The following is a 114,500-nucleotide window of genomic DNA, read 5'->3' as shown; positions in this document are numbered from 1 at the left end:
CGGTGAGCCCGATGCTCTGCCGGACCCGCTCGGCGTCGCGTACGACGTCGAAGCCGCCGATCCGGGCGGTGCCGCCGTCCGGGGTCAGGAGCGTGGAGAGGATGCGTACGGCGGTGGTCTTGCCGGCGCCGTTGGGGCCGAGCACCCCGAGCACCGTCCCTCGGGGCACGGCGAGGTCCACGCCTTGGAGCGCCCTCGTCTTCCCGAAGTTCTTCACGAGGCCCTCGGCCTCGATCACCAGGTCAGCTGTCATGCCGTAGAGCGTGCGCGGGGCACCTGACACCGCCCCGACACGGCACCGACACGCGACCGACAAGGCGGCCGGCCGGGCCGAGCCGCGTACGGCTCGCTAGTGGTTGAGGTAGGCGAGGACCGCACGAACACGCCGGTTGGCGTCCTCGGCCGGCGGCAGGTCGAGTTTGGCGAAGATGTTGGTGATGTGCTTCTCCACCGACACCGGCGCCAGGACGAGCGCGGCGCAGATGGCCGCGTTGGACAGGCCCTGGGCCATGAGGCCGAGCACCTCTCGTTCCCGCGCGGTGAGCCCGTCGACTCCGTGGTTGCGGCTGTTGCGGGTGAACAGTTGGCGGACCACCTCCGGGTCCAGGGCGGTGCCACCGTGGGCGACCCGCTCCACCGCGTCAAGGAAGTCGTCGAGAGCGGTTACGCGGTCCTTGAGAAGGTAACCGACACCGCCCCGGCCGTCGGCGAGCAGTTCCACGGCGTAGGCCCGTTCGACGTACTGGGAGACGATGAGCACCTTGGTGTCCGGATCCGTGGCACGCAGCGTCAGAGCGGCGCGGAGCCCTTCGTCGCGGAAGCCGGGTGGCAGTCGAACGTCGACGATCGACAGGTCGGGTCGGTGCTCGGTGACGGCCGCCAGCAGGGCGGGTGCGGTGTCGACGGCGGCGACGACGGTGTGGCCGGTGTCGGTCAGCAGTCGAACCATGCCGTCCCGGAGCAGCAGCAGGTCCTCGGCGATCACGATGCGCATCAGTGGGGTAGCTCCGCGGACAGGACGGTGGGACCGCCGGGTGGACTGGTGATGGTGAGCCGGCCGTCGAGTGCCTCGACGCGGCGGCGTAGACCGTCGAGCCCGGAGCCGGACGGGTCGGCACCGCCCTGTCCGTCGTCGGTGAGCGTGACGGTGACCGTGCCGGCGGTTCGGGCGAGGGTGACGACGCAGGTCCGGGCGTCGGCGTGTTTGCCCGCGTTGGCGAGACCCTCGGCGATGACGAAGTAGGCCGCCGACTCGACCGCCGGCGGGTAACGGTCGTCCGGGTCGCCCCGAATCTCGACGCTGAGCGGGCTGTCGCCGGCCAGGGCGGCGACAGCGGCGTGCAGCCCCCGGTCGGTGAGGATCGGCGGATGGATGCCGCGTACCAGCCGGCGCAGCTCGGTGAGGGCGTCGTCGAGCTGCCGGCGGGCGAGGTCCACGTCGGATGCGGCGGCCGCACCGGCCCGCAGCTTGCGGGCAGCCAGTGCCAGCGTCATGCCGGCGGCCACGATCCGGGCCTGGGCGCCGTCGTGCAGGTCCCGCTCGATCCGACGCAGCTCCGCCGCCTGGGCATCGACGACCCGACGGCGGGTCTGCGCGAGTCGGGCAGCTTCCTCGACCAGGTGCCGGTGCGCGCCGGGCGCCAGGAGAACCCGGGCCGTACGGGCCTGGAGCAGCCCGGCGGTCCGCAGGAACCACGCGGTGACCGGCAACAGCAGCACGCCGAGGACGGTCAGGCCGAACCGGCCCGGCACCGTCGTCATGAGCGGACGCATCGGGAACGGTGCGTGCGGGTTCGGCACCGCCCACGCCCACGCCGGCGCCACAACGGCGGCGAGATCGACGACGGTGACCACGATGGCGGCGATCCCGCCTGCCAGGCCCAGCGGAAACAGCGCGACCAGCCAGGCCAGGTCCCGCCAGGTGGCCGGTTGCACGGCGACCGCGCTGACCCGCTGCCGCATGGTTGCGCCCTCGATCGGCAGGTACGGCGCGGCGATCGCGGTGCCGAGCACCCAACCGGCTCGGTGCCGCTCCAGGTCGGCGAGGCGCCGGGTCACCCAGGCGGCGCCGAGGAACGCCGGGCCGCCGAGCTGCGTGATCGCCAGCAGACCGACGCCGAGGGTGGACGCCACGGCCCAGGCGAGGCCGACGACACCAGCGACGAGGCTGCTGAACAGGTACGCCAGCGCCGACATCGTTGTGCGGATCATCGCGGCGATCGTACCGGCGGCGCGCCGGCACCGGACCGCGGCCGCCGGCCGGACCCGGCCCCCGACGATCCGGAGGACGGGTCCGAGCGGCGATCCAGCCGTGCGCACGGTCAGCGTCCGTCGCTCAGGGCCGGAAGGCTGCGCCGCCGCAGCAGGACCCGGGCCGGTACGGCACCCGCGACCAGCCCCAGTGCCGCGACACCGCCGAGCATCCCCGCGTACGTGCCGGCGTCGACGAACACCCGCAACGTGCCGTCCTGCGCGGTACTGAACGCGCCGACCACGATCGCGGTGACCAGGATGCCCAGCACCAGCCCGACGGTGACCGTGATCGTCGCCTCACGCCCGACGAGCCGGTGGAGCTGCCCGGTCGTCGCCCCGGCCAGCCGCAGGCCGGCGAACTCGCGGCGACGCGCGGCGGTGGCGATGGCGAAGGTGTTGACGACCGCGATCGCCGTGAAGCCGAGGGAGATCACCACCATGAGCTCCCAGGCGCCCTGCTGGTTCTGCGCGTCACCGGCGGGTGCCGCACCGAGCGTGGGGGTCAGCCGCAGGCCGGGCCACGAGGCGGCGATCCGGTCCGGTACGTCGCCGCGGTAACGCAGCCCGACCGTGCTGACCAGTCCGCGCGGGTCGTGCGCCGCCACCAGGTCCGCGGGTAGCGTCAGGTCGCCGAAGCCACGCGCTCGGGCGTACACCCCGGCGAGGCGCAGTTGGACCTGGTGGCCGTCGGCGAGCCAGATCCGCACGTCGTCGCCCACCCGCCAGCCGTACTGACCGGTCACGTATTCGCTGGCGGCGAACGTGCCCGTGCCCGGCAGCGTCCCGGCGCGAAGATCGAGGTCGAGCACCGCCTCGGTGCCGGCGACCAGCAGACCCTGCGTCGCGTAGTCCTCGGGCTTGCCGCCCTGCTCGACGATGGCCCGCGTCGGCAACGTCGCCGCCGCACCGGTCACCCCGTCGAGAGCGGTGAGCCTCTCGACGACTCCGAGCGGAAGCCCGCCCGGAGCGGTCACCTGAGCCGTCGCGGCCGCGGTCCGCTCCGCCTGTTCCTGCGCCGTCAACTCGTCCAGCAGGGCGCTGTTGAGCAGCATGGTGGCGTTGATCGCGAACATGAGCACGAGCGGGACGGCGACCGCCGCGACCCGTCGCGGCTCGGCCCGGGTGACCAGGCCGGCCAGCCAACCGGTCGCGCCGCCGGCGCCGACGAGGCGGGACACCGGCGCCGTCAGCACCCGGACCAGCACCGGGCCGAGGGCCGCGACCGTGCACAGCAACAGGGCGGACGACACGAAGCTCATGCCCATCCCGAGCGGCCCGTCGAGCGGAACGAAGATGAGCAGGGCGATCGCGCCGGCGGTGGTCACCACCGCGACGGCGGTCCGCAGGACGAGGCCGCCGGTCGGTGCGTTCGCGGTCTCGGCGAGTGCCTGCGTCGGGGCGATCCGCACCGCTCGGCGGCCGGCGATCCGGGCACCGACGAAGGTCACCAGCATCCCGGCCACCGCGGCGGCGAGGAGCACGATCACGTTGGTCTGTACGACGAACTGGGCCGGCACCGCGCCCAGCTCCCGGAACCGGGCGGCCACCACGTGGGCGAACACCACACCCAGCGGCGCGCCCGGCAGCGCGGCGACCCCGGCGAGCAGGAGGCTTTCCACGCCGAGGAGGCGGCGCAGCTGACCGGGGGTCGCGCCGGCGGTGCGCAGGAGGGCCAGCTCGCGCAGGCGCTGGCGTACGCCGAGGGTGACCGTGCCCGTGAGGACGAAGACGGCCGAGAACGCCGTGATGCCGATGACGAAGCCGAAGATCGAGATGGGACCGATGTAGTCCGGCAGGGCGCCGGGCAGGTCGGCCCGGACCCGGTCGGCGCCGGTGAGCACGGGCGCCTCTCCGGCGACCCCTTCGACGGCGTCGCGGAGCGCGACCGGATCGGTGCCGGGTCTGGCCAGGACGGCCACCGCGGTCGGGCCGGGCAGCCCCGACACCGACGCCACCTCGCTGTCGGCGAAGAACAGCGCGCCCTGTGCGGGCAGCCCGTCCCGCCCGGCCGGTGCGGCGACACCGGACACGAGCATGGTGCGGACCCCGGTCTTGGTGGTGACGACGAGACGTCCGCCCACCGTGGTGCCCGACCGGTTGGCGAGGTCGGCGTCGATGACGACCTGGCCCGGGCCGGGTGCCTCACCGGTGCGCAGCGAGTACGGGGTCAGCGGCGCGGAGGCCCACCCGTGTCCGATCACGGGAGCATCGTCGGCACCGCGCAGTGGACGTCCGTCCGGCGTACCTGTCTGGACCGGAAAGGCGACGTCCGCGACGGCGGCCGCGACGCCCGGAAGGTTGCCCAGCCGACCCGCGAGGTCCGCTGGCAGCGAGGCGGCGCCGGTGAGCCGCTCGGACTTGACCTTGCGCTTGACCTTGACCTTGTCCTTCTTCTGCTTGGTGGTGACCATCTCGAGGGTGACGTCGCGGTCGCCCGAGACGACGATCGGCGCGGCCGCGAACCGGTTGGCCGGCGGCTTCGCGGTGAGCACGGAGGCGAGCAGCAGACCGCCGCCAGCGAGCAGGGCAACGGCCAGCAGCGCGGCGAAGAACGTGCCGGCGTACGCGCCGCGGTGCTGGCGCAGGGTGCCGAGAGCGAGCCGGATCATCGGACGGTCACCGCCATCATCTGCGCCGCGACCTTCTCGGCGGTTGGGTCGGCGAGTTCCGTGACGATCCGCCCGTCTGCGAGGAACACCGCGCGGTCGGCCCACGCCGCCGCGGCCGGGTCGTGCGTCACCATGATGATCGTCGTGCCGATGCCGTCCACCGCTTCGCGCAGCAGCCCGAGCACCTCGCGGCCGGTCGACAGGTCCAGCGCCCCGGTCGGTTCGTCGGCGAAGATGACCTCCGGACGGCTGGCCAGGGCGCGGGCGAGCGCGACCCGCTGCCGCTGGCCGCCGGACAGTTGGCCGGGCCGGTCGTTCTCCCGTCCGGTGAGCCCGACGCGGCGCATCACCTCCCGCGCCCAGTCCCGGTCCGGTCGTACCCCGGCCAGCCGCTGCGGCAGCAGGACGTTGTTCCAGACCGACAACGCGTCCATCAGGTTGTACGACTGGAAGACGAACCCGACCCGCCGCCGCCGTGCCTGGGTGAGCTGCGGCTCACGCAGCCCGCCGATGTCCTGACCGGCGAGGAGCACCCGTCCGCTGTCCGGCCGATCCAGGCCCGCCGCGCAGTGCAGAAGCGTCGATTTGCCCGAGCCCGACGGACCCATCACCGCGCAGAACGAACCGGCCTCGAAGGCGACCGACACGCCATCCAACGCCCGGACACCGCCCCCGCCGGCATAGGTCTTCGTCACGTCGAGCACCTCGACGACCGGCCCGCGAGCGGGGGTCACATCGCTGTTTCGCATAGCGGAAAGCCTGGTCGAGGTCGCGTTTCCGGAACATACGGCGACCCATGATCTCGGTGGTGGGGAAACCCCTACCGTCGGCTGCTCAGTCCGGCAGACCGGTGCACGCGACCCCGTCGATGGTGCACGCCGTGGGGGCGGAGCCGACCGTCGAGCCGTTGACCCGGAACGTCACCTGCACCGAAGCGCTGCCGGCCACCTGTCCGGCGCTGCCGTCCGGTACGAACGTCCACACCGCTCCGTTCTGGCTGGCCCGAGCGCCCTCGACCGACGTGACCCGCAGCGAATCCCTGGGCAGGGTGACGACCAACGTCCACCGCGTCACCGGCACCGGTCCGCGATTGCTGATCGTCACGGCGGCGCCGTAGCTGAGCAGGGCGTTCTCCGCGATGGCAAAGTCGCCGCGCAGGGCGGCCGGCGTGGGTGCGGCCGCCGAGGCGGTCGGTGCGGGGGCGCTGGTCGACGGTTCGGTGGTGGACGGGGCTGGCGGGGGAGTGGACCTCGTCGGGCTGGTGGCCGCCGGTCTCGCCTGCGCCCGGGGCGTACCGACCTGCGGCGTGCCCACCTGCTCGGCGGACGGCGGCGGGGCGAGGGTCACCGGTGCCAGCCGCTCCGGCGTGCGCAGCACCCCGATGATGGAGACCGCAGTCGCGACCAGCACCCCGAGCGCCGCGATCAGGGCCACCCAGGTGGCCCGCGAGCCGTCGCCGCGACCGGGGAGCGCCCGCCGTACGGCCGCGGCGATGGCCACGATCCGGTCCAGCAGAATGATCGCCGCGGTACGCCGTGGCTGGGGCGGAGTTGCCGGCACTACCTGTCTCCCCTTCAGTTCGTCCCGGACGGGCGCCCGCGACCCTTCCGGTCGCCGTGGCGTTCGCTCGGCCTACAGCGCGCGAAGCCCGACGAGTATCGCCTCAAGCAGGTCCTCGGACGGCAGCTCCGACAGCGACGGCGGTTGGTGCGTCTCGATCAGCCCGGCCGCCAGCAGGTCGCTGAGCAGTACCCGGACGGTGCCCAGGGGCAGATCCAGCTCGGCGCCGACCTCAGCCACCGACAGTGGATGGTGACACAGCTCGACGATCCGCGCCTGTTCGGGGAAGAGCGGTGCGTCAGGCGTGGCCGCCCGCCGGGCGACGACCAGTGAGATCAGATCGAACTGCCCGCGCTCGGGTGCGGTGCGCCCGCCGGTCATCGTGTAGGGGCGGGCCACCGGGCCGGCGTCGTCGTCGTACCACGCCTCGTCAGCCGTGCCGGTGGTGTACACCAGTGTCCCCGCTCGTCGCCGAGGAGGCCGGTACCAGGCGGACCGGCAGGTGCCTTTCGGCCTGCCCCACGAAGAGCGCCACCTCGTACGCCATGTCGCCGACCTCGGCGTCGTCACCGGCGATCCGAACGGTGAGGATGGTCCCGTTCCGGATGGTGGCGATGAACAGGAACGACCGCGACATCTGCACCACGATCTGACGCAGCCCGCCCGCCTCGCACGTCCGGGTGACGGCCTGCCCCAACGCCAGCAGGCCGGCGACCACACCGGAGATCTGTTCGGCCAGCTTCGCCTCGACATGCCGGGAACCGCCGAGCGGCAGCCCGTCCGGAGAGAGCACCACGGCGAACTGCGCGCCGGGTACCCGGTCGACCAGGCGGTCCAGGGCGCCGGTCAGGCTGTCGCTGGTGGCCACTGCATGCGTCATCGATGTCTCCTTGTTGCTCTTGCTACCGGCAGTTCGACGGTCTCGGGGCCGGCGCCGCCGGTTTCGCGGCCGGTCGGCCCGGGTTGGCGGATCCGCATCGGCAGCTCGCCGTGGCCGCTCGGGTCGGCCGCGTCGGCTCCGCCCCGGGCCGGCGGGTACGCGGGGCCGGGGGGCGACGTGGCCGTTCCGTCGCCGGTGCCGGCCCGGCCACCACCGGCACCGGTCACCGTGACCAACCCGGCCGGGAGCAGCACGATCGCCGCCGTCCCGCCGCGCTGGCTGGGACGCAGCGAGATCCGGGCGCCACAGCGGGCGGCGAGCAGGGCGGCGGTGTACAGCCCCGCCGGCCCGACGGGCGGGCCGTTCGGTGGCGGGTTGCCGAGCAGGTGGTTCGCCTCGGCCAGCGCGGTCGCGTCGAGGCCACGCCCGTCGTCGACGACCACGACCGCGCAGCCCTGTGGCCGGTGCTCACCGGCGATCCGGACGGTGGTGTCTGTCGACGAGAAGGCGAGGGCGTTCTCGATCAGCTCGGCCAGCAGGTGGATGACGTCCGTGACGGCGGGACCCGCGAGCGACCATGGCCAGTGCGGCGCGATCAGGACCCGGTGGTACTCCGGCACCTCGGCGACCGCGCCGCGCGCGATGTCGAGCAGTGGCACCGGGCGCCGCCATCGGCGGGCCGGGGTCGCACCGGCGAGGGCGATCAGCTTCTCCACGTTGCGCCGGACCCGCGTGGTGAGGTGGTCGAGCTGGAACAGCTCGTCGGCCCCCTCGGCGGCCCGCTCCCGCCGCTGCATGCCGTCCAGCAGGTTGAGCTGGTCGCGCAGCAGGACCTGGTTGCGTCGGGTCACCCGCAGGAACAGGTCCTGGGTGCGCTCCGCGGCCGAGGCATCCCGGGCCGGGACCGTGGAGTGGACCTCCGCCGCGACGTCGGGGCGGGTCAGCGCGGTGCCGCCCGGCTCCGCCAGTCCACCCGGTGGCTGCCGCCGATCGCGGTCGGTGCCCGACCGGGCCAGCCCTTCGGTCAACCGTCGGACCGTGCCGGCCCAGCTCAACAGGACCGCGATCACCGCGATGAGTCCGAGCCCCACCACCGCGCCGGTACGCGCCACGACCACGGCCGCACCCGGCGTGGCCCGCTCGACACTGCTCCGCGCGGTGGTCGTCACCAACTCGTGCAGCGCGCCGAGGGCGTCGTCCGCAGCGGCCCGCCAATCCGCCATGGTGATCCCGCTCAGGGCGTTGGCGCTGCCTGCCCGCAGCAGCATGTCCTCCAGGGCGAGCAGGCCGGCGAATCGAGGGCCCGCCGTGAACCCCTGGTGCTCGCCCCGACCGTCGACGGGAAGCCCGGCGGTCGCCTCGGCGCGTGCGTACCGCTGGTTGCTGATCAGTTCGGCCAGACGACGCCGCTGGTCGGCGTCGACCGGGTCACCGGTCAGGGCGGCGCTGACCAGGGTGTCCTCCCGGGCGAGCAGTTCGCGGGCGCGGGCCAGGGCGATCACCGCACGGGTGTCGGCGGCCAGCTCGCTCTCGTACGCGCCCCACTCGGGGCCGTAGACGTCGAATGCGACATCGACGAGCTGGTCGTACCCGTCGACCGCCTCGGCCGGGTCGAGTTGCTCGGCGTCCACCTGGGACCGGATGGTGCCCAGTCCGTTCAGCCGCCGGACCAGCTCGTCGGCCCGGTCGCGGACCGCGCCGGCGGTGAGCAGCCGGAGGTCGGTGCCCTCGGTGAACGCGCGGACCTCGGCCGCGGCCCGGTCGGTCCCCTCGCGTGCCCCGTCCAGCCCGGTCGCCGGCAGCCCGGCTCCGGCCCTCGTCTCGGCGGTGAGCCGGCGTTCGGCCTGCAGGCTCAGGATCAGCCGGTCGATCGGCTGGCCCAGAGTGTCCGCCAGGGCCCGCACCCGGAGCAGGTCGGCGGCGTCCTGGCTGGTCAGGTAGGCCGCGTACGACCAGAGCGTGAGCAGCACGACCGCCAGCGCGACGAGCCTCATCCGGATCGGCGGGTCCTCGGGCCGCGTCACGTTCCGCTCCGCTCGGCCCACCGGCATCCGGCGCACGGCGGCCTCATCGGGCCGACCGTTGCGGCCACGGCTGCCCGGCCGCGTTGCTGGCACGGTCGGCGACGACGGTGCGCAGCAGAGCCAGCAGCTCCGCGCGGTTGGCGCAGTTCAGTCGGTTGCGCATCCGGGCCACGTGGTGCTCCACGGTCTTGGCCGAGATGAAGAGTCGGTCGCCGATCTCCCGATAGGTCAGCCCGGCCAGCACCAACTCGGCCACCTCGTACTCGCGGTCGCTGAGCCCCTGCTGGGTGGGGCCGGCGATGGCGTCGGCGACCTGGGCGGTGCTCTCGCCGGCCGCGGGTCGCTGCCCGCCGTTGCCGCCGGCCGGCCGGCCCTGCAGAACCCGGGCACATTCCAGCAGGGTGGTCATCGCCCGCCGGTCCGAGGTCCGGATCGCTGCCTGCCCGGCGAGGCGGGCGCCGTCCCAGCACAGTCCGGTGTCGTGCAGCCCTCGGGCGGCGGCCTCCACCCGGACCGGGTCGACCACGCCCCGGAGCACCTCCACCCAGCTCTCGGCGGCCGCGGCGACCACGGCGGCGTACCGGCTGTGGCCCGCGGCGGCGAGGAGGGCGGTGACGTGTTCGTCGGCGACCGCCGGCTCGTCGGTCAGGATCGCGGCGTGCAGCCCACTCCAGTGCAGCGGGATGCTCCACAGTGCCGGCCCGCCGAGTCGGCCCAGCAGCGACCGGCCCTCCCGCAGGTACGGGTCCAGTCGGGCCAGGTCACCCAGCCGGGCGCCGGCGATGGCGAGCTCGCCCAGCGGCAGCAGCGTGAACAGGTCGACGGGGTGCCGGACCACCGCCTCCAGCGCCTGCCCCCAGCCACGCGTGAGCGCCCCGAGGTCGCTGTTGCGCCGGCCGATGCCCATCCGGAGCGCGGCGGCGAAGAGCAGGTCGCGTGACTCCAACGGGCGCCCGTCGACCGTCACCGCGGCGAGGCGTTCGGCTGCGGCGTGCGTCTGGCCCCGGACCATCAGGATCCAGGCCTGCAACAGCCGGTGACGGCGGGCCATCAGCGGGCCGCCGACACCTGCCACCAGGGCCCGGTGCAGCACCCGCTCGGCGATCTCCAGCTCGCCGCAGTGCACCGCGGTCAGGGCGGCCAGCGCGGCCGGGCTGTCCGGCAGGAGTGCCGCTTGCCCGGCCGGCTCCAGCAGCGCGGCGGCCTGCACGAGCGCGGAGAGCGCGGCTGTCGGCGGGCCGGTGACGCTCTCCCGTACCCCGTCGGCCATCAGCCGGGCGGCGCTGGCGTGCAGCGTGGGCGGTTCGCCGGCCGGGCCGTCCGCCGCCGGTTCGGCGACGGCGGTCAGGTCACCGGAGGCGAGCCCGCCGACGGTGGCGAATGCCACCGACGACGCGGTGCCCGACCACCGGTACAGCTCCACGCTGCGACCGACGTGACCGCGGTGCGCCAGGGCGGTCGCGGACACCATGGCGGCCTCCGTGCGGTCGGCCGGAGCGGTCGCGCTCAGCAGCCGGTCGGCCAGCCGCAGGGCGTCGTCGAGGTTGCCGGCCAGCGCGGCGGCGAGCGCCTGCCGCGCGTTCGCCGGCCGCCCGGCCGCCGTGGCGCCGGCGAACAGTTCGGCGGCGAAGGCTGGCTCGTCGGCCAGCGCCTCCTCCGCGGCGGCTGCCAGCGTCGAGGCCGGGCAGTCGCCGAGCACGCCGGCCGCGAGCAGGGAGCGGACCAGCGGCAGCACCGCGCCGCCCCGCGCGAGCTGCAATTCGGTGAGCCGCCGCCAGACCGCGGCGCGATCGTTGGCCGGGCTGAGCGCGGTGACGGCTCGCCGGACGATCGGCGCGAGCCGGCCGTCGGCGCCGAGCAGCCCGGCTCCCCTGGTCATGGCGATCAGTTCGTCGACCGCCTCCGGCTCCTGACCGAGGAGCGCGCCGAGCATGCTCACCGGCAGCGGCACGCCCGCCGCGACGGCGAGCATCAGTCGGCGAACGTCGGAGGGCAGCACCTCCAGGTCCGGTCCGAACTCAAGGACGACGGACCGGGGTGGCTCGACCGTGGTGCCCGCCGGGCACTCCGGCCCGCGCAGTCCGCGGGCCAGCCGCTCGACGTCACGGGGCACGCCGCCGGTCTGCGTGTGTACGAAGTCGACCAGGTCGCTCCGCCTGCTCAGCTCCGGCGCGGCGGCGAGGTAGGCGGCGGTCTGCTCCCCGGTGAACGGGGTGAGCAGCACCGCCTGCCCGTCCCGGCGCAGGGCGTCGGCCAACTCCATGAGGGCCGCCGACCGGGGCCACGGGCGGTGGGCGACCACGAGGCGGTGGCGACGGGTGGACACCAGGCGCAGCAGCGCCCCGAGCCGGGCGTCGTCGAGCAGGTGCGCGTCGTCGACCAGCAGCAGCGTGTCGGGGTCGACCTGTTCGCCCGGCTCCGGAGCGCCCGTGCGCACGGCGATCCCGGCCCGCCGGTGGAGCCGCGCCAGCTCCGCGAGCAGTGCGGTCTTGCCGTGGCCGCCCGGCCCGGCCAGACCAACGGTGAGCGGGCCGGTCGGGTCCTCCGAGACCATGTCCAGCAGGGCCTTCGGACCCTTGCCCAGGACCAGCCTGGATTCGGCGACGTCATTCATGATCATTGTGGTCATCCTTCGCGTCCCCGGCTGAGGGCCAGCGCCAGGCGGGACGCCTTCGGCAGTTCCAGTGGGAGAACCCGCACCGGGGGTCGAGGTGGCGGATCGCCCGGAACGGTGTTGTCGTGGTGGGGGCGGCGCGGCGCCGGGATGGCGGCCCGGCCGGCGCCGCTGACCGGCGCCGGTTCGCGTACCGGGTCCGGCCGGCGGGGGCGCGGCGACACCACCTGGCAGGCCGCCCTCGCGGCCCCGGTGGCGGCGGTCAGTTGCGAGTCCGGTTCCACCTCGACGGGGACCGGGAGAGCCGCGGTGATCAGCTCGGTGACGAGCGGGATGCGGGCGGAGCCGCCGGCGAGCAGGACGCCGTCGAGGTGGGCCAGCTTCAGGCCGGCGCCGCACACGGTCCGGAGCAGGAGGTCGACGGTGGCCTGCACCGTCGGGCGGATCATGTCCTCGAACTGCGCCCGGGTCACCGGTATCCGCGCCGGCCCGGTCGGCAGGGTCAGCACCACGTCGGCCGCCAGATCGACGGTCAGCTCACGCTTGACCCGGTCACACTCCGACCGGAGCCCCCGCAGGGCGGCGTTGGTCTCCCGGCGTGCGGTGGTGGCCAACTCCCGGGCCAGCACGGTTCGTACGTGCCCGGCCAGCACCTCGTCGAAGTCGGCGCCGCCGATCTGGTCGAGGCCCTGGGGCGTGCCGAAGCTCTCGTACGTGCCCCGCGGCGTGCGCCGCACCAGTGCCGCCTCGAAGCTGTTTCCACCCAGTGCGTAGACGGCGGCCGTGGTGCCCGCGAACCCGTGCGCCGCGTGGCTCTCGGCCACCGTGACCGTGTGGGGCAGCAGCGTCACGTTGCGCAGGCCGAGGTCGAACAGCGCCCGGTGCAGCAACTCCCGCCGGTACGGGCGCCAGCCCGCCGGGTGGCTGAGCACGATCGCCTCGGCCGGGCCGCCTTCCATGGCGTACACCTGCTCGACCACCCACGTTGCCAGCTCGGCGGCCAGCGTCTGCGGTGCGCACGGCTCGCCGCCGAGCAGCAGGGGCACGTCGTCGCCGATCCGCCGGACGAAGTCCCGTGTGGTGCGGCTGCCGTCGTCGGTCGCGGGCTCGCCGATGTGCAGCGAACCGTCCGTCGACAGGTACAACACCGACGGTACGAGAGCCGAGTCGGCGTTCAGCGGCACCGCCTCGGGGCGCGTCCAGGTCGTGCCGTGTCGCCGCGCGACGGCAGCGGCCGTGTTGGTGTTTCCGATGTCTATCCCCAGGACGTAAGGCATCCGTCTCGTAACTCCCCGTGAGTTGGCTGACCAGCGGTGATGGCGTCGGTGCCGCCCGACGACCCACCCCCGGCGAGCCCCCGCGAGCTCCTACGTTCGTACCAGAGATCGGCTCCCGATCGGGACCCTAATCTGGCCGGGACGGTTTCCCCCAGTCCCCCTAACGTAGGAGGCGCCGGAGGCCCCAACGCGGCGGGACCAGATGCGGGCCGAGCCCCGATGTCCACGGTCGCTCCCCGCAATAACGTCGCTGTCGACGAAAGACGGTCGCCGATGCCAATCCGAGGAGAACCGGCACATGGACTCGCACCAGACCCTTCACGACTTCGTGCTCGACCTGCTGACGAACCCGGACGCGCGGTCGGCGTTCGACCTCGACCCGGAGGGTGCACTGAACGCCGCGGGGCTGACCGACATCACCGCCGCCGACGTGCAGGACGTGGTTCCGCTCGTGGTCGACTACGCCCCGGGGCAGGGTCTCGCGCCGCTGGCTCCGGTCGGGCAGCTCGGGTTCGACCCGCTGGTGACCGACGCCACTGACGCGGTCGGCCAACTGCAGAGCGTGGCGCAGCAGATCAGCATCACCAGCTCTCCCACCGGCCTGGACGTCAAGGCCGGCGTGCTGGGCGCCATCGCCGTCGACCCGGCGACTCTCGCCGCCGGGGTCACCGTGCTGCCCGGGATCGGCCTGGGCGTCGGTCCGAACGGCCTCGACACCGACCTCACCGGTGTGAACGACGTGGCGCACACCCTCGACGCCGACGTGGTGGCGCCGGTGGACGGCATCGCCGACCCGCTGCTCGGTGACGTCACCGGCACGGTCGGCAACCCGACCGGCGTGCTCGGCACCACCGACCCGAGCCTGCTCGGTGGCGACCTGACCGGTGGTCTCCTCTCCGGCACCACCGGTCAGCTCGACGGTGTCGTCGGCTCGCTCGGTGTCGGCGACACCCTGGGCGGGCTGGGCCTGGGTGACGGTGGCGGCGTCGGCGGCGTGGTCCCGCCGGTCGACGTGCCGTCCGTGGTGGGCGGCGTGACGCACCAGGTGGACGGGCTTCTCCCCGGTGTCACCGGCACGGTCGGTGACGTGACCGGTGGAGTCACCGGCGGCGTGCTCGGCGACTCGCACGACGGGGGGCACGCCTCGTCGGACAACGGACTGCTGGGCATCACCGGCGGTCTGCTCTGACCGGGATTCCCGGTGGAAACGGAAGGCCGGATCGCCTCGGGCGATCCGGCCCTCTCCGGTTCCACATCCGGCCCCTCTTGATAATTGAGCCGAAATCCGCACACTTGGTGCGGTGATGGCGGGGATCTGGTTGGACGTGCTGGACGAGATCGCCCGCACGTGCCACACACACGGACGTGGCGACCTGCTCCAGACGGTGCGGCAGCGGCGTACCCAACTGCTGGACCCGAAGCTCCGCGTCCTGGTCATCGGCGAACCGAACCAGGGCAAGAGCCAGCTGATCAACGCGATCATCAACGCGCCGGCCTGCCCGGTAGGCGACGGGCGTACCACCGTCCTCCCGACCGTGGTGCAGCATGCCGACGTCACCTCCGCCGCCGTGGTCCAGGCGCCCCCACCGGCCCCGGGCCGTCCTGCCGGCACCGCGCCCGCGGCGATCGTCGAGCGAACCCCGGTGGCACTCAACCAGGTCGCGGCGGGGGTGGCCGGCACGATCGGTCGTCGGCCCGGTGGCGGCCCGGTGTACGTCGAGATCGGACTGCCCCGCGCCCTGCTCGGTGGCGGACTGGTGCTGGTGGACACCCCGGGCACCGACGAGATCGCCGTGCTCGGCAGCGTCGCCCCGGTCGCCGCTCCCAGCCGCGCGGACACCGTGTTGCTGGTCTCCGACTCCACTCGGGAACTCTCGGTCACCGAACTGAACATGCTGCTGCACGTCATGCGTTCGCATCCGAACGTGGTCGTGGTGCAGAGCAAGACCGATCTCGTGGCGGACTGGCGCGCGGTCGCCGAGCGCAACCGGCAACACCTGGCGGACGCCGGCGTCCCGGTGCCGCTGATCCCGGTCTCGGCGGCGCTGCGGCTGCGCGCTGCCGCGGCCGACGACCGCGGTCTCAATGCCGAGTCCGGCTTTCCCGCGCTGATCGCCCGCTTGCAGCGGGACCTGGCCGGCAAGTCCGACCAACTGGCCCGGGCCTCGGTGCAGGGGGTGGCCCGGACGGTGGTGGAGCAGTTGGCCGCGCCGCTGCGCGCCGAGCTGGCGACCCAGGAGGCCGAGGTGCAGTCCGGGCCGATCTCCCGGCTGCACGCGGCCCAGCGTGAGGTGGACGAGCTGCGCCGCTGCACCACCCGGTGGCAGAACACCCTCACCGACGAGATGGCCGACCTGCTCTCCGACATCGAGTACGACCTGCGCGACCGGACCCGGCAGATCCTGCGCACGGTGGACGAGGCGTTTGACACAGCCGATCCGTTGGTCGCCTGGGACACCTTCCAGGACTGGCTGGAGCGAAGCCTGGTGGAGGCGGCGGAGGCGAACCACGAGTGGCTGATCCAGCGCTGCGACTGGATCGCCCGCCGGGTGGCCGCCAACTTCACCCGGTACGGCTACGACGTGCTGCCGCCGTGGTCGATGACGATGCCGGAGGATTTCGGCGACCGCCTGCCAGAGCTGGAACGTCCGAGGATCGACCGGTTCACCACTGGTCAGAAGCTGTTCACCGGCATGAAGGGCTCGTACGGCGGCATGCTGATGTTCGGTCTGGCGACCACGCTGGCCGGAATGCCGATGATCAATCCGGTCTCGGTCGGCATCGGCGCGCTCTTCGGCGGCAAGAGCATCCGCGACGAGGGCAAGCAGTTGCTCCGCCGCCGGCAGGCGACCGCCAAGACGGCGATTCAGCGGCATGTCGACGACTTCTTCGTCCAGATGATCAGAGACTGCCGGGACGCCGCCCGGCAGGTGCAGCGGATGCTGCGGGACCACTTCACCGGGCTGACCGAGGAGTTGCAGGAGGCCATCGTCCAGTCCTTCCGCAGCGCGAAGCAGGAGGCTGACACCGATGCCGCCCTGCGCGAGCAGCGGCAGCGCGAGATCCGGCTGAGGATGACCCGGTTGGCCGCGCTCTACGAGCAGGCTCAGCAGCTGAGCGGTGCCCGCCCCGCCCCGGTGCTGTTGGAACCCCGGGCATGACCGTCGGGTTGCGGTTGGATGAGGCGGCGTGGGGCTTGCTGCACCAGGCCATCGACCTCTACCAGGACAATCCCCGGGCGCTGGGGGAGTTGCGGCACCAGGTGGCCCGGTTGGAGCAACCGCTGCGGATCGCGGTCGCCGGTCCCTGGCGTTCCGGCAAATCGACGGTGCTGAACGCGCTGATGGGTGAGGAGGTCGCGCCGGTCGAGGGCGCCGACGGCGTCTTCACCTGGTACGAGGACGGTGCCCAGCCGCGCGCTACCGCCTACCCGGCCGGTCAACCTCCGCAGGAGCTGACGGTGCTCAAGTCGGCGACCGGGATGCGGGTGGATCTCGGCTGGCGGGCGGGGGAGGTCCGCGACATTGTGGTGCAGTGGCCGACCCGGGCGCTGCGGCAGGTCACCCTGATCGACACCCCGGCGGTCACCGACACCGGTGAGCAGGGCCACGTGCCGGTGATGGAACGCGTGCTGCGGGACGCGGACGCGGTGTTGTACCTGACCCGCGATGGTCGCGACAGCGATCTGCGGGTGCTGGAGTCCAGCCGGGAGAGTGCCGTCGGGCAGGCCGCCCCGGTAAATGTGATCATGGTGTTGTCCCGGGCGGACGAGACCGGTGGCGGCCGGATCGACGGGTTGCTCACCGCCCGCCAGCTCGCCCGACGGCACCACCGCGAACCGCGGGTGAGCGCGCTCTGCGTGAACGTGGTGGCGTGCAGCGGGGCGCTCGGCCTCGCGGGCCGGACGCTCGGCGAGTCGGCTTTCGCCGCGCTCGCCATGCTGGCCCGGGTGCCCCGACCGGAGCTGGAGGCGCACCTGCTCTCCGCCGACCGTTTCGTCCGGGGCGAGCTGCCGGTACGGCTGGACCCCGAGGTCCGCGCCGAACTGCTGGATCGGTTCGGGCTCTTCGGGATCCGGTTGGCGACCACCCTGGTCCGCGCCGGGTTCGACAGCCGGGTGAAACTCTCCGCCGAACTCATTCGGCGCAGCGGGCTCACCGAGCTGCGGGAGTCGGTGACCCGCTGCTTCATCGACCGCCGAGACACGCTCAAGGCCCGGTCGGCGCTGGCCGCCGTGGAGGCCCTGCTGCGGGCCGAACCCGCCCGGGGCACCGACGAGCTGGTCGGCGCGATCGAGCAGATCCTCGCTGGTGCGCACGAGTTTCGGGAGCTACGCCTCCTGGTGGCGCTGCGCAACTCCCGGCTGGGCTTCGACGCCGACCTGGTCGCCGAGGCGCAGCGACTGATCGGGGGCGACGGGGTCGGGCTGGCCGCCCGACTCGGTGTCGAGCACGAGGCGACCGTGCAGCGGCTCTGGGAGGTCGCCGCCGATGCTCAGTGGCGATGGCGGGACCGGGCGGAGGATCCCCTGCTCCCGCTGGCCCAGCGACGCGGCGCGCAGGTCGTCGTCCGCAGCTGCGAGGGGATGCTCGCCGAGTTGGCCGCGGGCGGCCGGTGAGGAGCTTCTCCACCCGGACGCTCACCCTCATGGCCCTCGACGCCGCGCCCGCCGACGCTCAGGCCGGCGGCAGCTGCGGCAGCTGACCACATCACCGCCGGCTGGCGCAGGCGACACACGTACGCGCCGAGGGGCGGGCGACCAGCCGCTCGGCGGGAATCGGTCGGGAGCAGCGTTCGCACACGCCGTACGTGCCGGCGTCGACCCGTTGCAACGCGACGTCCAACTCGGCGAGGCGCCGGCGCGCCGCCTCCAGGACCGCGGTGAGCTGTGCCCGTTCGAACGCGATCGTGCTGCCCTCGGGGTCGTGCTCGTCATCGGCGTTGGACGACCGGGATGCCTCGAAGAGGCTCCGCAGATCGCCGTCCATGGCTGCGGCCTGAGCCTCGGTCTCGGCGCGCAGTCGTAGCAGTGCCGCACGGACCGAGTCGTTGTCCCTGTTCATGACCGTTCAACGGTACTGCGCAGGCCCGCAGACCGCCGGCGGCCCGCGCGCTGGATCTACATGAAGTTGCGGGTGTGCAGGGCGGAGAGCGCGGCCGCCTCGTCGGGTCGGAAACCCAGCCGTACCAGCCGGCGCTGGCGGCCCTGATCCATCGCACGCTGCAGGTCCTGCACCCGGTCGAAGCCGGCGGACACGTCATCGGGGTGCCAGCCGCCGGCCGCGAGCACCACGAGCGCGTCGAAGACGTCCGCGTTGAGGCCCGCGGTGTCGACGAGCGCGTCGTGCCGGCGGTGGATGGCCGCCCGCAGTCGGTCATGCAACCGCGGGTCCACGGATGCCTGGTGCTCCAGGTGCGCCATGCCGAACACCACGTGCCGGCGCTCGTCCTGCATCGCCAGCCAGCAGATCCGCCGGGTCACCGGGTCCGGGGCGTTCTGCTCCAGGAACGAGAGCAGGTCGACGAAGCTGCCCTCGCCGAGCACCGAGAGCAGGAACGAGGCCAGCGCGAAGTCGGATTCGGCGACGAGCGTGAAGAGCGACTGCCGGCCGCCGGCCGACGACGTGCCCAGCTCCGCTCCGCGCAGCAGCGCCCGCCGGCTGAACACCTCCATGTGCCGAGCCTCATCGGCCATCTGTACGGCGAGAAGCTGCACCACCTCGCGGAAGTGCGGGTGGATGCGCCCGACGAAGCGCGCCGGCACGACGAGTGCGGCCTGCTCGTTCTCGACGAGGTAGGTCATCACCTGCACGACCGCGGCCTCGACGTCGGCCGGCAGCGTGAACGCGTCGTCCCACGACACCGCGGTCTCCGGGTCCCACTGCCGCGCGGCCGCCTGCGCGTACAGCTTGGGCGCGACGTCGGCCCAGACCAGATCGCGCTCGTCCAGGTCGAACCGGGCCTCGGGGCCGCCGGCCTCCAGCAGCGCACCGCGGGCGCCGAGCCCCCAGCGGGGCGGCGGACGACTGCTGAGCGCCGACGGCAGGGCGGGCCCGGCCCGCTCCGCGCCGAACCAGCGGTCGTCATCCGCCGTGCCCCGGACGACCACCGCCGCCAGCTCGCTCCGGTCGGCCGGATCCGGCCATTCGAGCCGGTGGCCCCGGCTCCGGCACCAGGCGGGCAGGTGCACGGGCAGGGCCGGGTCGCGGCCGGAGACCGCCAGCCGGCCGCCGGGCGGTAGCCCGGCGAGGGCGCGTTGCACCAGCAGGTGTGCGCCGCGGCCGAAGCCCAGGCCGCCGAGGTGGATCTCGACGTCGGCGGCCGGCACGCTGCTCACGGCCGATAGTCCGCGGCCGTCACCCGCCCGTCGGCGGCGTAGAACCCGCTCGCGTCGACCGCCCGGGCGAGGGCGTCGTACCTCGTGGTCCGGCCGTCTTCCCAGGCCGTCAGCCCTTCGAGGTCGAGCAATGGCCGTACCTGCGGGTCGGCGTACGACATGCCACGCAGCAGCGTGCCGAAGAGCTGGACCCCGGCGGACGCCGGGTCGAGCACCGTCATGTTGCAGTGGTCGTATCGCGCGGTCTGCGCGACGATCCGGGTGCCATCGGCCGGCAGCGTGCCTTCCTGAACGAACGCCAGGTGGTTGGCGTCGATCATGCAGGCGGCGTCCACCTCCTTGGACATGAGGGCCCGAGCGGCGTCGCGCTCGCCGCCGATGTGGTCGCCGTGCAGACCGACGCCGACGTCGAACCGGCGTACCTCGACCTCGACTCCGGCGGCCGCGAGGTGCCCGAGCGGGATCAGCGTCGCCTGTGGACTGTCCACGGCACCGACGGCCACCAGCATCCCGGCGAGGTCCTCGACCTGCCGCACCGGTGAGTCGGCGCGCACCACCACGACCGAGGTGAGGTCCCGGTCGGTGTCGCGCATGGTGAGTGCTCGCACGGCGCTGCCGCTGGCCGCCGCCAGGCGTTCCGCCCGTAGCCAGGCGAGGGGGGAGTTCCACGCGGCGTCGATCCGCCCGGCGACGAGGTCCTCGACCTGCCGCTCGTAGTGGGAGTAGAGGACGAAGTCGAAGTCCAGCCCGCCCTCTCGGAGCCAGGCACGGAAGCCCTCCCAGATGGTCACCACCTTGGGGTCGTAGGCGACCGCCCCCATCAGGACCGCTGGCGCCGGCATCAGCGGTTGGCCTCGTCGAGCAGCGGCAGCCCGGTAGCGACGCGACCGACGAAGTCGTGCAGGGCGTCGGTCGTAGGTGCCATCACCCGGGCCGCACGAGAGTCGCGGAATCGGCGTTCGAGGCCCAACTCCTTGCGGAACGCGCTGCCGCCGCAGAGCTGCATCGCCCCGTCAGTCACGTCGGCGGCCGTCTCGCCAGCGAGTGCCTTGACCTGCAACACCCGCAGCATCGCGTCCTCCCGGCCGGTCTCCAGAGCGGTGAGGGTGTCGCCGAGGAAGGCGCGCAGGGCGTCGGTGCGGATCTTCAGTTGGGCGAAGCCGCGCCGGGTGACGGGCGCGTCGCGCAGGGCCGCGCCGGTGTGTGTGAGCGTGGTCCTGGTGAGGTGCCGGCCAGCCTCGGCGACCGCGCTGTCGGCGAGGCCGAGGCAGAACGCGGCGTTCAGCACCAGGAACCAGGGGAGGACCGCGCCAAGCGCGGTGTCCAGGCCGGCACCGTCGGCTGCCAGCATCGCGCCGGTGGGGACCCGGAGCCCGTCGGCCGTCATCGGTCGGGAGCCGTTGCCGCGCAGGCCGAGCCCGTCGAAGTCGCCGGTGATGCTGAGGCCGGCGCTGTCGGCCGGGACGAGCCACAGGGTCATCGGACCCGCCCCCGGGGACAGCGGGAGGCTCGACCAGACATAGCTGTTCACCTCGCCGGCCGAGGTGACCCAGCTCTTCCTGGCGTCGAGCCGGACGGTGCCGTCGTCGGCGGCCGACGCGGTGCCGGTCGGCGACCAGAAGTGGCTGCGCGAACCGAACTCGGAGAAGGCCAACGTGGTCAGATGATCGCCGGCCGCGATGGCCGTGCGGACCTCGCGCGGGCCGTGTGCCTCGATGACGGCGGTCGCCGCGTAGTGCATGAGAACAACCATCGCCGTGGAGCCGCACTCGGCGGCCAGCCGCTCGATGACCTCGGCGACCGCGCGTATCCCCTGGCCGCCGCCACCGACCTCGGTCGAGGAGGCCAGGCCGAGCAGGCCAGCCGAGGCGAGGGCGTCGACGCCCCGCCGGGGAAAGGAACCGTCCCGGTCGACAGTCGCCGCCTGGGGGCGGATCACGTCGTCGATCAGCGGGCCGAGTGCGTCCGGGGTGTCGGTGTTGGTGCGGGCATTGTCGACACTGGCCGTCATGTGGATGCCCTTCAGTCAGACCTGTAGGACGCCATCGAGACTAACTGGTACGCGGACCGCCACGGAAGAACGTCGGATGACCGTCACGTGCTGGAATGCGCCGCACCGGAGGGTGTATCCGGCACCCGGCGGCCGGTTCAGCGTCCGGCGCGGGCGTCCTCGCGGTGTGGGCGGCCGTGCCCGTCGTCGCGGTCGATCCGCAGTTCCCGTTCCAACTCGGCGATCACCGCCCGCAGGTCGTCCAGCCGTTGGGTGAGCGCGATACGGTCCAGCTCGTCCGGTACGCCGTCACCGTCCTCGTCGTACCCGGGAGCCAGCCGCTCGGTCATCTCCAACCGGCGTGCCTCCTCCATCGAGTTGACGATGACCGCGATGAGGATGTTGAGCAGCAGGTTGACGGTGATGATCACGTAGCTGACGTAGTAGAGCAGGGTCCACGGCGAGATGGCCATGCCCTGCTCGATGAGGTCCGGCAGCGTCTCCAGCGACAGCAGCACGAACAACGTCAGCAGGGACCGGCCGATGTCACCGTACTCTTCCGGGTACCTGCTGCCGAAGATCAGCCAGCCGGCCATGCCGTACACGTAGAGCGTCACCACGGCCAGGGCGAGGAAACCGCCGACGCCCGGCAGGCTGCGCCACAGGGCGGCGACGATGGTGCGAAGACCCGGCGAGAACCGCACCAACCGGATCATCCGTGCGACCCGCACCACGCGCAGCAGCGCCGGGTCGCCGTGCAGGCCCGGTATGAAGATCGCCGCGATCACCACGAAGTCGAAGACGTTCCAGCCGTGCCGGAAGAAGTCCTGCGGACGACGGCCGTACGCAGCCAGCCGGATGCCGATCTCGACGACGAAGACAGCGCGGAAGAACAACTCCAGCCAGTGCAGCGCCGCACCTGGTGCGATCAGGCCGTCGTACGTCTCCAGGCCGAGGACGACCCCGTTGGCGAGGATGACGACGACGATGCCGATCTCGAAGGGGCGCGAGTCGGCGAGTCGCCGGCAGCCGTCGACCAGCCTGGACCGGCCGTCTGTCGGTGCGGCCGGCTCACCTCGCTGGGCGGGCGCGGGTGCTCCACTCACCAGCCGGCCGGCTCGGTGGTGTGTTCCGAGGCCGCTGGGCGGCCCGACCTGTGGCCGTCATGATGGCGGTGCGAGGGGCATTCGGGCATGTCCCCCAGCCTAAGCCAAGATCAATAACCGTGGGCAGCCGTGCGTGCCGCGCGATGGCGCCGACATCCATTGGGGACGGCCAGGCCGGGCGACCGCGTGGCCCGTCAGGTGTGGGGCGTGCGCTGCGGCGTCACCGGGGCCGCGAAGAATTCGACGAGCGGCTCGACCATTCTCGGGTACGCCCGGTTGATGGCGTCGTGCCCGCTCCGGGGAATCGTCAGCGTCCTGGCTCGAGGCAGCGCGCGGGCCAACGCCTCGTTGAGGGCGACGTAGTAGGGCGGGCCGTCGGCGCCGCACGTCAGCAGCACTTCGCAGGTGACCCCGTCCCACTGGGTGGCCGGGCCGTCGTGCGCCAGGATCAGGGCCGTCTCGTCCAGAGTCATCGGCAGCAGTTCGCCCATCGTGCGCCCGATCGGGGTGCGCATGAACGCCCGAGTGATCGCGACCCGTACGCCGAGCGGGAGCTTCGCCGCCGCCATCTGCGGGTTGATGCCGGCGGCCGTGATGGCGAGGCCCCGAGCGGTGTCGCCACGCCGCAGCGCCGCGCGGGCGGGCTCCAGCCACGCGGACGGTGAGCCGCCGTCGATGGAGATCGCGGCGTCGTAGAGGGCGAGTCGGTCGATCGGCAGCCGGAGTGCGGCCCGGAGCGCGATGAAGCCGCCGGAGCTGTGGCCGATGACATTGCCGGACCCGGTGTGCTCCAGCACCACGGCGAGGTCGTCGATGTCCTGGTCGAACGTGTAGGGCATCGACCTGGGCGGGGCGTCGGCCCGTCCCCGCCGGTTGTAGAGGTGCACGGTGAACCGGTCGGCGAGGGCCGTGGCCAGCCGGCCGTACACGTCGATGGTGACCCCGCCGCCGTGCACCACGACGATCCCGGGTCCGCTGCCCGTGGAGTGCAGCACGATGCTGGCGCCGTCCCGTGCCGTGATCCGTTCCATGATCGGTCCGCCCTTCCGCCATGTCTAAACTGCGAACGACGTTTGCAGTTTACAGTAGATCGGTGAGCGACGCACCGAGGAAGTCCGGCGGCGGTGACACCGACCGGCAACCGATCTGGACCAGGCCCGAACGCGGCAGCCGCGGTCCCGTTCCGGCGCACAGCCGCGACGAGATCGTCGCGGCCGCCATCGCACTGGCCGACGCCGAAGGACTCGCCGCGGTGTCGATGCGCGCCGTCGCGACCGCGCTGGGCACCGGCGCCGGATCGCTCTACCGGTACCTGTCCTCCCGTGACGACCTCCTGGACCTGATGACCGACCGGGCCGTGGGGGAGCTGCGGCCGTACCCGCAGGCGGAGGGCGACTGGCTGCACTCGATGCTGCTGTTGGCCCGCCGGCAGTTGGCGCTGCACCGGCGCCACCCGTGGTTGTTCGACGTGAGTCACCGACCGTCCGGCATCGGCCCCGACAGCCTCGCCTGGTTCGACAACTGCCTGCGGGTCCTGGAACCCGTCCGCTGCGCCGCCACCGCCAAGTTCGAGGCGATCGCCATGATGACCGGCGTGGTGAGCCTCTTCGCCCGCAGCGAGGCCACCTCCGGGTCGTTCAGCTTCGCTGGTGGCGACCTCACCGCGTACCCGCACATGGTCGCGGCGTTCAGCCAGCCCTCGGCGCCGGCGCCCCGGACGGACCTCTTCGAGCGGACCGTGCGCAGCCTGCTGACCGGGTTGCTCCTCGCCGACCCCACGGAGACGGCCCCCTGACAACCGCGGAAGGGCGCGCCGCCAGCCGATGCTGTTGAGGCGTTCGGCTGCCCGACGCGGCGCCGGTTGTCTAGGTTTCGGTGGTGAGCCCGGGGGAGTGGTTGGGTCGACCGGGCCGGGTGCGGCGGCCGACGATGACGGCGGGCTGATGGAGAACCGTCGTGCGTGAGCCTGGTGAAAGGTACGTGATCGTGTCAGATTCTGATCTTGCGGGCCTGCGGGAACGGGCCGCGAACGGTGACCGGGACGCGGTCGACCAGCTCGTCGAGCTCGCCGGTGAGCGGGGCGACCTGGCGGAGCTGCGCCAGCTCGCAGAGAGCGGCAACACCGACGCGGCGGCTCAGCTCGTCGAGCTCGCCACTGAGCGCGGCGACATGGACGAGCTGCGGCGCCTGGCCGACCGGGGCGACCAGGACGCGACCGATCAGCTCGTCGAACTGGCGACCGAGCGGGTCGATGTCGCCGAGCTTCGACGGCTCGCCGACGGCGGCAACCGGGACGCGGCCGACGTCCTGGCCGACCTCACCGACCAGGACGACGAGACGGAGTAGCCGACCGGCACGTGTCGCCGTGCAGACCAACCGAGCTCGCCGGATCCCGGCCCCAGCCGACCACCGGCCACGTGGCGCTCCCGGCCACAGCCGAGTGAGCACTTTTCAGGCAGCGTCGCGGCCGGTAGCATGCGAATCGCTTCCCTTGCAGCCATCGGGCGAGCCGATATGGCGAGCTGACCTGGGGAATGTGGATTTCATCCGTCCCAGGTCACGGAGGCCCTCTTCATGTCGTCCCTGCCACAAGCTGTGCCGTTCACCATCGACGTCTCCGACGACCTGCTGGCGGACCTGGCCGAGCGGTTGGCGCGCACCCGCTTTCCCCGCCCGACTGCGAGCGGGTGGTGTGCCGGCACGGATCCGGACTACCTTCGCGAGCTAGTGACCTACTGGCGCAGCGGCTTCGACTGGCGCGCCCGGGAACGCGAACTCAACGCAGTGCCGCACTACACCGCGACCCTGGACGGCCGGCGCGTGCACTTCGTGCACCTGCGCGCGGCAACCTCCAGCGGCACCCGCTCCCCGCTGCCGCTGGTGCTGACCCATGGCTGGCCCAGCAGCTTCGTGGAGATGTTGCCGCTAGCGGCGCGGCTGGCCGATCCCGCTGCCTACGGCGGCGAGCAGGACGACGCCTTCGACGTCGTCGTTCCGTCCCTGCCCGGCTTCGTGTTCTCGGACCTGCCGATCCACGGCCTGGTGACCCCTCCGGTAGTTGCTGACCTGTGGGCACGGCTGATGACGGATGTCCTGAGCTACTCCACGTTCGGCGCGTACGGCGGCGACATCGGCTCTCATGTCACCGGCTTTCTCGGCGCCCGGCACCGGCAGCGGGTGGTCGGGATCCACACCCACCATCCGGACCTGCACCCCATTCTCGACGACGCCCACCCATTGTCCGCAGCCGAGCAGGCCTACCTGAAAGCGCGATCGAACGAGCACGATGGCAGCGATGACGGCTACGCCGCCATCCAGAGCACCCGACCGGACACCCTCGCTGCGGCCCTGCTGGACTCTCCCGCCGGCCTAGCCGCCTGGATCGTGGAAAAGTATCGGGCCTGGAGCGACTGCGACGGAGACCTCGAATCTCGGTTCAGCAAAGACCTTCTACTCACCATCGCCACTCTTTACTGGGCGACCGGGACGATCGGCTCATCCTTCAGGCCCTACTACGACGACTCCCGGACTCCGCCCCTGGGGGCTGTTGACGTGCCAGCAGGAGTCCGGCTCACCCCGGAGGACCGGGACTACCCCCGCGAGTACGCCGAGCGCGTTTATCGTGACCTGCGCCAATGGCGTGGCCCGACCCGCGGAGGCCACTTCCTGCCCTTGGAGGAACCCGACGTGCTCGCCAACGACCTGCGAGACTTCTTCCGACCGCTGCGCCGCGGGGCGTAAACGCCCGTCCGGCACGTGTCGGCCGTGGGGGCTCCCGGAGCGCAGGCGGGCGACAGGTACGCACCCGTCGCCCGCCGGTGCTCGCCGACGTGGCCGACGGCCGCCGGTCAGGCGTGCGCGGCCCGGACGGCGTCGTGCAGCGGGGTGCTCGGGCGGCCGATCAGCCGGCTGAGGTCGTCGCTGTCGGTCGTCAGTTCACCGATGGCGATCGAGTGGTCGAGCGCGGCGACGAACCCGGCGGTGCCCGCGTCGAGCCCGACGTTCTCCAGGGTCGCGGCGAGCTCGGTGGCGGACAGGTCCCGGTGGACGACCGTGGTGCCGGTGACCTGGGTAACGGCGGCGGCCAGCTCGTCGAAGGTGAAGGCCGTCCCGCCCAGCTCGTAGACGGCGTTGCCGTCCTCCTGGCGGGTCAGCGCCGCGACGGCCGCCGCCGCGTAGTCGGCCCGAGTCGCGGCGGAGACCCTGCTGCCACCGGTGGCGCCGAGGATCACGCCGGTCTGCAGGTACTGCGGCAGCTGGTCGGTGTAGTTCTCGGTGTACCAGCTGTTGCGCAGGATCGTGTACGGCAGACCCGAGGCGGCGGTGACCTCCTCGGTGGCCTTGTGCTCGGGCGCCAGGGGGTTCGTGGTGGTGTCGGCGCGCAGGATGCTGGTGTAGATCAGGCGCTCGACCCCGGCGAGCTTGGCCGCGTCGATGACCGCGGTGTGCTGGGCAACGCGCTGACCGGGAGTGTCACCGGAGATGAGCAGCAGGCGGCGTACTCCGGCCACGGCGCCGGGCAACGTCGACGGGTCGTCGTAGTTGGCCTGGCGGATCTCGACGCCGCGCGCGGCGAAGTCGGCGGCCTTCTCCGGGGTGCGGACGACGGCGGCGATCTCGGTGGCGGGTACGCCGGCGTCGAGCAGGTGCTCGATCACCAGGCGGCCCAGGCGGCCGGTGGCGCCGGTGACGGCATAGGTGGGCATGGGAAACCTCCGGTGCGGCGATGACGAAACTGTAGGCACTTACTAATCTACAGTACATGCGAACTCGTAATCGTGAGGTAGGCTGTTGAGGTGAACGACGTGCCGGCCCAGGACCCGGCGGGGCCTACCCAGGAACTCGTCAGCGATGTCTTCGCGCGCGGGTGCACCTCCCGCGCCGCGTTCGAGGACGTCACCTCGAAATGGGCTTCGCTGGCCCTGCTGGCGCTCGGCGAGGGTCGGTACCGGTTCAACGCGCTGCGTCGGCGCATCGACGGGGTCAGCGAGCGGATGCTCTCCCAGACCCTGCAGACCCTTGAGCGCGACGGCATGCTGACCCGCGAGGTCCTCTCGGCGATTCCGCCGCGCGTCGAATACTCGCTGACCCCCCTCGGCGCCCGGGTCGCCGAGCAGTTGCGCGGCCTCGCCGACCTGCTGGAAGGCTCTGTGCCCGAGTTGCAGACCGCCCGCGACGCCCACGAGCGCGACCGGGACTAGCCCGCGCGGTGCTGGCGTCGGTCAGGCGTGGAGGGTCTCGCGGGGCGGCACCCCGTAGCTGGCGTGGTACCGGGCGGTGAATCTGCTGTGGCTGGCGAACCCCCACCGACTGGCGATCGCCGACACGGTATCCCGACGAGGGTCGGCCCGCACCAGGTCGTGGTGGGCCCGATCGAGCCGGATCCGACGCAGGTGCGCCATCGGGGTGGTGCCGAGATGACGGCGGAAGGCCAGTTGCACCGCCCGCAGGGAGACGGCGGCGGCGTTGGCGATGTCGGCCGCGGTGATGTCCCGGTCGGCGTGCTCGTCCATGAAGGTGATCGCCCGGCGCAACGTGGCGGTGCCGGCGTCGCGCCGGTCCTCGGTGGTCGGATCGGTGACCGCCGTGTTGGGGAAGACCGTGAGTGCCGCCGCGGCGAGCATCCGCGCCGCGTTGCCGATCACCAGCGGCTCCGCGTTGGTGGTCGCGTTGGTCAGCACGACGTCGCTGATGTAGCGGGTGGTGTTCCGCCACTGCCGGGCGTGGGCGGCACTGGCAGGCCCGAGGTCGGTGAACCGGACCTGACCGGGTCGCCGGGCCGGCGCGGCGGTGGCGACCTGCGCCAGCACCGCCAGGTCCAGCACGCAGAGTTCCACCTCGCCGGGTTGCCAGTGCACGTTGAACGGCAGACCGGGTCTGGTGGTGAGGAAGACGTCGCCGGGGCCGAACCGATGGACCGCTCCGTCGGTGGCGCGCTCGACCCGTGCGGTGCGGGTGCGGCAGATGACCAGAGCGTCGATACCGTGCACGTCGATGTCGAGGTGCGCCGTTTGAGCGATCGTCGCGAGAGCGAACAACCCGGTGTCTATGCGTTGGTGGACGAGCCGGTAGCCGTTGTCCCCGCCGCGGATGCGCAGGTCCGTGTCGTACGTCCGGGCCAGGAAGTGGCGAATGGCCGCCGGATCTCGGCTCTCGAATCCTCGGGTCTGCACTGGTGACGTCATCCGCTGTCTCCGTCCGGGGAAGGTGTCGCCGGATGCTGGACCGGGGCCGGCGGCGGGACGTACCGGGCCGCGAGGCCGGAGCGAACTGTGAACAATTCCCACTTACACAACAGGCTTTGATGGAAGTTCCACCATAGGACAAGTGGAGGCCCGCCCGCCGTTCCACCTCGGTGTGTCGGTTGGTCGACTTCGCATTCCGACTACCGCATTCTTATCGCTGCGCCTGCTGGCCTAGCCATGCAGGTTGCGCCCACCGGAATCTTGTCCACAATTCCCCGGACGCCGGAGCGCGGCCGGGCCTTGCCGGACGACCGGCCATCGAACGGGGTGACCATTGGACAGTACCGACCCTGACCGCGTCGTCCGGCTGGCCGTGGCCGAGGCGCTGACGCGGGTGGCGGACCAGGACAGCCTGGGACTGGGCGAGGGTGACGCGCTGGAGGGCCTCGGGACCGCCTTGCGCGAGGTGCTGCGCCGCGCGCTCGACGACCGCGTACCACTGGCCACCCTCGAATTCGTCGACCTCTGCCGCGACCTGCGCCTGAACCGTGACTCCCTCGACCTGCTGGGGCACCATGTGATGACGGCGTTGCTGGCCCACCAGGTGGGGCCGGACGCGCTGATCCGCGTCGGTGTACTCCTCGGGACCGTCCGGCGCTACCTGCCGCCCGTTCGGCCGCTCGCGCCACGCAACGGCGGCCCAGCCGCCCAGCGACGCGACGTGCGCTCGGACAACAGTGTCGTGGGCCGGTACCGCCGGGCGAAACTGCCCGAGCACCTGCCCAACCCGCCTAGTTGGACCTGCACCGGCTGCGGTCGCGAATGGCCCTGCGCCACGAAACAGAGCCAGCTCCTCGCCGAGTTCGGTGGGGCGCGCGCCGCCCTCGCCATGTACCTCGGCTCCTGCCTCGTCGCCGCCGTCCAGGACCTGCCGACGCTGCCGTTACCCCGGGTCCGGAACCGATTCCTGGGTTGGCTGCCCCGCGCCCGGATCTGACGACGGCCCCGCCGGTCATGGGCGGCGATCGGGCGGGCACTAGGCAAGCAGGGCATCGATGCGATGGAATGTCATCCACGCGCCGCATCCTGGGGAGGACACCGATGTCGCCCACTCCGTTGACCGCCGGCACCCGCGCCCGGGTCGCCGCCGTCCTGGCCGGCCTGTTGCTCGCGGCGCTGCCCACCGCTCCGGTGGCCGCCGCTCCGGTGGCCGCTGACTCGTTTGCCGCCTCTCCGGTGGCCGCTGACCCGGCCGCCCAGCACCGCCCGGCCCCGCCGCATGTCGTCGGCGACCAGACCGTTCCCGCGTACTCCTATGCCGACGCGATCCGGGAGAGCGTCTGGGTGGAGACCCGGGCCGACACCGACGGTGACGGCGTGCGGGACCGGGTGGCGGTGGACCTGGTCCGGCCCCGGGAGGCCGCCGCTGCGGGGGTCCGGGTGCCGGTCATCATGGACGCCTCGCCCTACTACCTCTGCTGCGGCCGAGGCAACGAGAGCGAGCGCAAGACGTACGACGCGGCAGGCGTGATCGCCAAGGCGCCGCTGTTCTACGACAACTACTTCGTCCCGCGCGGCTACGCGTTCGCTGCGGTGGACCTCGCCGGCACCGCCCGCTCCACCGGCTGCGAGGACGTCGGCGGCCCGGCCGAGGTGGGCAGCGCCAAGGCGGTGGTGGACTGGCTCAACGGGCGGGCCCGCGCCTTCACCGCCGACGGCCGACCGGTCAGCGCGGCATGGAGCACCGGGCGGGTCGGCATGATCGGCAAGTCGTGGGACGGCTCGGTCGCCAACGGGGTCGCCGCCACCGGCGTGCCGGGGCTGGCGACGATCGTGCCGATCTCGGCGATCTCCAGCTGGTACGACTACATGCGCTACCAGGGGGTGCTGCGTGCCACGGACTATCCCGGCTACCTGCACTCGTACGTCAACGGCCGCACCGACGAGGCCTGCGCGGAGGTGCTGGCCCGGCTGCGCGCCGACAGCGCCGAGGAGACCGGCGACTACAACGGGTTCTGGACGCAGCGCGACTACCGACCCGCGGCCGACCGGGTGCGGGCCAGCGTGTTCGTGGCGCACGGCGTCAACGACCTGAATGTGACCACCAACCAGTTCGCCCGCTGGTGGCAGGAGCTGGCCGAGCAGGGAGTGCCCCGCAAGCTCTGGCTCTACCAGGCCGGCCACGAGGACCCGTTCGACGTCCGGCGTGCCGAGTGGGTGTCCGACCTGCACCGCTGGTTCGACTACTGGTTGCAGGGGCTGCGCAACGGGGTGATGGACGAGCCGCGGGTCGACCTGGAGACCGCGCCGGGAACCTGGACGACGCAACGGGACTGGCCGGCACCCGGCACCCGGGAGGTACGGGTGGCCCTCGGTGCCGGTGACGGCGTGACCGGCACCCTGGGCGGGCGCGGCGCGCGGCCGGGCCGCGAGCAGGCGTACGTCGACGAGTCGCTGAGCGAGGCGGAGCTGGTCGCCGAGCCGAGCACGGCGACCGCCGGCCGGTTGGTCTTCCTCTCCGGCGCGCTCACCGCGCCGGTGCGGATCTCCGGCAGCGCCTCGGTGCGGCTACGGATCCGGGTGGACCGGCCGACCACCGAGCTGACCGCCCGGCTGGTCGACTACGGCAGCGCGGAGCGGATCCGGTACGGCAGCTCGGAGGGGGTGCGGACGTTGAGCACCGAGTCGTGCTGGGGAGCTTCCACGGACGCCGACGACGCCTGCTACCGGGACACCGAGGAGATCACCGAGGTCTCCGACCACGCCGTGCTCACCCGGGGCTGGCTCGATGCGGCGCACCACCGCTCGTTGCGGTTCAGCACCCCGCTGCGGCCGGACCGCTGGTACACAGTGACCGTGCCGCTGAACGCGTACGACGCGGTGCTGCCCGCCGGCCATGTGCTCGGCCTGGTGCTCGGCCAGAGCGACCCGCAGTTCACCGAGACCGACGACCAGGACGCCACCGTCCGGGTCGACCTGGGTCGCAGCGAGCTGATCCTGCCGCTCGCCGGCCGGGCCGGGCTGCCGTCGGTCGACGTCGCGCCACCGGTGGTCACCGGACCGGCCGACTCGTCGGCCGCCCGGAGCACGCGGGATACCCGGCAGGTGCCCTGACCTGGCGATCCTGGTCCGGCACCCCGCGCCGTCGCGGGGTGCCGGCCGCAGCCTCGGGCGGGCGGCGCCGGGCCTGTCGGGAGGTCCGGGCCGGGTGTTCATCGTGCGCCCGCGCACCGTACAGAGCGCGTTCACGACCTTCTTCAAGGCTCCTTGATCGAAAGAGCATTCGCTTGATCGAGGAGAGGCTCTCACGTGAGGGACAAGCAACCCGAAGAGACCGAGCGCGGGCAGCTGTCGCGCCGCAAGCTGGTCAAGTACGCGGGCGTCGGCGCGACGCTGGCCGCTGCCAGCCCGCTGATCGGCGGAGGCGCGGCCTGGGCCGACGAGGAGCGGCGGCCCGGCGACGACACGGGCGACCGGGGCAACTCCAAGAACCGGGCGTGGCGTGCCGGTGACCACCATGTCCACTCCGAGTACAGCGGCGAGTTCGACACCACGAAGTCCCCGATCGTGTTCCACAAGGGTGCGGACGCGGTCTACCCGATCGTCACCAACGCCATCATGGCGAAGAACTTCGGCCTGAGCTGGGCGATGTGCACCGACCACGGTGGACCGACCCACTCCAAGGTGAACATCGAGCAGGCGTACCCCGACCTGCTGCGCTCGCGCAAGCTGGTCCCCGAGGTGCTCCAGTTCTGGGGCATGGAGTTCGACGCGCCGGCGCTGGACCACCACACGCTGATGATCCCCCGCCACGACGACGAGGCGAAGCAGCTGTTCGAGCTGGAGAGCCGGTTCGCCAAGTACGACGCGTTCCCCACCGACCCGGCCCGGGACACCGAGGCCAGGATGGTGGAGTTCCTCAAGGTCGCCCGGGGGATGCCGCACAAGCCGCTGGTGATCGCCCACCACGCGTCGCGCTCGGCGCCCGGCCTCGGCGTCTACGGCCAGGACACCCCACGGGAGTTCCGTAACGGCAACAACGCCGCCCCGGACGTGTACATCGGCTTCGAGGGTGCGCCCGGCCACCAGGCGGGTCCGCTCAACGGCGGCAAGCGGGGCGGGTACGGCAACCACCCCACCTACGGTGGCTTCGACCAGATGACCGCGCGGGTCGGTGGGCTGTGGGACTCGCTGCTCGGCGAGGGCCGCCGCTGGTGGATCACGGCGACCTCGGACTCGCACGTGCACTGGACGCGCGGCGGCTCGGACTTCTGGCCGGGCGAGTACAGCAAGACCTACGTGCACGCCCGCCAGGACTACGGCGACATCATGGACGGCCTGCGCAACGGCCGGATCTGGGTCACCACCGGTGACCTGATCAGCAGCCTCGACGTCACCGCCAGCTCCCAGGGCCGGACCGCCGAGGTGGGCGAGACCATCACGGTCAGCCGTCGCAACCGCACCGATGTCGAGATCGAGATCAAGTTCCGTCCGCTGAACGGCGCGAACGCCAACGGTGACCGCCCCGAGGTCCGCCGGGTCGACCTGATCGTCGGTCAGATCACCGGTCCGAGCGCCAACCCGGACGCCGACACCAACCCCACCACCAAGGTGGTGGCCCGGTTCGGCCCGCGGGACTGGCGCCGGCAGGGTGCGGACTACGTCATCCGGCACACGCTGCGCAACGTGGAGGCCGACACCTACGCGCGGGTCCGCGGCACCAGCACGGACGAGGCGGAGCCGCTGGCCGACGGGCTGGAGAGCCCGTGGGACGACCTGTGGTTCTACTCGAACCCGGTGTTCGTGCACGTGCGCTGACCCCGGCGCGACGGCGGTGGCACGGGTCCGCCGGTACGGCTCGACGCACGACGGTCGAACGGTGCCGGCGGGCCCGGCCCGTGCTCACTTGACCTCGAGTGCGCTCGAATGCCTAGGTTGGCTGGACGGGCCAGCCGCCCCCGTCCGCGCGGCTCCAACCATTTCGGGGGAGTCCATGCGCTACCGCGTCCTCGGCGGCACCGGCATCCAGGTCAGCGTCCACTGTCTCGGCACGATGATGTTCGGCGCGGTCGGCAACCCCGACCACGACGACTGCGTCCGCATCGTGCACGCCGCACTGGACCGGGGGATCAACGTCGTCGACACCGCCGACATGTACTCCGCCGGGGAGTCGGAGGTGATTGTCGGGAAGGCGCTGCGCGGCCGGCGCGACGACGTGGTGCTGGCCACCAAGGTCCACTTTCCGATGGGGGAGGGGCCCAACCGCGGGGGGAACTCCCGGCGCTGGATCGTCCGAGCGGTGGAGGAGAGCCTGCGCCGGCTCGGCACCGACTGGATCGACCTCTACCAGGTGCACCGGCCGGACCACACCACCGACGTGGAGGAGACGCTGGGCGCGCTCACCGACCTGGTACGGGCCGGAAAGATCCGGGCCTTCGGCTGCTCGACGTTCCCGGCGGACGAGATCGTGCAGGCGTACCACGTCGCCGAGCGGCGGGCGCTGGGTCGGTTCCGCACCGAGCAGCCGCCGTACTCGATCCTGGCCCGGGGGATCGAGACGTCGGTGCTGCCGGTCTGCCAGCGTCTCGGCATGGGGGTGTTGGTCTGGAGCCCACTCGCCTCCGGATTCCTCTCCGGCCGGTACCGGGCCGGCCGACCGGTCGATCTCAGCGCCGGTCGACCTGCCCTCACCCCGGCCCGTTTCGACCCCGCGCTGCCGGGCAACGCGGCCAAGTACGCCGCGGTCGACCGTCTCGTCGCGCTCGCCGAGGAGGTCGGCTGCACCCTGCCGGAGCTGGCCGTGGCGTTCACTGTCGCGCATCCGGGTGTCACGTCGGCCATCATCGGCCCGCGCACCATGGAGCAGCTTGACGGGCTGTTGGCGGGTGCGGAACTCACCCTCGACGACGCGGTGCTGGACCGGATCGACGAGATCGTCGCGCCCGGAACGAACCTCTACCAGCCCGACGGCGCCTGGGCGCCGCAGGTGCTCACCGATCCGGCGCTGCGGCGTCGTCCGCTGCCGGAGCGGGCCGCCGCCTGACCCGACCGCCTGACCAGACCGCCTGACCAGACCGCCTGCCCGGCTCAGCCGCGACGGCGGGTGCGGGTGGCCGGCGTCCGCCGCGGGGGCGCGGACGCCGGTGGTGCGCTTGGCGAAAGCGTGGGCGGGGTCGGGTCGGGCTGCACCTGCGCGACCACCTCGCAGAGGTCGCGTAGTGGGTCGACGGCCTGGGCCGAGCAGGCGACCCGCTGGAGCAGGGCCCGCAGCGTCGCCGACTCGGCCGGCGAGAGCGCCCCCAGCAGGTGTGACTCGACCTGGCGCAGCGCCCGCCGCCGCTGCTCCCACGCCGCGCGGCCGGCGTCGGTGACGTCGACCAGTCGGCTGCGCCGGTCGGCCGGGTCCGCCCGGCGGGCGACGAACCCGGGTCGTTCGAGGTCGTCGATGACGTAGGTGAGCACAGTGCGGTCCATGCCGAGCTCCTCGGCGATCGCACCCTGGTTCCGGGTCGGCCCGTTGATGGCGGCGGTGAGCACCTGGTAGCCGCGTGGGCCACCGGGGAAGTCGGTGAGCGCGTGCTCGGCCGCCCGGACGTAACCACGGAAGACGATCCCCAGCATCCAGCCCAGGTCTTCGTCGAGTGGATCGGGTCGGTCCCGCGCGTCGGTGGCACCCGTCATGCGCCGACAATAGCGCAGCGTCGCAGACCTTGTTGGCAGTAGATGTTCTGTATGACATAAGGTTGAGGTCATGATGCATCGCGCGACACGGGAGGCTCGCAGATGAGCGACTACGGCCACGACCTGGTCTTCGGATCGTTCACCACGCCCGGCGCCGACGATCCGGGACACACCGTCGGTCTCGCGGTCCTGGCCGAGCAGGTCGGCCTGGACCTGGTCACCTTCCAGGACCACCCGTACCAGCCGAAGTTCCTCGACACGTGGACGCTGCTGAGCTACGTCGCCGCGCGAACCACCCGGGTGCACCTGTCGGCGAACGTCACGAACCTGCCGCTGCGACCTCCGGCGGTGCTCGCCCGCAGCGTCGCCAGCCTGGACCTGCTCAGCGGCGGCCGGGTCGAGCTCGGCCTCGGCGCGGGAGCGTTCTGGGAGGCCATCGAGGCGATGGGCGGCCGTCGGTTGACCCCCGGCCAGGGCGTACGGGCGCTGGAGGAGGCCATCGAGGTCATCCGCCAGCTCTGGGACGCCGAGGCGCGCGGCGGGGTGCGTGTCGATGGCGAGTTCCACCGGGTGGTCGGTGCCAAGCGCGGCCCGGCGCCCGCGCACGCGGTGCCGATCTGGCTGGGCGCGTACAAGCCTCGGATGCTTGAGCTCACCGGTCGCCGGGCCGATGGTTGGCTGCCCTCGCTGGGTTACCTCCAGCCCGGTGACCTGGAAAAGGGCAACGCGATCATCGACGACGCCGCCCGGCAGGCGGGCCGCTCGCCCGAGGACATCCGCCGGCTGCTCAACGTCTCCGGACAGTTCGCCTCGGTCGGACGCGGCCCGCTGCACGGGCCGGCTGAGCAGTGGGTGCAGGAACTGGCCGAGCTCGCGCTGGACGAGGGCATCAGCACCTTCATCCTCGGCAGCGACGACCCCGACGACCTGCGCCGGTTCGCCGGCGAGGTGGCCCCCGCCGTTCGCGAGCTGGTGGCCGCCGAGCGTGACCGCGGCACGGTGCCGGAGCGCACGCCGGACCCTGAGCCTGAGCCTGAGCCGGCGAGGGTTGTCGCCGCGCCGGTGCGGGCGGCCCGCCCGAGCGGCGCCTTCGCGGTGGTGCCGACCCCTGACGACGGCCGGCGGCGCAGCGACCGGCAGGTCTGGGACGAGTCGACCCGGCCGAGCGGACCCGCACCCGACCCGACGCGTACCTACACCCCGCAGGAGCAGGCCAACGGCCAGCACCTGGTGCAGGTGCACGACGGCCTGCGCGGCGAGCTGGCCCAGATCCACGACCTGATCGAGCAGGTGGCCGCCGGTGAGATCGATGCCGGCACGGCCCGGTCGCACATCAACACAATGACCATGCGGCAGAACCGGTGGACGCTCGGCGTCTACTGCGAGTCCTACTGCCGCATCGTCACCACCCACCACACCATCGAGGACCAGGCCCTCTTCCCGCGGCTGCGGCTGCGCGATCCCCGCCTCGCCCCGGTCGTCGACCGGCTGGAGCAGGAACACCACGTCATCCACGACGTGCTGGAGGGCGTCGACCAGGCCCTGGTCGCGTACGTCGGCGCGCCGGACGGGTTGGCCGAGCTGCGTGCCGCGGTGGACCTGCTGAGCGACACCCTGCTGTCCCACCTCAGCTACGAGGAGCGCGAGCTGGTCGAGCCGCTGGCCCGGCTGGGGGTGAGCTGACCGAAGCCATCCGGCGAAGTTCGGGGTTGCCCGACGGAACCTGAGAGACTACTTTCGAAACATGTCTCTCAAGAATCCGTACGGGGATTTCGAGATCACCGAGCCGCAGGCGCTGCGGGCGCTGGCGCACCCGGTCCGGTTGGCCATCCTCGACCGTCTCCAGCGACACGGCCCGGCCACCGCCACCGGGCTCTCGCCGCACGTCGGCGCCACGCCGTCGGTGGTGAGCTGGCACCTGCGGCACCTCGCGACGTTCGGCCTGGTCACCGACTGGGACGGCGCCACCAGCAAGCGGGAACGCTGGTGGCAGGCCGCCGCCCGGGGCTTCCGCTTCACGCTCCCTGACGACGCCGAGGGACAGGCCGCCGGCCGCCAGCTGCGGGGAGAGATGTTCGCCCGGTACGCCGACGCTCCGCAGCAGTGGCTGCTCCAGGACGAGCCCCGGCTGGACGCCGAGTGGCGCGGGCTGGCCGGGGTGGCCGACACCCGGTTCGTGGCCACCGCCGACGAGATGCGGCAGCTGGAGGACGCGATCGAGGAGCTGCTTGCCCCGTACGTACGGCGCAAGGACGACCAGGCGCCACCGGCCGGCGCGCAGGTCGTCCGGATGCTGCGCTACGTAATGCCCGAGCCCGGCGACGACTCGGCCGCGTCGTGACCACCGTCGGCACCGCGCCCCCACCCGCCCTGCACCGCGACCGGCGGTTCCGCACCTTCTGGATCGGCGAGACGATCTCCCAGTTCGGTGATCGGATCAGCGAACTGGCTCTGCCGCTGATCGCCGTCTCGTTGCTCGCCGCGACGCCCGCGCAGGTCAGCGTCCTCACCGCGCTGATCTGGCTGCCCAACCTGCTGGGCCTGTTCCTGGGCGCGTGGGTGGACCAGCGCACCCACAAGCGCCGGCTCCTGATCATCGCCGACCTGATCCGCGCGGCGGTGCTGCTCAGCCTGCCGGTGGCCTACCTCTTCGACGCGGTCACCCTCACCCAGCTCTACCTGGTGGCGCTGCTCACCGGTGCCGGGGCGGTGCTGTTCGCCATGGCGCGCCAGGCGTTCTTCGTCGCGTTGGTGCCGCGGTCGGCCTACGTCGACGCGACCAGCAAGCTGAGCATGAGCCGCGCCGTGTCGTTCGTGGCCGGCCCGGCCGTCGGCGGTGGACTGGTCCAGGCGCTGACCGCGCCGGTCGCCGTCATCGTCGACGCGGTGTCGTTCCTCGGCTCCGCGCTGATGCTCGGCCGCATCCCGGTGACCGAGGCGCCTCCGCCGCCGCGGCGGTCGTCCACCCTCGGCCTCGTCCGCGAAGGTCTCGTCCTGGTGCTGCGCCACCCGGTGCTGCGCGCCGCGCTCGGCTGCACCAGCACCGTCAACTTCTTCACCTTCATCGCCAGCGCGTTGTTGGTGCTCTACGCGAGTCGCGAGCTCGACCTGTCCGCCGGTGCCATCGGCATCGCGTTCGGCGCCGGCGCGATCGGTGGGTTGGCGGGCGCGGCGCTGGCGCCCCGGGTCTCCCGCGCCATCGGGTTGGGGCGTACCGCGATGATTGGCGTCGTCCTCTTTCCCGCGCCGCTGGCGCTGACCGCGCTGGTGGCCGGGCCGACCTGGGCGAAGGTCGGCATGCTGGCCGCCATCGAACTGGTCTCCAGCGTCGGGGTGATGCTGATGGACGTCAACCTGAACGCCCTCATCACCGCGGTCACGCCCGACGATGCGCGGGGCCGTCGGGCCGGTGCGTACAGCGCCGTCAACTACGGCATCCGGCCCCTCGGCGCGCTGGTCGGCGGGGCGTTGGGCACCACCATCGGGCTGCGGCCGACACTGGTCGTCGCCGGCCTGGGCGGCGTGCTCGCCGTGCTCTGGCTGTTCGCGTCGCCAGTACGCCACATCACCACCATCGACGAGCCAGCGACCGCGCCGCGGCAGGACGAGCCGGCGACCTGACCGCGCCGCTGCGGGACGAGTTGGCGACCTGACCGGGCTGCGGGCAGCAGGCAGGCGGCCAGCACACCGCCGGCCGGGGGAGAACCCGGCCGGCGGAGCAGCTCAGCCGGCCGCGTCCAGCAGCAGCCGGGCCAGCTCGGCGGGTTGGGAGATCATCGGCCAGTGGCCGGTGTCCATCGTGACCAGTCGCCAGTGCTCGCTGGTCAGCAGCTTCGCCACGGTGTCGTTGGGTTCGGGCCCGTCGAGCAGGCACTTGACGTACGTGGCCGGCAGCTCGCCGAGCGGGCGGGTCAGCACGGCCGGCTCGGTCAACGTGGCACCGGGGTGCGGGGTGGAGCCCTCGACCAGCCGGGTGACCTGCTCGTCGGTGAGACCCTGGCCGTCGAGGTCGGACGCGCCGAGCGGCGGCCAGTAGCCGCCGTTGTCGGCGATCAACGCCTCCAGCGCCGCCGGGCCCTGCCACCAGCCGGACGCGAACGAGTCACCGTCGACCGGCACCTCCGAGTCGACGAAGACCACCCGGGTCAGCCGGTCGCCGATCCGCTCGGCGGCCTGACCCACCGGGATGCCCGAGTAGCTGTGCCCGACCAGCACCACGTCGCGCAGGTCGCGCCGCTCGATCTCACCGACGATGTCCTGCACGTGGGTCTGCTGCCCGGCCGGCACGCCCTGCTTCTCGGCGAGGCCGGAGAGGGTCAGCGGATGGGTGCCGTGACCGGCCGCGCGCAGCGGCGGCAGCACCTCGTCCCACGCCCACGACCCCAGCCACGCCCCCGCCACCAGTACGAACTCTGCCATGGCCGGAACCCTAACGCCGACCTGCGACAACCCGGCGGATCAGGGCCAGGTTCGGGCCTGGGCGGCGAAGATCGCCGGTGGGCTCGCCACTGGCAGCACGCAGAGCAGGTGCCCACCGGGCGCCCGCAGAATCCGGCACTCCAGCCACTGCGACACCTCGGTCGCGCCCAGGTCGATCAGCCGTGCGGTCTCGGCCGGCACATCGTCGGTCTCGATGTCGAGGTGAAAGCGCGGGGCGTCGTCGACTGCCTGGACCGCGGTGACCAGCCCGGGCAGCGCCTCGTGCAGGCCAATGAACTGTGGCTCTGCGGGATCGGACCGGGTGCTGACGCCCAGCGCCGCCGACCAGAACTGCGCCGCCCGCGCGGCCTCCGCCTCGGGGGCGTCGATCAGCAGCGCGTACACACGGCTTCGATGCATGCGAGGCAGGATATCGCCGGCAACGCAAGAATCGGCGTCCGCCTCTGCCGCCGAGCGACGCGGCCAGCTGCGCGTTGTCACTGTCCGGGTATCTCTCCGGCCGTGACGTCTGCGCTGGCGTCGAGGCCGGCGGCGATCTGAGCCGGCAATGGGTAGGGATGTTCGACCGGCAGGTGGTCTGGCGCCGCATGTGCGTCGTTGGCGCGCAGAAGTTCCCGTACGCGGTGGACGGTGGGGGTGATGTCGGTGACCGAGACCATCCAGTCGTCGACGTACCGGGCGACAGCCTCGCCGGATAACCCGACCTGCAGCGACCGGTATGGCAGAGCCTTCAGGTGCAGTGTCCGTTCCGGATCCCAATGCACCCGCACCGGGCTGGCCTTCAGCTGACGCGACCACGTCGCCTTGTCGCCGTGCACGTCCCGGTCGTAGTGACTCAGGCAGGCTCGCGCCAGCGCCCACTCGAAGCCCTCCCGCGTGATGTCGATGGACAGCACCCGCTCCTGGCCCGGCTTGGTGGCCCAGCCGCAGCGGTACATCATCCACAGGAAGGACGGCTTGATCCACGTCATCCGGTCCCGCTTGAAGGGGGCCACGAAGCGGCCGGCCGCCACCGCCGGCAGCGCGACCTGTGGGGGATACGCCTGGTAGACGGTGACGGTGTCGGCGGAGTAGCGAGCGCGAATCTGACGGGCGGGAACGGACATGCCCCGATCCTCACCGATCGGCCCTCGGCTGCTCCACCGAGATTCCGTACCCATGCCGGCGCTGGACCTGCGGCGGCGTCCGCACCGACCGGTCTCCGCTCAGAGGTGGTCCAGTGCTGGCGGGCCGGCATCGACCGGCATCTGGAAGATCCGGACCGGGTAGTCGACGGCCGACCGCCCACCGTTGAGCCCGGCGGTCAGGTGCAACTGAGCGGCCGGCAGCCAGAGCCGGGAGTCGGCGTCGATCCACATCGCGTCCACCCAGACCAGCCGCGGATCGGCGATGAGCGTGCGCACACTGCGGTCCGGTGCCAGGGCGAGGACGCGCCGTCGCTCGACGTCGCTGACGTAGATGGTGCCGGTGGCATCGATCGCCGCGCCGCCGGTGCTGGGCGTGTCGCACCACCGTTCGACCCGCCGGCCCAACTCGTCGGGGGCCACCGACGGGTCGTCCAGCCACCGGGTGCCGATCCGGGACATCCCGCCGGAGGCCGGTTGGTAGTAGAGCCAACGACCGTCCGGTGAGACCTCCAGTTGGTCGGCGTGCAGCTGGACCTCGCCGGCGTCCGGGTCGCGCAACGGCCGGCCGTCGGCGACCAGAGGCCCGCCGACGGTGCTCGGATGCCCGTCCAGTACCCGCCGGACCTGCCCGGAGTCGAGGTCGAGCACGATCAGGCCGGGCGCTCCGGCGTCGGTGAGATAGCCGACGCCGTCGTGGAACCGGACGTCGTCGACGTGGCTGGTGGGGTGCACCGCCGCGTCGAGGTGGTAGACGCGATGCACCCGGTCGCCGTCCGGGTCGATCACGATGAGCCGAGCCCCGCCGGGCACCTGCCGCGCGCCGAGTTGTGGCGCCCCAGCGTCGATGATCCACAGGCGGCCGTCCGGCCCGGCACGTAACCCGTTGACGTTGACGAACGCGCCGTCCGGTCCCTGGCCCGCCCGATTCCACGCGGTATTCGGGTACGGGTCGCGGCGGCCGTCCGGCAGCGCCTCGGCCACCTGCACGCCCGGCCGGTCCGCCGACGGGTAGCTCAGGAAGATCCGATCCCGCAGGGTCGTGACGCCCGTGCACACCCGGTCCTCGGTGAGCACCGGGGTCAGCCGGGGATCCTCCTCGGTGGGCAGCGTGGACATCGGTCCGCTCCTCACCCACCCGACGGCGTCCTGGCCTCCACCCGGTGACCGACGGCCTCGACCACCCGCCGCGCGGTATCCCCGGGCCGCGTCGGGCGAAACCATCAGCCCCAGCGGGTGCCGTTCAGCCGCTCAACCAGCCGGTGGGCCGGGCTGGTCGACCAGAGCGGCGAGCCGCTTCGGGGCGAGCAGACAGTAGCTCTCGGTGAGCAACTCGGCGACCTCGTCCCAGCCGGTGTCGTCGTCCACGACCATGCCCAGCACGGTCGGGCCCCACTCCGGCTTGTAGAAGGGGGGCCCGCTGGCGACGAGCCCGGCGATCTCGTCGGGCGGCGACCGGAAGATCAGCAGGCAGGTCGGCCGGTCGATGTCGGCGGCACGCGCGTGGGCGACCTGGTGGTCGGGGTCGACGGTGAGCACGTGGGCGAAGGTCCGCTTGCGGATCCGCCAGCGGGTGCCCACCCAGGCTGGCTCCTCGTAGCTCTCCGGCAGCCCGAGGCAGATCGGCCGCAGCCGGTCGAGGACCTCGGGCGGGACGTCTCCGGGTTCGGTCACGGTCAGCGACCCTAGTGGGCCGGTACGACAGATCACCGGGTTCGTGGTGGTTGCCCGGCCCGTCGGTGCCGGTGGTGTCCATCCGGCCGATCCGCCAGGATGGGCACGGGTGCCGCCGGGCAGCGCCCCGGACCGACCCACCCCCGTGCCCGATGAGGAGTGCCGTGCCGTCCACCCTGCTCTCCCGCCGCGACCTGGACTTCCTGCTGCACGACTGGCTGCAGGTGTCCAAGCTTGTCGAGCGCCCCCGGTACGCCGAGCACTCCCGGGACACCTTCGACGATGCCCTGGATCTCGCCGAGCGGGTGGCCACCGAGCAGTTCGCCCCGCACAACCGCGCCGCCGACCTCGCCGAGCCCACCTTCGACGGGCAGCGAGTGCGGCTGATCCCGCAGGTCCGGGCGGCGCTGGAGAGCTTCGCCGAGACCGGTCTGCTCACGGCCGGGCTGGACGCCTCGGTCGGCGGCCTGCAGCTGCCGCACGCTGTCGCGGCCGCCTGCTTCACCTGGTTCCAGGCCGCCAACGTCTCCACCTCGGCGTACCCGTTCCTCACCCTGGGCAACGCCAACCTGCTGCTGGCGCACGGCAGCGCGGAGCAGGTCGACACGTACGTGCGGCCCATGCTGGAGGGCCGGTTCTTCGGCACCATGTGCCTGTCCGAGCCGCACGCCGGCAGCTCGCTGGCCGACATCACCACTCGCGCCGAACCACAGCCGGACGGTACGTACCGGCTCTTCGGCACCAAGATGTGGATCTCCGGCGGCGATCACGAACTGGCCGAGAACATCGTCCACCTGGTGCTGGCGCGGATCCCCGGCGGGCCGCCCGGGGTGAAGGGGATCTCGCTGTTCATCGTGCCAAAGGTGCTGGTCGGGCCGGACGGGTCGCTCGGCGACCGCAACGACGTGGTGCTGGTCGGGCTCAACCACAAGATGGGCTTCCGGGGCACCACCAACACCCTGCTCAGCTTCGGCGACGGCGGGCACACCCCGGCCGGCCGTCCCGGCGCGGTCGGTCACCTGGTCGGCCCGCCGCACCAGGGACTGGCCCAGATGTTCCACATGATGAACGAGGCCCGGATCGGGGTGGGGGCCGGCGCCACCGCGCTGGGCTACACCGGCTACCTCAAGAGCCTGGCGTACGCCCGGGAGCGGTCGCAGGGCCGGCCGGTCGGCGGTAAGGACCCGGCCGCGCCGCAGGTGCCGATCATCGACCACCCCGACGTACGGCGGATGCTGCTGGCGCAGAAGAGCTACGTGGAGGGAGCGCTGGCCCTGGTGCTCTACTGCGCGCGGCTGCTCGACGAGGAGAAGACCGCCCCCGCCGAGGCCGATCGCGGGCGGGCGCACCTGCTGCTGGACGTGCTCACCCCGATCACCAAGAGCTGGCCCTCGCAGTGGTGCCTGACCGCGAACGATCTGGCGATCCAGGTGCTCGGCGGGGCCGGTTACACCCGCGATCACGACGTGGAGCAGCACTACCGGGACAACCGGCTCAACCCGATCCACGAGGGCACCCACGGCATTCAGGCGCTGGACCTGCTGGGGCGCAAGGTGACCATGCACGACGGCGCCGGCCTGGTCCTGCTGACCGGGACGATCCGCGACACCGTCGACCGGGCCCGACAGGTCGGCGGCGAGGCCGCCGAGCTGGCCGACCGGCTGGCGGGCGCGGTGGGCCGGGTCGTCGCGGTCACCCGCCGACTCTGGGCCGACGGTGACCCGGTGCTCGCGCTGGCCAACGCCAGCGTCTACCTGGAGGCGGTCGGGCACGTCGTGATCGCGTGGATGTGGCTGGAGCAGGTGCTGGCCCTGCCACCGGAGGGGTCCGGCGACGCGTTCCACGCCGGAAAGCGGCAGGCCGCCCGCTACTTCTTCACGGTCGAGCTGCCGCGTACCGGCCCGCAGCTGGACCTTCTGGACAGCCGGGACCGGACCACGCTGGAGATGCGCGCGGACTGGTTCTGAGCGGGCCCGGCCTCACCGCCGCCGGCCCTGGTGACTCATCGCCTGCCGTCCCTTCATGACGCCCAGCACGATCACCACGACCAGCGCGATCAGGCCGATGATGATGAGCCAGCGGACCGCCTCGAGGATCAGCCCGAGCAGGATCAGCACGCCGGCGACCACGCCGACGACCCAGAGCATGGCACGCATCTCGACCTCCCGTGACCGGCCGCGCCCATGCGGCGACCCCCGCGCCACGTTCCCCATCCGGCCGACACCATGCCCGCCCAGCACGAGGAGCCGAGCCCAGCGTGCGGTGCGGGCGGGCCGGTTCAGCGTGCGGTGTGCGCGGGGCCGGTTTCAGCCCGCGGTGCGGGCGACGTACACGGTGTTGGCGGACTGACCACCGGTCAGCGGGTTGGCGAACGGCACGACGTGCGCCCGCGCGGTCGCGAACACCTCGGTGAGCGCTGCGGTGAACTCGGCGTCCGGCGGGTCGTCCGACCAGAGCGCGAAGACGCCCTCGGGGCGTAGCAGGGCGGACAGCCGGCGCAGCCCGGCCGGCTCGTAGAAGGCGGCGTGGCTGGGGTGCAGGACGTTGCGCGGGGAATGGTCGACGTCGAGCAGGACAGCGTCGAACCGCCGCCCGGGCGCCTCGGCGTCGAATCCGGCGTCGCCGGCCACCGCCGCGAAGAAGTCGGCCCGCACGAACCGGGTACGCGGGTCCTCGGCGAGCCCCGCCGCGAACGGCAGCAGCCCGCGCTGGTGCCAGTCGATCACGTCCTCGATCGCCTCGACCACCAGCAGTGAACGCACCCTCGGGTCATCCAGCGCCGCGCAGGCGGTGTAGCCCAGCCCGAGGCCGCCGACCACCACGTCGAGCGTGTCACCGGCCAGTTCGGCCAGGCCCAGCCGGGCCAGCTCGATCTCCGCGACGGGGAAGAGGCTGGACATGAGGAACTCGTCGTCGAGCTTGACCTCGTACACCTCGACCTGGAGCGCCGGGTCCCGGCGCCGGCGCAGGCTGATCGCGCCGATCGGGGTCTCCCGCCAGGCCAGCTCCTCGAAACGCGCGCCCACGGGTGCCCTCTCGCCGCCAGATTCGTCCCCGGATGGTACCGGTCGGCACGGTCACCGCCACGCAGGGTCCACGGGACATCGACGCAACGCATATCCTGTGGCCGGCCGATCCACCGGGAGGGACCCCATGCCGTCGCGGCAGGACCAGCTGCACTCCTACCAGTTCAGCGTTCAGCGGGCGGTCGCCGCCCTGGTGATGCGGGAGACCGACCCGGCCCAGTCGCCGTTCCGGCGGTTGGCCGGCGCCGGCCTGGCCAGCGTCCTGGTCGCGGCGATCGGGCTGGGCGGCTTCGCGCTCTACGGCCTGTTCGCCGGGGGCGGCAGCGGCTGGCGCGACGCGGGCGCCGTGATCGTGGAGAAGGAGTCCGGCGCCCGGTTCGTCTACCGCGAGCAGAAGCTGCACCCGGTGCTCAACTACGCCTCGGCGCTGCTGATCGTCGGCGCGGACCGATCGAAGACCGTGCTGGTCTCCCGGCGCTCGATCGACGGCGTGCCGCGCGGGCTGCCGCTGGGCATCGCCGACGCGCCGGACTCGCTGCCCGCCCCGGGTCGGTTGGCCACCGGAGCGTGGACGGTCTGCTCGACGATCCCGGCCGGCGCGGGCGACGACGCGCCCCGCTCCGCGCTGCTGATCGGCACCGAGCCCGCCGGCGGCCGGCCGCTGGGCGACGACGCGCTGCTGCTGCGCGGCCCCGACGGCGGTCTGCACCTCGTCTGGCATCAGCGGCGCTACCTGATCCGCGATCCCAGCCGGGTGCTGGCGGCGCTGGCCACCACCCGGGCCCGGGCGGTGCCGGTGGCGCCCGCCCTGCTCAACTCGCTACCCGCCGGCCTCGACCTGGCCCCGCTCGCCCTGCCCGGCCTGGGCGGGCCCGCCACTCGGGTGCCGGGTGCCACGATCGGCCAGGTCTACCTGGTGAGCAACTCCGGCGGCGGCCGGCAGTACGCCGTGGCGCTCGACGCGGGGCTTGCCGGAATCACCGAGTTGCAGGCCGGGCTGTTGCTGGCCAGCACCAGCCAGGACGAGCCGGAGCCGATGACGCTGGGCCGGTTCGCCGCACTGCCCACGGTGCCCGATCTCGCCCCGAGCGGTCCGACCGCCCCGCCGCCAGCCCCGCCCCGGCTGGCGGCCGGGGACGACGCGGCGCTCTGCACCCGGGTCAGCGGCGACGACGGCGCCAGCGAGGTGCGGTGGGGCGTACCGCTGCCGGACCTGGCCGCCGTGCCGCGCACCGTGCCGGCCGGCGGCACCGTGCTGGCCGATCACGTGGTGGTGGAGCCGGGCCGGGGCGCGGTGATCGAGGCCGCCGCGGCGCCCGGCGCGTCCGGCGGCGCGGTCTCCGTGGTCACCGACCTGGGCCGGCGGTACGTGCTGGCCGACCGGGACGTGCTCCCGATGCTCGGCTACCGCGACGTGCGCCCACTGCGGCTGCCGGCCGGCCTGGTCAGCCTGGTGCCGGCCGGTGCGACCCTCGACCCGGCCGCCGCGCGGGCCGTCGCCGCCCCCGTCTGACGGTCGGGCGACGTGGTGGGAGCCGGGTCGGGCGTCAGGCGGCCGGGCGGCGCAGGATGGTGACCGCGAAGGCCGCGTCGTCGCGCCACGGGCGCAGGTCCCAGGTGGCGAAGCGGTGCTCCAGGCGCAGCCCGGCGGCGACCGCGTCGGCGTCGAAGGCGGTCAGCGGGTAACCGCGCTCGGTGCCGAAGCCCACCGCCAGCACGCCGTCCGGGCGCAGGTGCGCGGCGAGCCGGCGCAGCACCTCCGGCTCGGTGCCGGGCGCTACGAAAGCGAGTACGTTGCCGGCCAGCACCGCCGCGTCGAACGGCTCGGCCTCGCCGGCCGCCGGCAGGTCCAACTCGGCCAGGTCGGCGACCAGCCACAGCGGGCCGGGGTGGTCGGTGCGGGCGGCGACCACCAGCGCCGGGTCGGCGTCCACCCCGACCACGGTGTGCCCGCGCTGGGCCAGCGCGGCGCCGACCCGGCCGGTGCCGCAGCCGGCGTCGAGGATCCGCGAGCCGGGCGGGACCAGCGTGTCCACCAGCCGGGCCTCACCGGCCAGGTCCGCTCCCTCAGCCGCGAGCTTCCGGAACCGGTCGATGTACCACTGCGAGTGCTCGGGGCCGGTGTCGGTCGCCCAGCGGGTCGGGTTGGCCATGTGGCCACCGTAACCGGGCCTGCGGGGACGCGGCGGGCGACCCGGGGAGCAGGGGTCAGGGCACCCGGGCCACGGTGATGAACTCGTTGTAGGTGAAGACCCGCCCCAGCGCCCGGGGGAACGGGAAGGAGAACTGCCGGGTGACGGTCAGGCCCAGCTCCCGGCAGATCTGCGCCGCCTCGTCGAAGCCGACGAACCGGACGTGCGAGGCGTCGCTGGCGTACCCGCGCTCCTGTGGGGTGATGAACACGGTGGTCCCGCCGGAGCGCACGTATGGCAGGTAGGAGGAGACGACCTCCCGCGCCTGCTCGGCGGGCAGGTGCTCCAGGAGGTGCGCGGCGAGCAGCGAGTCGAACGCGCCCGGACGGGCGTGCGGGCCGCCGAAGAACTCCTCGACCGTGTACGCCTCGAAGCCGGCCGCCCGGGTGTGCTCCACCGAGGCGGGGTTGTGGTCCACCCCGACGCCGTTGCCGTCCAGGTTGGCGAGGTTACGGCCGAGGCCGGAGCCGACGTCGAGGGTGTGCCCCAGCCGTAGCCGGCGCAGGTTCCACCGGTAGGGCGCCTGCACGTCGAGGAGCCGCTTCCAGCGGGCACCCCCGAGTCGTTGCAGCCGTTCGGTGTAGTCCTCGCCGGCCGTATCGGTCGGCCGGCTTGGCTCGCTCTGCCTCATCGCGGCCCCCTCGGCTTCGCGCTTACGGACTTGCCGATGGTACGGATGCCGGGCGCGAGAAACCAGAGCCATCGGCCGGCATGTTTAGCGGCCGATGACGCCGGTTGGCTCAGCCCTTCTCCGCGCCGCTGGTCAGCCCCTCGGTGAGCAGCCGCTCGCTGGCGAAGAAGAGGATCACGATGGGCAGGGTGAGGACGACCGACCCGGCCATCAACACCGTCTTGGGCACCTCCACCCCGTCGGAGAGCAGGGACAGCCCCAGCGACACCGTCCACCGGTCGGGCTTGTCGACCAGGAACAGCAGGGCGAAGAGGAACTCGTTCCAGGCGATCATGAAGTCGTAGAGCGCGACCGCCATGATCGACGGCATGGCGAGGGGCAGGCTGACCCGGCGGATGATGCCGAGCCGACCGGCGCCGTCGATGGCGGCGGACTCCTCCAGACTGACCGGGATGGTCTCGAAGTAGTTCTTCAGCATGTAGACCGAGACCGGCAGCGTCTGCGAGATGTAGACCAGCACCAGGCCGAACAGTGAGCCGCGCAGCCCGGCCCGGGTGAAGACCACGAACAGCGGGATCGCGATGACGATCGACGGGAACAGGTAGACGGCCAGGAACAGGAAGTCCACCTGCCGCCGGCCGAAGAACCGCAGACGGGCCACCGCGTACGCCCCGGGGATCGCCACGACCAGGGTGAGCAGGGTCGCCGCCACGGCGACCAGACCGCTGTTGCGGATGAAGGTGAGGAACCCCTGGCCGCCGTCGTCGGTGGCCTTGAGCACCTCGGCGTACGTGGCCACGGTCAGCTCGCCGAAGCCGACGATCAGCGAGCCGGGGTCGAGCAGCAGCCGCTCGATGGGGCGCACCGAGAGCACCAGCATGTAGTAGAAGGGGAAGACGGTGACCACCAGGAACACGGCGATCACCAGGCGGCGCAGCCAGCGCAGGCTCACTGTCTCGACCACGTCGCGGTCCATCAGCCCACCCTCCGTCCGAAGAAGCGCAGATAGATCAGCACGAACACGATGAGCACCACAGCCAGCACGACCGCCTGCGCGGCGGCGGCGCCGATGTCGGTCCGGGCGGTGAGGAACTCGTACACCCGCACGCTGACCACCTCGGTGCCCGCCGCGCCGCCGGTGAGCAGGTAGACGTCGTCGAACTTGTTGAACGTCATGATGAAGCGCAGCACGCCGAGCAGGGCGATCACCGGCAGCAGTTGCGGCAGCAGGATGTGCCGGAAGCGTTGGGTGGGGGTGGCGCCGTCGACCCGGGCGGCCTCCTCCAACTCGCCGGGCACCGCCTGTAGCCGGGCCAGCAGGAACAGGAATGCGAACGGGAAGTACCGCCACGCCTCGAACACGACGACCGTGGCCAGCGCGGTCGACTCCTGGGACAGGAACGGCACCGGGGCGTCCCAGCCGAGCCACCGTTGGCCCCAGGCGTTGACGATGCCGAGCTGCGGATCGAGCATCACCTGCCAGACGAACGTCACCGCGACCACCGGTGCCACGTACGGCAGCAGCATGGATGCCCGGACCAGGGTGCGGCCACGGAACGGCCGGCGGACCACCAGTGCGGCGACCAGGCCGAGCAGGATCGACCCGACGGTGCCGCCGAGGCTGTAGAGCAGGGTGATCCACAGCGTGTCGGCGAAGCCGGGGGTGTGCAGCACCCGGTCGACGTTGTCCATGGTGAACTCGCCGAACAGCCCGGTCTTGCGCAGCGTGGCGAGCCGGACCCGCTGGAAGGCGAGCACCACGGTCCAGACGATCGGGATGCCGATGACCGCGATGGTGACGAGCAGGGTCGGGGCGACCAGCGCGAGCCCGGCGCGGGACTCGCGGCGGCGCAGGGTCAGTGGTCGGCGGCGGCGGACCGGCACCGGCCGCTCCCGGGTGGGGGAGCGGCCGGTGCCGGGCGCGGTGGTGGTCAATTCACGCCTGCTTTGATCGCCTCGACGTCCTTCTTGGCCCGACCGGCGGCGGCCGCCGCGTCGGACTTGCCGGAGATGACGTCGTTCAACGCCTTGGGCACCGGCAACTCGCCGAGCATGGCGCCGACCAGCTTTCCCTGCCCCTGGGTGAGACCCCAGCGCTGGAAGGTGTCCGGGCTGCGGCGCAGCGTGGCGAGCACCTCCTCGCCGTACACGTCGGCAAGGGGCTTCTTCACGTCCACGCCGGCCTGGCTGGTGTTCCAGCCGGTGAGGTACGCCTCGGGCTCGGCCTGGGTGCCCTTGCGCACCGGGAAGCGGCCCTCGGGGGACATGCCGAACCAGCGCGGGTAGCCGTCGCTGAGCATGTACTCCACGAAGGACTTCGCCGGGTCGGTCGCCGCGCCGTCCAGCACCGCCCACGAGCTGATCTCGCCGTACTGGGCCGGTTCGGTGCCGTTCGGGCCCTTGATCGCGGTGACGAACCCGCTGTTCTTCGCGAGGAACGCCGGGTCGGCCTGGCACTGCGGGCAGGTCGGCTTGGCGTCGTTGCGCAGCCCGGCCAGCTCGTCGAGGATGAATGGCGACCAGACCACCATGGCGGCCTTGCCGGCGAAGTAGGTGGCGCGGGTGGTGTCCACGTCCTGGGCGCCCTTCACCGAGCTGTTCCGGATCAGGTCGCCGTAGAAGCGGAACGCTTCGACGCACTGTGGTGAGTCCAGGGCGACCGCGCCGGAGTTGTCGGTGAGTTGACAGCCGTTGGCCAGCGCCAGGTGCTCGAAGGTCTGCTGGGTGAACACGTCGCTGGGGGCGGTCGCCGCGGTGATCCCGGCGACGCCGCCGGTGTTCAGCTTCGCCGCGGCGGTGGTGATCCGTTCGTACGTGTCGGGGGTGGGCAGGTTGGCGGCGGCGAACAGGTCCTTGCGGTAGACGAGCAGTTGGCCCCACCCGTCGCTGGGCACCGAGAGCTGCTTGCCGTCGTCCGAGGTGAGCTCCAACGCTCGCGGCGAGAAGGTCTGCCGGCCCAGCTTGTCGACGACCTCCGCGTTCGCCGAGGCGTGCAGCAGCTCGTTGCCGGCGAGCGTACGGATGCCGGCCAGGGAGACCGAGCCGACCACGTCGGGCAGGTCGCCGGCGGCGGCATTGGCGGAGATCAGTGAGGGGAACTGGTCCTCGTTGACGGTGACGAGCTCAACCTCGACTCCGGTCTTCGCGGTGAAGTCGGCGATGATCGCCTTGGTGGCGGTGACCCGGTCGGCCACGTCCTCCAGGCTCCACACGGTGATCTTCTTGCTGCTGCTGTCCGACTCGTTATCGCCGCAGGCCAGCAGGGTGGACGCGGTAAGTGTCAGGATCAAGGTGGTGGCGAGTATCCGCCTCGGAGGTGCTGACATCGGTGGCACTCCTCTCGAAGGGTACATGCCGGATTCAACGCCTTCGATTGATTAATGGCAAGACATATAGCGATTTTTTGCCTATCCTGGAACCCAGTGCTACCGGGATGTGACTCATGGGCAACTGGGTTGTCTCTCTCGCCGGGCCTCGACGGATCAGCCTCGAGCCCTGCCCACCGGATCAGCTCGGCCCCGGCCAGGTTCGGGTCCGCACCTGCTACTCCGGCATCTCGGCCGGCACCGAGCTGACCCTCTACCGGGGCAGCAATCCACGGCTCAGCAAGGACTGGGACGACGCCGCCCGGATGTTCGTACCCCGGCAGACCCCGGTGCCCTACCCGCTGATCGGCTTCGGCTACGAGGAGGTCGGCGAGATCGTCGAGGTGGCCCCGGAGGTCACCGACCGGCACCCGGGCCAGTTGGTGTGGGGCATCTGGGGGCACCGCGCCGAGGCCGTGCTGGCCGCCGAGGTGGTCCACCCGTTGCCCGCCGGCCTGGACCCGCTCGCCGCCGTCTTCGCCCGGCCCGGCGCCATCGCGCTGACCGCCGTGCTCGCCGCCGACCTGCACCTCGGCGACTGGGTCGGTGTCTTCGGGCAGGGCGTCATCGGGCTGCTCGCCACCCGGCTCGCGGTGCTCTCCGGCGCCCGGGTCGTGGCGGTCGACCGGATGCCCGACCGGCTGGAGCACGCCGCCCGCTACGGTGCCCGGTCCGCAGTGGACGCCGGCGCCGAATCCGCCGCCGCCGTGCTGCGCCGGGCCACCGGCGGCCGGGGCGCGGACGTCTGCCTGGAGCTGTCCGGGGCGTACCCGGCGCTGCACGAGGCGATCCGGTCCACCGCACACGCCGGCCGCGTCGTGGCCGCCGGTTTCTACCAGGGCCAGGCCGACGGCCTCGGCCTCGGCGAGGAGTTCCACCACAACCGCATCCAGTTGGTGGCCGCCCAGGTCTCCGGACCCACCCCCGCGCCGAGCATGGCCGGCCGGTGGACCGGCGACCGGGTGGCGCAGACCTTCATGGAACTGGTGGCTGAGCGCAGCGTCGACCCGTTGCCGCTGGTCAGCCACATCGTCGACGCCAGCGCGGTCGCCGACGCCCTCGCGCTGCTCGACCGCGGCGCCGGTGACGTCCTTCAAGTGGTGTTGAGGTTCTCATGACCACCATTGCGCTGGCCTGCCAGGAACAGCTCCTGCCGGGCACCGACCTGATCCAGAAGTACGCCCTCGCCACCGCCCTCGGCTATCAGGGCATCGAGCTGCGCGGGCGCGGCGACCTCGCGTTCGCCCGCCGGCTGCCCGAACTGCGCCGGGCCCGCGCCGCCGGGGTGGTGATGCCCACCGTCTGCGTCGAGATGGACCACTTCATCGGCGACTTCGACCCGGCCCGGTCCGCCGACGCGGTGCGCAACCTGCGCTCCCAGTTGTCGGTGATCGCCGAGCTGGGCGGCGTCGGGGCGATGACCCCGGCGGCCTGGGGGATGTTCTCCCGGCGGCTGCCGCCGTTCGAACCGCCGCGTCAGCCGACCGGCGACCGGCAGGTGCTCCTCGACGCCCTCGGCGAGCTGGGCGAGCATGCCCGGGCCGAGGGGGTCAGCCTCTTCCTGGAACCCCTCAACCGGTACGAGGACCACATGGTCAACCGGCTCGACGAGGCGGTCGCGCTCTGCGCGGCGGTCGGGCTGCCCTCGGTCCGGGTGGTCGCCGACACCTTCCACATGAACATCGAGGAGGACGACATGCCCCGGGCGCTGCGTTCCGCCGCGCCGTACCTCGGGCACGTGCAGGTCAGCGACTCCAACCGGTACCAGCCGGGTGCCGGGCACCTGGACTGGCCGGCGCTGGTGCGGACCCTGCTGGAGCTGGACTACCGGGGCTGGTTGGCGCTGGAGTGTCGGCTGCGTGGCGACCCGGTCCGCGCCCTCCAGCAGGCCGCCACGGTGCTGCGGCACGCGCTGCCGCGACGGGCCGCGGCATGACCGCCGTTCCGACCCGCACCGGCGGTCCGGCCGATCTCGCCGGGCTGCGCCGGCTCGCGGTCGCCACGCTCGACGCCAACTGGGAGCACGACCACACGGTGCCGTCGCGCACGCTCTACCCACACCAGTGGAGCTGGGACTCCGCGTTCATCGCCGTCGGGCTGGCCCAGGTCCGTCCCGAGCGGGCCTGGCGTGAGCTGGCGAGCCTGTTCCGGGCGCAGTGGGCCGACGGACGGGTGCCGCACATCGTGTTCAACCCGGCGATGCGGGTCGGCGCGTACTTCCCGGGGCCGGAGCTGTGGCGCTCGGCGAGCGCCGAGGGCGCGCCGGCCGTCGACACCTCGGGCCTGGTCCAGCCGCCGGTGCACGCCCTCGCCGCCTGGCTGGCGTACCGGCGGGCGCCCGATCCGGCCGGCCTGGCCGCGCTGCGTCGGCTCTATCCCGCGCTGGTCGCCCAGCAGCGCTACCTGGCCGACCGGCGGGACCTGACCGGCGACGGGCTGGTGTGCATCGTGCACCCGTGGGAGTCCGGTCTGGACAACAGCCCAGCCTGGGACGAGCCGATGGCCGCCGTGCCGGCCGAGGCGGCGGTGATGCGCGCGTACCGCCGGCACGACACCGCGCACGCCGACGCCGCGCACCGCCCCACGGACCTGGACTACGCGCGCTACCTGGCGATCGTCGCCGCCTACCGGGACCGGGGCTACCGCGACCGGGACCTGGCCGACGGGCACCCGTTCCTGGTGGAGTGCCCGCTGTTCAACGCGGCGTTCGGGGCGGCCGAACACGCGCTGGCCCGGATCGCCGTGCTGGTCGGCGCCGACCCGGGGCCACACCGGGCCCGCGCCGCGCGGATCACCGAGGCCGTGGTGCGCCGGCTGTACGACCCGGCCACCGGTACGTTCGCCCCCCGTGACCTGCGCACAGACCGGCTCATCCCGGCCCGTACCGTGCTCGGGCTGGCACCGCTGATCCTGCCCGACCTGCCGACCCGGCAGGCCGACGCGCTGGTCGTCGAGGCGCGGTCGGCGCGTTTCGGGGTGGCTCGGCGGATGGACCGACCGCTGCCCAGCTACGACCGGACCGCGCCGGACTTCGAGCCGCTGCGTTACTGGCGCGGGCCGAGCTGGCTGAACGTCGGGTGGCTGGTACGGCGCGGACTGCTCGCGCACGGGCATCCCGAGCTGGCCGCCGGGCTGCGCCAGTCGATGATCGGGCTGGTCGCCGGGGCCGGCTGCCACGAGTACTTCCATCCGGACACCGGTGCCGGGCTGGGCTCGCCGGCATTCAGCTGGACCGCTGCGCTGCTGCTCGACCTGCTGACCGAGGAGCCCGCGCCCGACGCGGTGTGACCCGCTCCGGCTGGTGCCGGTGATAGCGTGCCCGTCCCAGCGGCGGGAGGGGTGGCGTGTCCGAGATCGACAAGGTGGCCTGGATCCTCATCGAGGACGGGCTGGTGCTGAGCACCCGGTCCCGGGGCAAGGACGTGTGGTACCTGCCGGGTGGCAAGCGCGAGCCGGGGGAGACCGACCTGGACACCCTGCGCCGGGAGGTCGAGGAGGAGCTGAGCGTCACGGTCGACGTGGGCGGTGCGGCGCACCTGGGCACGTTCAGCGCCCAGGCACACGGCCACGCGGCCGGCACCACCGTGCGGATGACCTGCTATCGGGCGGGATACGAGGGGCAGTTGCGGCCGGCCAACGAGATTGCCGAGACCGCCTGGCTCGGGTACGCCGACCGGCACCGCACCTCGCCGGTCGACCACCTCATCTTCGACCACCTGCGGGCCGTGGGCCTGCTGCGCTGACCGCGTCGCCGTTTGCCGCGACCGCGCCCGGGTAAGCGCGGGTCCCGTGGCGGACAGGAGGGCGGCGTGCGGTTCCCCCGCTTCATCGACGCAGTGTCCCGGCGCTCCGGGCTGCCGACCGAGCAGGCCGCCGTGGTGGCTCGTGCCGTGCTCCAGACGATGGCCGAACGGGTGACCGGCTGTCCGACGGCCGACCTGGCCGGACAGCTCCCGGACGAGCTGAACGGCTATGTGGGCGGAACGGATCGAGCCGCGGCCGGGCCGCCGGTGGCCGCCGGACCGGCGGAGTTTCTGCGTCTGGTGGGGGAGCGGGCCGGGGTCGACGAGGCGACCGCCCGGGCCGGCACGGGTGCGGTCTTCGCGACGCTGCGCGAGGCGGTCACGGTGCGGGAGTTCCGGGAGATGGTGGCGGGGTTGCCGCGCGATCCGGACGGCGGAGTCGCGCCCGTTGCGCCGCCATCTGTCGGGGATTGAACGTTTTGATGTCGCTATTCGGACGAGGTGCTATTGACCGGGAAATTCCACTGCGCAAATGAAATGCAACCGGAAAAATGGTTGCCGGTTGACGCTTTAGGCGAAAATTGCGCGCCGCGCCAGGGGGATGATCGGACGATATTCGCCGTCCCTCGTCGGAGCCGTCGATAGCCCCTTCGGGTCGACTCTAGTCGATGACCTTTCGCGACATGCATCGAGCCATATGCTCCTTCCATTGTGACGTCCTGGGGGGGATCATGATCTTGGCTGTCGATTGCTGCGCGTCCGTCTGTTGTGGAGCGACGGTGTGCGCCTCCTGAGATGGGCACCTCGACGCTGATCCATCGCTTCGGCGATGCCGCTGCCGCCTGCCCCGACCATCCCGCCGTGCTCGGCGACACCGGCCCGCTCCACTACGCCGGCCTCGCCGGCCTGGCCGGTGGGCACGCCGAGCTGCTGGCCGCGGCCGGTGTCCGGCCCGGTGTCCGGGTCGGCCTGCTGACCGGGCACGGTGCCAGCACCATCGCCGCCATCCTCGGCACGCTCGCCGCCGGGGCCACCTACGTGCCACTCGACCCCGGGTTCCCGGAGCAGCGGCTGCGGCACCTGCTCGACGGTGCCGAGGTGACCGTCCTGCTCTGCGGTGGCGAGCACACCGAACTGGCCCGGCGCCTCGCCGCCGACCGGTCCGGCCTGCGGGTCGTCCCGGCCGTCGACGTGCGAGCCGCGCCGCTGCGACCGGTGCCGGTGGACCCGGACGCGCTCGCGTACGTGCTGTTCACCTCCGGCTCCACCGGGCGACCCAAGGCGGTCGGGCAGAGCCACCGCAACCTGACGCACGTGGTGGACAACCAGATCGCCACCCTCGACCTGCGGCCAGATGACCGGCTCAGCCTGCTCGCCTCGTTCAGCTTCGACGCCGCCATCCCCGACCTGTACCCAGCGCTCCTCACCGGTGCCGCCGTCGTGCCGGTCGACCTGCGCCGGCACGGCCTGGCGTACGCCGCCGAGCAGTTGGCCCGGCACGGCGTCACGATCTACCACTCCACCCCGACCGTCTACCGGTACCTGCTGGACACCCCGGGCGTCGAGCGGCTGGACCGGGTCCGGGTGGTGCTGCTCGGCGGCGAACAGGCCAGCTACACCGACGCCGCCCGCGCCCGGGGCCGCTTCGCACCGGGCTGCGTGCTGGTCAACGGCTACGGGGCCACCGAATTCACCTTCGCCGCCCGGTACGCGCTGCCGCTGGCCGACGTCGACCGCACGGCCACCGGTCCGTTGCCGATCGGCACCGCCCTGCCCGGGTACGCGCTGCGGCTGGCTCCGGACGGCGAGATCGTGGTGCGCAGTGGACACCTCGCACCCGGCTACCTCGACCAGCACAGCGACCGGTTCGGCCACGACCCCGATGGTGTGCCGGTGTACCGCACAGGCGACCTGGGTGAGCTGCTGCCCACCGGCGAGCTGCGCTGTCTCGGCCGGCTCGACCGTCAGGTCAAGGTGCGTGGGTTCCGGGTCGAACTGACCGAGATCGAGGCGGTGCTCGCCGCCGAGCCGGGCATCGCCGAGGTGCGGGCCATCGCGCGCGACGGCGAGCTGCTGGCGTACGTCCGTCCGGCCGGGACACCGGTCGACCCGGCGGCGCTACGGGCCGCCCTGGCCCGGCAACTACCCGAGTACGCGCTGCCCCGCGCCGTCGTGCCGGTCGCGGAGTTCCCGCTGACCGTCAGCGGGAAGGTCGACGAGCGGGCACTGCCGGACCCGGCCCGGGCCGTGCCCGCCGGGGACCTACCGGCCACCCCCACCGAGCGGATCGTGCACGACATCTGGTGCGCCGTGCTCGACCGGGACGCGGTCGGCCGCACCGACAGCTTCTTCGACGTCGGCGGGCAGTCCCTGTTGCTGGGCCAGGTGCAGCAGCGGCTGGCCGAACGGTTCGGCGTCCGGCTGCCCCTGCTGCGGCTCTTCGACCACCCGACGGTCGCCGCCCAGGCCCGGCTGGTCGACCCGCCAGCACCGGCGAGCATGCCGACCCCGGCCGCCCTGCCGGCACCGGCGGTTGTCACGGCACAGGCCCCGCCCACCGCGCCGCCGAGCGCCGCCGGCCCGTCCGCCGCGCCGGTCGGTGTGCGTGAGTACACCGGTGATGAGATCGCGGTGGTCGGTCTCGCCGGCCGGTTCCCCGGCGCGCCGGACGCGGCCACCTTCTGGTGGAACCTGTGCGCCGGCATGGACGCCATCCACGATCACAGCGACGAGGAGTTGGCCGCGCTGGGCGTCGGCCCGGGGCTGCGCGCCGACCCCCGGCACGTCAAGGCCACCGGCCGGCTCGACGGGGTCGCCGACTTCGACGCGGAGTTCTTCGCCTTCGGCGAGCGGGAGGCCGCCCGTACCGACCCGCAGCACCGGCTGTTCCTGGAGACCGCGTGGGAGGCGTTGGAGGATGCCGGGCACGATCCGGCCCGGTTCCCCGGCCTGGTCGGCGTGTACGGCGCCACCTCCGTCAACCGCTACTTCCTGTTCCACCTCATGGACAACCCGGCCGTGGTCGGCGACGTCGACCCGGACGACTGGGAGGCCCGGCTGGTCGGCCGGCAGCTCACCGACCACCTGCCCGGCCAGGTCGCGTACCGGCTGGGTCTGACCGGGCCGGCGGTGGCGGTGCAGAGCGCCTGCTCCAGCTCGCTGGTCGCGGTGTGCCTCGCCGCGCAGAGCCTGGCCGACTACCAGTGCGACATCGCCCTGGCCGGCGGTGTGAGCGTGACCTGGCCCCGGCACCGGCACACCCCCGGCGGCCTGGCCTCACCGGACGGCCGCTGCCGGGCCTTCGACGAGGCCGCCCAGGGCGCCGGCTTCGGCTCCGGTGTCGGCGTGGTGGCGCTGCGCCGGCTCGCCGACGCGCAGGCCGACGGTGACCGGGTCCTCGCGATCCTGCCCGGTTGGGCGGTCACCAACGACGGCGCCGACCGGGCCGGCTACGCCGTGCCCGGGCCGGCCGGGCAGGCCGCCGCGGTGGCCGGCGCGCTCGCCGCCGCCGAGGTCGCACCCGGCGAGGTCCGCTTCATCGAGGCGCACGGCAGCGGCACCCCGCTCGGCGACGCCATCGAGGTGGCCGCGTTGCACGAGGTGTACCAGGGCGCCGCGCCCGCCGAGACCTGCGCGCTCGGCTCGGTGAAGACCACCATCGGCCACCTCGACGCTGCCGCCGGCATCGCCGGGCTGATCAAGACGGTGCTCGCCGTGCAGCACGGCGTCATCCCGCCGAACCTGCACTTCACCCGTCCGCACCCGGAGATCGACCTGGCCGCCGGCCCGTTCTACGTACCGACCAAGGTGCGCGACTGGCCGGACGCGCCGCGCCGGGTCGCCGGAGTCAGCTCGTTCGGCCTGGGCGGCACCAACGCGCACGTCGTGGTGGAGCAACCGCCCCCGGTCGAGCCGGTCGACGCCGGGTCGGCCGGCGCGCAGCTGCTGCCGGTCTCGGCGCGTACCCCGGTGGCGCTGCGCGCGGCGCTGACCCGGCTGCGGCGGCACCTGGCCGGCACCGCCCCCACCCTGGCCGAGGTCGCCGCGACGCTGGCGTTGGGCCGGCGCGAGTTCGGCTGCCGGGCCGCCGTGATCGCCACCGGCCCGGCCGCGGCGGTCGCCGAGCTGGACGAGCTGCTGAGCACCGACGCCCGGGTGGCCGGCCCGGCCGGTGCGCTGCGCGAGCTCGCCGCCGACTGGGTGGCCGGCCGGGACCTCGACTGGACGGCCCTGCACCCGGCCGGCGGCATCCGACGCACCTCGCTGCCCACCTACCCCTTCCAGCGGCAGCGGTACTGGATCGACCCCCCTCAGAAAGGTGTGCGGTGAACTGGTTCCTCTCCGCCGGCAGCCGCGATCCGGCGCCGGTGCAGTTGTTCTGCCTGCCCTACGCTGGCGCCGGCGCCAGCGCGTTCCGCGCATTCCCGGACCGGTTCGGCCCCGACATCGAGGTGCTGCCGGTGCAGCTACCCGGCCGGGAGAACCGGATCAGCGAGGACCCCCGCTTCCGGGTGGTCGACGTGGCGACCGCCATCGCCGGGCGGGCCGTGGGCCCGTACGCCCTCTACGGCCACTCGATGGGCGGTCGGCTCGGCTTCGAGGTGGTCCGCGAGCTGCGCCGCGCCGGGCTCCCGTTGCCGCTGCGGCTCTACGTCGGCGGCGCCCGCGCGCCACACGTCACCGAGCCCAGCGCCTTCGACGGGCTGTCCCGGGTGGACGATGAGGAGCTGCTGCGCCGGCTGCGGGCCGGCGGCGGGCTGCCCGCCGGGGTGCTGGAGCATCCCGAGCTGGTCGAGTTGCTCCTGCCGCTGCTGCGCGCCGACTTCGAACGGGTGGACGGCTACCGGTACCAGCCTGAGGAGCCGCTGCCGGTGCCGATCGTCGCGTTCAGCGGTCGCAACGACCGGGCGGTGACTCGCGAGCAGAGCGCCGCCTGGCGGGAGCACACCACCGCCGAATTCACCCTGCACGAGCTGGACGGCGGGCACTTCTTCCTCCACGACGCGCTGCCCGAGCTGGCCACCGCGATCCGCGCCGACCTGACCGCCGCCACGCTCACCGCCGACCGAGCAGCCGACCGGGCCACCGTCGGTGGCGACCGGGGCCGGGTCGGGACGCTCGCCGCCGCCAGCGGCACGGCTGACGGGCACCGGGTGCCGCTCGGTGACACCGGCTGGTCGGTGTGGCGTGACGCCATCCTGCGCAGCACCGGCTTTCCGGCCGACGGGCTGACCCTGCTGGCCGCCCCGCAGGCCGCCGCCGCCGCGGACGAGCTGCTGGCCACCGGCGTCGGCGCCGAACTGTTCGACAAGGAGTTCGCCGAGGCGGTGTCCACCACCGGACGGCGGATCACCGAGCTGGCTGCCGACCCGCTGCTGCGCGAGGCGGTCACCTGGCAGAACCGGGGCGCGCTGGTCGCCCTGGACGGGCTGGTCCGGAGCGGCCCGGACGCGCCCCGCAACGTCCGCCGACGGGACCGGGAACGCGCCCTGCTGAAGTACTGGCAGCGCTACTGCGGCAAGAATGAGACCGTCGGGTTCTTCGGCCCGAGCTGCTGGGTCACCGTCGACCCGGAGTTGCCGGTCGCCGCCGAGGTGCGCGCGGGCGCGGCACTGACCCGCCGCCGCTGGGTGTGGTTCGAGTCCTGGGCGCTGACCGAGTACGCGCGGCGGATCGGTGGCGACCTGGCGCTTCGCCGCTGGTGGGCGCCACGGCTGGCCCCGCAGCTGAGCCTCGCCGGCCGGGAGGTGCGCCGTCCGGGCCGGCCGCCCGTACCGCTGACCCCGGTCGAGGCGGCGCTGCTCGCCGCCGCCGACGGCCGACGCCCGGCGCGCGACCTGGTCACCGACCCGGCCATCGGGTTGCGCCGACCGGAGGACGGGTACGCGCTGCTCGACCGGTTGGTGGAGCGGGAGCTGGCCACCTGGGACGCCGCGCTGCCGGTGAGCCCCGCCGCCGAGGAGGTGCTGCGGCAGCGGATCACGGAGGTTGGCGACGCCCCGGCCCGGGCCGCCGCCCAGGCCGGCTTCGACCGGCTGTGCGCCGCGCGGGACGCGGTCGCCGTCGCGGCCGGCGACCCGGACCGGCTGCGCGCCGCCCTGGACGCGCTCGACGAGACGTTCACCGACCTCACCGGGCAGCCGGCGCAGCGCAGGGCCGGGCAGATGTACGCCGGCCGGACGCTCTGCTACGAGGACACCAGTCGGGACCTGGACGTGGTCTTCGGCGCGCCACTGCTGGACGACATCGCCGCGCCGCTGGCCGTGCTGCTGCGGGCCGCCCGCTGGCTGGCCGGTGCGCTGGATGAGGCGTACGGGGCGGTGTTCCGGGAGCTGTACGACGAGCTGCGCGCCGAGGCCGGCGAGGCCCCGGTGGCCCTGTCCGACCTGTGGTTCCTGGTGCAGGGCCTCTTCTGGGGCAGCGGGCCGCGCCCGGTCGACGGGGTGGCCAGCGAGTTCGCCGCCCGCTGGGCCGGGCTGTTCGGGCTGGCCGACCTGCCACCGGGCAGCACCGACGTGCGGCTGGACGTGGCGGACCTCGCCGCCCGGGTCGACGAGGTCTTCCCGACCGTCCGGCCGGGCTGGTCCAACGCCCGGCTGCACAGCCCCGACCTGCAGATCTGTGCGGCGGACGCGGACGCGCTGGCCCGCGGTGACTACACTGTCGTGCTCGGCGAGATGCACGCCGCCTGGTCGTCGTTCGACTGTCACGTCTTCACCGCCGCACATCCGGACGTCGAGCGGCTGCGCGCCGCGCTGGAGGCTGATCTCGGCCCGGACCGGATCCGGCTGCTCTTTCCCACCGACTGGCCGCGGCGCACCAGCCGGGTCGCCGAGGCGCTGATCGGCCCGACCGACCGACAGTTGGCGTTCGCGCCCGCGCCCAACCCCGAGCCGGAGCGGGTGCTGCCCACCGTGGCGCTGACCGTGCGGGATGAGGACGGCCGGCTGGTGGTCACCGGCGCCGACGGGCAGCGCTGGCCGCTGACCGAGGTCTGCGCCGGCCTGCTCAGCACGCACGCCGTGGACGGGTTCAAGCTCGTCGCCGCCGCGCCGTACACCCCGCGGATCACGTTGGATCGTCTGGTGGTGGCCCGGCAGACCTGGCGGACCACCGTCGGCGCGAGTGGGCTCGGCGCGGTGACGGGGGAGCAGGCCCGCTTCCTGGCCGTGCGGGACTGGCGGCGTCGGCTGGGCCTGCCGGAGCAGGTGTACATCAAGCTCGGCACCGAGACCAAGCCGTGCTTCGTCGACCTGAGCAGCCCCGCCTTCGCCAACATGTTCTGCGCGATGGTCCGGGCGGCCGATCGGGACGGCGGCGACGACACGACCCTGGTGGTCAGCGAGATGCTGCCCACCGCGCAGGACGCCTGGGTGCCCGACGCGGCCGGCCGGCGCTACTTCAGCGAGTTGCGGCTGCACATCGTGGACACCGACGAGTCGGAGTCGGCCCGATGAACCACCTGCTGCCCCTGGGCGACACGGGTTGGTCGGTGTGGCGCCACGTGGTGCTGCGCACCGCCGGCTTCCCGGCCGACGGGCTGGCCGCCTTCGCCGCCCCGGACGCTGCCGGTGCCGCCGATGCGCTGCTGGCCGCCGAGGAGACCGCCGACGGGCGGGCGAGTGCCGGCAGCGGTGCCGCCGAGATGTTCGACAAGGCGTTCGCCGTGGCGCTGGCCGACTCCTCGGCGGCCGCCGGCCGGATCGCCGCCGACCCGCTGCTGCGTGAGGCGGTCACCTGGCAGAACCCGGAGATGCTGATCGCCCTGGACGGGCTGCTGCGGACCGACCCGATGGTGCGCAACGTCCGGCGGCGCAAGCGCGAGCTGAGCCTGCTGCGCTACTGGCAGCGCTACTGCGGAAAGGCCGAGACGATCGGGTTCTTCGGCCCGGTCTGCTGGGGCACGTTCGACCCCACTGACCCGGCGACCCGGCTGTGGCCGGGACCTGGGCTGGTGTCCCGGCGCGAGGTCCACTTCGAGGCGTGGGCGCTGATCGCGTACGCCGACCGGCTCGCCGACGACCCGGCCGTGCGCCGCTGGTGGGCGCCGGCGCTGCCGCCGCACCTGAGCGTGACGGGCCGGTGGCTGCACCGGCCGCTGCACCCGCCGGTCGAGCTGTCCGCCCTCGACGCACGGTTGCTGGCCTCCTGTGACGGGCGCACCCCGGCCGTACGCCTGGTCGAGCGGGTCCGCGCGGACGGCGACGCCGGGCTGCGCACCGATGCCGACGGCTTCCTGCTGCTCGACCGGCTGGTCGAGCGTGGCCTGCTGACCTGGGACGCCGGCCTGCCGATCAGCCCCCGGGCCGAGCAGGTGCTGCGCGAAAGGCTGGCCGCGATCGGCGATCTCGCGTTGCGCGCCGAGGTGAGCGCCGGCTTCGAACGGCTCTGCGTGGCCTGCGACGAAGTCGCCGCGAGCGCCGGAGACCCGGACCGGCTCGGTGCCGCGCTGGCCGTGCTGAACGCGGAGTTCACCGCCGTCACCGGACGACCCGCCACCCGGCAGGCCGGTCAGATGTACGTCGGCCGCACGGTCGCCTACGAGGAGAGCGCTCGGGACCTCACCGTCAGCGTGGGCGCCGAGGTGCTCGCCGCGCTCGCCACGCCGCTGGCCGTGGTGCTCCAGGCGGCCCGCTGGCTGACCGCCGAGATCGGCGCCGCCTGCGAGCGGATCTTCGCCGAGCTGTACGACGAGCTGCGCGCCGACGGGCCGGTGCGGTTGGCCGACGTCTGGTCCCTGGCCCAGGGGCTGCTGATGGCCCAGGACGGTCCGCTGGCCGCCACCACCGCCGGCTTCACCGCCCGCTGGGCGGACCTGTTCGACCTGGCCGCGCTGCCACCCGGGCAGCCCGAGTTGCGGCTGCGCGGCGTGGAGCTGGCCGACCGGGCCCGGCGGGTGTTCCCGGCGAGCGCGCCCGGCTGGCCGTCGGCCCGGATCCACAGCCCGGACGTGCAGATCAGCGCCACCGACCTGGCCGCGCTGAACCGGGGCGAGTTCCTGCTCGTACTCGGCGAGCTGCACCCGGCCAACGCCACCTTCGACAGCGCGGTGTTCGTGCCGTTCCACCCCGATCCGGCGGCGCTGCGCGCCGGGTTGGACGCCGACCTCGGCTCCGCCCGGGTCCGGGTGCTCTACCCGGAGGGCTTCCCCCGCGTCACCACCCGCACCACGTACGGGCTGACCAGCCCGGCCGACCGGCAGCTCGGCATCGACACCGCCCGGGGCGGCGAGGTCGACCGGTTGGTCCCGGCGACCGAGGTGCGGGTGGTGCCGGACGGCGACCGGCTGGCCGTGGTGCTGCCCGACGGCAGCCGGTGGCCGCTCATGGAGGTCTTCGCCAACCTGCTCGGTTCGCTGCTGGTGGACGCCTTCAAGCTGCTGGACCCGGCACCGCACACGCCCAGGATCACCATCGACCGGCTGGTCGTGGCCAGACGCACCTGGCGGACCACGGTCGAGGAGAGCGGCCTGGCCGGGGTGACCGGGGAGGCGGCGCGGTTCCTCGCGGCACGCCGCTGGCGGGGTCGGCTCGGCCTGCCCGAGCAGGTGTTCGTGAAGGTCGGCACCGAGGTCAAACCCTGCTACGTCGACCTGACCGGCCCGCTCTACGCCCAGTCGCTGTGCGCGATGGTCGACGCCGCCGCCCGCAGCGGGCCGGACGTGACGCTCGTGGTCAGCGAGCTGTTGCCGACGCCGACCGACAGCTGGGTGACCGACGCGGCGGGCCGCGCCTACGTCAGCGAGCTGCGCCTGCAGATCACCGATCCGAGCAGCTACCCCGGGGGGAACCGGTGACCGACATCCTGTCCATCAGCGCGATACGGGGCGAGCCGCTGCCCTGGCCGGACGCGACGATCGCCGAGCTGGTGGTCGCACAGGCCGCCCGGACACCGGACGCGGTGGCGGTGCGCCAGTGGGACAGCCGGCTCAGCTACGCCGAGCTGCTGTCCCTGGCCGCCGGGGTGGCCGCCGCGCTGCGTGCCCGGGGCGTCGGCCGGCAGACCCGGGTGGGGGTGTGTGGCGCCCGCCGGCCCGAGCTGGTCGCCACCGTACTGGGGGTGTTGCTGGCCGGCGGCTGCTACGTGCCGCTGGAGCCGGGAGGCCCGCGTCGGCGGCTGCGCGGGATCGCCGCCGACGCGGGCGTGTCCCTGGTGGTCGGCGACGCCGCCGAGGCGGAGTTCGGCGACGCGCCCGGCATCGAGGCGGTCGGGCTGCCCGGCCCGGCCCCACTCACGCCCTGCCCGGCCCGCCCGGGCGACCCGGCGTACGTGCTGTTCACCTCGGGCTCGACGGGCCGCCCGAAGGGCGTGCTCACCAGCCACCGCAACGTGGTCGAGTTCGTCACCGGCGTGGTCGCGCTCACCGGCGCCGGCGCCGACGTACGCAGCCTCGGCATCGCCTCGCTCGGCTTCGACGCGGCCACCATGGACCTGTTCGTGCCGCTGCTGCTCGGCGGCTCGGTGCAGCTGCTCGGCGCCGAGGACCGCGCCGATCCGGTCCGGCTGGCCCGGTTCATCGCCGCGCACGAGGTCAACTGGGGCTTCATCACGCCCACCGTGCTGTCCATGCTGGACCCGGCCGCGCTGCCCGACTGGCGTACCGTGCTCTGCGGCGGCGAGGCGGTGCCGGCCGCGCTGGTCGCCCGGTGGGCACCCGGGCGGCGCTTCCTCAACGGCTACGGCCCCACCGAGACGACGGTGCTGGCGGTCAGCGGCCCGTTGAGCGCCACCGAGACCGATCCGATGCCGATCGGGCGGCCACTGCCCAACCACCGGGCGTACGTGGTGGACGCCGCGCTGGACCCGGTGCCGCCGGGCGAGACAGGTGAGCTGCTGATCGGCGGGCCCGGGCTGGCCGACGGCTATCTGGGCCAGCCGGCGCTGACCGCCGAGCGGTTCGTCCCGGACCCGTTCTCCGGGCTGCCCGGCGAGCGGCTGTACCGCACCGGCGACCTGGTGCGCCACGACCCGGACGGCCGGATCGTCTACCTCGGCCGGGTCGACCGGCAGGTCAAGATCCGGGGGCAGCGCATCGAGCTGGGCGAGGTGGAGGCCGTGCTGGCCGACCTGCCCGGCGTGACCGGGGTGGCGGTCGAGGCGGTGCCCGGCCCGGCCGGCGTCGAGCTGGTCGCGTTCCTCAGCCCGGCGGACGCGCCCGACGACGGCCGGCTGCGGGCGTACGCCGGCAGTCGGCTGACCACGGCGATGCTGCCTGCCCGGGTGCTGCGTCACGCCACGCTGCCGGTCAGCCCGGTCAGCGGCAAGCTGGACCGTCCGGCGCTGCGCGCGCTGGCCGCCGCCGCCCGTACCACGTCGACTGTGGACGGCCGCACGCCTGATGCCACGGGTGGGTCCGTGGTGGCGGCGGTGGCCGGCATCTGGACCCGGCTGCTCGGCTCGGCACCCGAGCCGGCGACCGACTTCCTCGCCGCTGGCGGCAACTCCATCGCGGCGATGCGCCTGGTCGCCGCGCTCCGCGCCGAGCTGGGCCGGCAGCTCGACACCCGCGAGGTGTTCACCCAGCGCACCTTCGGCCGACTGGCCGAGCGGGTGGCCGCCGCGCCGGTCGGCGCCGACGGTCTGAGCACCGGCAACCCGCCCACCCTCTCCCCGCCGCAGCGCCGACTCTGGTTCGTCGACCAGCTCGCGCCGTCCAGCGCGCCGTACAACATCGCGGTGGCGCACCGGCTGCACGGCCCGCTGGACACGGCCGCGCTCAGCGCGGCGCTGCGGGCCGTCGCCGAGCGGCACGACGTGCTGCGCTGGCGGATCCCGCAGACCGCCGGCGTGCCGTACGCGGTCTGCGCCGAGCCGACCGACGTGGCGGTGCCGGTGGTCGACCTGACCGGCAGCGCCGAGCCGGAGGCGGAGCTGGCCCGGATGCTCGCCGCTGGCGCCGCGCACCCCTTCGACCTGGCCACCGGGCCGCCCTGGCAGGTGACCGTCTACCGGCTCGGCCCGGCCGAGCACGTGCTGGCCGCCACCTGGCACCACGCCGTCTTCGACGGCTGGTCCGAGCGGGTCTGCTACGACGACCTGGCCGCCGGGTACGCCCAGGCGGTGGCCGGCCAGCCGCCGGCGCTGCCGGAGCTGCCCGCCCGGTACGCCGACTACGCGGTGTGGCGGGCCGAGCGGGACCGGCTGCGCGGCGCGACCGACCTGGCCTGGTGGACCGCGCACCTGGACGGCGTACCGACGGTGCTGGACCTGCCCCGGGACCGGCCCCGACCGGCCGTGCAGACCTACGCCGGGGTGGAGGCGGCCGTCCGGCTGTCCGCCGACACCGACCGCGCGGTCCGCGAGCTGGCCGAGCGGCGTGGCACCACGGTCGCCGCGGTGCTGCTGGCCGCCTTCGGTGAGCTGATCGCGCGGCTCACCGGCGGCGACGACCACGTGCTCGGCGCGATCGTCGCCGACCGGCGGCTGGCCGCCTTCGACGACGTGATCGGCTTCTTCATCGACACGGTGCCGGTGCGGGTTCGCACCGGCGGGGCGAGCTTCGCCGAGCTGGTCGACCGGTGTGCCGGGGAGCTGCACGAGGCCACCGCTCACCCCGGGGCGCCGCTGGAACGCATCGTCGAGGCCCTCGGCGTCGGCCGGGACACCGCCCGCGCGCCGCTGGTGCAGGTGCTGTTCAACGTGCTCAACTTCGCGCCGCCCCGGTTGACGCTGACCGGGCTGACCGCCGAGCCGGTGCCGGTGCCCAAACCGGGCTCACCGTTCGACATCACCGTCTACGTGGTGCAGACAGGCGGCCGTACCGGCGTCGAGGTGGTCTACAACCCGGACCTGTTCGACCCCGCCCGCATCGACGACCTGCTCGCCGACCTGGCGGACCTGGTGAGCGCGCTGGCCGCCGCGCCGGACACGCCGGCCCGCGAGGTGGCCGCCGCGCTGCCCCGACCCACCGTGCGGGTGCCGCAGCTCGGCGCGATGACCGTCGCCGGTGGCGACGCGGCCGGCCCTCCGCCGGCCCTGATGCCCGCTGGCCCGGACGGGCTCACCGAGACCGAGGAGCTGATCGCCGGGATCTGGCGGGAGGTGTTGGAGCGCGACCGGGTCGGGGTGACCGACAACTTCTTCGACATCGGCGGGCACTCCCTCGCGCTCGCCGCCGTGCACGCCCGGCTGATCGCCGCCACCGGCCGGTCCATCAAGATGCTCGACCTGTTCCGCCACCCCACCGTCCGGGCGCTCGCCGCCAGCCTCGACGGTGCCGCCGACCGGCCGGAGCTGGCCCGGGCTGCCCTGCGCGCCGCCGCCCGCCGCAGCCGTACCCGCCGTATCCCTCCCCGCCGCCCCGGCGGCACCGCGTGACGAAGGACAGTCTGATGAGCAACCCGATCGCAGTCGACCTACCCGACGACGTCACCGAGCTGCCCCACGAGGGCATCGAACCGATCGCGATCGTCGGCCTGGCCGCGCGCCTACCCGGCGCGGCCGACGTCCACGAGTTCTGGCGCAACCTCGTCGACGGGGTGGAGTCGGTCACCGAGCTGACCCGGGAGGAGCAGCTCGCCCGGGGTTCGACCGTCGAGGAGGTCGACGACCCGGGCTGGGTCAACCGTGCCCCGCTGGTCGACGGCTACGACGAGTTCGACGCCACGCTGTTCGGGATGACCGCCCGGGAGGCGGAGCTGACCGACCCGCAGCACCGGCTGTTCCTGGAGTCCTGCCACACCGCGCTGGAGGACGCCGGCTACGACCCAGCCCGCTACGACGGCGCCATCGGGGTGTACGCCGGCACCGGCGGCAACGTGTACCTGAACCGCAACGTGCTGCGCAACCGGCGGGTCGGCGGCAACCCGCACGGCGCGGTCTCCATCGCCACCGGGAACTCGCCGAACTACGTGGCCACCAACGTGTCGTACCGGCTGGACCTGCGCGGGCCGAGCCTGACCGTGCACACCGCCTGTTCCACCTCGCTGGTGGCGTTCCACCTGGCCTGCGAGGCGCTGCGCAACGGCGAGTGCGACATGGCGCTCGCCGGTGGCGTGAACATCGAGCTGCCGCACGTCGGCTACCTCGGCATGGACGGCTTCACGTCCCCCGATGGCCGGTGCCGCCCGTTCGACGCCGCCGCCAACGGCACGGTGTGGGGCAGCGGCGTCGGGGTGACCCTGCTCAAGCGGCTCTCCGACGCGATCGCCGACGGGGACACGATCCGCGCCGTGGTGCTCGGCAACGCGATCAACAACGACGGTGCCGGCAAGGTCGGTTTCACCGCGCCCAGCGTCGACGGGCAGGTGGCGGCGATCGCCCAGGCCGTGGCGATGGCCGACGTCGACCCGCGCAGCATCAGCTACGTCGAGGCGCACGGCACCGGCACCGCGATGGGCGACCCGATCGAGGTGGCTGCGCTCTCGGCCGTGTACAGCCGGGACACCGACGAGCGGGGCTGGTGCGGCATCGGCTCGGTGAAGTCGAACATCGGCCACCTCAGCCAGCCCTCCGGCATCGTCAGCGTGATCAAGACGGTGCTCGCGATGGAGCACGGGCTGATCCCGCCGACGATCAACTACGAGACGCCGAATCCGGCCGTCGAGTTCGCCGACACCCCGTTCTACGTGGCGAACACCCTCACCAAGTGGGACACCGACGGTGGGCCGCGCCGGGCCGGCGTGAGCTCGTTCGGCATCGGCGGCACCAACGCGCACGTGGTGCTGGAGGAGGCGCCAGCGGCGTACCGCACCGAGCGGCGGGTGCGCCCGGCGTACCTGCTCCAGGTCAGCGCAGCCACCCCGAGCGCCCTGGACGCCGCGGTGCAGCGCCTCGCCGCCCACCTGGACGGCGCCGCCGACGCCGGACCGGCGTACCTCGCCGACGTCGCGCACACCCTGCTCGTCGGCCGCCACCCGTACCCGCACCGCCGTGCCGTGGTAGCCACCGACCTCCCGGGTGCGGTCGCCGCCCTCCGCGCCCCGGTCCGCGGTCCGAAATCATTGACCAACAGTCCAGCCCCGAAGGTGGCGTTCCTGTTCTCCGGCCAGGGCGCCCAGTACGCCGGGATGGGCGGGCAGCTCTACGCCGAGCAGCCCCGCTTCGCCGCCGTGGTCGACGAGTGCGCCGAACTGCTCCGCCCCGACCTGGGCCTGGACCTGCGCGACCTGATCCTCGGCCGGGACCCCGCGGCGGGGGAGAAACTCACCGAGACCCGCTACACCCAGCCGGCGCTGTTCACCGTCGAGTACGCCCTGGCCACACTCTGGCAGGCCGCCGGGATCCGCCCGGCCGCGATGATCGGCCACTCCATCGGCGAGTACGTCGCCGCCACCGTGGCCGGGGTGCTGAGCCTGCCGGACGCGCTGCGGGTGGTCGCCGCCCGGGGCCGGCTGATGCAGTCGCTGCCGGCCGGGTCGATGCTCGCCGTCGCGCTGGACGAGTCGGTCGTCGCAGGACTGCTGCCCGAAGGGCTCTCGGTGGCCACGGTCAACGGCCCGGGCACCTGCGTGGTGGCCGGCGAGACCGCCGCCGTCGAGGCGTTCGCCGCGACACTCAAGGGCAAGTCCAAGATGCTGCGCACCTCGCACGCGTTCCACTCCCCGATGATGGAGCCGATCCTCGCCGAGTTCACCGCGCTGATGGCCGCGGTGCCGCTGCGCCCGCCAACGATGCCGTTCCTGTCGAACGTCACCGGCACCTGGATCACCGCCGAGCAGGCCACCGACCCGGCGTACTGGGCGACGCACCTGCGCCGGCCGGTCCGCTTCGGCGACTGCGTGGCCACCCTGCTGGCGGCCGGCACCTGGCAGCTGGTCGAGTGCGGTCCCGGCCGGCAGTTGGCCAACCTGGCCCGGATGCAGGTCGCCAAGGGAGCGCCGGAGCAGCGCGCGCTCACCCCGCTGGGCAGCCTGCCCGGCGCCGGGGAGAGCACCGGCGACCTCGCGACCCTGCTCGGCGCTGCCGCCACGCTCTGGTGCGCCGGCCTGCCGGTACGCGTCGACGCCGACCCGACGGCCCGCCGGGTGCCGCTGCCCAGCTACCCGTTCGAACGCCGCCGGTACTGGATCGACCCGGACCCGGAGGAGCCGGTCGCGGCAGCCCCGGTGGAGTCCGGGCCGCGCCCGCTGCCCGAGTGGTTCGCGGTGCCGGTCTGGCGGCAGGCCGCGCCGCTGCCGCCGGCCGGGCCGTTGGGCCGCTGCCTGGTGCTGACCGCGGGTCCGCGCGGCGACGCGCTGCTCGCCGGCCTGCGGGCAGCCGGCGCCGACCCGGTGCCGGTACGCCCTGGCGACTCCTTCGCCGCCGCCGACGGCGGCTACCGGTTGCGCCCCGGCGTGCGCGCCGATCACGACGCGCTGGTCGCCGCGCTCATCGCCGACGGTGGATCGCCAACGCGGCTGGTGCACGCGTTCACCCTGGACGGCGCGCCGACCGGCACCGACATCGCGGCCACCTGGGCCGCCCAGGAGCTGGGCTTCTTCAGCGCCCTGCACCTGGTCCAGGCGCTCGCTGGCGCCGGCCTGACCGGCGACGACAGCGGGCTCGCGCTGGACCTGGTCACCGCCGGCACGGGCGACGTACGCGGCGACGACCTGCGCCGCCCCGAGCACGCCACGCTGGCTGGGCTGGTCCGGGTGCTCCCCGCCGAGCTGCCCGGTCTGGCCGTCCGGCTGGTCGACGCCGACCCGACCGACGACGACGCCACGGCGGTGGTCGCCGAGCTGCGCCGTCCCCGGGAACCGGAGGTGGCCCTGCGCGGCGGCCGTCGCTGGGTGGCCGGCGTCGAGCAGGTGACGATCGACGCCGAGGGGGATCCGGGCGCACTGCGCGACGGCGGCCGGTACGTGATCACCGGTGGTCTCGGCGGCATCGGCATCACCCTGGCCGAGGACTTCGCTACCCGGGCCCGGGCGAAGCTGGTGCTGCTGGCCCGATCCGGGCTGCCGGAGCGGGAGCGCTGGGACGATCACCTCGCCGTGCACGGCGACGACCGGGCCGGTCGGGCCATCGCGGCGATCCGCCGGATGGAGGCCGCCGGCGCCGAGGTGCTGGTGCTCGCCGCCGACGTCACCGACCCGGCCGACCTGAGCCGGGTCCGCGACGCCGCGACGGCCGCGTACGGCGGCATCGACGGCATCGTGCACGCGGCCGGCCTGCCCGGCGGCGGGATGGCCGAGGTGAAGGAACGGGCCGAGGCCGAGCGGGTGCTCGCGCCGAAGCTCGCCGGCACCCTCGCCCTCGCCCAGGTCTTCGGCGACCTGCCGCTGGACTTCGTGGTGCTCTGCTCGTCCATCACCGGGTTGGTCGGCGGCTTCGGGCAGGTCGACTACTGCGCCGCGAACGCGTTCCTGGACGCGCACGCCCGCTCCGGCGCGGGCTGGCGGGCCCCGGTGCTGTCGCAGAACTGGGGCGGCTGGGCCGAGGTGGGCATGGCGGTGGAGACCGCCGTGCCGACCGGGTTCCGGGCGGCCGGCCGCGACACGGTCACCAGCGCCGTCGACCACCCGGTGCTCACCACGAAGGTCACCGGGCCGGCGGAGACCGTGCTGCACGGCCTGGTCTCCGCCAACACCCACTGGCTGCTCGACGAGCACCGGATCGGCGGCGTGCCGGTGATACCGGGCACCGCCCACCTGGAGTCGGTGCGGGCCGCGGTGGCCGCCGCGCTGCCCGCGCCCGGCCCGGGCGCCGCCGTGGAGCTGCGCGATGTGGTCTTCCTGGAGCCGTTCGCGGTGCCCGACGGCACCATCGCCCAGTACCGGGTGGAGCTGACGCCGGCCGACGACGGCGGCACCGACTTCGCGGTGCGGAGTCTCGCCGGCGGTCGACTGCGTACCCACGTGCGCGGCTCGGCCGGCTGGACGGACGAGCCGGCCCCGCCGGCCCACCCGGCGACCCCGGCCGGACGACGGGTGGACGACGACGCGTCGTTCGGTCGGGGGCGGACCAGCATGCTCACCTTCGGGCCGCGCTGGGCGGCGCTGGGCGAGCACCACCTGGCCGACGGCACCGAACTCGCGGTGGTCAAGGCGCCCGCCGCGGCCGTCGGTGACCTGCCCGCCTGGGGGCTGCACCCGGCGCTGCTGGACGTGGCGACCGCGTTCGGCCGGGGTCAGGGCAGCGGCACCTACCTGCCGCTGTCGTACGGCCGGATCGTGGTGCGCGACACGCTGCCGGCGCGGTTCACCAGCGAGCTGCGGCACCGGTCCGGCGGCACCGACGAGGTGGTCGCCGCCGATCTGTCGCTGCGCGACCCGGACGGCCGGGAACTGGTCGCGATCAGCGACTTCGTGCTGCGCCGGGTGGACCAGGGCGCGGTCACCGGTGGCCTGGCCGGACCGTCCGCCGCGGATTCCGGGGCGGGTGCGCCGATCTCGACCGAGGACATCCGCCCGGTGGACGGTGCGGAGGCGTTCCGCCGCAGCCTCACCGCCGGCCTCGGCGCCCAGGTGGTCATCGCCACCCGGACGGTCGACGACATCCGCCGCCGTGCCGGCCGGGTCACCGCCGACAACCTTGCCGGGGACGACGCGGTCGCCGCCCCGACCCCGTCCGGCGACGGCAGCGCCGCACCGGGCACCGAGCTGGAGATGACCATCGCCCGCGTGTGGCAGGACGGGCTCGGGGTTGCCGAGGTCGGCATCGACGACGACTTCTTCGCCCTGGGCGGCAACTCCCTGGTCGCGGTGCAGCTGATCGCGGCGATGCGCAGGGCGACCGGGGTACGACTGCCGATGCGCAGCCTCTTCGAGACCCCCACCGTGGCCGGGCTGGCCGCCCGGATCGAGGAACTGCGCGCCACCACCACCGACGAGCCGGCCAGCCCGGCGCCGATCCCCGCCATTCCGCGACTGCCCCGCGCGTGACGAGAAATCAGGAGTAGAGAGCAATGAGCGACACGATCGCCACGCTGCCCGTCGTCGTCGAATCCGACGGCCGGGCGCTGACCGAGCTGATCACCGAGCGCCGCGCCGAGCTGCGGGCCACCCTGGCCGAGCAGGGTGGGTTGTTGTTCCGCGGCTTCGACGTGGGCGGAGTCGACGGCTTCGACCGGGCGGTCCGGGCACTGTCCGGTGAGCCGCTGACCTACACCGAGCGGTCCTCACCACGGCACGCCATCAAGGGCCGGGTGTACACCTCGACCGACTACCCGCCGGACGAGGAGATCTTCCTGCACAACGAGAACTCGTACCAGGCCCGTTGGCCGTTGACGCTGTTCTTCTACTGCATCACGGCGCCGCAGACGCTGGGCGCCACCCCGCTGGCCGACATCCGCCGGGTCTACCGGGAGATCGACCCGGCGGTACGGGAGGAGTTCGTCCGCCGCCGCTGGATGCTGATGCGCAACTTCCACGAGGACTTCGGCGCCAACTGGCAGCACGTGTTCGGCACCGACGACCGGGCCGAGGTGGAGGCGTACGCGGCGGCCAACCGGATCACGCTGGAGTGGGTGGGTCGCGACGGGCTGCGTACCCGGGCGGTCCGCGACGCCGTGCACCACCGGCCCGGCTCGGACGTTCCCCGCTGGTTCAACCACGCCACCTTCTTCCACGTGAGCAGCCTCGCCAAGGACCTTCAGGAAGGGCTGCTGGCCATGTTCGGCGCCGACGGGCTGCCATCGAACACCTACTACGGCGACGGCGGCGAGATCCCCGCCGACGTCCTGGACCACCTGCGCGCCGCCTACCGGGCCGCCAGCGTCCGCTTCGACTACCAGCGCGACGACGTGCTGGTGGTCGACAACATGACCGCCGCGCACGGCCGGGAGCCGTTCACCGGCCCCCGCAAGATCGCCGTCGCGATGGCCGAACCGCACACCCCCGACACCGATGGAGCACAGTGATGGCCGAACCCCGATTCCTGGTCGTGCGCAACGACGAGGAGCAGTACTCGATCTGGTCGGCCGACCGGGACCTCCCGGCGGGGTGGCACGACGCTGGGTTCGCCGGCACCCGCGAGGAGTGCCTGGCGCACATCGACACCGTCTGGACCGACATGCGTCCGCGCTCGGTACGCGAGGCGAGCCAGTGAGCGCGAGGAGTGCAGCGAAGCGGAGCCCCGCAGTCGCGAACGGAAGGCAGCAACGATGACCAGCGAGTGGACCTTCCCGGCCTCCTTCGCCCAGGAGCGGGTGTGGACGGCCAACCAGCTCGACGCCGGTTCGCCGGTCTACAACGTCTCGGCGCCGTGGCGGTTCCCGGCCGGCGTCACCGTGGCCCAGGCCGTCGAGGTGTTCTCCCAGGTCGTCGAGCGGCACGAGTCGCTTCGTACCCACCTGCGGATGGTCGACGGCGCGCTGGTGCAGGTCGTCCGGGCCGCCGGGCCGCTGGAGCTGCCGGTGCTGGACCTGACCGGCCTGCCCGCCGACGAGCAGGAGCGGCGCCACGCTGAGACCATGACCGAGCTGGCCCGGACCCCGATCCCGCTGGACTCCCCGCCACTGTGGCGGGCCCGGCTGGTCCGCTTCTCCCGCGAACAGCTCGGGTTGCAGTTCGTGATGCACCACGCGGTCTTCGACAGCCACTCCGCCGTGCTGTTCGACGCCGAGGTGGCCGCGTTCGCCCGGGCCGCGCTGACCGGCGCGCCCGCCGACGTGCCGGAACTGCCCATCCAGTACGCCGACTTCGCCGTCTGGCAGCGCGGCCAACTCACCGGCGACGAGCTGGACCGGCAGCTCGCCTTCTGGCGCGACCACCTGGCCGGCGCGCCGGCGCTGACCGGCCTGCCACTGGACCGGCCGCGCCCCGCCCAGCTCGGCTTCGCCGGCGACGAGGTGCGCTTCGACCTCCCCGACGGGCTGCTGGACCGGGTCGGGCAGCTCGCCTCCGGCACCTCGGCCACCCCGTACATGGTGCTGCTGGCCGCCTTCGCCGCGCTGCTGTCCCGAATCTCCGGCGACCCCGAGGTGGTGGTGGGCGTCTCCACCGCTGGCCGGGACACCGCCGAGCTGACCCCGCTGATCGGCATGTTCGTCAACCCGGTGGCGCTGCGCTGCGACCTGACCGGAGACCCGACCGTCACCGAGTTGCTCGGCCGGGTGCGTACCGGCCTGGTGGACGCGATGGAGCACGGGCAGGTCCCGTTCCAGCGGATCGTCGAGGCGGTCGCCCCGCAGCGCGACCCGTCGGTGCAGCCGGTGTTCCAGACCGCGCTGAACCTCATCCCGGACTCGGGCCTGGACCCGGTGCCGCTGGGCACCACCAAGGACGACCTGGCCTTCGACATCACCGGCGGCACCAGCCGGCTGGTCTACCGCACCGACCTGTTCGACCGGGCCACCGCCGAGACGGTCGTCGCCCGCTACCTGCGGCTGCTCACCGCCGCTGTCGCCGACCCGGGGACGCGGCTGTCCGCGTTGCCCCTGCTCGACGACGCCGAACGCGACCTGCTGCGCACCTGGACCGGCACCGGCCGCGAGGTGGCCCCGAGCACCCTGGTCGCCGAGGTGGAGCGGCAGGCCGCCGCCACCCCGGCCGCGGTCGCCCTGATCTGCGACGGAACGGAGCTGAGCTACGCCGAGCTGGCCGCCCGGGCCAACCGGTTGGCCCGGCTGCTGGTCGGCCGTGGCGCCGGCCCGGAGACCCGGGTCGCGCTGCTGCTGCCCCGCTCGGTGGAGCTGCTGGTGGCCATCCTCGCGGTGCTGAAGGCCGGCGCGGCGTACCTGCCGGTGGACACCGGCTATCCGGCGAACCGGATCAACTATCTGCTGACCGACGCGGAGCCGACGCTGGTGCTGGTCACCGCGCAGACGGCTGCGCTGGCCCCGGCCGACGCACTGGTGCTGGACCCGGCGACCGCCGCCGACCTGGACGACGCCGACCTCACCGACGACGACCGCCGGGCGCCGCTGCGCCCGGAGCACCCGGCATACCTGCTCTACACCTCCGGTTCCACCGGCCGACCCAAGGGCGTGCTGGTCGAGCACCGCGCGGTCACCGCGTACCTGGCCTGGGCCCGGGACACCTACCCGGGCCTGGCCGGCACCGCGTTGCTGCACTCGCCGGTCTCGTTCGACCTGACGGTGACCGGGCTGCTGGGCCCGCTCACCGCCGGCGGCACGGTCCGGCTGGCCGGCATCGACACGCCGGCCGCCCGGGCCGGCGGGCCGCCGACCTTCCTCAAGGTCACCCCCAGCCATCTGCCGCTGCTCGACGGCGCGCTGTCGCCCACCACCGACCTGGTGATCGGTGGGGAGGCGCTGACCGGTGAGCAGTTGGCCGGCTGGCGGGCGGCGCACCCCGAGGTGGCCGTGATCAACGAGTACGGCCCGACCGAGGCCACCGTCGGCTGCGTCGCGGCCCGGATCGCGCCCGGGAGCCCGGTACCCGCCGGCCCGGTGCCGATCGGCCAGCCCACCTGGAACACCCGGGTCCACCTGCTCGACGCGGCGCTGAACCCGGTGCCGCCGGGCGTGGTCGGCGAGCTGTACGTCGCCGGGGCGCAACTGGCCCGGGGCTACCTGCGCCGCCCGGCGCTCACCGCCGAGCGATTCCTGCCCTGCCCGTACGGGCCGCCGGGGGAGCGGATGTACCGCACCGGTGACCTGGCCCGCTGGCGGGCCGACGGCACGCTGGACTACCTGGGCCGCCGGGACGACCAGGTCAAGATCCGGGGGATGCGGATCGAGCTGGGCGAGATCGAGTCGGTGCTGCGGGCCCGCCCGGACGTGGACGCGGCGGCCGTGGTGGTCCGCGCTGACGCCGGCGAGCCGACGCTGGTCGGCTACCTGGTCGGCCCGGTCGACGAGACGGCGCTCGCCGCCGAGTTGGCCCTTGAGCTGCCCGCGCACCTGGTGCCCGACGCGTTCGTCCGGTTGGACGCGCTGCCGCTGACCCCGAACGGCAAGCTGGACACCGCCGCGCTGCCGGCACCGGCCGCCGCCACCGCCGACGGTTTCCTCGCCCCGCGCACCGACGCCGAGGCGCTGGTCGCCGAGGTCTACGCCGAGATCCTCCAACTGGAGAAGGTCGGCGCGCTCGACGACTTCTTCGCCCTCGGCGGCAACTCGCTGCGCGGCATGCGGGCGATGGCCCGCATCCGCGCCGAGGTGGACGTGGAGTTGCCGATGCGGGCGCTGTTCAGCAGCCCAGTGGTGGCCGACCTGGCCGCCCAGATCGAGCAGCGGATCGCCGCCGAACTGGACGAGCTCTCCGAAACCGAGGTCGCCGCGCTGCTCGCGGCGGAGAAGGACACCCCGTCATGACCGACGTGAAGGATCCGGCCCGCGACGCCGCCCGACAGGCGCTGATCTCCCAACGGCTGCGCCGCCGGTCGGGCGGCACACCCGCCGCGCAACGGATCACGCCCCGCCCGCCGGACGCCGAGGTGCCACTGTCGTACGCGCAGGAGCGGGTCTGGTTCATGGACCAGCTCGCTCCTGGCGAGGCCGCGTACCACATCGCGGTGCCGCTGCGGGTGCGCGGCCCGCTCGATGTCGCGGCGCTGCGCCGCGCGCTGGCCGACCTGACCCGGCGGCACGAGTCCCTGCGCACCCGGTTCCCGGCCGACTCAGACGGTCGGCCGACCGTGGTGCTCGACGACGCGGTCGAGGTGCCGCTGACCGTGCTGGACGCCGTCGACGAGGCCGCCGCTCAGGCGCTGGTCGACCACGCCGCCGCGGAACCGTTCGACCTGGCCAACGGGCCACTGCTGCGCGCTCTGCTGATCCGGCTGGCGCCGACCGAGCACGTGCTCTTCCTCGGCCAGCACCACATCGTCGGCGACGGCTGGTCGGTGGACGTGCTGCTGCGCGACCTGATCACCGGCTACCGCGACGGGGAACTGCCCGCCCTGCCGGTGCAGTACGGCGACTTCGCGGTCTGGGAGGCGCGGGAGCTGGCCGGTCCGGGCGCCCGTCGGCACCTGGACTGGTGGAAGGGGCGGCTGGCCGGGGTCACCCCGCTGGAGCTGCCGCTGGACCTGCCCCGTCCGGCCACCCAGACCTACCGGGGCGACTTCGTCGAGTTCACTGTGGACCGGGCCGCCACCGATGGGCTGCGGGCGCTGACCCGCTCCTACGGCGGCACGCTGTTCATGACGCTGCTCGCCGCGTACCAGGTGTTCCTGGCCCGGCACTCCGGGCAGGACGACTTCGCGGTCGGCGCGTCGGTGGCCGGCCGGTCCGCACCGGAGCTGGAGAACGTGGTCGGCATGTTCGTCAACATGCTGCCGATGCGCGCCGAACTGGCCGGCGACCCGACCTTCACCGAGCTGCTGGAGCGGACCCGGCGCGCGGTGCTGGACGGGCTGGAGCACGCCGAGGTGCCGTTCGCGCGGGTGGTGCACGAGCTGGGGCTGCCCCGCGACGTCAGCCGCTCACCGGTGTTCCAGGCGATGTTCGTCCTGCAGAACTACGAGATGGGCCGGTTCGACGGGGTCGCCGAGGACGCCGGGGTCGGCTTCGAGTGGCATCCGATGGAGCTGCGCGCCACCCGCTTCGACTTCGAGCTGCACGCCGTCGAGACCGGCGACGGGCTCTGGGGCAAGCTGGTCTTCAACACCGACCTGTTCACCCGGGCCACCGTCGAGCGGATGACGCACCGGCTGACCACCCTGCTGCGCGCCGTGGTCGCCGTCCCGGACCGGCCGGTCTCCACGCTGGATCTGCTCGCCCCCGCCGAGCGGGAACTGCTCGCCGGGTGGAACGACACCACCGGCGACTTCCCCCGGCAGCAGACCCTGCACGCCCCGATCGAGGAGCGGGCCGCCCGTACGCCGGACGCGGTGGCGCTGACGTTCGCCGGCCGCTCGGTGACGTACGCCGAGCTGAACGCGGCGGCGAACCGGATCGCACACCGGCTGCGCGCCTGCGGAGTAGGCCCGGAGACCCTGGTCGGGGTCTGCGCGGAACGCTCCGTGGAGCTGGTCGCCGGCCTGCTCGGCGTACTCAAGGCCGGTGGCGCGTACCTGCCACTGGACCCGGAGTACCCGGCCGACCGGCTGGCCTTCATGGTCACCGACGCCGCCGCGCCGGTGGTGCTCGTCCAGGAGCACCTGCGCGACGTGCTGCCGGCGACCGACGCCAGCGTGCTCGCCCTGGACGACGAGTCGGTCTGGGCCGACCAGCCGGCCACCGACCCAGCGCCGACAGCCGGCCCGGCCCACCTGGCGTACGTCATCTACACCTCCGGCTCCACCGGCCGGCCCAAGGGCGTGCCGAACACCCACCGGGGCATCGTCAACCGGCTCGACTGGATGCAGCGCACCTACCGTCTCGGCGCCGACGACGCGGTCCTGCAGAAGACCCCGGCCAGCTTCGACGTCTCGGTGTGGGAGTTCTTCTGGCCGCTGCGGGAGGGCGCCCGGCTGGTACTGGCCGAGCCGGGCGGTCACAAGGACGCCGGCTACCTGCGCGACCTGCTGATCTCCGAGCGGGTCACCACCGCCCACTTCGTACCGTCGATGCTCACCGTCTTCCTCGCCGAGGACGGCGTCGAGGCGGCCACCGCACTGCGCCGGGTGATCTGCAGCGGCGAGGAGTTGCCGGTCGCCGCGGCCCGGGACTTCACCGCCCGGCTGCCCGGCTGCGGTCTGCACAACCTGTACGGCCCGACCGAGGCGGCGATCGACGTCAGCGCGTGGGCGTGCGACCCAGCGCTGCTGGCCGAGCTGACCAGCGTGCCGATCGGCGCGCCGATCAACAACCTGCGGCTGCACGTGCTGGACGCCCGGGGCAACCCGTGCCCGGTCGGCGTCGCCGGTGAGCTGCACATCGCGGGCATCGGACTGGCCCGTGGCTACCACCGCCGGCCGGCACTGACCGCCGAGCGGTTCGTCCCCGACCCGTTCGCCGCCGAGCCGGGCGCCCGGCTCTACCGCACCGGCGACCTGGCCCGCTGGCGGGTCGCGCCCGGCGTACCCGGCGAGGCGGACGACCGGGCCGGTGCCGCGCCGGCCGACGTGACCCCGACCGGCGGCGACGCTGGCGGCCCGCCCGGCGGGGTGCTGGAGTTCCTCGGCCGGATCGACCACCAGGTCAAGCTGCGCGGGCTACGCATCGAGCTGGGCGAGATCGAGAGCGCGCTGCGTGCCCAGCCGGGGGTGACCGAGGCGGTGGTGCTGGTCCGCGAGGACGCCCCCGGCGACAAGCGGCTCACCGGCTACCTGGTCGGCGCGGCCGAGCACGACACCGTCAAGGCGGCGCTGAAGGAGACCCTGCCCGAGTACATGGTGCCGGCCGCGTTCGTCACCCTGGACGTGCTGCCGCTGACCCCGAACGGCAAGCTGGACCGCAAGGCGCTGCCCGCGCCGGTGGTCACCCGCGCCGCGTCGGTGGCGCTGGTCGAGCCGCGTGACGACACCGAGCGGCTGCTCGCCGGCATCTGGTCCGACGTGCTCGGGGTGGACACCCTCGGCATCGACGACGACTTCTTCGACCTGGGTGGGCACTCGATGCTCGCCACCCAGGTGGTGGCCCGGATCCGCAAGGCCGAGCACGGCGGGCGGCCGGTCGGCGTGATGGACCTGTTCCAGCAGCGGACCATCCGCGACCTGGCCACCTTCATGTCCGGCGGCGGCGAGGGCGACGGGCCGCGCCGGCTGCTCTACGAGCTGACCAAGCCGACTCCGGCGGCGCAGCGGGTGATCACCTACGTCTGCGTGCCGTACGGCGGCGGCAGCGCGATCGTCTACCAGCCTCTCGCGGACGCGCTGCCGGCCGGGCACGCGCTGTGGTCACTGGCCATCCCCGGCCACGACGTGGGGCTCACCGAGGACGCGCTGCCCTTCGACGAGCTGACCACCCGGGTCGCCGAGGAGATCCTGGAGCGCGTCGAGGGTCCGCTCGCCCTGTACGGGCACTGCGGCGTCGGCAGCGCGATCGTCGCCGAGGTGGCGCGCAAGGTGGAGGCCGCCGGTCGGGAGTTGACCGCGCTCTACATCGGCGCGATGTTCCCGTTCGCCCGCCCGAAGGGACTGTTCGCGGCGGTCCGCACCCGACTGGAGAAGCTGCGCAGCAACAAGCACTACGCGAGCTGGCTCAAGTCGATGGGGGTGGACACCGACGAACTGGACCCGGAGCAGGCTGACCGGATCATCAGCAACATGCGGGCCGACTCCCGAGCCTCGGAGGAGTACTTCACCGACCTGCTCGACCGGCGCGCGGTGAAGCTGCGCGCCCCGATCATCTCGGTGGTCGGCTCGGAGGACCCGGTCACGGACTACCACACCGAGCGGTACGCCGAGTGGCAGTTCCTCAGCGACCGATTGGCGCTGGTCGTGCTCGACCAGGCCGGGCACTTCTTCCTCAAGTACCGGGCGCAGGAGTTGGCCGAGATCGTCACCCGGGTGCACCCGGCGCTCGCCGCCGGCGACGTCTCCGCCCTGACCCCGGCGGCGCGCGGTGAGGACGCCGGCTGGGCGGTGGCCGACACCCGCGGGGTCGACGACATCACCGGTCCGGAGCAGCCGGTGGTCCGCCCGAGCATGGCCCGGTTCGTGGCGGTCACCGCCGGGCAGTTGGTCTCCACCACCGGCTCCGCGCTGACCGCGTTCGCCCTGCCGATCTGGCTGTTCACCCGCACCGGCTCGGTGGCCAACCTGGGTCTGCTCTGGGCACTCGCGCTGGTCTGCGGGGTGCTGATGCTGCCAGTGGCCGGCGCGATCACCGACCGGGTCAGCCGGCGGAAGATCATGATGATCGCCAGTTGCAGCGCCGGCTCGATCCAACTCGTGCTCGCCGCGCTGCTCTGGACCGACAACCTGGCGCTCTGGCACATCTACGCCCTGGTGGCGCTGAGTCAGGTGGCCGGGTCGTTCCAGCGGATCGCGTTCCAGTCGGCCGTGCCGCAACTGGTGCCCAAGCGCTACCTGGGGCACGCGATGGGCATCACCCAGCTCTCCAACGGCTTCGGCATGCTGCTGATGCCGGTCTTCGCCGCGGGTCTGCTGGCCGCCATCGACCTCAAGGGCATCCTGCTGCTGGACGTGGTCAGCTACCTGGTCGCGGTGGTGACCCTGTCGTTGGTCCGCTTCCCCGACCTGCTCGGTTGGCGGCCCAAGGAGCGGCTGCTGGTGGCAATCGCCAACGGCCTGCGCTACTCGTGGCGGCACCGCGGCTTCCGGCTGATGCTGGGCTACTTCGCGCTGGGCAACATCTTCCTGGCCCCCGCGCTGGTGCTCACCACCCCGCTGGTGCTCTCCTTCGGCAGCGCCACGCAGGTGGCCCAGGTGGCTCTCGCCGAGGCGGTCGGCGCGGTCGCCGGTGGTGTGCTCATGTCGCTCTGGGGCGGGCCCCGACACCGGCGCATGATCGGCGTACTGATCGGCAACCTCGGCACCGCGCTCGGCTGCGTCCTGGTCGGCCTGGACGCCTCGGTCGCGATGATCTGCGTCGGGGCGTTCTGGCTGGCCATGTCGATGACCACCGCGCAGTCCATCTACGCCACCATCGTCCAGGTCAAGGTGCCGCAGCGTTTCCACGGCCGGGTGTTCAGCCTCAACCAGACCATCTCCTGGTCGACGCTGCCGATCGGCTTCGCGCTGCTCGCCCCGGCGGCGACCAGCCTGTTCGAGCCGCTGCTCGCCCCGGGCGGGGCGCTCGCCGGGTCGGTGGGCGCCGTGATCGGCACCGGCCCGGGCCGGGGCATCGGCTTCGCGTACGTCTGCTTCGGCGCGGCGCTGTTCCTCATCACCCTCGGCGGCTTCGCGATCCGGCTGCTGCGCCGCTTCGACCTGGAGGTGCCGGACTCGCTGCCCGACGACCTGATCGGCGCGCAGGAGCGGGAACGTCGGCTGGCGGCCCGCGCCGCGCAGCGCGAGGAGGAGCGGGTACCGGTCGGGGTGTGACGGGTGCGGGTGCCACCGCGGTGCCGCACGGCACTGCGGTGGCACCCATCGCGTAAGAGATCATGTTGGGGATTGGCCGGACCTGCCGAGCTGCGCCGTGGTACGAGTGCTCGGTGAATCCTGATGGCCGCCGTCAGCCGGGCGCCAGCCCGACACGGCGCGACCGGCTGGCGGCACGTGCGAAGGCAACTGCTGTTCGGGCTCGGGGTCGAGGTGGCCGGGCGGGACGACTGCGGCTGAGCCAACTGGAAGCCGCCCTGGTGATCTCGGTGCAGGCGGGCCTCGCTGCGGCTCTGGCCTGGTCGATCGGCCACGACCTGCTGGGCAACCCCGCGCCGATCTTCGCCCCTTCCGCCGCGGTCGGCACGATCGTCGCCTCACTCGGGCAGCGCGCACACCGCACGGTCGAACTGCTGCTCGGCGTCGGGCTCGGCATCGCCACCACCGACTTCCTGCTGAGCTTTCTGGGCACCGGGTTCTGGCAGACCGGATTCATCGTCGGATGCGCCATCCTCGCCACGCTTGTGCTGTTCGGGCGTAGTGGGGCTGCCGTCGGCCAGGCCGGCGGCACGGCGGTGCTGCTCGCGGCCCTCGCTCCGGCTCAGAAGGACCTGGAGTGGCCGCGAATCGTGGAGGCGATGGTCGGCGGCGTGGTGGGCATCGTGGTCGTCGCGTTGCTGGTGCCGTTGAACCCGATGCGGATCCTCGACCGTGACGCGGCCCCGATCTTCCACTGCCTCGCACGTCAGTTGCGAGAGGTTTCCGCAGCGCTGACGACGAGCGATCAGCAGCGGGCGGTTCGCGCGTTGGACGCCCTCCGCGGCATGGGGCCGGACCTCGATCGGATGCACCAGGCACTCAGCGGCGCCGAGGAGGTGGTCAGCCTCGCGCCGGCCCGTTGGCTGCGCCGTCAGGATGTGGAGCGGTTCGCGCGCGCGAGCCAGTTGCTGGAACGAGTCATCGAGCACAGCCGGGGAGTGGCCCGCCGCTCGGCGATGGCGTTGCAGTACAACGAGCCGATTCCGCCCGACCTGCCCGCCAGCGTCGGACAACTCGCCGACGCGGTCGACCTGCTGCGCCGTGAGCATCGCGCCGGGCGCCCCACCGAGAGGACCCGCCACACGGTGCGCGCTGCCCTCCATCAGGCTGGCCGAGCCCGAGCCCAGGGGGTCGACGAGTTTGGCGACGCGGTGGTGACCCAACTGCGTACCGCCGCCAGCGACCTCCTTCGCGCCACCGGCTACGACCCGACAACGGCGAACGACGAGGTACGGAAGGCAGTGCAGGACGGCGAGAATTCTGTTCACGCGGGCGATGATTAGCGGCCTGGTCATCGGGCCGAGGCCCGGCCAGGCGATCCCACACGCCTGACAGCGCCAGGTGGGCCGCGAGGGATCGGCGGCGGGTCACAGCGTCACCCGCCGGGGTACGACCGACCGGCGCCGACGGACCGGGGCGGGTGGAGCCGTCAGCCAGCGCACACCCTCGGGCATCAGGTACAGCTCGCGGCGGGCTACCGCGTCGCCGTGCGGGGCCAGCTCGTAGCACTCGATCCACAGCCAACCGTGGTAGGTGTGCCGGTCGGCCAGTACGCGGATCACGCGGACGGTGACCGCCCGGACGAACTGCGGGCTCGCATCCCGGGTCAGGCGCAGCAGGTCACCGGACTGGATCGTCCGCTCTGCCACCTCGGCATTCGGCCTCGCGTCGGGCATCTTCGGTGTGTCGGGCACGGCTTCCCCTCGCATCCGGTGATGGGAAGGGGGCCCGGCCTCGGTGCTCGCCGTCGGATCGGCCGGGCCCCCGCACGAACGCGGGCGGCGGGCTTCTGTCGCCTCCACCACTCGCGCCGTCTACACAGCACCCTGCCGAGGGTTGCGTGACAATCACACAGCGTTAGATGATTTCTTCGGTACGTACCATTTGCTCCCGAAGGGACGCGGGCATGAACCATGCATTCGTCGCGGCGCTCGCCGAGGCGTGCGAGACGGCCGAAAGCCTGGCCGGTCGCATCGGTCTGCACCCGAAGACCGTCGCCCGGTGGGCAAACCCGGGGCGCATCCCGCAGACCCGGCACCGCGCCGAGGTAGCACAGATCCTCCGGAAGGACGTGCTGGAACTTTGGCCGGACGTGCTCAACCGCCGTGAGCCGGTGTGGTTCCGACCGTGGGTCGACATCGAGCGTGAAGCGGTCGCGCTGCGGGCGTTCCAGCTCGCCTGGGTTCCGGGCCTGCTCCAGACCGAGGCGTACGCACGCGCCACGCTTGCTTGGGAGGCGCTGATCCCAGCCGAGATAGACGAGTTGGTCGCGGCACGCATCGACCGGCAAGCGATCCTGACCCGTGAGCGCGGACCCCTGTTCATCGCGGTGCTGGACGAAGGGATCATCCGCCGCCCGGTCGCCGGGGGCCGGGCGCTCATGGCTGCCCAGCTCGCTCACCTCTTGGTCTGTGCCGACCTGCCGAGCGTTCAACTTCACATCGTGCCGAGCGAGGCGGCGGCCTACCCGGGGCTCAATGGGCCGTTCACACTCGCCGAACTGCCCGGCGGAACGCGAGTGGCGCATGTGGACAGTCAGGCGCACGCGCAGATCGTCGACCAGGCGTCGGAGATTGCTACGCTGGAGCGACGGTGGGAACGCATACGGGGCGAGGCCCTTCCCCGCGGGCGGTCCCTGGACCTCCTGAAAGAAGCGGCAGCCTCATGGACATGACCGGCGCGCGGTGGCGCAAGAGCACGAAGAGCGGCAGCAACGGCGGCGACTGCGTGGAGGTCGCCGACAACCTTCCCGGCGTCGTCCTGGTCCGCGACACGAAGAACCGCGACGGCGGCACCCTGGCCTTCAGCCCGACGGCGTGGCGCACGTTCGTCACCCAGGTCGCCGAGCGGCCGTAGGTGCTTCTGCCTTCCGTACACCGTGACGGTCCGTTACCGCGCGTCGCGCAGCTTCAGAATGTATGTCGCAGTAAGCGCAACGGCACGGTCTTCGTCATGTGACAGATCTGCGAGGGCCCGTGCGGTCGTGATCCCCGGGATGTCCGCGAGCGCCTGTGTCAGCCGTCGACGGGCAGACGATTCACCGGTGCCGGGGGCGAGGCGGTCAACGAGCCTGGTAGCGATCTGATCCGCCAACGCGGGGTCACTCGCCAGCGCGCTCAATGCGTCGGCTGCATCGACGTCATTCGTCTCCTCGACGACCATGTCGATGAGCGTCGGGACCGCGTCGGCTACTCCACGTGCCCCGAGCGCCAGAGCTACATACCTGCGGACCACGATGTCGGAGTTCGCGAGGGCGTCCCGCAGCAGTGCGGTCGCGTCACCGTTCGGGATCTCGGCGATGGACTGGACGGCACGCTTCCGCACCTCGGCCACGGGTGAGCCGAGGCCCTCCGCCAGCAGTGCCAATCCGCCACCCCCCGATTGCGCCAGAGCCCATCGAAGGGCTCCGGCGACGTTCGGGTCCGTCTCGCTCAGTGCTGCCTCGACCAGTGCCTCCACTGGTACCGGAACCTCCTCGACTGCGGACAAGGCCGCGCGCTGGCGCTTCCCGGCACTCTCCGACCCCAGTGCCTGGAGGAGGGCAACGACCTGGAGGACGTCCTCCCAGCCGGTGGGTTCCGCGGCACCGATCCGACCGAGTCGGGTGAGCAGCTCCGTCTCAGCTGCGATGCGCTTTCGCGTCTGGCGGATGAGGTCATCGACGAGCTCGGACGGCGTGAAGCCGGGATCATCGAGCGCGCGCCCGACCTCACGCAGCGACAGCCCCAATGACCGCAGGCTCTCGATATGGAAGATCCGCCGGATGTCCTCGCTGGAGTACTCCCGATAGCCGGCGTTGGTACGACCTGTCGGCCGCACCAGACCGAGCGAGTCGTAGTGCCTGAGCATCCGGGCGCTGACCCCGGACCGTCGTGCCACCTCACCGATCAACACTGCCTGTCACCCCTCCTGGCCGGCCCTGCCGAGGGCTACGACGCGCTTCGCCTCCTCGATCGCGAACTCGAATCCGGCATCCGGGTCGCGCAACAGCCCTTCCGTGGCGATCGCGTGCGCGCGCACGCGAGGGTCTAGATCCGTCATCGCGGCGCGCAGGGTCGGCATGATCACCTCACCGAGCCCGATCAGCGCCCGGCTGAGGCTCAACTGCGTCTCACGCTCGCCGCGCCCGAGCTGTGTCGACAGCACTCCGGTCAACTCGGGTTCTTCACCTTCCGGCACGAGTACGACCGCTGCTCGCCAGGCGCTCCGCGCCACCTCGTCGTCGGCGTCGGTCAGCAGCGCCCGTGTTATCGCTGGCCACGCCTGCCGATCCCCGATCTTGGACAGCGTGTGCAACGCCTGGCTTCGTGCCTGCGCACGCTCCGAGCGAAGTTCGTCCATGAGCCTTGGGACCGTCACTGCTGACGAGTGTCGGATGAGTGCCCACGTCAGCATCTCGCGGACGTGAAAGTCGGGCTCGATCGCGCAGCGTTCGATGAGCTTGTCGATGAATCGGGGGTCAGGGGTCGTGCCGACCGCCAGCGCTGCCCGCAGCCGCACCGACGAGCTGCTGTTCGCCAGCCCCTGGAGAGCTCGCATCGTGTCCGTGTCCTCGTTCGGCATGGTCATCGGGACCACCTCCCTGACACAGTGAAGAGCTTGTCACTGTGTCAAGGTCAAGCGGGACCACCCCGTGCGATGGCCAGGCGCAGCGCGTTCTCAGTCTGCGGGTGCCGGTTCGGCGGGCCGGGGCGTGAAGAAGCGGATGATGTCTTCCGCTGCGGTGGGGGACAGCATCATCGCCTGGACTCGTGCGGACATTTCGGCGATCGGGTGGATCCTGCTGAACATCGCCTCCTCGTACGCCTGAATTGCCGAGTCCGGGTCGGCGGGGTTGGCGGCGAGTCGGCTGGCGAGTTCGGCGGCGTCGAGCATGGCCTGGTTGGCGCCCTCACCGACCGGCGGCATGAGGTGCGCGGCGTCGCCGATGAGGGTGATACCCGGCCGGCTGGACCAGCGCGTACCAATGGGCATCGCTTCGATCCTGCGCGGCGTCGGCGCGCTGTCGCCGGCCTCGATGAGTGCGGTGAGGCGGGGGTGCCAGCCACCGAACATGTCCAGCAGAGCACGCTTGCTGCGATATGTGTCGATCGGGCGATCCTCTGCGCGCAGCGAGATCCCGACGCGGAGGCTGCCATCGCCGATGCGTTGCGCTGCCAGGATCTGATTCACGCCGACGCACCACAGGTTCCCGGGGCCGACCAGCTCGGCGAGATCGGGATGGCGCCGGTCGACGTCGCAGATGTTCAGCTCCGCAAAGGTGGCCACATAGGATGTTTCCGCGTCGGTCAGCAGCGACCGGACGACCGAGCGCGCGCCGTCGGCACCGATGAGGATGTCGCAGTCGATTTTGTGGCCGCCGTCGAACGTGAGTCCCCAGCCTCCGTCAGGTCGTGGCGTCGCTGCGACAAGCCGGTGTCGCCACGCAACCGCGCCGCTGGGGAGCGAATCGAGCAGAAGATCACGCAGTACGCTCCGGTCAATCTCGGGACGTCCGGAGAATGAGCCAGGTTGCGGCTCATGGTGTACCAGGGTCCGTCCGGTCGGGTCGACGATGCGATGTTCCTCGCCCTCGGGCCGCGCCTCCGACCGGAACCGGCCGGTGAGGCCCGCCTCGGCCAGGGCCCGTTGCCCGGACTCCGGGTGCAGGTCGAGCGTGCCGCCTTGCGATCGCGCGGATCGGCTTGCCTCGCGCTCGTACACCACCGCATCAATGCCGTGCCGATGCAGGATCCGTGCCAGCGTCAGCCCGCCAAGGCCGCCACCGGCAATCGCGATTCTCATCTTCGTCCCCTTAGCGTACGCTGTATTCATGGATACGCCGTACGGTAGCGCGCCGATGCCCGTTTGGGAACGGCCCGAGCCCCAGCCGCGAGCGGCGCCGGTGCCGTTGAGCCGCGAGAAAATCGCCGCTACGGCGATCCGGCTAGCCGACGTGCACGGCCTCGACGGACTGTCGCTTCGCAAGATCGCCAAGGAGCTGGGGGTCGGCCCGATGCGGCTCTACGACTACGTGACCAACAGATCCGAACTGCTCGATCTGATGGTCGACGTCGTCTATGCCCGGATCGCCGAGGTCGGCCGGCACTCCGAATGGCGCGCCACGGTACTGGCCGTCGCCCACGCGACCCGCGACGCCGCCCTTGATCATGAGTGGTTTTCCGATCTGCTCGGCGGGAGGCCACACTTGGGACCTCACGCGCTCGCCGTGGGCGAAGCGACCGCGGCGGCGCTGAGCCAGGCCCCCAGCGTGCGCGGCATCGACGATCTCCAGCGGGCTTTGAGCGCCCTCAACGCCTTCATCATCGGAGCGGTCCGTAGAGAGGTCACCGAGCGACGTACCGCCCGTTCCACCGGCACCGATGAAGCCGCCTGGCAGGCCAGCCTCGGCCCCTACCTCACCCGCATGTTGAAGACCGGCCGGTACCCCACCGTCGCCCGGCTCGTCATCGACGGCGCCCACCTCAACGCCGAGGAAACCTTCAACCACAACCTGACCACCGTCTTGGACGGCATCACCAGCCATCCCCGCGCGTGACCAACTGCTCCGAGGCCAGCGGCCGAAGCGGGGAGGGAGACAACGCATCTGCTCGGATCCTGGCTGACCGAGCTGGGGAAGTCAGCCCAGCGCGGCTGCCTTACGCAGCAGCACCGAGCGTTCGCGCTGGTTGGCGCACAGCCGGGCCGCCAACTCCAGCTCGGCGCGTGCCTCCGGTCGCCGGCCGAGGCGGGTCAGCAGCTCACCGCGCACGGTGGGAACCAGATGCGAACCGGGGAGCCGGTCCGAGGCGATCAGCTCGTCCACGATGGCCAGGGCCTGCGCTGGACCCGAGGCCATGGCCACGGCGACAGCCCGGTTGAGTTCGACCACCGGGGAGGGCGCGACCCGGCCGAGCGCCTCGTAGAGCACCACGATCCGGTCCCAGTTGGTCTCCTCGACCGAGGGTGCCGACGCGTGGGTGGCGGCGATCGCGGCCTGCAGACCGTAGGGGCCGAGGCCGCGAGTCGATGCCTTGGCCAGCGCGGCCAGCCCACGGCGGATCGCCGAGAAGTCCCACAGCCGCCGGTCCTGGTCCTCGAGTAGGACCGGCGAGCCGTCCGGGCCGGTCCGGGCCGGGAAGCGCGCGGCCGTCAGCTCGCACAGCGCGAGCAGGCCGTGCACCTCCGGCTCGTCCGGCTGCAGCGCGGCCAGCGTGCGGGCCAGCCGGATCGCCTCGTACGCGAGGTCGGGACGCAGCAGCCGGCCGCCCGACGTGGCCGTCGACCCCTCGGTGAAGATCACGTAGAGGACGCTGAGCACGCCGCCCAGCCGTTCCCGGCGCTCGCCGGCCGCCGGCAGTTCGAACGGCACCCCGGCCGCCGCGATCGTCCTCTTGCCCCGGGTGATGCGGGCCTGCACGGTCGGCACGGGTACGAGGAACGCGCGGGCGATCTCCTCGCTGGACAGGCCGCCGACCACGCGCAGGGTCAGCGCCACCCGGGCCTCCGGGGAGAGCACCGGGTGGCAGCTGACGAACATCAGCGCCAGGACGTCGTCGTCGATCTTGTCGGGGTCGACTTCTTCGTCGACCGCGGGGTCGGCCGCCAGCAGGGCGTATCGGTGCTGAAGGGCGGCCCGGCGGCGGATCGCGTCGATCGCCCGCCGCCGGGCCGTGGCCATCAGCCAGCCGGCCGGATTGGCCGGAGCGGCACGCGGCCACGACACCAGCGCCTCAGCCACCGCCTCCTGGGCCGCGTCCTCGGCCAGCCCGAAATCGCCGGTGAACCGGGTCAGCGCGGCGACGATCCGGGCCGACTCGATCCGCCAGACGGCCTCGACGTCGGCCGTACCCATCAGATCTGGCCGTTGCTCTCGCTGCCCTGCGGGACCTCGTCGGCCTCGGCAACCCGCCGGACCTCGATCTTGGACCCGCGGACCGCCGGGACCCGCTTGGCCCACTCGACCGCCTCCTGTTTCGTGGCGACATCGAGCAGGAAGTAGCCACCGAACAGTTCCTTGGTCTCGCCGTACGGCCCGTCCGTGACCACCGGCGCCTCGCCGCTGAAGTCGACCACGACGCCCTGGCCCGGATCGTCCAGCCCTTCCGCCGCGACGAGAACGTCGGCCTTCATCATGTCCTCGATGAACTGGCGGGTCGTGGCCATCATCTCGTCGAGATCAGCCATCATGGCCGCGTTCGTCTCATCGGTGCCCCGCATGATCAGCAGGTACTTCGACATCGCGTTCTCCTCGTCCGGCGGGGCCGCCCGTCGGCCCTCGCCCCCACACGTCGAACGAGCGGCCCGCGGATCGACACGGCCCCGGAAAAATCTTCCCACCCGCGCCCCGCCCGTCAGGCCGGCCCCTGAGCGTTGGCCAACGCGGACGCCTGGCTGACCAGGAAGCTCATTGTCGCAGCTCGGCAGGGCGGCGACGCTCACCCGGATCTCCGGCACATCGCCAGCCGCTCGCAACGTTGCCGGTGGATGCTGACCTCACCGCCGGTGTCGACGGACCCGGACGGCTATCCGAATCGGTCAGCGAGCTTCGTCAGCTTGGTGACGTACGCCGGCCAGTCATAGTCGTCGGGGATGCTGGTGTTCTCCCGCCGCAGGCCGATCGCCGTGTCGTGTTGCTCGCGCATGATGTCGGCGTGACCGGCGTGACGAGCGAGGTCGCAGGTCACGTGGACGATGATCCTGTGCAGCGTCACGGCCTGTTTGCCTGGCCGCCACCACGGCACCCGCCCCGGCGCGTCGAGCGGTAGCTGTTGGATCGTCTGATCCGCGAACACCCCGACACGGCGATACAGGTCGATCAGTCCATCCTTCGTCTCCTCCTCCGTCGCGTACCAGTCTGCCTGCGGGTCCTCCTCGAACGCCTGCATGGGGACCAGTTCCTCAGGCGTCGGGAATTCGCGCCCGAAGGTAGGCCCGAAGTAGCCGGCTTCGACATTGAGGCAGTGCTTGAGGACTCCCAGTAGGTTGTTGCCGGTCGCGGTCCGGGGCATTCTGGCTTCGCGTTCGCTCAGCCCGTCGACCTTCCAGATCAGGTCTTCGCGAGTCGCCTGGAGGTAGTGGTGCAGCGCGGCCTTCGCATCGCCCAAGTCAGCCATGCCCGCCAGTTTTCCTTATGCGCCGAGCCATCGTGCGAGGTGTCGTCTACAAGATCAGCGCCCGGCTGCAGCGGTCAGCATCTTCAGGCCGAAGCGGCCGGCCAGCGGGGCGGAACTCAGGCGCTGCCCGGGGGAGGGGTGGGGGCACTATCGTTCTGGCGTGCACATCCGTTTTGACGTCCCAGCCGATCCCGCCTACCCAGGCCGCGTGGCCGCTGCGCTGAGCAGCGTGCGGCTGCGCAGGTTCGGCTATATCGGCGCGGTGCTGACGGTGGTCGGGGCGATCGGTTTGGCCGTCTCGCGGGGGTTCGCGTGGGGCGAGCAGATCTCACCGCTGTGGATTGCGATGGTCGTGGGTGGCCTGCTGTCGATGCTGTACTCGCCGTGGGTGCGGTTGCGCGCCCGGCGCCGCTCCAGTCGTTACGCTGTCGAGGGCAGCTACGACATCACCGATGACAACATCATGATGCGCAGCGGCTCGGAGTCCGGCGGCATCGCCTGGGACGGGGTCGCCCAGGTAAGGGATACCCCGGAGTTCTGGATCGTGTACGTCGGCCAGATGCCGGCGACCGTCATCCCACGCCGCTTGATGTCCGCCGAGGACGCCGAGACGTTGCGAGCCCATATGGCCAAACGCGGGCTGCTGTAGTTTCGGTGAACTCATCTGCCGCTGACAAAGCGTGCGGGCCGCCGGCGCTTCGTCACTGCGCACGGAACGCCCTGGCTCAGGCGTCGGCCTCGGGCAGCTCCTCCGGGTCGGCGACCCAGCCGGAGAAGACCGGCACCCCGTGCCAGGGCCCGGTGGTGCCGTCCGGCCGGGTATCGGTGGCGACCGCGACCACCGCGTACGGGTGGCCGAAGCGCAGCTCGGCAGTGCGCGCGACGCCCTCCGGCGGCAGGCTGGTCAGGCCGAACATCCCGGTCACTGCCGCCGCCTCGAAGCCGTACCGGCCGAACCGGGCCATCGCCGCCTGACGCGCCTCGAAGGTCTCCACCGGCAGGGCCAGCGCGGTCGCCAACGTCGCCGACGCGGCCGGGAAGCCCAGTTTCGGAGCCGTCAGGTCATGCTCGCTCCGGGCCGACCAGCAGGGGAGTACCGCGCGGTGGCGCTCCTCTCGGCCGTCGCGGGCCCGGGTCCGTACCCGCTCCTCGCGCAGCGTCCACAGCGAAGTGTCGCCGAGCGGCAGGTCGAACAGCGAGCGGCGACCGGCCGGCTCGGCGCCGCCGGCCGCGCCGGCGCTGAGCTGGTACGCGGCGGCCAGCACCTCGGCCGGCGGGACGTGCGGCGCGGCGGCTACCGAGACGACGACCAGCCCCGCGCCGTCGGTCGCCTGGGCTGTCGCGGCGTGCACGATCACGTCACCGGCCCCCGGGGTCGTCGCGATGGCGGCCCGGTGGCCGTGGCCCGGGCTGCGCAGCGCCCGGCGCAGCTTGGTCGCCCAGGCGCTGTCGACGCCGAGCGCGTCAGCGTCGGCGACCTCGAACGGGTCGGCCCAGGAGATCCGGGTGGCCAGCGCGCTGGCCAGGGCCAGCACCACGTCCGGCCCGACCCGCAGCGGGAACGTCTCGATCAGGCCGAGGGTGTTCTCACGCGCCCAGGCGTCCAGCCCGGCCTGGTCGGGTAGCGCGCCGACCTCGGTCGCCGCCGGCAGCGCGGCCCGCCAGTCGGACGGTCCGCCGTCGCCCTGCCCCGGCCGGTGCCAGAGCGCGGTGGCGGACGCGACCAGCGGATGCGGCGCGTCCAGCAGCGCGCGGGCGACCTCGGCCGCGCTGGCCAGGTCGGTGCCGAGGGCCTCCGCCAACCCGTCGGACGCTCTGCGGTCGACCGCACGGGGGTCGGTCGCCGCCGTGGCGGAGAGCGCGAGCAGCAGCCAGGCGCCGAGCGGGGAGGCGACGTGGTGCTCGGCGCCGATCTGAGCGTGCAGGTTCTCGGCGTACCGGGACAGCGGGCCGTGCAGGTCGCTCGTCATGCCCCCACTCTGCCCGCCGCCGCTCGGTCCGGCATCCTCGCTGACCCGGTTCACGAGAACAGCTCGAACGGTTCGTCGATCTCCTCGCCGGCCAGGAAGGGCGTGATCAGCCGGGGGAGCCGTCCCGGGTAGAAGCGGGCCGAGCTGGCCACCACCTCGGGCAGCGGCCACCAGCGGAAGCCGAAGTAGTCCTCCAGCTCGTAGTCGAGTCGCTGCGCCTCGTCCACGTCCGGACCGGGGCCGTCCAGCCGTACCGCGACGACCACCTCGTCCTGGACGTGGCGTAGTTGGCGGTGCAGGAAGCTCGCGCGCCGCCGCCAGGTCGGCGGGCCCACCTGGTCGGCGGTGACGGCGATGCCGGTCTCCTCCCGCAGTTCCCGCACCGCCGTGTCGCGATAGGTCTCCCCGGGGTCCATGCCGCCGCCGGGCAGCTCCCACCAGGTGCCCAGCCGCGGGTGGTCCGGGTCGCGGGTGTGGAACAGCAGCACCCGGTCGGCGTCGTCGCGGACCACCACCCGCACCGCGCTCCGCTCCAGGATCGGCAGGTCGTTTGGCAGCTCAGTCATCGGTACGCCCGGCGCCGGCGATCTCGGTGCGACCCAGCCGTACGGGGGTGCCACCGCGCAGCGAGTTGGGGATCTCGGCGATCGCGTCCACCCGCTCGACCAGTGCCCGGAGCACCTCCGGCGGGGCGTCGCCCTCGACCCGTACGTCGTAGCGGACCTCCGTGGACACGGCCGGTTCGCCGGTGAAGTCGCCCCGCACCGTCACCTCGACCCGGTGCAGGTCGAGGCCGGCCGCCCGCGCCTCCCGGAACAGGTCGTTGGAGACGCAGCCGGCGACCGCGAGGTAGAGCAGTTGGCCCCCGTTGAATCCGAGCCCGCCACCGCCGCCGTCCACCGGCCGGTCCACCACCAGGGTGTACGCCCCGGCGGAACCGAGTGCCGTAACCGCCCCGGGCAGACTGCTGGTACGTACCTCGATGGTCACTGCGCGCACCTCCGCGTCGTCGCTATGCCGCGCACCAGTCTGCCGTAGTACCGCCCGCTTCGACGGACGCTGCGGGACCGGTAGGCTGCCCGCCGTGGCTGGTCTGTTGAGGAATGTGGCAGCGCGCATCTCACGGGTGGGCGCCGCGATCCCGTCGCCCCGGCGGTCCGGTCCGGCCCCAGCGAAGGTGGCCCGGCAGCGCCAGGTGAGCGCGTTGCAGCGGCGGGAGCTGACCTACGCCCCCGAGCGGGACGGCCAAGCCGACCCCGGGGAGATCGTGTGGACCTGGGTGCCGTACGAGGATGACCCCCGGCAGGGCAAGGACCGGCCGGTGCTGGTTGTCGGCCGGCACAGCCGGACGCTGTTCGGGCTGATGCTGTCCAGCCAGAGCGAGCGGCACGGGCAGCGGCACTGGTTCGCGCTCGGGCCCGGTGAATGGGACCGGGACAACCGGCCGAGCTGGGTCCGGCTGGACCGGGTGCTCACCATGCGCGAGGACAGCATCCGCCGCGAGGGGGCCGTGCTGGACCGGCCCCGGTTCGACCGGGTCGGGCAGGCCCTGCGCGCCGGCTACGGCTGGCGCTGACCGCCCCGCCCGCGGCCGGACGTCAGGCCGGCTCGCGGCCGGCGCCCTTCGCGTCCGGCGGCGGGTACGGCTGTTCGGCAAGCAGCCGGGCCAGGTGTGCGCTGTTGAGTGCCAGCGTCTTCGTGGTGCGGCCGGTGGTGTCGGGCTTGGGGCCGGCATCCTGGTAGTCCAGTGTGTGCAGCGCCTCGCCGACCCAGTAGGTGGCGCCGGCTCCGGCGCAGGTGAACCCCCGTCGACACCCCGAACCGCACGTCGTGGTCGACCACCCGGAGCATCTCGCCGTCCACACCCTGCATGGCGAGTTCGGCCAGCACCTCCCGACCGAGCTGTTCGGAGCTGGACGAGACCGGCGACGGCTTGAGGGTGCAGTTGAGAACGAGGGCGCGGATGCTCGCCACGTCGGTTCCTCTCGGCCGTCGATCGGTGATCGCCACTCATACCCCGGCGCCGGTCCGAATCACACCGGTGCCGGACCGCTTCTCCTGACGGGGTTGACGGAACCCCGGTGAGCGGTATATTCAACCCAACGGTTGATAACCCAGATGGTTGAGAGCGACTAATGACAACAGATCCGGTCAGCGCGGTGTTCGCCGCTCTCGCCGATCCGACCCGGCGGGCCATCCTGGCCCGGCTGGCGGCTGGCGAGGCGACGGTCAACGAGTTGGCGGAGCCGTTCCCGATCAGCGTGCAGGCGATCTCCAAGCACCTCAACGTGCTGGAACGCGCCGGGTTGATCGTGCGGACCCGTGAGGCGCAGTGGCGTCGATGCCGGCTCGACCCGGCCCCGCTGCGCACGCTCGCCGAATGGGTCGAGCAGTACCGCCGGCTCTGGGACGACCGTTACGACAGGTTGGACGACTACCTACGCGATCTGAAGGAGAACAGTGATGAGCGAGCTCCGTGACCTCGTGATCGACCTCCCGTCTGACCGGGAGATCACCCTCACGCGTTCTTTCGACGCCCCGCGCGAGCTGGTCTTCGCCGCGCACACCCAGGCCGAGCACCTGAGGCAGTGGTGGGGGCGGGGCAACCCGCTGGACATCGAGATCGACTTCCGGGAAGGCGGCAGCTACCGCTTCGTCGAACACGCCGAGGACGGCAACGACTACGCGTTCCGCGGCGAGTTCCGGGAGATCGCCGCACCGGAGCGGATCGTGCAGACCTTCGAGTTCGAGGGCATGCCGGGCCAGGTGGCGGTGGAGACGATCATCTTCACCGAGGGCGACGGCGGCACCGTGATCACCAGCACGACCCGGTTCGACACCAAGGAGCAGCGCGACGGCATGGCCGATTCCGGCATGGCGCAGGGCGCCGCCGAGTCGTACGCCGCACTGGACCGGCACCTCGCCACGCTGCGCTGAGCCGGTAGGGCCCGGGTGCCGCGCGCGGCGACGCCCGGGCCGGCGCCGGTCTAAATTCGATGGGCCGGCGGCCCGGCCGATGGCAGGGTGTCCGCATGATCGAGGACGCGTCGCGGCAGGTGGTCGGCTGGGTCCGCGCGGACTTCGGCCTCGACCTGACCACGATGGACGAGGTGACCCACGGTGCCGACCAGCACGCCCGGCTGTGGCTGGCGCGAGCCGCCGACGGCGCCCGGTACGCGGTCAAGCTGAGCGGTGGCGGCACCCCGGCCGGCCTGGTCGTGACGGCGCACCTGGCCGGGCAGGGGGTGCCGGGCATTCCCGCGCCGTTGCGTACCCGCGACGGGCGGCTGTGCGGTGACCGCGACGGCCGCCGCCTCTCGGTGGTGCCCTGGGTCTCGGACCATCGGGCGCTCGACGGCCCGATGACCGAGGCGCACTGGCGCACGTACGGCGAGCTGCTGGCCGCGGTGCACGCGGTGCCGGTGACCGACGAGCTGATGCGGCTGCTGCCGGCCGGCGGCGCGGCGTACCCGGCGATCGTGGCCGGGACCCGCGCGATGGCCGAGCGGTTGCGCGCCCCGGACCCGGCCGACCCCGCCGGCCCGCTGCTGGCCGAGCTGGCGGGCGTCTGGTCCGCGGTGGCCGACCGGGTGTCGGCCCTGACCCGCGAGGTCGAGCGCCGCGCCGCCGACCCGGCCGGGCCGGTCGTGGTCTGCCACGGTGACCCGCACCTGGGCAATCTGCTGCTCGGCCCGGACGGGCAAGTCTGGCTGATCGACTGGGACGACGCGGTGCTCGCCCCGCCCGAGTGTGACCTGATGTTCGTCATCGGCGGGGTGCTCGCCTTCGCACCGATCACCGCCGAGCAGGAGATGGCCGTCCTCGCCGGCTACGGCCGGGTCGACGTCGACCCGGCCCGCCTGGCCTGGTTCCTCGCGGTCCGCGCGCTCGACGACCTGAGCGACTGGACCCGCCAGGCGTTGGACACCGGCGCCAGCGCGGCCGATCGGGCACGGTCAGCGGGGATCGTGCGGGGGTTGGTGTCGCCGGTCGGCCTGGTCACCCTCGCCGACGCGGCACTGCGCGACCTCGACCAGGTGCGTTGACCCCACCCGCGGATCCCCGAACGGTCAGCACTCGGCCACACGTGCGATGTCGACGAGCTGCCGGGGTGACCTGCTGCCGCCGAGACTCTTCGCCTGGTACATGGCCGCGTCGGCGCGGCTGAGCGCATCGGTGAGCTGGGCCGGGCCGGTCACCGGGGCGAGACCAACCGAGGCGGTCACCTGGACGCTGCATCCGGTCAGTCGGATCGGGGCGGCGAGGGTCTCGCTGAGCCGCCGGGTGGCGTGCTCGATCCAGCGCCGATCGACGGTCGGGCTGGCGAGCAGCCCGGCGAACTCGTCCCCGCCGAGGCGGGCGACGAGGTTGTCGCCAGCGAACCCGGCCAGCCGCTCGGCCACGCAGATCAGCACCTGGTCGCCGGCGGCGTGCCCGTACTGGTCGTTGATCTGCTTGAAGTCGTCCAGGTCGAGCACGATGGCGATCAACGGCTGCCCGGCCGCGTCGGTGAGCAGGGTGGCCGCGAGCCGGTAGAAGGCGCGCCGGTTGGGCAGCCCGGTGAGCGGGTCGTGGCTGGCGGCGTGCCGCTCGGCGGCGAGCTCGGCCTGGAGGTGCTCGATCTCGGCCTCGGCGCGCAGCGCCCGTCGGCGGAGCTGCCAGGAGGAGAGCAGCGCGCCCGCGGCGCAGATGCCGGAGGCGACACTCATCGGATCCGGCACGAACACTCCCATCGCCGCGACCGCCTCCAGCCCTCGGCCGGCGCGGCGCGCACGCCGCGTCGGGCCCAGTTTCTCCTGATGGTTGCCCCATTCGGGTAACTCAACGTAAACGGATGGGCACCGTTCACGTGCGTTATCATGCTCGCCGTCCGGTGCAGATGCAATAGCAGATGCACGTGCAGCACCGTCCAATGTCGATACCGCACCCCTCGCCGTCACCGCTCCTCCCACGGGCATCGGCGGGCTCGTGAGCAGAAAGACGCCCTCATGCAGCAGCCTCCGAATGGCGTTCCGATCCATCAGTTGCCTCCGCTGAGCTGGAAGAAGAGTCGCCGCAGCAACCCCAGCGGGAACTGTGTCGAACTCGCCGAACTGCCCGGCGGAGCGGGCATCGCGGTCCGCAACTCGCGACATCCGGAGGGGCCGGCGCTGATCTACACGGTGGATGAGATCGCGGCCTTCGTGCTCGGCGCTCGGGATGGCGACTTCGACCATCTGATCAACTGAGCGTTGCCGATGGACCATCCCGGCGACGGGACTGATTCACCGGTCCGGAGGAGTTCATCTCACTGTCGGTCCATGGCATGCTTACACGTCGGTCGGGCCGGGGTGCCCGACCGCGTGGATCGGTATCCGGAGGTCCGCACGTGACGATGGTTCCCGCCGAGGGCGGCCCGACAACCGGGCCAACCGTGCTGCGCATCCTGCTCGGTGCCCAGCTGCGCCGGCTGCGGGAGTCCAGCGGGGTGACGCGGGAGGGCGCCGGCTGGGAGATCCGGGCCTCCGAATCCAAGATCAGTCGGATGGAGCTGGGCCGGGTCGGGTTCAAGGAACGCGACGTGTCGGACCTGCTCACCCTCTACGGGGTCACCGACGAGCAGGAGCGGGAGGCGCTGCTCAAACTCGCCCGGGACGCCAACAGCCCCGGCTGGTGGCACCGCTACGGCGACGTCCTGCCCACCTGGTTCCAGTCGTACCTGGGGCTGGAGGCGGCAGCCGCGCTGATCCGCAGCTACGAGGTGCAGTTCGTGCCCGGCCTGCTGCAGACCCGGGAGTACGCCCGCGCGGTGGTGCTGCTCGGGCACGGCGCGGCCGGCTCGGCCGAGATCGACCGGCGGGTCGCCCTGCGACTGCAGCGCCAGCAGTTGCTCCACCGGGAGCACCCGCCACAGCTCTGGGCCGTGGTGGACGAGGCGGCGCTGCGCCGCCCGATCGGCGGCGCCGAGGTGATGCGCGACCAGTTGACCGCGCTGATCGAGGCGACCAAGTCGCCGAACATCCGCCTCCAGGTCATCCCGTTCGCCGCCGGTGGCCACGCCGCCGCCGGGGGAGCGTTCACCATCCTGCGCTTCGGTGACCCGGAGCTGCCCGACATCGTCTACATCGAACAGCTCACCAGTGCCATCTACCTGGACAAGCGAGACGACCTGGACTACTACGCGGTGGCGATGGAGCGGCTGTGCGTCGAGGCCGAGCCGCCGGAGCGCACCCCGGAGATCCTCGGACGGCTGCTGGAGGATCTCTATCCAGCGTGACCGGCGACCGGGGCGGTGCCCCGGCCTGGGTGGCCCTAACATGGTCGGCGACCGGTGACGGTGGACAGATGATGCCGGTCGATGCGCGCCGACTCGTGGAGGCAGCCTTGACCACCGATGCTCCCGGCGCGACGGCCGGCGTACCGAGCGACCGGATCGACACCTCGGTGCCCCACCCGGCCCGCCGCTACAACTACTGGCTGGGCGGCAAGGACAACTTCGAGGCCGACCGGGAGTCCGGCGACGCCATGGCGGCCTCGTTCCCGACCATCCGCATCTCCGCACTGGAGAATCGCCGCTTTCTCGGGCGGGCGGTGGGCTACCTGGCCCGCGAGGCCGGCATCCGGCAGTTCCTCGACATCGGCACCGGCATTCCGACCGCCGACAACACCCACGAGGTCGCCCAGGGCATCGCGCCGGAGTCCCGGGTGGTCTATGTGGACAACGACCCGATCGTGCTCGCCCACGCCCGCGCGCTGCTGACCAGCTCAGCCGACGGCGCCACCGCCTACATCGACGCCGACCTGCGCGACCCCGAGCGGATCCTCACCCATCCGGAGCTGCTGCGCACCATCGACCTGTCGCGGCCGGTCGGGCTCATGCTGGTGGCCGTCCTGCACTTCGTGCCGGATGGCGACGACCCGTACGCGCTGGTGCGGCGGCTGCTCGACGCGCTGCCGGCCGGCAGCTACCTGGCCGCCTCTCACGCCACCCACGAGTACCTGCCCCCGCAGGTCGCCGAGGAGGCCAGGGCGGCGGCCCGCACGGCCTGATCAACCTGCGCACCCGGGCCGAGTTCACCGGCTTCTTCACCGACCTCGACGTGGTCGAGCCGGGCATCACCTCGGTCGCCGAGTGGCGGGCCGAGAGCGAGCCGCAGCCGCGCCCCTCAGCGACCGAGGTGAGCATGTACGGCGCGGTGGCCCGCCTGCCCTGACCCCGTCGGGCGGCGCGCTCGTCGGTCCCCGGTTCAGGAGCCGGGTGGTGGTCCAGGAGGTGTACGCCGACGGCGCCCGGCTGACCGAGCTGTCCGCGCTGGTCGACAACGGGCAGTTCGGCCTGCGGTTGGCCGGACGGCTGCCACTGGCCGAGGTGGCGGTGGCGCACGAGCGGCTGGCCGCCGGGGGCGTGCGGGGTCGTCTGGTGCTGGTGCCCTGACGGCTCGACGACGGGATTGGTCGGCGCACGGTATTGACCGACGCCGACCGGTCCGGCTAATCTCTGAATCGATACAGACTGGATCGATACAGAGAGGTGCCGGTGAAGCCAACCCTGCAAGCCGTGGCAGACGCCGTTGGCGTCTCGCGCAGCACCGTTTCCAACGCCTACAGCCGCCCCGACCAGCTCTCCGCCGCGCTGCGCGAACGGATCCTGGACGCCGCCCGGCAGCTCGGCTACCCGGGCCCCAACCCCACCGCCCGCTCCCTGCGCCGCGGCTTCGTCGGATCGATCGGCGTGCTGTTCACCTCGCAGTTGTCGTACGCCTTCACCGACCCGTTCGCGGTCCGCTTCCTCGCCGGGGTCGGCAGCGCGGCAGAGCGGCACGGCACCAGCATGTTGCTGGTGCCGCTGCCGCCGGCGCAGACCGACGCCCGGCGGGCGGTGGAAAACGCTGCGGTCGACGGGTTCTGCGTCTACTGCGTCGCCGACGAGGAGTGGGCGTTGGACGTGATCCGGGATCGCGGGCTGCCGTACGTCAGCACGGCCTCCCGCGACGACGCCGGCCCCGACGAGCGGTTCGTCGGCATCGACGAGCGGGCCGCGGCCCGCAGCGTCGCCGCGCACGTGGCCGGCCTCGGCCACCGCCGGGTGGCCCTGCTCGCCGATGGCGTGTTGCCCGACGCGCCGGCCGGCCGACTCACCCTGTCCGGGGTGAACGAGGCGGTACACCCGACCACCCGAGGCCGGCTCGCCGGGTTCGCCGACGCGTTCGCCGAGGTCGGCGTCGACTGGGCGGAGCTGACCGTGGTCAACGCTCCGGGCAACAGTCGCCAGGCGGCGTCCGCGGCCGTCGCCGGGCTGTTCGACGGGCCCACACCGCCGACCGCCGTGCTGGCCGGCTCCGACGTGCTCGCCCTCGGCGTGCTGGACGCCCTGGCCCAGCGGCCGGCTGGCGAGCGCCCGCCGGTGTCGGTGACCGGCTTCGATGACATCCCCGAGGCCGCGGCTGCTGGCCTCACCACCGTTCGGCAGCCGGCCGAGGAGAAGGGCCGGATCGCCGCCGAACTACTGCTCGACCCGCCCGCGGACACCGCGGCCGGCCACGTGCTGCTGCCCACCGCACTCGTCGTCCGGGCCTCAACCGGACCTGTCCCGAGGAGTTGACCATGGAACACTCGACCGGCTACATCACCGCCCTCGACGCGATGAACCGACACGTCAACTCGGCCCGCCCGGATGCTCCGGTCCAGGTCGAGCGAGTCCGGCCGCCGTTGCTCGCGCCGTCCCGGCGGGCCACCGCCGTCGTCCTGCGCCGGCTCGCCGACCGGATCCAGCCGCGACCGCTGCCCGCCGCAACCCCCTGCTCCTAGCCGACCCGCCGGCCCGGGGCCGGTCCGCCGTCACCCGCGGACCGGCCCATTTCGGTACGTAGGTGAGGAATGGGCCGGTACCGGGCGCTCTGGGTGGTCGAGGGGGACGCGGCCAGGCAGACTGGTGAGGCCATGTCGCCGTTCACGCCCACTCTCCGTCTCCACGACCGCTACGTACTGCACGAGCGGATCGGCCTTGGTGGCATGTCCGAGGTCTGGCGGGCCGACGACGAGGTCCTCGGCCGGCCGGTCGCCGTCAAGGTGCTCGCCGGGCAGCTCGCCGCCGACCCGCAACTGCGGGCCACCATCCAGCGCGAGGCCCGCGCGGCCGCCCGGCTGACCCACCCGCACGTGACCCAGGTGTACGACTACGGCGAGGCGACCCTGGCCGGCGGCGCGGTGGTGCCGTACCTGGTGATGGAGCTGGTCGACGGGCACAACCTGGCCGACCGGCTGCGGACCGGCCCGCTGCCCTGGCCGGAGGCGGTCCGGGTGGCCGGGCAGATCGCCGCGGCGCTGGCCGCCGCGCACCGCATCGGCGTGGTGCACCGCGACGTCAAGCCGGGCAACGTCATGCTCACCGACACCGGCGCCAAGGTGCTCGACTTCGGCATCGCCGCGCTCGGCGGGCCGCACCACCCGCTCGGCGGCCAGACCGGCGAGCCGCTGATGGGCACGCCTGCCTACTTCGCACCGGAGCGACTGGCCGCCGGCCCTCCGGACCCGGCCAGCGACGTGTACGCCCTCGGCGCGCTGCTCTACCGCACGCTCACCGGGTGGGCACCGCTGCCCGTGCAGAGCTGGGAGGACGCGCTGGAGGTGCACCGGCGGGGCACTCCGGTCCCGCCGCTGCGGGTGCCCGGCCTGCCAGCCGACATCGCCGAGCTGACCATCGCCTGCCTGGCCGCCGACCCGGCCCGCCGGCCGACCGCCGCACAGCTCGCCACCCGGTTCGGTGCCGGCCAGCCGGTCGAGCCGCCCACCGAGATGCTGCGCGTCCTGCCGTCAGCGCACTCGGCCCACCCGCCCACCCTGATCGACCGCTCGGCGGCCCGCCCCCACCCCACACCGGCTGACGCCCCGCCCCGCCGCCGGTCACGACGACCCCTCGCTGTGCTGGCCACGGCCGGTCTCGCGGCGCTGGTCGGTCTCGGCGCGCTGCTCGCCCAGAGCGTCGGCTCGCCCGACTCGTCACAGGTCGCCGACTCACCGTCGGCCACCGCCCCGGCACCGTCGACCACCAGCCAGTCGCCGACGCCGGCGGCACCATCCTCGCCGCCGGCCAGCAGCTCCGCGCCTCCGACCATCGGTCAGCAGGTGCCGGTCAGCCTGCGGCAGGTAACCACCGCGTTCGCCGCGGTGCTCGCTGAGGCGCAGGCCCGCGACGAGATCGACCGGAGGACCGCCGAGGATCTGCGCGACGATCTGGAGGACCTCAGCCGCCGTTCGAAGGACCGCGCCAAGCACGTCACCGAGCTGCGGGAACGCATCGCCGAGTTGGTGGACCGGGACCGGCTGTCGGCGCGGACGGGCGCACAACTCGATGCCCTGCTCAGTCAGGCCACCGGCTTTTCCACCGGCCGTACGGACGACTGATACATCTACCAGCACCGCTGGCATGATGGTCCGATGCGGACGCGGCTGATCTTCGTACGACATGGCGAGTCGATCCACCACGTCGAGGGGATCGTGGGCGGCCCGCACGGTTGCCGGGGCCTGACCGACCTGGGCCACGATCAGGCACGTCAGTTGGCCCGGCGGCTCGCCGTGGACCTTGCCGCCGACAGACCAGCCGCCGTGTACTCGTCCGTGCTGCGCCGGGCCGTCCAGACCGCTCAGCCGATCGCCGCGGCGCTGGGCGTCAATCCGGTCGCGGACTGTGGTCTGTGCACCTGGCACACGCCGCCGTACGCCGACGGTCTGCCGATCAGCCGGTTCCAGGCCGACTACGCGGCGGAGGGTGGGGGCGTGTTCCGGCCGTTCGAGAAGGGCAACGAGAGCTGGGCCGAGTTGGTCGTCCGCGTCAGCCGCGCGATCATGGAGATCACACAACGACACCGGGGTGCCACGGTGCTGCTGGTCGGACACACCGAGACCGTCGAAGGCGCGTTCCACGCGCTCGGCGCTCAGCCGCTCTACCGGGCGTTCGACCTGGGGGTGGCCGCAGCCTCGATCACCGAATGGACCACGGACGACGACACCGCCAGCTGGCCGCCGGCCCGCTGGACCCTGCGACGCTTCAGCGACACCGGGGGCGTGTGACAGCCGACGGCGGGCTAGAGCTTGATCCAGTACCGCCGCACCGCGCCGTGTTCGGTGTCCCGGATGTCCTCGAGGGCACCGCCGTGGTGCTCGATCGTCCTCGCTGAGGCGACGTTGTCCACCGCACAGGTGACCAGCACCTGATCCAGGCCGAGGGCCCGTGCCTCATCGAGCATCCGGCCCAGCGCCCAGGTGGCCAACCCACGCCGGCGCGCGGACGGCCGGATGCCGTAACCGATGTGGCCGGCGACCCGCAACAGGTAGTCGTCGAGCCCGTGCCGCAGCGCAATCCCACCGAGCACCTCGTCACCTTCGACGATCCATCGGTACGTGCACCGCACCTGTCCAGCGGCCAGCGGCTTCGCCGGGTCCGACTCGTCCGCGAGCCGGCCCACCCAGGCTGCGAACTCGTCAGGCGAGCGCACCTCGTCGGACGGCCGCAGCCCGAAACCATCCTCGTGGAGGCCGGGACCCCACTCGGCATGCGCCTTGAGCCAGGCGGCGTGCAGGCGGACGGTGGGAGCGATCAGCTCGGGCATGGGGCGACGGTATCCGCCCGGGCGGCGTACCGACACCGGAGCCGGTGGTGAAGTGTCACGTGCCCGTGCCGACCCCCGACATGGCGAGGGCCTGGAGCGTTTCGGTGGTCGCCGAGTCGGCAGGGAAGAAGGCCTCGACGGCCAGCCCGGAGACGGTGACATCCAGCGGCGTGCCGAAGAGGGTGGTGGTGCTGAAGAAGGACATCTCCTGGTCGTTGTGGCGGTACCGGAGCGGGATGACGATGCGCGAAACCGCCTCGCTGATCGGTGCGCCGTGGCCGTTGCCGCCGGGGTAGCCGCGAAGCTCCTCGTGCAGGTCGTACAGGACCGGGTCGTTGGTTGTCACGGCCTGCTGCCGCAGCCGGTTGAGCAGGTGGGCGCGCCACTCGGGCAGGTTGAGGATTCGCGGGGCCATGCCGTCGGGGTGCAGGCTGAGCCGCAGCACGTTGATCGGTGGAGTCAGAAGGCGGGGCTCGGCGCCGGCGGTGAACAGGGCGACGGCAGGGTTGGCTTCGACGAGTTGCCAGTGCTGGTCGACGAGCAGCGCCGGGTACGGGCTGTGTCCGTCGAGGATCTGTCGTATGGCGGCGCGTACCGGATCCAGTTCCGGATCGCTCAGCTCGTGGCTGGAGTAGGCGGGCGCGTAGCCGCCGGCGAGCAGCATCGTGTTGCGCTCAGCCAGCGGCATGTCGAGCTGCTCCGCCAGCCGCAGGATCAGCTCCGGGCTCGGACGAGATCGCCCGGTCTCCACGAAGCTCAGATGCCGGGCGGACACTCCCGCCTCGATCGACAGGTCGAGCTGACTCATTCCGCGAGTTCGGCGCCAGTCGCGCAGCAACTCCCCGACTGGTCGCCCGGGCCTGGTCATGGTCCTCACGCCCCGACCCTAGTGACCGCATCGGCGCACCGGCCATTACCTGCGACGTAATCGACAAGGTGCCAGGGCGCCGAGATCATTTCTTCCAGAGGCGACAACCCGCCCCATCCCTAGCGGGCAAGGAGAGATCCGTGGCTACCACCTTCGATGAGCTGGCCGAGCGGTATATCGCGATGTGGAACGAGAGCGATCCGGCGAGGCGGCGCCGGGACATCAACGACCTGTGGGCCCCCGAGGGCCGCTACGTCGACCCACTGGCCGTCGCCGAGGGCCGGGAGGCGATCGACGCGACGATCGCCGCGGTGCAGAACCAGTTCCCCGGCATGACGTTCCGGTTGGCCGGACCGGTCGACGGCCACCACAACCAGGTCCGCTTCACCTGGGAGCTCGGGCCGGAAGACGTCGAGGCGCCGATCGTGGGCTTCGACGTCGCAACGACCGACGAGGACGGACGGCTGACCCAGGTCCTGGGTTTCCTGGACCGCGTCCCGACGGCGTAATTGACTCCCAGGGCCGACCGCCCGTAACGAACGGAGAACCCATGACCGCGTACGCGCTTGCGCACCTGCGCAGAGCACCCATCCACGCCGACGTGTTGGAGTATCTGGAGCGTATCGACGCCACCCTCGCCCCCTTCGGTGGCCGGTTCATCGTCCACGGCGGCACCGTTGACGTGATGGAAGGCACCTGGCCGGGCGATGTGGTGATCATCGAATTTCCCGACTTGCCCACGGCTCGCTCCTGGTATCACTCCAGCAACTATCAGGAGATCAAGCCCTTGCGGACAAGGCACCTCGCCGGCGAGGCCATCCTGGTGGACGGAGTGGAGCCCAACCACAGCTCAGCGCAGATGGCCGCCGAACTCAGCCAAAGGAGATGAGGGCGCCCCGTTCGTCAAAACGGGCCGTGCCCGCCCACGCGAGCTCCCAGCGGTTGCCCTCCGGATCTGCGAAGTAGCCCGAGCGCCCACCCCAGGCCCGGTCGGTCGGCTCCGCGACCACGGTGGCGCCCGCCGCGACGGCCGTGGCGAAGGCCGTGTCGACGGCCTCGCGGCTGTCGACGTTGCAGGCCAGCGTGACGCCGGACCAGCCGCCCGCCGGATCTGCCACGCCGGGCGCCGCCTCGGCCGCCAGCTCGGGCAGCGGATAGAGCGCGAGCAGAACGCCGCCGAGCAGGAACGCCGACCAACCGTCGTCACTGGACGGCAGCTCGGGCCAGCCCAACGAACGGTAGAACGAGCGCAACGTGCCGATGTCGCGCGTGCCCAGCGTGACGACGGACAGTCGAGAAGGGAGCGTGCTCATGTGGCGATGATGCCCGGCCCGTACGACATCGGCCGGAGCCGCGCCGAGCGTCATGAGTTGGCGGGCGAGAATCAGCCGATCGTGACGGGATCGCCCTCCGCCACCCGGCCGGGACGGAACACCCGGGCGTACGCGCCGACGCACGGCTGCGGGCCCAGGCCCGGCAACGGCTCGATCCGGTTCAGCCGGGCCGGCACCCGCAGCGCCTCGGTCTCCCGTGGCAGCGGGCCGTGCGCCAGCGTCGGCACCGCGCAGCGCGGCGTCAGGGCGAGCACGGCGAGCACCAGGGCCGGGCCGATCCGCAGCTCCCGGCCCACCCAGCCGTTCTCGGCGAACGCGTCCCCGGACGTGTCGAGCACCAGGTTGGGTCGGTAGCGTTCCACCGTCCCAGCCTCGGGCGGCAGGTCGGCGGCGATCCGGTCCAGGGTTGCGGTGGTGACCAGATGGATCGGGGCGAAGTCGAAGAAGGTGCCGGGCGCGGCTGACCCGAGCCGGCTCTCGTCCGCCGGGACCTCGTCCGCCAATCCGGCGGCCAGCACCGCGTCCGGGTGGGAACGCAGCAGCGTGGCGCCGGCCGGTACGGCGTCGACCAGCGTCACCGAACGGCCCGCCGTCGCGGATAGCACCACGTCGATGTCGGGCTCCGCGGTCGACAGGTGCCGGCCGTCGGGCAGGGTGATCCGCACCGCGTCGGGTGCCGTGCCGGCCGCCCGCAGGGTGAGCAGGGTGCGCCACCGGTGCGGTTGCTTGGCGCTGGCAACCCGACCGGTGGCCCGATCCAGCAGGGCCAGCGCGCGGTCACCCGCGACGCCGGTCTCGCCCACGTCGGCGGCCGGCAATCGCTCGCCCAGCAACGACTTCACCGGATAGCGCCGCAACTGCACCAGCCGCCCAGAGATCACCGGCCCACCCTAACCGCGTTCAGTCGAGGCTGGCGCGGAGCAGCTCGCCCGGCTCCGTGCCCGTCCGGCCGTACACCTCGGCCTTCGGCGACCAGATGGCGGACCGACCGGCTGCTTCGCTGTAGCCGCCACCGGTCGACCCGGCGAAGCTCGCCATCGCCACCCAGACCCGGTGCGCGGTGGCGATCCGGTGCGCCCGCTGGTCCGACACGTCGGCGTCGCTCGCCGACTCCAGCACGCCCGCCGCGTACACGTCGATCCCGAGCGCGGCGGTCCGCGCCGCGTGCGCGGCGACTCCGGTGTCCTTGCAGATCGCCAGCCCCACCCGCCATCCGTCCACGTCGAGCACGGCCGGCGCGTCGCCCGGCCGGAACCGGCGGGCCTCCACGTCGCCCAGCCACATCTTCCGGTACGCCACCGTCACGCCAGCGCCGGTCACCGCCAGCATGGCGATGTGGTCACCGGCGACCGGCGCTCCGGCCAGGGCCAGCGCGCCCGTCTCGGCGCACGCCTCGACCAGCGGCGTCAGTCCGGGGTCGTCGACTGGCACGACCGGGGCGTTCAACTCGTACCCGGTCAGGGACAGCTCCGGAAAGAGCACCACCCGGGCGCGCGCCGCGCGGACTGCGGCGGCGTGCGTCCGCGCGTTCGCCGCGACGTCCCGGGGTACGCACAGTGGCTGCGCCACAGCGAACCGTAGCGGGGTGCGGTTTTCCACACCCCCGGGGCTGTGGTCGGGCCGCGCGGCCGGGTGGTCGACCCCATGGTCGGCTCTCAGGATCACTTCGTAGCGTGGGGGCATGATTCGAACGTCCCACGCCGTGCTCGCCACCGGAACCCCCATCGCTGAGGCCGGACCGCCCCAGGATGGCTTGGTCGGCTACGTCAGTGACCTGGTGGAACGACTCGGCGGGCCGGGCGCCGGCTTGGCGGTGGCGCTGGAGAACCTGTTCCCGCCGATCCCCAGCGAGGTGATTCTGCCGCTGGCCGGGTTCGTCGCCGCGCAGGGCCGGATCAGCCTGATCGGTGCGATCTTCTGGACCACCCTGGGCTCGGTGGTGGGTGCGCTGGCGCTCTATCTGATCGGTGCGTCGCTGGGCCGGGACCGGATGCGCGCCATCGCGGCCCGGCTGCCGCTGCTGAAGCTCAGCGACGTGGACCGGACCGAGGCGTGGTTCCTCCGGCACGGCGTGAAGGCGGTCTTCTTCGGCCGGATGATCCCGATCTTCCGGAGCCTGATCTCCATCCCGGCCGGGGTCGAGCGGATGCCCGTCGGCACATTCCTGCTCTACACCACGCTGGGCAGCCTGATCTGGAACACCACCTTCGTGCTCGCCGGCTACCTGCTCGGCGACAACTGGCACCTCGTCGAGGGGTATGTCGGCGTGTTCCAGAACGTGGTGATCGTGGCCGTCGTGGCGGCCGTCGCCTGGTTCGTCGGGTCTCGCGTGCTGCGGGCCCGTCGCGCCGCCCGCAACCCCGAGCCGGCCCCCCTCGACCACCAGGGGGCGGGGCACGGCGTACCCGACCCGGGCGGTCGCGGCACTCTCTACCGCAGCGGCTCGTGGGCCTCGGACGAGCGCTAGACCGGCAGTCGGGCGGGCGTCAGGTGGTCGTGGGGGAGCGTCGGTCCGGCCGGTGGTGGCGTCGGCTCCAGCAGTCGGGCGGGCAGCAGGTAATGGCGGGAGAGCGTCGGACCGGCCGGTGGTGGCACCGCCTTCGGCTGCCGGTCGGCGTCGCCGCCGGGACCGCGACCGCCGCCGTCGGGCTGGTCTTCCTGGCCGTCGCGGCCGTCGCGCTCGCGGGGTCCGCGCTCGCGCCCCCGGCCGGCCGCCGGGCCGCTGGCCTGACGAAGCGGTACGCCGCACTGCTGGTGCGCGTGGAACGCCGCCGGCTGACGGGGCTGCTCGCCGCGGGTGAGCTGCCCGCACCGGTCGGCGCGGCGACCCGGCGGCAGGTCGGCTACCTCGCCGCCCGGCTGCTGCCCGGCGTGCTCGGCCTGTTGGCGTACGCCGTGCTGGGCGTCGGCGTGGTACTGGCCGCGATCGTGCTGCGTGCGGCGGTGCGCGGCGAGCTGACCCCCCTCGACGCGCTGGCCCAGGTCGCCGTCGGAGCGGTGCTGCTGCTGCTCAACGTCCAGGCCATCGTCAGCGTCGCCGCGCTGGACATTCGGCTGGCCCGGCGGCTGCTCGGCCCGGGAAGCCGGGCGGAGCTGGCGGCGCGGGTCCGCGAGCTCACCACCAGCCGGGCCGGGGTCATCGACGCCGTCGACGCCGAGCGGCAGCGCATCGAGCGCGACCTGCACGATGGCCTCCAACAACGGCTCGTCGCGCTCGGCATGCTGCTCGGCCGGGCCCGACGCACCCGGGACGCCGACCGCTCCCGCGCGCTACTCGCCCAGGCACACGAGGACGTACAGCGGGCCGTCGAGGAGTTGCGCGAGGTGGCGTGGCGGGTCTACCCGTCGGCGCTGGACGGCAGCGACCTCGGCGAGGTGCTCGCCATGGTCGCCCGCCGCTCCGAGGTGCCGGTGCGAATCCGCTGCGAGCTGCCGGTCCGCCCCGAGCGGCAGACCGAGACGGTGCTGTACTTCGTGGCCTGCGAGGCGCTCACCAACGCCGCGAAGCACGCCGCCGCTACCGTGGTCACGGTCGAGATCGGGGTACGGGAAGGGATGGTACGGATGCGCGTACACGACGATGGCGTGGGTGGCGCGGACCCGGCCGGGCGCGGGTTGTCCGGGCTGGCCCGACGGGTCGCCGCGCTGGACGGCCGGCTGCGGGTGACCAGCCCGGTCGGCGGTCCGACCACCGTGCTCGCGGAGCTGCCGTGCGGGTAGTCCTCGCCGAAGACTCGACGCTGCTCAGGGAGGGCCTGGCGCGGCTACTCGCCGAGGAGGACCACGAGGTGGTCGCGGCGGTCGGCACCGCCGACGAGCTGGTCGAGGCGGTCGAACGGTCCCGTCCCGACGTGGTCGTCACCGACGTCCGGATGCCGCCCACGCACACCGACGACGGGCTACGCGCCGCGCTGGAAATCCGCCGACGCTGGCCCAGCACCGCCGTCCTGGTGCTCTCCCAGTACGTGGAGCGGCGGTACGCCGGCCGGCTGCTCGCGGACCGCCCTGAGGGAGTCGGGTACCTGCTCAAGGACCGGGTCGCCCAGGTGGACGACTTCCTCGACGCACTGGACCGCGTCGCCGCCGGGGGCACCGCGCTCGACCCCGAGGTGGTCCGGCAGGTGGTCGCCGGCTCCGACCGGCCGGACCCGTTCGGTCGGCTGACCCCGCGCGAACGGGACGTGCTGCACGAGATGGCCCAGGGGCACACGAACGCCGCCATCGCCCAGCGGCTGCACGTGTCGCAGAGCGCGGTGGAGAAGCACGTCAACGCCATCTTCGACAAACTCGACCTCGCCCACGTGACCGGTTACAGCCGCCGGATCCTCGCCGTGTTGCGTTACCTGGGCACCTGACGCGTCCGCCTACCGGTGCGCCGTGGGTGATCGACTCGGTATCGGCGATGTCGCGGCATCCCGCCGCGGTGATGGCCCCATGTCGGCGATCTGGAGTCGATCACCGCCAAGCACCCGTTTCGGGTGGTGTGGTTTTCGGGTCCTGATGGCCACGATTCCCTCTGTGGCGCTCGGTGCCCGCTTACCGGCATCGGGTCCTCGCGGCGCCGCACCTCCTGGGCATCTGGCGCGCCCTCGCACCACTGGTGTGGCGTGGGTGTGATCGACTCGGTGTCGGCGATGTCGCGGTATCCCGGCGCGACGATGCCCCCATCTCGGCGATCTGGAGTTGACCATGGCCAGCCGGCCCGGTCTGACGCCGGGACGGTGGCCGGGCGCGCGTCGAATGTCCGGTTGACGCCGGGAGCGGTGGGTGGTCCGGGCGCCGAATGTCCCTTATCGGGGGCCGTGGGGTGTGACCGGCTGCACTCGTCCGGTGGAATGGGGGCCGGCCCGGGGTCGTTACATACCCTGACGATCGCAGTACCACGGCCCGCCGCCCCACCCCCCGGGGTTGGAATGCCAGGCCAAGCCCGGTCGTTACAGATCCCCTGAACGACCGCACCCGCGCCCCGCTCGACAGGGTGCCGGCGGATGGGCCAGGCCCGGAATGATGTCGGCCCGGCGGTCGTTACACACAGACCCGGCGCCACGAGCCCCCCGCCCGTTGGCCGCCGAAAGGACTTTGTTGTTAGCGCCGGACGAGGTGCTCGCACCCGGTAACGCCGATCCCCCGGTCGGTTGGGTGTTTACCCCCGTGAAGGAGCTACCCCCAT

Annotated in this window: 100 protein-coding genes and 1 pseudogene (1 of these 101 running past the window's edge); 52 read left to right on the top strand and 49 right to left on the bottom strand. The window is 72.8% G+C overall.

All coding sequences use genetic code 11. The annotated features are described in order from the left end of the window. The 11 genes from ACFY29_RS32380 to ACFY29_RS32330 form a co-directional block, all read right to left on the bottom strand. Positions 1-253 carry the 5' end (the start) of an ATP-binding cassette domain-containing protein gene (locus ACFY29_RS32380; RefSeq protein WP_355602775.1) on the bottom strand. 728 nt of this gene lie to the left of the window's left edge, so only the first 253 of its 981 coding nucleotides appear in the window; the start codon lies at positions 251-253; the stop codon falls past the left edge of the window. A gap of 96 nt (positions 254-349) precedes the next feature. Beyond that, the gene (locus ACFY29_RS32375) at positions 350-994 is read right to left on the bottom strand and encodes a response regulator transcription factor (protein WP_328417572.1); all 645 of its coding nucleotides are present in this window, start codon (positions 992-994) and stop codon (positions 350-352) included. Next, on the bottom strand, positions 994-2,211 hold the full coding sequence (locus tag ACFY29_RS32370; RefSeq protein WP_386992189.1) for a sensor histidine kinase: 1,218 nt from the start codon (positions 2,209-2,211) through the stop codon (positions 994-996). The genes ACFY29_RS32375 and ACFY29_RS32370 overlap by 1 nt, the downstream gene beginning before the upstream one ends. A gap of 110 nt (positions 2,212-2,321) precedes the next feature. Then, positions 2,322-4,862: an ABC transporter permease gene (locus tag ACFY29_RS32365; protein WP_386992187.1), complete on the bottom strand. Its 2,541-nt coding sequence runs from the start codon at positions 4,860-4,862 to the stop codon at positions 2,322-2,324. After that, positions 4,859-5,611, bottom strand: a complete 753-nt coding sequence (locus tag ACFY29_RS32360) for an ABC transporter ATP-binding protein (protein ID WP_386992185.1) — start codon at positions 5,609-5,611, stop codon at positions 4,859-4,861. The genes ACFY29_RS32365 and ACFY29_RS32360 overlap by 4 nt, the downstream gene beginning before the upstream one ends. A gap of 85 nt (positions 5,612-5,696) precedes the next feature. Beyond that, positions 5,697-6,422, bottom strand: a complete 726-nt coding sequence (locus ACFY29_RS32355) for a cellulose binding domain-containing protein (RefSeq protein WP_386992183.1) — start codon at positions 6,420-6,422, stop codon at positions 5,697-5,699. Positions 6,423-6,494: 72 nt separating this feature from the next. Next, positions 6,495-6,875: a DUF742 domain-containing protein gene (locus ACFY29_RS32350; protein ID WP_328417562.1), complete on the bottom strand. Its 381-nt coding sequence runs from the start codon at positions 6,873-6,875 to the stop codon at positions 6,495-6,497. Then, on the bottom strand, positions 6,853-7,302 hold the full coding sequence (locus tag ACFY29_RS32345; protein ID WP_386992181.1) for a roadblock/LC7 domain-containing protein: 450 nt from the start codon (positions 7,300-7,302) through the stop codon (positions 6,853-6,855). Before ACFY29_RS32345 ends, ACFY29_RS32350 begins: the two co-directional genes overlap by 23 nt. Beyond that, complete coding sequence (locus tag ACFY29_RS32340) at positions 7,299-9,326, bottom strand: nitrate- and nitrite sensing domain-containing protein (protein WP_386992179.1); 2,028 nt, start codon at positions 9,324-9,326, stop codon at positions 7,299-7,301. The genes ACFY29_RS32345 and ACFY29_RS32340 overlap by 4 nt, the downstream gene beginning before the upstream one ends. Before the next feature lie 43 nt (positions 9,327-9,369). Continuing rightward, complete coding sequence (locus tag ACFY29_RS32335; RefSeq protein ID WP_386992177.1) at positions 9,370-11,955, bottom strand: LuxR C-terminal-related transcriptional regulator; 2,586 nt, start codon at positions 11,953-11,955, stop codon at positions 9,370-9,372. Beyond that, a complete protein-coding gene (locus tag ACFY29_RS32330; protein WP_386992175.1) occupies positions 11,952-13,217 on the bottom strand; it encodes an Hsp70 family protein in 1,266 nt (421 codons plus the stop codon). Before ACFY29_RS32330 ends, ACFY29_RS32335 begins: the two co-directional genes overlap by 4 nt. 298 nt (positions 13,218-13,515) lie before the next feature. On the opposite strand from ACFY29_RS32330, the gene ACFY29_RS32325 reads away from it, so the two are divergent. From ACFY29_RS32325 to ACFY29_RS32315, 3 genes are all read left to right on the top strand, one after another. Continuing rightward, entirely contained in the window at positions 13,516-14,406 is an 891-nt protein-coding gene (locus tag ACFY29_RS32325; RefSeq protein WP_386992173.1) for an IniB N-terminal domain-containing protein, read from the top strand. A 115-nt stretch (positions 14,407-14,521) separates the two neighbouring features. Beyond that, positions 14,522-16,378, top strand: coding sequence for a dynamin family protein (locus ACFY29_RS32320; RefSeq protein ID WP_386992545.1), 1,857 nt, complete (start codon positions 14,522-14,524; stop codon positions 16,376-16,378). Next, positions 16,375-17,835, top strand: coding sequence for a GTP-binding protein (locus ACFY29_RS32315; RefSeq protein WP_355602755.1), 1,461 nt, complete (start codon positions 16,375-16,377; stop codon positions 17,833-17,835). The genes ACFY29_RS32320 and ACFY29_RS32315 overlap by 4 nt, the downstream gene beginning before the upstream one ends. A gap of 91 nt (positions 17,836-17,926) precedes the next feature. Here ACFY29_RS32315 and ACFY29_RS32310 read toward each other — a convergent pair whose 3' ends face one another. From ACFY29_RS32310 to ACFY29_RS32285, 6 genes are all read right to left on the bottom strand, one after another. Next, a complete protein-coding gene (locus ACFY29_RS32310; RefSeq protein WP_355602753.1) occupies positions 17,927-18,280 on the bottom strand; it encodes a TraR/DksA C4-type zinc finger protein in 354 nt (117 codons plus the stop codon). Between the two features lie 56 nt (positions 18,281-18,336). After that, positions 18,337-19,554: a ferritin-like domain-containing protein gene (locus ACFY29_RS32305; protein ID WP_386992170.1), complete on the bottom strand. Its 1,218-nt coding sequence runs from the start codon at positions 19,552-19,554 to the stop codon at positions 18,337-18,339. After that, positions 19,551-20,396: a PhnD/SsuA/transferrin family substrate-binding protein gene (locus ACFY29_RS32300; protein WP_355602749.1), complete on the bottom strand. Its 846-nt coding sequence runs from the start codon at positions 20,394-20,396 to the stop codon at positions 19,551-19,553. Before ACFY29_RS32300 ends, ACFY29_RS32305 begins: the two co-directional genes overlap by 4 nt. Further along, positions 20,396-21,565 carry an acyl-CoA dehydrogenase family protein gene (locus ACFY29_RS32295; protein ID WP_386992168.1) on the bottom strand — a complete coding sequence of 390 codons (1,170 nt, stop codon included), beginning with the start codon at positions 21,563-21,565 and terminating at the stop codon, positions 20,396-20,398. The genes ACFY29_RS32300 and ACFY29_RS32295 overlap by 1 nt, the downstream gene beginning before the upstream one ends. A gap of 137 nt (positions 21,566-21,702) precedes the next feature. After that, positions 21,703-22,650 carry an ion transporter gene (locus ACFY29_RS32290; protein WP_355602745.1) on the bottom strand — a complete coding sequence of 316 codons (948 nt, stop codon included), beginning with the start codon at positions 22,648-22,650 and terminating at the stop codon, positions 21,703-21,705. A 194-nt stretch (positions 22,651-22,844) separates the two neighbouring features. Beyond that, complete coding sequence (locus tag ACFY29_RS32285) at positions 22,845-23,681, bottom strand: alpha/beta fold hydrolase (protein WP_386992165.1); 837 nt, start codon at positions 23,679-23,681, stop codon at positions 22,845-22,847. 62 nt (positions 23,682-23,743) lie between these two features. On the opposite strand from ACFY29_RS32285, the gene ACFY29_RS32280 reads away from it, so the two are divergent. The 3 genes from ACFY29_RS32280 to ACFY29_RS32270 all read left to right on the top strand — a co-directional run bounded on the left by ACFY29_RS32280 (position 23,744) and on the right by ACFY29_RS32270 (position 26,391). Beyond that, a complete protein-coding gene (locus ACFY29_RS32280; protein WP_386992164.1) occupies positions 23,744-24,445 on the top strand; it encodes a TetR/AcrR family transcriptional regulator in 702 nt (233 codons plus the stop codon). A 191-nt stretch (positions 24,446-24,636) separates the two neighbouring features. Then, positions 24,637-24,996: a hypothetical protein gene (locus tag ACFY29_RS32275; protein ID WP_328417531.1), complete on the top strand. Its 360-nt coding sequence runs from the start codon at positions 24,637-24,639 to the stop codon at positions 24,994-24,996. Between the two features lie 228 nt (positions 24,997-25,224). After that, positions 25,225-26,391: an epoxide hydrolase family protein gene (locus ACFY29_RS32270; protein ID WP_386992161.1), complete on the top strand. Its 1,167-nt coding sequence runs from the start codon at positions 25,225-25,227 to the stop codon at positions 26,389-26,391. Positions 26,392-26,498: 107 nt separating this feature from the next. Here the strand turns inward: ACFY29_RS32270 and ACFY29_RS32265 are convergent, their stop codons facing one another. After that, positions 26,499-27,356: an NAD(P)H-binding protein gene (locus ACFY29_RS32265; protein ID WP_386992159.1), complete on the bottom strand. Its 858-nt coding sequence runs from the start codon at positions 27,354-27,356 to the stop codon at positions 26,499-26,501. Between the two features lie 90 nt (positions 27,357-27,446). On the opposite strand from ACFY29_RS32265, the gene ACFY29_RS32260 reads away from it, so the two are divergent. Further along, entirely contained in the window at positions 27,447-27,851 is a 405-nt protein-coding gene (locus ACFY29_RS32260; RefSeq protein ID WP_386992157.1) for a winged helix-turn-helix transcriptional regulator, read from the top strand. 21 nt (positions 27,852-27,872) lie between these two features. Here the strand turns inward: ACFY29_RS32260 and ACFY29_RS32255 are convergent, their stop codons facing one another. After that, positions 27,873-28,835 (bottom strand): helix-turn-helix transcriptional regulator, encoded by a 963-nt coding sequence (locus ACFY29_RS32255; protein WP_386992155.1) that lies wholly within the window; start codon positions 28,833-28,835, stop codon positions 27,873-27,875. 334 nt (positions 28,836-29,169) lie between these two features. Here ACFY29_RS32255 and ACFY29_RS32250 point away from each other — a divergent pair, with 334 nt between their 5' ends. The 4 genes from ACFY29_RS32250 to ACFY29_RS32235 all read left to right on the top strand — a co-directional run bounded on the left by ACFY29_RS32250 (position 29,170) and on the right by ACFY29_RS32235 (position 34,878). Continuing rightward, positions 29,170-29,832 (top strand): hypothetical protein, encoded by a 663-nt coding sequence (locus tag ACFY29_RS32250; RefSeq protein WP_386992153.1) that lies wholly within the window; start codon positions 29,170-29,172, stop codon positions 29,830-29,832. Between the two features lie 104 nt (positions 29,833-29,936). Beyond that, entirely contained in the window at positions 29,937-31,949 is a 2,013-nt protein-coding gene (locus ACFY29_RS32245) for a Xaa-Pro dipeptidyl-peptidase (protein WP_386992151.1), read from the top strand. A 195-nt stretch (positions 31,950-32,144) separates the two neighbouring features. Continuing rightward, on the top strand, positions 32,145-33,653 hold the full coding sequence (locus ACFY29_RS32240; protein ID WP_328417517.1) for a phosphoesterase: 1,509 nt from the start codon (positions 32,145-32,147) through the stop codon (positions 33,651-33,653). 175 nt (positions 33,654-33,828) lie between these two features. Then, a complete protein-coding gene (locus ACFY29_RS32235) occupies positions 33,829-34,878 on the top strand; it encodes an aldo/keto reductase (protein ID WP_386992149.1) in 1,050 nt (349 codons plus the stop codon). Between the two features lie 44 nt (positions 34,879-34,922). Here ACFY29_RS32235 and ACFY29_RS32230 read toward each other — a convergent pair whose 3' ends face one another. After that, entirely contained in the window at positions 34,923-35,516 is a 594-nt protein-coding gene (locus ACFY29_RS32230; protein ID WP_328417511.1) for a MarR family winged helix-turn-helix transcriptional regulator, read from the bottom strand. Positions 35,517-35,618: 102 nt separating this feature from the next. Between ACFY29_RS32230 and ACFY29_RS32225 the strand changes: the two genes are divergently transcribed. From ACFY29_RS32225 to ACFY29_RS32215, 3 genes are all read left to right on the top strand, one after another. Then, positions 35,619-37,199, top strand: coding sequence for an LLM class flavin-dependent oxidoreductase (locus ACFY29_RS32225; protein ID WP_386992147.1), 1,581 nt, complete (start codon positions 35,619-35,621; stop codon positions 37,197-37,199). 61 nt (positions 37,200-37,260) lie between these two features. Continuing rightward, positions 37,261-37,857: an ArsR/SmtB family transcription factor gene (locus ACFY29_RS32220; protein ID WP_386992145.1), complete on the top strand. Its 597-nt coding sequence runs from the start codon at positions 37,261-37,263 to the stop codon at positions 37,855-37,857. Beyond that, positions 37,854-39,137, top strand: a complete 1,284-nt coding sequence (locus ACFY29_RS32215) for an MFS transporter (protein ID WP_386992143.1) — start codon at positions 37,854-37,856, stop codon at positions 39,135-39,137. The genes ACFY29_RS32220 and ACFY29_RS32215 overlap by 4 nt, the downstream gene beginning before the upstream one ends. 102 nt (positions 39,138-39,239) lie before the next feature. Here ACFY29_RS32215 and ACFY29_RS32210 read toward each other — a convergent pair whose 3' ends face one another. The 5 genes from ACFY29_RS32210 to ACFY29_RS32190 form a co-directional block, all read right to left on the bottom strand. Beyond that, positions 39,240-39,935 carry an alpha/beta fold hydrolase gene (locus tag ACFY29_RS32210; RefSeq protein WP_386992141.1) on the bottom strand — a complete coding sequence of 232 codons (696 nt, stop codon included), beginning with the start codon at positions 39,933-39,935 and terminating at the stop codon, positions 39,240-39,242. A gap of 39 nt (positions 39,936-39,974) precedes the next feature. Then, positions 39,975-40,355 carry a VOC family protein gene (locus ACFY29_RS32205; RefSeq protein WP_386992139.1) on the bottom strand — a complete coding sequence of 127 codons (381 nt, stop codon included), beginning with the start codon at positions 40,353-40,355 and terminating at the stop codon, positions 39,975-39,977. A 77-nt stretch (positions 40,356-40,432) separates the two neighbouring features. Next, entirely contained in the window at positions 40,433-41,062 is a 630-nt protein-coding gene (locus ACFY29_RS32200; protein ID WP_386992137.1) for a DUF4291 domain-containing protein, read from the bottom strand. 99 nt (positions 41,063-41,161) lie between these two features. Then, positions 41,162-42,199 (bottom strand): SMP-30/gluconolactonase/LRE family protein, encoded by a 1,038-nt coding sequence (locus tag ACFY29_RS32195; protein ID WP_386992135.1) that lies wholly within the window; start codon positions 42,197-42,199, stop codon positions 41,162-41,164. Between the two features lie 132 nt (positions 42,200-42,331). Next, entirely contained in the window at positions 42,332-42,754 is a 423-nt protein-coding gene (locus tag ACFY29_RS32190; RefSeq protein WP_386992134.1) for an MmcQ/YjbR family DNA-binding protein, read from the bottom strand. 164 nt (positions 42,755-42,918) lie between these two features. Between ACFY29_RS32190 and ACFY29_RS32185 the strand changes: the two genes are divergently transcribed. Beyond that, complete coding sequence (locus tag ACFY29_RS32185) at positions 42,919-44,721, top strand: acyl-CoA dehydrogenase (protein WP_386992132.1); 1,803 nt, start codon at positions 42,919-42,921, stop codon at positions 44,719-44,721. A gap of 12 nt (positions 44,722-44,733) precedes the next feature. On the opposite strand, the gene ACFY29_RS32180 is transcribed toward ACFY29_RS32185, so the two are convergent. Then, entirely contained in the window at positions 44,734-44,910 is a 177-nt protein-coding gene (locus tag ACFY29_RS32180) for a hypothetical protein (RefSeq protein ID WP_328417494.1), read from the bottom strand. A 150-nt stretch (positions 44,911-45,060) separates the two neighbouring features. Next, entirely contained in the window at positions 45,061-45,780 is a 720-nt protein-coding gene (locus ACFY29_RS32175; protein ID WP_355602710.1) for a spermidine synthase, read from the bottom strand. Positions 45,781-45,907: 127 nt separating this feature from the next. On the opposite strand from ACFY29_RS32175, the gene eccB reads away from it, so the two are divergent. After that, entirely contained in the window at positions 45,908-47,293 is a 1,386-nt protein-coding gene (gene eccB, locus ACFY29_RS32170) for a type VII secretion protein EccB (RefSeq protein WP_386992129.1), read from the top strand. Between the two features lie 34 nt (positions 47,294-47,327). On the opposite strand, the gene ACFY29_RS32165 is transcribed toward eccB, so the two are convergent. The 5 genes from ACFY29_RS32165 to ACFY29_RS32145 form a co-directional block, all read right to left on the bottom strand. Further along, positions 47,328-47,933 carry a class I SAM-dependent methyltransferase gene (locus ACFY29_RS32165; protein ID WP_328417489.1) on the bottom strand — a complete coding sequence of 202 codons (606 nt, stop codon included), beginning with the start codon at positions 47,931-47,933 and terminating at the stop codon, positions 47,328-47,330. A 55-nt stretch (positions 47,934-47,988) separates the two neighbouring features. Beyond that, positions 47,989-48,603, bottom strand: a complete 615-nt coding sequence (locus ACFY29_RS32160) for a methyltransferase domain-containing protein (RefSeq protein WP_328417488.1) — start codon at positions 48,601-48,603, stop codon at positions 47,989-47,991. A 109-nt stretch (positions 48,604-48,712) separates the two neighbouring features. Beyond that, positions 48,713-49,579 (bottom strand): carbohydrate ABC transporter permease, encoded by an 867-nt coding sequence (locus ACFY29_RS32155; RefSeq protein WP_328417487.1) that lies wholly within the window; start codon positions 49,577-49,579, stop codon positions 48,713-48,715. Then, positions 49,579-50,538, bottom strand: a complete 960-nt coding sequence (locus ACFY29_RS32150; RefSeq protein WP_386992126.1) for a carbohydrate ABC transporter permease — start codon at positions 50,536-50,538, stop codon at positions 49,579-49,581. Before ACFY29_RS32150 ends, ACFY29_RS32155 begins: the two co-directional genes overlap by 1 nt. Beyond that, positions 50,535-51,929 carry an ABC transporter substrate-binding protein gene (locus tag ACFY29_RS32145; protein WP_386992124.1) on the bottom strand — a complete coding sequence of 465 codons (1,395 nt, stop codon included), beginning with the start codon at positions 51,927-51,929 and terminating at the stop codon, positions 50,535-50,537. The genes ACFY29_RS32150 and ACFY29_RS32145 overlap by 4 nt, the downstream gene beginning before the upstream one ends. 116 nt (positions 51,930-52,045) lie before the next feature. Here ACFY29_RS32145 and ACFY29_RS32140 point away from each other — a divergent pair, with 116 nt between their 5' ends. The 15 genes from ACFY29_RS32140 to ACFY29_RS32070 all read left to right on the top strand — a co-directional run bounded on the left by ACFY29_RS32140 (position 52,046) and on the right by ACFY29_RS32070 (position 85,758). After that, on the top strand, positions 52,046-53,086 hold the full coding sequence (locus tag ACFY29_RS32140) for a zinc-binding dehydrogenase (RefSeq protein WP_386992122.1): 1,041 nt from the start codon (positions 52,046-52,048) through the stop codon (positions 53,084-53,086). Next, positions 53,083-53,904, top strand: coding sequence for a TIM barrel protein (locus ACFY29_RS32135; protein WP_386992120.1), 822 nt, complete (start codon positions 53,083-53,085; stop codon positions 53,902-53,904). The genes ACFY29_RS32140 and ACFY29_RS32135 overlap by 4 nt, the downstream gene beginning before the upstream one ends. Further along, positions 53,901-55,256, top strand: a complete 1,356-nt coding sequence (locus ACFY29_RS32130; protein WP_386992118.1) for a hypothetical protein — start codon at positions 53,901-53,903, stop codon at positions 55,254-55,256. Before ACFY29_RS32135 ends, ACFY29_RS32130 begins: the two co-directional genes overlap by 4 nt. A gap of 56 nt (positions 55,257-55,312) precedes the next feature. Beyond that, the gene (locus ACFY29_RS32125; RefSeq protein WP_386992116.1) at positions 55,313-55,711 is read left to right on the top strand and encodes an NUDIX domain-containing protein; all 399 of its coding nucleotides are present in this window, start codon (positions 55,313-55,315) and stop codon (positions 55,709-55,711) included. Between the two features lie 66 nt (positions 55,712-55,777). Next, positions 55,778-56,185: a DUF2267 domain-containing protein gene (locus tag ACFY29_RS32120; protein ID WP_386992114.1), complete on the top strand. Its 408-nt coding sequence runs from the start codon at positions 55,778-55,780 to the stop codon at positions 56,183-56,185. A 321-nt stretch (positions 56,186-56,506) separates the two neighbouring features. Next, entirely contained in the window at positions 56,507-60,040 is a 3,534-nt protein-coding gene (locus ACFY29_RS32115; RefSeq protein WP_386992112.1) for an AMP-binding protein, read from the top strand. Continuing rightward, positions 60,037-63,168: a thioesterase domain-containing protein gene (locus tag ACFY29_RS32110; protein WP_386992110.1), complete on the top strand. Its 3,132-nt coding sequence runs from the start codon at positions 60,037-60,039 to the stop codon at positions 63,166-63,168. The genes ACFY29_RS32115 and ACFY29_RS32110 overlap by 4 nt, the downstream gene beginning before the upstream one ends. Next, positions 63,165-65,507: a lantibiotic dehydratase gene (locus tag ACFY29_RS32105; protein WP_386992108.1), complete on the top strand. Its 2,343-nt coding sequence runs from the start codon at positions 63,165-63,167 to the stop codon at positions 65,505-65,507. The genes ACFY29_RS32110 and ACFY29_RS32105 overlap by 4 nt, the downstream gene beginning before the upstream one ends. Continuing rightward, on the top strand, positions 65,504-69,028 hold the full coding sequence (locus ACFY29_RS32100; protein ID WP_386992106.1) for an amino acid adenylation domain-containing protein: 3,525 nt from the start codon (positions 65,504-65,506) through the stop codon (positions 69,026-69,028). Before ACFY29_RS32105 ends, ACFY29_RS32100 begins: the two co-directional genes overlap by 4 nt. 14 nt (positions 69,029-69,042) lie before the next feature. Further along, a complete protein-coding gene (locus ACFY29_RS32095; protein WP_386992104.1) occupies positions 69,043-74,517 on the top strand; it encodes an SDR family NAD(P)-dependent oxidoreductase in 5,475 nt (1,824 codons plus the stop codon). A gap of 23 nt (positions 74,518-74,540) precedes the next feature. After that, on the top strand, positions 74,541-75,494 hold the full coding sequence (locus tag ACFY29_RS32090) for a TauD/TfdA family dioxygenase (RefSeq protein WP_386992102.1): 954 nt from the start codon (positions 74,541-74,543) through the stop codon (positions 75,492-75,494). Further along, positions 75,494-75,682 (top strand): MbtH family protein, encoded by a 189-nt coding sequence (locus ACFY29_RS32085; RefSeq protein ID WP_089021352.1) that lies wholly within the window; start codon positions 75,494-75,496, stop codon positions 75,680-75,682. Before ACFY29_RS32090 ends, ACFY29_RS32085 begins: the two co-directional genes overlap by 1 nt. Before the next feature lie 55 nt (positions 75,683-75,737). After that, a complete protein-coding gene (locus tag ACFY29_RS32080; protein ID WP_386992099.1) occupies positions 75,738-78,854 on the top strand; it encodes an amino acid adenylation domain-containing protein in 3,117 nt (1,038 codons plus the stop codon). Further along, a complete protein-coding gene (locus ACFY29_RS32075) occupies positions 78,851-84,436 on the top strand; it encodes an amino acid adenylation domain-containing protein (protein WP_386992097.1) in 5,586 nt (1,861 codons plus the stop codon). Before ACFY29_RS32080 ends, ACFY29_RS32075 begins: the two co-directional genes overlap by 4 nt. 260 nt (positions 84,437-84,696) lie before the next feature. After that, positions 84,697-85,758, top strand: coding sequence for an aromatic acid exporter family protein (locus ACFY29_RS32070; RefSeq protein WP_386992095.1), 1,062 nt, complete (start codon positions 84,697-84,699; stop codon positions 85,756-85,758). A gap of 84 nt (positions 85,759-85,842) precedes the next feature. Here the strand turns inward: ACFY29_RS32070 and ACFY29_RS32065 are convergent, their stop codons facing one another. Further along, positions 85,843-86,169, bottom strand: a complete 327-nt coding sequence (locus tag ACFY29_RS32065; RefSeq protein WP_386992093.1) for a hypothetical protein — start codon at positions 86,167-86,169, stop codon at positions 85,843-85,845. Positions 86,170-86,381: 212 nt separating this feature from the next. Between ACFY29_RS32065 and ACFY29_RS32060 the strand changes: the two genes are divergently transcribed. Together ACFY29_RS32060 and ACFY29_RS32055 are read left to right on the top strand one after the other, a co-directional pair. Continuing rightward, on the top strand, positions 86,382-87,149 hold the full coding sequence (locus tag ACFY29_RS32060) for a DUF5753 domain-containing protein (protein ID WP_355602674.1): 768 nt from the start codon (positions 86,382-86,384) through the stop codon (positions 87,147-87,149). Continuing rightward, positions 87,146-87,331 (top strand): DUF397 domain-containing protein, encoded by a 186-nt coding sequence (locus ACFY29_RS32055; RefSeq protein ID WP_355602672.1) that lies wholly within the window; start codon positions 87,146-87,148, stop codon positions 87,329-87,331. Before ACFY29_RS32060 ends, ACFY29_RS32055 begins: the two co-directional genes overlap by 4 nt. 33 nt (positions 87,332-87,364) lie before the next feature. Here ACFY29_RS32055 and ACFY29_RS32050 read toward each other — a convergent pair whose 3' ends face one another. The 3 genes from ACFY29_RS32050 to ACFY29_RS32040 form a co-directional block, all read right to left on the bottom strand. Next, complete coding sequence (locus ACFY29_RS32050; RefSeq protein ID WP_386992091.1) at positions 87,365-88,369, bottom strand: MerR family transcriptional regulator; 1,005 nt, start codon at positions 88,367-88,369, stop codon at positions 87,365-87,367. A 6-nt stretch (positions 88,370-88,375) separates the two neighbouring features. Beyond that, positions 88,376-89,038 carry a HEAT repeat domain-containing protein gene (locus ACFY29_RS32045; RefSeq protein WP_386992543.1) on the bottom strand — a complete coding sequence of 221 codons (663 nt, stop codon included), beginning with the start codon at positions 89,036-89,038 and terminating at the stop codon, positions 88,376-88,378. A gap of 96 nt (positions 89,039-89,134) precedes the next feature. Beyond that, positions 89,135-90,259, bottom strand: coding sequence for an FAD-dependent oxidoreductase (locus ACFY29_RS32040; RefSeq protein ID WP_386992089.1), 1,125 nt, complete (start codon positions 90,257-90,259; stop codon positions 89,135-89,137). A 28-nt stretch (positions 90,260-90,287) separates the two neighbouring features. Here ACFY29_RS32040 and ACFY29_RS32035 point away from each other — a divergent pair, with 28 nt between their 5' ends. After that, positions 90,288-91,013, top strand: coding sequence for a TetR/AcrR family transcriptional regulator (locus ACFY29_RS32035; RefSeq protein WP_355602664.1), 726 nt, complete (start codon positions 90,288-90,290; stop codon positions 91,011-91,013). 81 nt (positions 91,014-91,094) lie between these two features. Here the strand turns inward: ACFY29_RS32035 and ACFY29_RS32030 are convergent, their stop codons facing one another. From ACFY29_RS32030 to ACFY29_RS32020, 3 genes are all read right to left on the bottom strand, one after another. Beyond that, positions 91,095-92,309 (bottom strand): RNA polymerase sigma factor, encoded by a 1,215-nt coding sequence (locus tag ACFY29_RS32030; protein ID WP_386992087.1) that lies wholly within the window; start codon positions 92,307-92,309, stop codon positions 91,095-91,097. Further along, the gene (locus tag ACFY29_RS32025; RefSeq protein WP_386992085.1) at positions 92,309-92,695 is read right to left on the bottom strand and encodes a YciI family protein; all 387 of its coding nucleotides are present in this window, start codon (positions 92,693-92,695) and stop codon (positions 92,309-92,311) included. The genes ACFY29_RS32030 and ACFY29_RS32025 overlap by 1 nt, the downstream gene beginning before the upstream one ends. A gap of 284 nt (positions 92,696-92,979) precedes the next feature. Next, positions 92,980-93,570 (bottom strand): DinB family protein, encoded by a 591-nt coding sequence (locus tag ACFY29_RS32020; protein WP_328417438.1) that lies wholly within the window; start codon positions 93,568-93,570, stop codon positions 92,980-92,982. Between the two features lie 160 nt (positions 93,571-93,730). On the opposite strand from ACFY29_RS32020, the gene ACFY29_RS32015 reads away from it, so the two are divergent. Then, complete coding sequence (locus tag ACFY29_RS32015) at positions 93,731-94,219, top strand: YcxB family protein (protein WP_386992083.1); 489 nt, start codon at positions 93,731-93,733, stop codon at positions 94,217-94,219. A 76-nt stretch (positions 94,220-94,295) separates the two neighbouring features. Here the strand turns inward: ACFY29_RS32015 and ACFY29_RS32010 are convergent, their stop codons facing one another. Genes ACFY29_RS32010 through ACFY29_RS32000 form a run of 3 tightly spaced genes read right to left on the bottom strand, consistent with a single transcriptional unit; the run spans position 94,296 to position 96,530 of the window. After that, positions 94,296-95,540 carry a hypothetical protein gene (locus ACFY29_RS32010; RefSeq protein ID WP_386992081.1) on the bottom strand — a complete coding sequence of 415 codons (1,245 nt, stop codon included), beginning with the start codon at positions 95,538-95,540 and terminating at the stop codon, positions 94,296-94,298. Positions 95,541-95,590: 50 nt separating this feature from the next. After that, positions 95,591-96,106 carry an NUDIX hydrolase gene (locus ACFY29_RS32005; protein ID WP_386992079.1) on the bottom strand — a complete coding sequence of 172 codons (516 nt, stop codon included), beginning with the start codon at positions 96,104-96,106 and terminating at the stop codon, positions 95,591-95,593. After that, entirely contained in the window at positions 96,099-96,530 is a 432-nt protein-coding gene (locus ACFY29_RS32000) for an OsmC family protein (RefSeq protein ID WP_386992077.1), read from the bottom strand. Before ACFY29_RS32000 ends, ACFY29_RS32005 begins: the two co-directional genes overlap by 8 nt. A gap of 94 nt (positions 96,531-96,624) precedes the next feature. On the opposite strand from ACFY29_RS32000, the gene ACFY29_RS31995 reads away from it, so the two are divergent. Beyond that, a complete protein-coding gene (locus ACFY29_RS31995; protein ID WP_328417429.1) occupies positions 96,625-97,116 on the top strand; it encodes a type II toxin-antitoxin system PemK/MazF family toxin in 492 nt (163 codons plus the stop codon). 22 nt (positions 97,117-97,138) lie between these two features. On the opposite strand, the gene ACFY29_RS31990 is transcribed toward ACFY29_RS31995, so the two are convergent. Then, complete coding sequence (locus tag ACFY29_RS31990) at positions 97,139-97,405, bottom strand: hypothetical protein (protein WP_386992075.1); 267 nt, start codon at positions 97,403-97,405, stop codon at positions 97,139-97,141. 270 nt (positions 97,406-97,675) lie between these two features. On the opposite strand from ACFY29_RS31990, the gene ACFY29_RS31985 reads away from it, so the two are divergent. From ACFY29_RS31985 to ACFY29_RS31975, 3 genes are all read left to right on the top strand, one after another. Beyond that, complete coding sequence (locus tag ACFY29_RS31985; protein WP_328417425.1) at positions 97,676-98,020, top strand: metalloregulator ArsR/SmtB family transcription factor; 345 nt, start codon at positions 97,676-97,678, stop codon at positions 98,018-98,020. After that, on the top strand, positions 98,004-98,477 hold the full coding sequence (locus ACFY29_RS31980) for an SRPBCC family protein (protein WP_386992073.1): 474 nt from the start codon (positions 98,004-98,006) through the stop codon (positions 98,475-98,477). The genes ACFY29_RS31985 and ACFY29_RS31980 overlap by 17 nt, the downstream gene beginning before the upstream one ends. Positions 98,478-98,572: 95 nt before the next feature. Continuing rightward, positions 98,573-99,586, top strand: a complete 1,014-nt coding sequence (locus ACFY29_RS31975) for a phosphotransferase enzyme family protein (protein ID WP_386992071.1) — start codon at positions 98,573-98,575, stop codon at positions 99,584-99,586. 24 nt (positions 99,587-99,610) lie between these two features. On the opposite strand, the gene ACFY29_RS31970 is transcribed toward ACFY29_RS31975, so the two are convergent. Then, the gene (locus ACFY29_RS31970) at positions 99,611-100,261 is read right to left on the bottom strand and encodes a GGDEF domain-containing protein (protein ID WP_386992069.1); all 651 of its coding nucleotides are present in this window, start codon (positions 100,259-100,261) and stop codon (positions 99,611-99,613) included. A gap of 267 nt (positions 100,262-100,528) precedes the next feature. Between ACFY29_RS31970 and ACFY29_RS31965 the strand changes: the two genes are divergently transcribed. The 8 genes and pseudogenes from ACFY29_RS31965 (at position 100,529) to ACFY29_RS31930 (ending at position 106,589) form a co-directional block, all read left to right on the top strand. Further along, complete coding sequence (locus ACFY29_RS31965; protein ID WP_328417417.1) at positions 100,529-100,768, top strand: DUF397 domain-containing protein; 240 nt, start codon at positions 100,529-100,531, stop codon at positions 100,766-100,768. A 146-nt stretch (positions 100,769-100,914) separates the two neighbouring features. Next, entirely contained in the window at positions 100,915-101,796 is an 882-nt protein-coding gene (locus ACFY29_RS31960; protein WP_386992541.1) for a helix-turn-helix domain-containing protein, read from the top strand. A gap of 107 nt (positions 101,797-101,903) precedes the next feature. Further along, a pseudogene (locus ACFY29_RS31955) lies at positions 101,904-102,733 on the top strand (SAM-dependent methyltransferase). After that, positions 102,652-102,954, top strand: a complete 303-nt coding sequence (locus ACFY29_RS31950) for a zinc-binding dehydrogenase (RefSeq protein ID WP_386992067.1) — start codon at positions 102,652-102,654, stop codon at positions 102,952-102,954. Before ACFY29_RS31955 ends, ACFY29_RS31950 begins: the two are co-directional and overlap by 82 nt. A gap of 123 nt (positions 102,955-103,077) precedes the next feature. Next, on the top strand, positions 103,078-104,121 hold the full coding sequence (locus ACFY29_RS31945) for a LacI family DNA-binding transcriptional regulator (RefSeq protein WP_328417411.1): 1,044 nt from the start codon (positions 103,078-103,080) through the stop codon (positions 104,119-104,121). Positions 104,122-104,123: 2 nt separating this feature from the next. After that, positions 104,124-104,327 (top strand): hypothetical protein, encoded by a 204-nt coding sequence (locus tag ACFY29_RS31940; RefSeq protein ID WP_328417410.1) that lies wholly within the window; start codon positions 104,124-104,126, stop codon positions 104,325-104,327. 69 nt (positions 104,328-104,396) lie between these two features. After that, on the top strand, positions 104,397-105,923 hold the full coding sequence (locus ACFY29_RS31935; RefSeq protein WP_386992064.1) for a protein kinase: 1,527 nt from the start codon (positions 104,397-104,399) through the stop codon (positions 105,921-105,923). Positions 105,924-105,956: 33 nt separating this feature from the next. Beyond that, a complete protein-coding gene (locus tag ACFY29_RS31930) occupies positions 105,957-106,589 on the top strand; it encodes a histidine phosphatase family protein (RefSeq protein ID WP_386992062.1) in 633 nt (210 codons plus the stop codon). A 14-nt stretch (positions 106,590-106,603) separates the two neighbouring features. Here ACFY29_RS31930 and ACFY29_RS31925 read toward each other — a convergent pair whose 3' ends face one another. Together ACFY29_RS31925 and ACFY29_RS31920 are read right to left on the bottom strand one after the other, a co-directional pair. Next, a complete protein-coding gene (locus tag ACFY29_RS31925; protein WP_386992060.1) occupies positions 106,604-107,128 on the bottom strand; it encodes a GNAT family N-acetyltransferase in 525 nt (174 codons plus the stop codon). A gap of 55 nt (positions 107,129-107,183) precedes the next feature. Further along, positions 107,184-107,996, bottom strand: coding sequence for a helix-turn-helix domain-containing protein (locus ACFY29_RS31920; protein ID WP_386992539.1), 813 nt, complete (start codon positions 107,994-107,996; stop codon positions 107,184-107,186). 140 nt (positions 107,997-108,136) lie between these two features. On the opposite strand from ACFY29_RS31920, the gene ACFY29_RS31915 reads away from it, so the two are divergent. Together ACFY29_RS31915 and ACFY29_RS31910 are read left to right on the top strand one after the other, a co-directional pair. Beyond that, a complete protein-coding gene (locus ACFY29_RS31915; protein ID WP_386992058.1) occupies positions 108,137-108,505 on the top strand; it encodes a nuclear transport factor 2 family protein in 369 nt (122 codons plus the stop codon). A 41-nt stretch (positions 108,506-108,546) separates the two neighbouring features. Then, on the top strand, positions 108,547-108,885 hold the full coding sequence (locus tag ACFY29_RS31910) for a DUF1330 domain-containing protein (protein WP_386992056.1): 339 nt from the start codon (positions 108,547-108,549) through the stop codon (positions 108,883-108,885). Here ACFY29_RS31910 and ACFY29_RS31905 read toward each other — a convergent pair. The 3 genes from ACFY29_RS31905 to ACFY29_RS31895 all read right to left on the bottom strand — a co-directional run bounded on the left by ACFY29_RS31905 (position 108,869) and on the right by ACFY29_RS31895 (position 110,929). After that, on the bottom strand, positions 108,869-109,309 hold the full coding sequence (locus ACFY29_RS31905) for a VOC family protein (RefSeq protein WP_386992054.1): 441 nt from the start codon (positions 109,307-109,309) through the stop codon (positions 108,869-108,871). The two genes, ACFY29_RS31910 and ACFY29_RS31905, sit on opposite strands and share 17 nt — an antisense overlap. Positions 109,310-109,380: 71 nt before the next feature. Beyond that, positions 109,381-110,211, bottom strand: coding sequence for an MOSC domain-containing protein (locus ACFY29_RS31900; RefSeq protein ID WP_386992052.1), 831 nt, complete (start codon positions 110,209-110,211; stop codon positions 109,381-109,383). Between the two features lie 19 nt (positions 110,212-110,230). Next, a complete protein-coding gene (locus tag ACFY29_RS31895) occupies positions 110,231-110,929 on the bottom strand; it encodes a carbon-nitrogen hydrolase family protein (RefSeq protein ID WP_386992050.1) in 699 nt (232 codons plus the stop codon). 82 nt (positions 110,930-111,011) lie between these two features. Between ACFY29_RS31895 and ACFY29_RS31890 the strand changes: the two genes are divergently transcribed. The 3 genes from ACFY29_RS31890 (at position 111,012) to ACFY29_RS31880 (ending at position 113,685) form a co-directional block, all read left to right on the top strand. Continuing rightward, entirely contained in the window at positions 111,012-111,797 is a 786-nt protein-coding gene (locus tag ACFY29_RS31890) for a DedA family protein (protein WP_328417394.1), read from the top strand. Between the two features lie 92 nt (positions 111,798-111,889). Then, complete coding sequence (locus ACFY29_RS31885; RefSeq protein ID WP_386992048.1) at positions 111,890-113,050, top strand: sensor histidine kinase; 1,161 nt, start codon at positions 111,890-111,892, stop codon at positions 113,048-113,050. Next, positions 113,041-113,685 (top strand): response regulator, encoded by a 645-nt coding sequence (locus tag ACFY29_RS31880; RefSeq protein ID WP_386992046.1) that lies wholly within the window; start codon positions 113,041-113,043, stop codon positions 113,683-113,685. The genes ACFY29_RS31885 and ACFY29_RS31880 overlap by 10 nt, the downstream gene beginning before the upstream one ends. The last annotated feature ends 815 nt before the right edge of the window (positions 113,686-114,500 follow it).

It is taken from the genome of Micromonospora sp. NPDC000668 (genome assembly GCF_042897975.1).
Classification (GTDB): domain Bacteria; phylum Actinomycetota; class Actinomycetes; order Mycobacteriales; family Micromonosporaceae; genus Micromonospora.
Note: the sequence above shows the minus strand (reverse complement) of the source record. Positions and strands in the feature narration are given on the sequence as shown.

Bases quoted from the DNA above. Each gene is read 5' to 3' on its own strand.
- ACFY29_RS32055 (WP_355602672.1), top strand. From the start codon at position 87,146: ATGACCGGCGCGCGGTGGCGCAAGAGCACGAAGAGCGGCAGCAACGGC.
- ACFY29_RS32155 (WP_328417487.1), bottom strand. From the start codon at position 49,579: ATGGACCGCGACGTGGTCGAGACAGTGAGCCTGCGCTGGCTGCGCCGC.
- ACFY29_RS32220 (WP_386992145.1), top strand. From the start codon at position 37,261: ATGTCTCTCAAGAATCCGTACGGGGATTTCGAGATCACCGAGCCGCAG.
- ACFY29_RS32330 (WP_386992175.1), bottom strand. From the start codon at position 13,217: ATGCCTTACGTCCTGGGGATAGACATCGGAAACACCAACACGGCCGCT.
- ACFY29_RS31975 (WP_386992071.1), top strand. From the start codon at position 98,573: ATGATCGAGGACGCGTCGCGGCAGGTGGTCGGCTGGGTCCGCGCGGAC.
- ACFY29_RS32370 (WP_386992189.1), bottom strand. From the start codon at position 2,211: ATGATCCGCACAACGATGTCGGCGCTGGCGTACCTGTTCAGCAGCCTC.
- ACFY29_RS32205 (WP_386992139.1), bottom strand. From the start codon at position 40,355: ATGCATCGAAGCCGTGTGTACGCGCTGCTGATCGACGCCCCCGAGGCG.
- ACFY29_RS32130 (WP_386992118.1), top strand. From the start codon at position 53,901: ATGACCGCCGTTCCGACCCGCACCGGCGGTCCGGCCGATCTCGCCGGG.
- ACFY29_RS31930 (WP_386992062.1), top strand. From the start codon at position 105,957: ATGCGGACGCGGCTGATCTTCGTACGACATGGCGAGTCGATCCACCAC.
- ACFY29_RS31960 (WP_386992541.1), top strand. From the start codon at position 100,915: ATGGTTCCCGCCGAGGGCGGCCCGACAACCGGGCCAACCGTGCTGCGC.
- ACFY29_RS32320 (WP_386992545.1), top strand. From the start codon at position 14,522: ATGGCGGGGATCTGGTTGGACGTGCTGGACGAGATCGCCCGCACGTGC.
- ACFY29_RS32160 (WP_328417488.1), bottom strand. From the start codon at position 48,603: ATGAGGCAGAGCGAGCCAAGCCGGCCGACCGATACGGCCGGCGAGGAC.
- ACFY29_RS32265 (WP_386992159.1), bottom strand. From the start codon at position 27,356: ATGCCCACCTATGCCGTCACCGGCGCCACCGGCCGCCTGGGCCGCCTG.
- ACFY29_RS32245 (WP_386992151.1), top strand. From the start codon at position 29,937: ATGTCGCCCACTCCGTTGACCGCCGGCACCCGCGCCCGGGTCGCCGCC.
- ACFY29_RS32365 (WP_386992187.1), bottom strand. From the start codon at position 4,862: ATGATCCGGCTCGCTCTCGGCACCCTGCGCCAGCACCGCGGCGCGTAC.
- ACFY29_RS32180 (WP_328417494.1), bottom strand. From the start codon at position 44,910: ATGCGTGCCATGCTCTGGGTCGTCGGCGTGGTCGCCGGCGTGCTGATC.
- ACFY29_RS32345 (WP_386992181.1), bottom strand. From the start codon at position 7,302: ATGACGCATGCAGTGGCCACCAGCGACAGCCTGACCGGCGCCCTGGAC.
- ACFY29_RS32270 (WP_386992161.1), top strand. From the start codon at position 25,225: ATGTCGTCCCTGCCACAAGCTGTGCCGTTCACCATCGACGTCTCCGAC.
- ACFY29_RS32075 (WP_386992097.1), top strand. From the start codon at position 78,851: ATGACCGACGTGAAGGATCCGGCCCGCGACGCCGCCCGACAGGCGCTG.
- ACFY29_RS32200 (WP_386992137.1), bottom strand. From the start codon at position 41,062: ATGTCCGTTCCCGCCCGTCAGATTCGCGCTCGCTACTCCGCCGACACC.
- ACFY29_RS31935 (WP_386992064.1), top strand. From the start codon at position 104,397: ATGGGCCGGTACCGGGCGCTCTGGGTGGTCGAGGGGGACGCGGCCAGG.
- ACFY29_RS32255 (WP_386992155.1), bottom strand. From the start codon at position 28,835: ATGACGTCACCAGTGCAGACCCGAGGATTCGAGAGCCGAGATCCGGCG.
- ACFY29_RS32090 (WP_386992102.1), top strand. From the start codon at position 74,541: ATGAGCGACACGATCGCCACGCTGCCCGTCGTCGTCGAATCCGACGGC.
- ACFY29_RS32285 (WP_386992165.1), bottom strand. From the start codon at position 23,681: ATGGAACGGATCACGGCACGGGACGGCGCCAGCATCGTGCTGCACTCC.
- ACFY29_RS31890 (WP_328417394.1), top strand. From the start codon at position 111,012: ATGATTCGAACGTCCCACGCCGTGCTCGCCACCGGAACCCCCATCGCT.
- ACFY29_RS31980 (WP_386992073.1), top strand. From the start codon at position 98,004: ATGAGCGAGCTCCGTGACCTCGTGATCGACCTCCCGTCTGACCGGGAG.
- ACFY29_RS31985 (WP_328417425.1), top strand. From the start codon at position 97,676: ATGACAACAGATCCGGTCAGCGCGGTGTTCGCCGCTCTCGCCGATCCG.
- ACFY29_RS31965 (WP_328417417.1), top strand. From the start codon at position 100,529: ATGCAGCAGCCTCCGAATGGCGTTCCGATCCATCAGTTGCCTCCGCTG.
- ACFY29_RS32020 (WP_328417438.1), bottom strand. From the start codon at position 93,570: ATGGCTGACTTGGGCGATGCGAAGGCCGCGCTGCACCACTACCTCCAG.
- ACFY29_RS32325 (WP_386992173.1), top strand. From the start codon at position 13,516: ATGGACTCGCACCAGACCCTTCACGACTTCGTGCTCGACCTGCTGACG.
- ACFY29_RS32115 (WP_386992112.1), top strand. From the start codon at position 56,507: ATGGGCACCTCGACGCTGATCCATCGCTTCGGCGATGCCGCTGCCGCC.
- ACFY29_RS32060 (WP_355602674.1), top strand. From the start codon at position 86,382: ATGAACCATGCATTCGTCGCGGCGCTCGCCGAGGCGTGCGAGACGGCC.
- ACFY29_RS32195 (WP_386992135.1), bottom strand. From the start codon at position 42,199: ATGTCCACGCTGCCCACCGAGGAGGATCCCCGGCTGACCCCGGTGCTC.
- ACFY29_RS32230 (WP_328417511.1), bottom strand. From the start codon at position 35,516: ATGACGGGTGCCACCGACGCGCGGGACCGACCCGATCCACTCGACGAA.
- ACFY29_RS32310 (WP_355602753.1), bottom strand. From the start codon at position 18,280: ATGAACAGGGACAACGACTCGGTCCGTGCGGCACTGCTACGACTGCGC.
- ACFY29_RS32005 (WP_386992079.1), bottom strand. From the start codon at position 96,106: ATGACTGAGCTGCCAAACGACCTGCCGATCCTGGAGCGGAGCGCGGTG.
- eccB (WP_386992129.1), top strand. From the start codon at position 45,908: ATGCCGTCGCGGCAGGACCAGCTGCACTCCTACCAGTTCAGCGTTCAG.
- ACFY29_RS31910 (WP_386992056.1), top strand. From the start codon at position 108,547: ATGACCGCGTACGCGCTTGCGCACCTGCGCAGAGCACCCATCCACGCC.
- ACFY29_RS31920 (WP_386992539.1), bottom strand. From the start codon at position 107,996: ATGACCAGGCCCGGGCGACCAGTCGGGGAGTTGCTGCGCGACTGGCGC.
- ACFY29_RS31925 (WP_386992060.1), bottom strand. From the start codon at position 107,128: ATGCCCGAGCTGATCGCTCCCACCGTCCGCCTGCACGCCGCCTGGCTC.
- ACFY29_RS32035 (WP_355602664.1), top strand. From the start codon at position 90,288: ATGGATACGCCGTACGGTAGCGCGCCGATGCCCGTTTGGGAACGGCCC.
- ACFY29_RS32105 (WP_386992108.1), top strand. From the start codon at position 63,165: ATGAACCACCTGCTGCCCCTGGGCGACACGGGTTGGTCGGTGTGGCGC.
- ACFY29_RS32030 (WP_386992087.1), bottom strand. From the start codon at position 92,309: ATGGGTACGGCCGACGTCGAGGCCGTCTGGCGGATCGAGTCGGCCCGG.
- ACFY29_RS31905 (WP_386992054.1), bottom strand. From the start codon at position 109,309: ATGAGCACGCTCCCTTCTCGACTGTCCGTCGTCACGCTGGGCACGCGC.
- ACFY29_RS32010 (WP_386992081.1), bottom strand. From the start codon at position 95,540: ATGACGAGCGACCTGCACGGCCCGCTGTCCCGGTACGCCGAGAACCTG.
- ACFY29_RS32080 (WP_386992099.1), top strand. From the start codon at position 75,738: ATGACCAGCGAGTGGACCTTCCCGGCCTCCTTCGCCCAGGAGCGGGTG.
- ACFY29_RS32315 (WP_355602755.1), top strand. From the start codon at position 16,375: ATGACCGTCGGGTTGCGGTTGGATGAGGCGGCGTGGGGCTTGCTGCAC.
- ACFY29_RS32135 (WP_386992120.1), top strand. From the start codon at position 53,083: ATGACCACCATTGCGCTGGCCTGCCAGGAACAGCTCCTGCCGGGCACC.
- ACFY29_RS31885 (WP_386992048.1), top strand. From the start codon at position 111,890: ATGGCGGGAGAGCGTCGGACCGGCCGGTGGTGGCACCGCCTTCGGCTG.
- ACFY29_RS32095 (WP_386992104.1), top strand. From the start codon at position 69,043: ATGAGCAACCCGATCGCAGTCGACCTACCCGACGACGTCACCGAGCTG.
- ACFY29_RS32165 (WP_328417489.1), bottom strand. From the start codon at position 47,933: ATGGCCAACCCGACCCGCTGGGCGACCGACACCGGCCCCGAGCACTCG.
- ACFY29_RS32045 (WP_386992543.1), bottom strand. From the start codon at position 89,038: ATGCCGAACGAGGACACGGACACGATGCGAGCTCTCCAGGGGCTGGCG.
- ACFY29_RS32335 (WP_386992177.1), bottom strand. From the start codon at position 11,955: ATGACCACAATGATCATGAATGACGTCGCCGAATCCAGGCTGGTCCTG.
- ACFY29_RS32235 (WP_386992149.1), top strand. From the start codon at position 33,829: ATGCGCTACCGCGTCCTCGGCGGCACCGGCATCCAGGTCAGCGTCCAC.
- ACFY29_RS32040 (WP_386992089.1), bottom strand. From the start codon at position 90,259: ATGAGAATCGCGATTGCCGGTGGCGGCCTTGGCGGGCTGACGCTGGCA.
- ACFY29_RS32300 (WP_355602749.1), bottom strand. From the start codon at position 20,396: ATGCCGGCGCCAGCGGTCCTGATGGGGGCGGTCGCCTACGACCCCAAG.
- ACFY29_RS32225 (WP_386992147.1), top strand. From the start codon at position 35,619: ATGAGCGACTACGGCCACGACCTGGTCTTCGGATCGTTCACCACGCCC.
- ACFY29_RS31940 (WP_328417410.1), top strand. From the start codon at position 104,124: ATGGAACACTCGACCGGCTACATCACCGCCCTCGACGCGATGAACCGA.
- ACFY29_RS32085 (WP_089021352.1), top strand. From the start codon at position 75,494: ATGGCCGAACCCCGATTCCTGGTCGTGCGCAACGACGAGGAGCAGTAC.
- ACFY29_RS32025 (WP_386992085.1), bottom strand. From the start codon at position 92,695: ATGTCGAAGTACCTGCTGATCATGCGGGGCACCGATGAGACGAACGCG.
- ACFY29_RS32375 (WP_328417572.1), bottom strand. From the start codon at position 994: ATGCGCATCGTGATCGCCGAGGACCTGCTGCTGCTCCGGGACGGCATG.
- ACFY29_RS32145 (WP_386992124.1), bottom strand. From the start codon at position 51,929: ATGTCAGCACCTCCGAGGCGGATACTCGCCACCACCTTGATCCTGACA.
- ACFY29_RS32360 (WP_386992185.1), bottom strand. From the start codon at position 5,611: ATGCGAAACAGCGATGTGACCCCCGCTCGCGGGCCGGTCGTCGAGGTG.
- ACFY29_RS32140 (WP_386992122.1), top strand. From the start codon at position 52,046: ATGGGCAACTGGGTTGTCTCTCTCGCCGGGCCTCGACGGATCAGCCTC.
- ACFY29_RS32210 (WP_386992141.1), bottom strand. From the start codon at position 39,935: ATGGCAGAGTTCGTACTGGTGGCGGGGGCGTGGCTGGGGTCGTGGGCG.
- ACFY29_RS32295 (WP_386992168.1), bottom strand. From the start codon at position 21,565: ATGACGGCCAGTGTCGACAATGCCCGCACCAACACCGACACCCCGGAC.